This window comes from Planktothrix sp. PLAVEN19ND (genome assembly GCF_057220675.1).
The window spans coordinates 3,596,275-3,711,617 of record NZ_CM170132.1 but is presented as its reverse complement, the minus strand read 5'-3'; the positions used below and the strand labels follow the sequence as shown (position 1 = coordinate 3,711,617).

The window sequence follows — 115,343 nt, the reverse complement described above, 5'->3', positions numbered from 1 at the left end:
AAATAGTGCTGAATCTCTCCCCGAATATAGGGAATCGCAAAGGAACTAAAGGCATGACCTTTGGACAGGTCAAATCGCTCGATTGCACGAATCAAGCCAATACAGCCGACTTGAAGTAAATCTTCATAACTTTCCGTACACTGGTTCACCCAATGGTGTACCTCCTTACGCACCAATCCAATATTTAACTGAACAATCCGGTTGCGGATATCCTTAGAAGCAGACTGTTGATATTGGTGCAACAGTTCTAAACTTTCTCCTCTAGGGTAATTGACAACTTGAGTAGGCATGACAAGATCCTGCGTTGGTAGGGCTGGCTAATTAGTTCCGTATTAATCTTGACCACACTCGGCTTTAATGGGATGGGAGGTTAGAGGGCTTGCCCCAACACAGGGGGGACTCTGAACCTATATTCAATAGTCAATGTGAGGCCGCGCTGAAGCACTAAACGAGGACTTTTAAGCCATCGGCTAGAAGCCTAGCTTTAGTAAATTTATATACACCATTAGGGCTAATAACATACTATTGTAGCCCAACTTGCGGGGTTAACGCAAGATATTTATAGAAGTTTGATTAATATTTTTTGAAATTGGGAATTATATATGTTCACTTAGTAAAAATACCCTCTGTTAATTCAGGAAGGCTGAGGGTTGAACCCTTACCCATCATCAGTCAGTGATTAAGTCCACAAACCGGAGACAGGTAACTGTTGATCCCCCATTCTTCCTGGATCAAATCATGGGTTAATCTATCGATAGGTGAGCTTAGGAAGCGGCTTCAATCCGACCATAGAAGACACCCCGAACCTTCACGTCCAAGGATTCCTTCGCACCCAAATCATCATCAGAAGGCTGTTCACTTTCAAAAATTCCAGCCACTTCTCCGGTTTCGCCGTCGATTTTAGAAACCTGTAAAGAAATCCGACCCGCTTTGACTTTGGTATCGGCTAACTTAACATTAGCATTACTTAAATCGACTCCATCGGCGGTTGCCGGTAAAGCAACGGCGTTGTCATAGCCAGCATTCACCCCACGGGCTTTAGGATCTAAGAAGTTGGCGCCTCGATAGGAAGGAACGTTAAAATCTCCCCGTAAATCGGTAGAAGTGTTAATACTGGATAATCCGGGCTGGGAACTGGCCACTAACCCTTTAACCGTGAATAAGAAAGGAACTTCTTCGCCACCTGGTAATAAAACCGTAATCGCTTGGAAATCAATTCCATCTTTTTCTTCAAAGGTGAGCTTACCATCGGAACCGACCAACAGGTTGCCGGTAATTTGATCTAAGCTATAGGTGAATCGGGTTAATAGGCGGCCCGGAACAAATTCGGCTTCTTTGCGTTTGTTGGTGGGTTCTTCTTTAACAAAATAGCTGGTGGGTTGCAGACACAAACCACTGATACTGTAGGACTTTCCACTATCAATTGGAATAGAACCCCGGGCAGTTTCAGGCAAAGTTGGACAGTTTACAGCTAATCCTGTATTTCTAATGTCATCATAGGTCAGTAGCTTCGGATCTTTAGCCTCTGGGCCATCAGAACAAGCTGTAAGTACAGTTAAACAGATTGCTAATAGTGCAGCAACCAAAGCGCGATATCTCATTGTCAACCTCAAAATATGCAAAATTGATATTTGACACTCTGCCCTGTAAAGAGAGGCAGATTCTTTAAGACTTGCTTAAAAGGGATAGTCAAATATCCCCCTAGACACTCAAAACAACTATCAAAAAGACGCTGTAATTGCGCTTACTTATACCATTTTTTGGCTTTCCGAGTCCATCACCATGCCAATTCGGTACGCTCCGCGTTTTTCCGTTGCTTGCTTGCCCTCCGGCTACAACTTTGTAGGGGCGAGGCAAGTCAGGGGTTACTCCTTAAAAAACACTTCTTCGCGTAGATGGTTATTCCTACTTGCTGCCGATATTTTATCATTTCTCATGGCAGTTAAAACTGCGGTGAGTCGTTTTTCCTCCCCGAAGCTCAATCCTCCGTGCTTCCCAACTCCGGGTTGATTCCTCGTGACTGTTTTTGTGACGAAGTACAAATTTTTCAAGGATCAGTTAAACTACTTAAGTTAATGTTACCGATCGCTCTCTCTCAGACGGTTGTCGGCAATGATAGATTTCAATTATGGACAATCCCACGGAATTTGATTCACAAGCTCGGTCAAATCAGCTTGAATTTTTAGCAGAAAAGGTTTTAACCTTAGCCAAAACCGCCGAAGGAAACCCTCTGGAAATTTTAGCGGTATTGAGAATTTTAGAACAGTTACACCAAGACATCCGAGAAAGTTTCTTTCAGCAATCTTTACCCGATAATCGTCAAAAACTCTATCATTTATTACGAGAGATTGAATCTAAAGGAGGTTGGCCCTATATTCCTCGGAGTTCTCTCAACTCTGTAATGGAAAATTTACAAAAGGAGTTTCCAGAATTGATGCAGGAGTAGGGATACCGATGGTGCGGGAGAGAAAAATCAAGATAGATTAATGGGTTTTTAATTCTGAGAAAAAAGCCGAAAGTGTTTGAAATAATTGACTCACTTTTACCAAATCTTTATCGCCAGCAGAACGTTCAACGCCACTAGAAAGATCAATGCCATCGGGTTTTAACTGTTGCAATGCGTCCCCAATATTATCGGGGGTTAGTCCTCCGGCTAAAAACCAGGAACAGGGGGGGTAAAATTGTTTCAAAATTTGCCAGTCAAAACTTTGACCCGTCCCTCCCAACTGTTGTGGATGATAAGCATCTAATAATAGGGCATCAATATGATTGAAATAGTCTTGAGTTTGGATTAAGGTGGCTGGGGATTTAATCCGTAGGGCTTTAATCAGTTCTGTATCAGGAAGAATCTGACGCAGGCGATCGCAAAAATCGGGAGATTCATCCCCATGCAGTTGTACACCAGTTAATCCCGTTTCCCTGACCGTTTGATAAATTTCTTCCACACTCACATTAGCAAATACACCAATGGTTTGAATCGAGTTCGGTAAATTCTCTAAAATCCGGCAAATTTGCTGCGACGTGACATAACGAGGGGAGTACCGAACACAAATAAATCCTAACATTGTCGCCCCCAGTTGGGCGATCGCACGCCCTTGATCCGGTCGAGTAATTCCACAAATTTTAATTCGCATTGATGGTCTTGAAGTTAAGTTTAAGGTCTGATTCACAGCAGACAATTCAGATCAAAATTTTACAAGAATTATATCAATCGGGTGCATTCTGTCTATTCCCTGTTCCCTGTTCCCTATTCCCTATTCCCTGCTATATTAACTTTTTCAACAAATTAGGAGTTTTTGGCATCAGATTTTTATAATCAATTGTTGAAATTAAGAAAATCGTAAAATTACTCAGGAGAATAGAAACTTGATTTACACTTCATTACTGATGTCGATACAAAGCAACGTTCCCATCACCGTGAGTTGGTCTCCGAGTGTAGCCATTGTTATGATTATCTCTAACCTAGTGGCTATTTTCATCGGTTTCTATGCCATTTCTAAAGAAAATCGTGGCAAAGGGCCTAGTTTACCCGGTTTACCCCGGATGTTTACGGGATTTGGAATTCCCGAATTATTGGCTACCGCCAGCTTTGGACATATTTTAGGGGCTGGGGTGATTTTAGCTTTAGGCAACGCAGGAGTTCTTTAACCCACCCCTCGTAGAGACGCGCCATGGCACGTCTCTACACTGGCTCCATGGCGCGATTAATGAATGGGTAAAGAAGGCCCTGGAGGTGAATTAACGGAACCTGCAATCGTGATTTTGTTACTTTCTCGTTGGGTTTGCATTTCCACCGCGATCGCTTCAAATAAAACTTCCAAACTACTGTAGGGAATCTCTAAATCAACCGTGGTTTCAATTTGATCAAACCCATTAGGAGAAAATTCCGTTAACCAACGGGGGCCATCAACAACGGTGCGGGTTTGACGGTCAAATAGCCAAACTTTGATATAAATTCGCGGTAAACCATCGGGAAGTCTTACCCTCAGTTTAACTAACCTTCCGGCAATAATTTCCGTTGATAAAACCTCAACTTGAGGGTCTGGAACGGGTTGATCTTCTGGCAAAACATAGGAAATCGGTTGATTGACCGCCGGGGTTTCTGGTTTAACTCCTTTGATATTTTTACGGCGGGGAAAAAATGCCCCAGGGGATTCTAAAGGTTCATCATCAACTACAATTTCTTCTAATTCCTCCTGAGCATTGATTGATTCTGGGTATGGCAAAGGTGCTGTGTCCGATGCAGTTGGATCAGAACGTTTAACAATATTAGTCGCAGCATTAAACGGAATCTCCGGTAAGGGATTAATATTAGCCCGTTTCACCCATTGTGACCATTCTTGATCACCCGCCAAAGCATTCAACCGCGACCAAAACCGATTATTTAAGTCTAAGGCTTGAAAAGCTTCTTGAACTTCTGGATCAGATTTCGGTTTAGCTATCGGGTCAATTTTTTCAATCCCATCTGTCGCCGGGATTAATTCCGATGATTCCCCTGCTAATAGGGGTGAAATTGCAGTTGATATATCTGTATAATTCGATTCCCAAGAGGGAAGAACCGTCGATGAATCCCGATCCTCAGACGATACAACACTTTGATCCGGTTTTGGTGCAGGTTCAACTTCCCCAGTTGTGGAACTAGGGCTGAATATTGGCAAATCTAGGGATGTAGCAGAGCGAGATTCCCAGCTAGAATTATTTAGTTTGGGAGGAAGCACTGTGGTCGTTTCGGGGGTTAGGACTTCAGCCCGATTAGTGGTATCGGTCAGGTCGGGTAATTCCAGAACTCCCATATCTAAATTAGAAAGGTCGGGGAAGTCGTCTTGATCCAATTCTGGACTAAAACCCTGATCTATAGCTTCTAAAAGATGTTCAACCTGGGTAACAATATTAAAGGATTGAGTCGTTACCGCCACCCCATCATGGGAAAAAATCACTTCCCCTAAAATTAAACGGGTTTTACATTCAAAGGGAATATAAACTACACCGGAAAAAGCCAGAGGGAAGTCAGAGGAAGGAAGGGTTTGGTTAACCTCAAATAACGGTTCTGAGCTTTGGGGGTCGCGTAGGCGAAATTGCAATTGTCCGTCAGTCAGAATTGGGTAAGTAGAAGATGGGGTAGGCGTTGGCAATTCTACCCGTCCCGACACGATTAAGGCTTCTCCTAAGCGGCCAACAAAGGAATCTTGCTCTAGGAAGATGTGCAGAGCATTTAGTAACTTGTCTACAGTATCAAGAGGTTGGGGGGATGGTTGGGGAGTATCAGGAACAGCAGGCGTTAGCTGGGTTGGTTCAGGAACAATATGGAGGCCAGAGGTAGGGAATTGTACAACGTTAGAATACTGTTCTGTAGGCGAATCAACAGCCTGGGGTGCTGCGGAGTTAATATTAGCCGTCGGGGGTTCCGTATCCCCAAAAAATTGCTCAAATTCTTCTGCTTCCGAGGGGAGAACCCGCAATTGTATGGTTTTTTTACCAACGGTTGCTAATAACCCGGACGTTAGTTGAGGCGCACAAGAAAACTGCCAATTCCCAGGTTTAAGGGAAGTATAAGGCATGACCACCATTAAACCTTCGGCATTGGTGGTTAGTGTTCGGGTTTGAACCTGTTGGACAGGTGGAACCGCATCAAAATCTTGATAAATAATCCGAACATCAATTGAGGTGTTTGTATATCCAGACCGGGCTACCATCCGGTAGCGTCCTTCTAAAATTTCAACATCCGGGGATTCCAAGGTTAACCAACTATTGTCCCCTTCTTTTTGCAGTAGAAACTCCCAACTTGCCATTTCCCGCCTCTATATTAGGTGGTTTTTCGTCTCTCTAATATAATAGCGGAATTGAATTGCACCGAAACAATAGGAGGCAGGAGGCAGGAGGCAGGAAGAATTAAGAATCAAGAATCAAGAATTAAGAATTAATCTTTTTTCTTTTTTTCCAGTTCCTTCTACCTTCTGTCCCCAGCCTCCTGTCTTCTACAGCAATCCGGCGTTAGTTCCGGGCTTGCCCGTTGCCAGTTCCACTTTGACAATTTTACCGCCCATTTTCATGATCCGTTGTTGTTCTTTAAACCAACTGTCATAGGGAACTAACTTAGTAAAGTAGGTATTTTGTAATTCCCGTTGGGTACGAATCCGGCTTTGGCTTGGAACACAAGCCGTTACTTTAAACATCCGCATGAGGTTCGTCTCTCCTAGGCAAATTTAACAAGTTTTACATCAATTTTAAAATGCTCAAAGGCCGGGAGTCGGGAGTCAATCCTAGCTCGCTAAAACTTATCAGGAAAAACAGACAAGCCTTTGGCGGTCTAGCATTCACTCCAGACTTCCCTGGCCTTGAAGGTCGTTTAGATTTGGGACGGGGAATCAAACTGAGTGATCACCCTCAAAAACCTAACCTCGGTTTTAGCTTAAGCCAGAGGAGATATAGTCCAAGTAAATACCCATTTCTTTGCCAGCATCAGCACCCACTAAACTAGCGGTCACTTCTTTGATGGCTTGGATGGCTTGCACGGTAGAACCGATGGGTACACCCAGGGAGTTATAGGTTTCTTTCAAACCGTTGAGAACGCGCTCATCGAGAATGGAAGGATCGCCAGCTAACATTGCATAGGTAGCATAACGCAGGTAGTAGTCTAAGTCGCGGATGCAAGCAGCATAGCGACGGGTGGTGTACATATTTCCACCAGGACGAGTCACGTCAGAATACAGCAGAGATTTGGCTACTGCTTCTTTGACGATGCTGGCTGCGTTAGCACTAATGGTGGAAGCAGCACGAACCCGCAGTTCGCCAGTGGCGAAGTAAGCTTTTAACTTTTGCAGGGAGTTGGCATCCAGGTACTTACCCTGAACGTCAGCAGAATTAATTACGGAAGTAATGGCGTCTTGCATGATTGTTCTATTTCCTTGTAGTCGCTGAATCTAGGAATCGTTTAAAAAATGTGATAAAGCGATCGGACTTATGAGAGCGCACCGATCACATAGTCGAAGTAAGCTGCGGCTTCGGCTGCATCTTCACCAGATAACAGACCTGTAGCAACACTCTTCAGCGCACGAATTCCTTCGGCAACGGCTTCAACGGGAGTACCCAAAGATTTGTACATTTCCCGAGCGCCAACAATCCCAATTTCTTCGATGGGGGTAATATCACCCGCAACGACTCCATAGGTAACCAGACGCAGGTAGTAGTCAAGGTCGCGTAAGCAAGTAGCGGTCATTTCCGGGCCATAGGCGTTACCAGCAGGGGAGACCACATCAGGGCGTTTCTGGAACAGTTGGTTTCCAGCTTCTTTGATGATCCGTTCACGGGCACCGCTCACAGTTTCGGCGATGCGCAAACGACGCTCACCAGAGGTAACAAAGGCTTTGATCCGGTCTAACTCACCAGGGCTGAGGTAACGCGCTTCGGCGTCGGCATTAACAATGGATTTTGTGACGATACTCATTTTCTACAAAAGCGTTTAGCTAACGTTTTCCTGATTGACGCTCTCCCGAAACCCATTAACTGAGTTGGAGAGCCTCATCGTTACCGATGAGCGTTCGGTGCTGGTTTAGATACAGTCTGGGTCAGGTTATGACATAGAGTGCATCTGCTTTTTGATCCGCAATCAAATCTATCGGTTTGAGATTTCTACTGCTTCACTTCCTGCTGGTTTGTACCCTCAAAAATTTTTGAGATTTTCAGGGGACAATTCACAAGTTTGATATCTTCCACTGGCTTTTGGGCAATGGATTCCCAAACTGCTCCCCTTGGGGCTACAGTCGATGGGGTAACTGGCTTTGGACATTAATCCGCCCAACACCGTCACTACCTATCGCTTGTATTTTCAGGCATGGAGTACACATTCTGAGCCAGATTGTAATAGTTTTTAACATTACCAACGAAATCGCGGGTTGACGGTTGAGGTGTTGACAGTTGTGATATTAGGATTTTAGAGCCGATGTCGGGTTCGTTTTCCCTTTCCTTCACTGGGCTGAAACAGACCCAAAAATGTAACAATAGATTCTGTTTAGAATCTCAATGGCTTTCGACCTAGTATGCGTTTAACTCGATGGAATTCTCCCCAGTTCAATGTCCCGCCACAGTGCTTTCAGGGTTTTAGGGGTTTCAAAATCCTGCTGACTACCTTGGTGATTATTTGTGTATTATTTTTGACCATCACTCCTTCCGCACTAGCGGGTCTGGATGATGACCATTTTGATGGTAATATTTTTGCGCTGTATGCTGGGAATGGTTCCTTGGTTCCCCCGAGAGTTACCTTAACAGAATCCATGAACCAGGGTAGACCCTCATTATTAGTATTCTTTTTAGATGATAGTAAAGATTGTAAAAAATTTGTCACTACGGTATCTGAACTTCAGCGTTTTTACGGACGAGAGGCGGACTTTATTCCGGTGAATGTGGATACCCTCTTACCCGATGCCCAAAATTCCCGCCAGGAACCGGGCTATTATTACAAAGGCTATGTTCCCCAAACCGTATTAATTAACCAATCGGGGAAAGTCGTTTTAGATAAAAAGGGACAGGTCGCCTTTGAAACCGTTGATGATGCGTTTCGCCAAGTCTTTGATTTATTGCCTCGGAATGAATCCGTAGAATTACGACGTCGTTCTTTCAACGAATTTAACACCGAGTTAGTCCCATCCCAGAAGTAAATCTCTGCGGAATATAGATTCGACGGCGCGATCACTTCATAAAATGTAACATTTTTGTTATGATCAAGTCAGTCGGTCTACTTTCCCTAGCAAAATCCCCCCATGAATACCCCATCAACTCCAGACCTAGAACCCCAGGACAAACCCAAGGAACCCCAACCCAGCTATGTTAAATTAGCGATGCGGAATATGGTTCGTAAAGGCGGAAAATCCCTATTTCACTTCACTTTAACCACTATGGGTCTAGTCGGATTTCTAGTAGGAATGGCTTATCTAACTCGCTAAATTCTTTAAATTCTTATTAGATTGTTTATTAATGACTGTACAGGTTGAAGTTAGTATACAGGACTATTATTGGGAACAGTTAGAAAACTTAAAAAATAACACAATTCCTAATAATTCAATAGAGTCTTCTCCTCGGCAAATCGAATGTCCCTTGACGCTCGAAGAATGGGAAAATTGGTTCCAAAGTTGGTTAAATTATTTAGAGTCCTATCTTCCATTGGCATCCAGTTACGAGTTAAGCTTACGTCTTACGGATAATACGGAGATAGAAATGTTAAATACTCAGTATCGTTCCCAAAATCAACCAACGGATGTGTTAGCCTTTGCTACATTAGAAGTCAATTGTCCCCAACCTCCAGAAGAATTTTCTTCTGAATCTCTGTATCTTGGTGATATTGTAATTTCGGTGGAAACTGCTTACCATCAAGCCCAACAACAAGGACATTCCCTAAAAATTGAGCTAGGATGGTTAGCGACTCACGGTTTACTACATCTCTTAGGTTGGGATCATCCCGATGATCAAAGTTTAACCGAAATGTTAGACCAACAACGGGTGCTCTTAAAAACAGTTGAGTTAGGGGTTTAACAGGTAGCCTGGGTTTGGGTTAATCGAAAACGGCAATCAGACATCATAAATTCCAGAAATCATAGAAAATATAAGACAAAATAAAATCTATAATTCCTGAATTTATTGATAATTAAGGCTGTAAATTCTAGTAACTCAATCAACAAATCATCAAGAAAACTGTGATAAATTTCTCCCTATAGCAGACCTAAAATTGCTGGTCGTGATCACGTATTCAGCGAAGGATTTAGAAATGAATGTAGAAAAGCCCTCCCTTTCAACATTTCCTACACCGTCAATTCCCCTTCCTCAAACAACAACCTTATCTAAGTCTAATCTTTCCGAGACTATGGGGAACAAATATGACCGAGAACTATCATGGAAAATCGCTTCTAATTTATTAGTTAGCTTTAAATATGCTTGGACAGGAATTAGTTATGCCTTTAGAACCCAAAGAAACTTTCGGATTCATACTATCATTGGAACCCTCGCAATTTGCCTGGGTCTTTTTTTGCAGTTAACCCGGGTGGAAATTGCCATTATTGGTCTGACCATTGGTGCGGTGATGACTATGGAATTATTGAACACCGCCATAGAATCAGTAGTTGACTTAACCGTCGGTCAGTCCTACCATGATTTAGCCCGAATTGCGAAAGATTGTGCGGCGGCGGCGGTTTTAATCTCCGCTTTAGTGGCATTATTGGTAGCTGGAATCTTACTTTTACCGCCTCTGTTCACCTGGATTCAAATTATAGTTTCAGGAGTTTAACCCTTGATTATTGTTATTGATAATTACGATAGTTTTACATACAATATTGTTCAGTATTTAGGCGAACTAGGGCAGGAATTACCGATTGCTGCTGAGGTTCAGGTATTTAGAAATGATCGGATTTCCCTAGAAGAAATTCGTCAAATGAAACCCGATGCAGTGGTGATTTCTCCAGGGCCAGGTCGTCCCGAAGATGCTGGAATTTCCCTCGAATTAATTCGGGAATTAGGGCCAACTTTGCCTATTTTGGGCGTATGTTTAGGTCATCAAAGTATTGGTCAAGTGTTTGGGGGGAATATTATTTCTGCACCGGAACTAATGCACGGAAAAACATCCCCCATCCATCATACGGGCGTTGGTGTGTTTAAAAATTTAGAGAATCCCTTAACCGCAACTCGCTATCATAGCTTAGTCATTGAACGAGAAACTTGTCCCGATAGTTTGGAAATTACCGCCTGGGTGGAAGATGGGACAATTATGGGGGTTCGTCATCGGGACTATCCCCACATCCAGGGGGTACAATTTCACCCGGAAAGCGTTTTGACCCAGAATGGAAAACAACTTCTAAGAAACTTCCTAGAACGGATATAATTGTTGCTTAATCCGTTGCCACGTCAACCTAAATACTTATGAAACGGCGAAAATTAATTCAATTAACAACTACAACACTATTGACCACCTTAGCAACTGGGTTAACGTCTCAATGGCAAAATTCTTCCGCACAATCTACTTCTGAAAATACCTTAACTGTCCAATGGTTAGGACATACTTCCTTTTTATTTACCGGGGGAGGATTAAGAATTTTAGTTAATCCCTTTCGCCAAATTGGTTGTACCGCAGGTTATCGGAGTCCCCAACAATTTTCAGCCGATTTAATCTTAATTAGTAGCCGTCTTTTAGATGAGGGTGTGACCGAAGGATTTACGGGAAATCCGGCTTTATTATATGAACCTGGGGTTTATCAATTTAATGGTAATCAAATTCAAGGAATTCGCACCCTTAAAGATAGATTTAATGGCCGACAATTTGGGGTAAATGTAGCTTGGTTGTGGAAACAAGCGGGAATTAAAATTTTACATTTAGGTGGATTGGCTGGGCCATTAGGAATGGAAGAACGCATTTTAATCGGTCGTCCTGATTTAATGTTGATTCCGGTGGGAGGCGGGGCGAAATCCTATACTCCAGAAGAAGCCAAAAAAACCATTGAATTTCTCAATCCTAAAATTGTCATCCCCACCCATTATCGCACCTTGGCGGCGGATGTAGCGGCCTGTGATATCGAACCCGTTGATAATTTTTTGTCTGTGATGGCGGGAACATCAATACAAATTAAACAAACCGATACGCTGACATTAACCGCAGATAATTTACCGAAACAAGGGCCGATAATTAACGTCTTAAATTATAACTTTGATGTTACCCCTAAAAGTTAACTAAAAGTCTCCATCTCTATTTGTGTTTGATAACCATGATCACCATTCAAAATTACTCGAAAAAATTCATAGCTAGGTTTGTAGGTGTTGTTGGGTTGACGCTATTCGGGATTTTACCCGTTCAAGCTCAACTTTATAATTATACCTTAACAAACTCAACCCAAATTACTCAAGTTCCGGCTACAATTTCCCTCGATATTATTGATACAATAGTGAGCGCGGGTGAATTTACCATTCTAACCCAAGCGTTACAAGCGGCGGACTTAGTAGATACCATTAAAGGTGAGGGGCCATTTACCCTATTTGCACCCACGGATAAAGCCTTTTCTGCACTGCCCCCGGGAGTTTTATCGGACTTACTGAAACCGGAAAATAAAGCCCAATTGGTCAAAATTCTTACCTCTCATGTTGTGGCGGGAAAGGTGTTATCCACTGACCTAAAATCTGGAGAAGTCCAAACCCTAGAAGGGAATAAGATTAAGATTGAGTTAGGGACATCCGTAAAAGTTAATAACGCCACGGTAATTAAAGCTGATGTTTTTGCTAGAAATGGTGTAATTCATGTGATTGATGCGGTGATTTTACCTGAATAATTTTAATAATTTGGAGAGGATAAAACCATGAAAACTTTAATAGAAAATCAAACCCAAGGCAAAAGTTTAGGAATGGTCAGTCTTTTAGGTTTATTAACATTAGGAACTATTTCCCAGGGAGTCGCAGCAGAAGTTCAAATGTCTGCTAATTCCGAACTAATTTGTCGTCAACCTAACCAAGATTTAGCTCAAATTCCTATTTCCCCAAAAGTAATTCAAGGTGTAGTCGGAGATTTAGCTACGGTTATTTTATCCGATGAACGCTTTAAAATCCTAGGGATGATTTTACAATCGATTGGATTATTAGATGCTTTAAAAAAAGGAGATTTTACCATTTTTGCTCCCACAGATGAAGCTTTAGCCAAGTTACCCCAACAAATTTTAGATGCGATTCTAAAATCGCAAAACCTCAACCGATTTACCGAACTATTAGAATATCATGTCATCCCAGGTAAAGTCACAACAACGGAGTTGAAATCAGGTAAAATTAAAACTTTAGAGGGAGGTTCTGTTACGATTAAGACCAAGAAAAATCAAATTAAAGTCGGAAATGCCACGATAATTGATTCTGATATTCCGGCGAGTAATGGAGTCATTCATGTTATTGATCAAATCTTAATTTTACCGAAATAAGCTAAAATAGTGATCAGTCGTAGGGGCGGGTTCGCCTTAACCTTAGATATGTACAATAAATCTACCTAAACCCGCCCCGACTTAACTTAACCTTAGATATGTACAATAAATCTACCTAAACCCGCCCCGACTTAACTTAACCTTAGATATGTACAATAAATCTACCTAAACCCGCCCCGACTTAACTTAACCTTAGATATGTACAATAAATCGACCTAAACCCGCCCCGACTTAACCTTAGATATGTACAATAAATCGACCTAAACCCTCCCCTATTACATATCCTCAAAATTAATGATCAATTGAATTAGGACTTACACAACATACAGTAGGGGCGGGTTTAGAAAGAATATCTGTGAGTATCAGAAATTTGCACGGAACCCGCCCCTACAACTGATAAACTGATGACAGATTGAGGCGAAGTGGGGCGGGTTTTTCAAGATTATCTGTGAGAAACAGAAATCAATACAGAAACCCGCCCCTACAAATCCTTCTATCTACTAAATAACCAAATTTATATTTATGAAATTAAGCCTTTGCATGATTGTTAAGAATGAACAAGAAACTTTAGCAAAATGTTTAAACAGTGTTAAAGGAATTGTTGATGAAATTATTATTGTTGATACCGGGTCAACGGATAAAACCCCAAAAATTGCCCAACAATTTGGAGCAAAAGTTCATTCCTTTAATTGGTGTGATGACTTTGCTAAAGCCAGAAATGCTGCGCTTAGTTATGCCACCGGACAGTGGATCTTAGTATTAGACGCAGATGAAGTTTTAGCCCCTGGAATTGGGGCGCAACTCCATCAAATTATGGAAAATCGTAATTTAATTGTGGTGAACTTAATTAGACAGGAAATCGGCGCCAGTCAGTCTCCTTATTCCTTAGTTTCTCGACTGTTTAGAAATCATTCCCAAATCTGTTTTTCCCGTCCCTATCATGCCATGGTAGATGATAGTGTTACTGAATTAATCCGCCAAAAACCACAATGGCAAATCGGAACATTACCCCAAGTTGCTATTTTACATGAGGGATACCAAGCCGAAGCGATCGCCAAACGGAATAAATGGCAACTGGCAAAAACATCCATGGAGCGTTACTTAGCAGAACATCCAACGGATGCCTATGCTGCGAGTAAATTGGGAGCTTTATATGTTGAAATAGGAGACTTAGAGCGGGGCATAGAACTATTAAAATTAGGATTATCTCAAGAGAGTAATGGAGAAGATGGGGTTTTATATGAACTCCATTATCATTTGGGCATAGCCTATAGCAAACAAGGACAATTTACCCTAGCCAAACAGCATTATCAAACCGCCGTTGATATTAACATCTTACCACAATTAAAGCTGGGAGCCTATAATAATTTAGGCAATATTTTCAAACAAGAAGGAGAACTAGAATCGGCAAAAATAGCCTATCAAACCGCTATAGAAATTGATCCTGGTCTAGCGATCGCCTATTATAATTTAGGCATGACCTTGAGGGCAATGGGAGCCTATCGAGAAGCGATCGCCGCCTATCAAAAAGCATTAGAATTCAATCCCAACTCAGCCGAAACCTTCCAAAATTTAGGAGTCCTCCTACTACAAATTGGGCAACTCAGCGATAGTTCGACAATGTTTAAAGCCGCCATAGAATTACACGAGCAAAATAACTCCCCAGAAGCCCAACGTTTGCGTCAGGAACTTGGGGAAATGGGTTTTCGAGTTTGAGAGATCCTAGAGAAATTCCAAAACATTTTTCCAAATTTTTCCAGAATCCGCTATCATGCAGCAAAAGTTAGGTCATTTTTCTAGGAGTTCAGTAATATGGGTAATGCAGAACGGATTCCCGTCGGTATTGTGGGAGCCTCGGGCTATGGGGGCGTGCAGTTGGTACGTTTGTTACAGGATCATCCCCTGGTCAGAATTGCCTATTTAGGCGGGGATAGTAGCGCCGGAAAACCCTTTTGTAGTCTCTATCCCCATTTGAATGAATGTGTGGATTTAGTGATCGAACCTATTGATATTGATAAAATAGCCTCTAAATGTCAAATTGTTTTTCTATCCTTACCTAATAATTTAGCCTATACCATGGCGCCCCAATTAATAGAAAAAGGATGTAAAGTATTAGATTTATCGGCGGATTATCGATTTTCTAATTTAGACATTTATAAAAAATGGTATGGGGGAGAACGCACGGATCAAGCAATTGCCGCCACGGCCGTTTATGGTTTACCAGAATTGTATCGCGATCGCCTAGCTACGGCTCAATTAGTTGGTTGTGCGGGGTGTTATGTAACAGCAAGTTTATTAGCGATTTCTCCTCTATTAAAACAGGGATTAGTTGATCCCCATACCACAATTATTGATGCGAAATCAGGCACTTCTGGCGGGGGAAGACAGGCTAAAGTTAATATGTTATTAGCCGAAGCGGATAGTTCAATTGGGGCCTATAGTGTGGGGGGTCATCATCGCCATACCCCAGAAATTGAACAGGTTTGTAGTGACTTAGCCGGACATGATATTCTAGTCCAATTTACCCCCCATTTAATGCCTATGGTCAGGGGAATTTTAGCGACGGTTTATGCAACTTTACGAGATCCGGGGTTAGTAAGAGAAGATTTAATTACCATTTATAAAGCGTTTTATCGCAATTCTCCTTTGGTTAAAATCTTACCTGGTGGTACCTATCCCCAAACAAAATGGGCCTGTGGAACTAACCTTTGTTATTTAGGAATTGAAGTGGATCAACGCACCGGACGGGTGATCGTGATGTCTGCTATTGATAACTTAATTAAAGGTCAGGCCGGACAAGGGGTGCAGTGTATGAATATTATGATGGGTTGGGAAGAAACCTTGGGTTTACCCCAATTGTGTTTCTATCCTTAAGTCATACGTTGTTGGGCTTTAGCCCTATAATCTTTGTGCTAAAGCCCAACAACAATTTATTTCTTAGGTTTAAACTGTTTTTCCACTAAACTAACAATCGTATCTCTGGGGAAAAATCGAGGTAAATTCACAATAAATTGATTAGTGAATCCTCCAGTTACTAAGGTTGAAAAGTCTTTTTCTAAAGCGTTCAATGTATCCTTAACAACTTCTTCCGCCGTCGTATAATTCTGTCCGCCACCGGAAAAAGTTTGAGGAAATTCTGCCGCGACAAAAAAGTTAGATTCGGTAGGGCCAGGACAGACCACTAAAAGTCTCACCCCGGAGTCTTTATTTTCTGCCCATAAAGCCTCAGTAAAATTCAAAACAAAAGCTTTTGTTCCCGCATAAACAGAACAATAGGGTAAGGGTTGATAACCCGCAATTGAAGCGATATTAACTATTGCACCCGCACCCCGTTTTTTCATATCAGTTAAGAATAAATGAGTCAGTTCAACTAATGCCGTAATATTTAACTGAATCATTTGCACCTGTTTAGTTAAGGGGCGATCGGCAAAGGCTCCATAATCTCCAAATCCGGCATTATTAATTAATAAATCAATGGTTAATCCTTGTTGAGAAACTGCATCAAAAACCAATTGTGTTGCCTCTGGTTGTGTCAAATCTTGAGGAATGACATGGGCTTTAATATTATATTGCGATCGCAATTTTTCTGCCAGTTGTTCTAATTTATCCTGAGAACGGGCCACTAAAACCACATCTATTTTCCGAGATGCCAATTCCTTGGCAAACGCCGCCCCAATACCAACAGAAGCTCCTGTAATTAACGCAGTTTTCATTGATTTTCCATCCTAGAATAACTTTCTAGTTAATAATTGTATTTGGTTTCAAGGCTGGTTGACACCCACTAAAAATGATTTATCTGACTTGGGAGCAGGTTGGGCGGTGGCAAACTATTGACATTGCAGATAAAATCGATGACTATGTTCTTCAGTTAGGTAGAAGGGTAAATATCGAAGTTTATGGCTTTGAACCAAATTATGTTCATCAATTCCCCCATTTGAGTATTCCTGATTTAGCAAAATAAGGTTGATTTTCCGATGGGGAAACAGTATTCATAGCGGGAATTTTGGATTCATCGGGGGGAGGAAGGGGTGCTGTTAAAGGTTGGGTAATATCACGTCCAACTAATCGTTTTGATAAACGAGAAATCCGAGGATTTTGTCGCATCTGAGTTTCATTCATACCATAAATGTGCAGATCAACATATTCTTGACTAACCGGATTATATAAATGTTCTTTCATAATTCCTTCTAATTGAAATCCTGCGGTAATTAAAGCTGCATGGACAGGATGGTTATAACCATAACAATAGGCATAATAGCGATGTAAATGATAGGCATTAAAAATTAAGTCTGTCATTAATAAACCCGCTTCAATCCCATAGGAAATAGAACGATATTTTTCCTCAAAAATCCCAATTAACAGTTCAGCCCTTTGATGGAGAGCACTATAGTCGGCGGCGGCAATAATTCCAATTATGCCATGATGTTTATGAATCATTAAGCATTCTAAATAACCACTTTCGGCAGGTGTTAAATAGGATCTGCTGATTAATTTTTCTCTAACTTGTTCTACGGTTTCTGCTGTATCATTTAGACGAAATAAACGCATAAACTCATAACAGGAATACATTTTTTCAAACAGAAAAGCAGCATCATCGGGAGTTGTACGTTTGAGGGTTAGAGAGCGTCCTTGATGAAGAATGAGAGGATTAAAAGTCATAGAGTTATAGCAGGAAACAGGGAATAGTGATACAGAAAATTACAATAAACCAGGGTAAAAAGTTTGATAAAACCAAGTAAAATTCTGTTTAATTGTGGTTTCAAAACGCTTTGGAATAGGATAATTAACTAATGGTTGATGGGGATTGTAGGGTTCTTCGACATATTTACCAAAAGACTGGGAATAATTAGATAATTCAAAATTAATTAGGGTTAAATTCGGTGTAATGGGTTGGAGGTTTAACCAGTTGAATAATTCTGTTAAGACTTCTTGAGGATTGGTCATTAAATGCTCGTAAACCACATAAAATAATCGTTCTTGTAAACTAATTTCTAAGTCTTGGATTTGTTCTAAAGCCTTGATACCTGAACCTACAATCCCTGGAGGAATGAATAATTTTTGAGCGCGTTCTGCTCTGGAAAGAGAGGCTAATTTTTCAGGAAAATCTAACAGTAATGTTTTTTGATGTTGGGTTTCTATCGCTCCATAGATTTGACCTAATTCTCTCACAAAAACTACCATTTTAAAATCAGGATCAATTAAATGAACTAACTCTAAATGCTCCAACCATTGGGGATGAAAATTAGCAATCCAAGGTTGAGAAATCGGTTTATCCCAACCGTTAATAAACCCTCTCATTCCTAAGAGAGATCGCTCCATTGTCCCCTGAAAGTCTTGATTTAGTCCGTTAATTAATTCGGGGTTAGTGGTCAAAAAGTTGCGAAAGTTCAGCAGTAAGTCACAAATCGGCGATCGCAAATAATTACTCTCAATTTCAGGATGTTGGGCTAACAGTTGACTGAAAAAAAACATCCCAGAGCAAGGGAGTCCGGTTAAATAAAGGTAACGATGATGGAGCATAAAAATTGTTGAAGTTCTCAGGAATCTTTGAAGAAACCCGATTTCTTCAAGAAACCGGATTTCGGGATTTATGCGTTAATTAAGGGTAAAAGAATTAGCGGTAATTGAGTTAGCAGGAACACCAATTAAAGTGGCTAAAAGTTCATTGTTAGCTGCTACTTGAATCAAGGTATTTCCCGCCTGAGTCCCACTGCCTTGCAGGATGGTAAGCTGATTAAAACTATAATTTTGGGTCAATTTTAACAGATCCTCACCTCCGACAAAATCTAGGATAAAATCAGCATTTTCACCCGGATTTAACATAAAGATATCTGCTCCTTGACCCCCGATCAGCGAATCACTTCCGACTCCACCATTCAGGGTATCATTACCTACATCTCCTGTGATGAAATCATCCCCATTAGCTCCATCTACAAGATCGTCGCCTTGACCGCCATGAATCAGATCCTTACCGTCGCCACCATAAAGGTTATCGTTTCCTGAACCACCCGACAAGAGATCATCTCCGACATTACCAACTAACAGGTCGTTTCCAGTTTCTCCTAATACCGTATCATTGCCTAAATCACCACTGAGGGTATCGTTTCCTAAACCTCCGAAAATCAAGTCATTGTCCTTACCGCCTCGCACCCAGTCTTCATCGGCTCCACCATAAATCAGGTCGTTTCCGAGGAAACCATAAATCACATCTTGACCTGGGTTTCCTGAGAGGAAATCATTGTCGCCATAACCAAGTAAGGTATCCTGACCAACACCGCCGCTGAGGGAGTTGGGACGCTCATCTCCTAAGAGCAGGTCATCGGGGGGATTACTCACAGGAACAGAGGTCAGATTTTTCTGAGCGATGAACTGTTCAATGGGGGCGCTCAGGGATGAGGGATTAGCCGTCGTTGGGTTAGGAGTAGCGGTGTTATTGGTTGTGGGATGCAGTTGATTGGTTGAGCTAACTCCGGTACTATTAATCACCTGCTGATTTGGGTCAATGTTACCGTTATCAATGACGATTCCTCCAGGGTTATCTGTTGAGGGTTGGTCAATCACAGAAGTATCAATGGTGGCGGTAGCAATTTGAGCGGTTAAGGCTTCTCCGGTATTATTGGCTACCACTTCGCTGAAGGATTTTGTGCCACTGAAGGCGGCGATTAAATCCTGGGTGACGCTGGTTTGGGCGACTTTTTGGGCTTGGAAAATGCCATCCGTGGTGGTGGCGGTGAGAATTTGCTGGTTGCTGGCGGCAATCACTTCTGACAGTTGGCTGATATTGTTGGTAATTGCCTCTAGGTTAATAGTATTGTCTGGGTTTACCTCTGCTGAAATATTGGTTATATTACTAACGGTGTTACTAATCAAAGTTTGAATTATCGTACTATCACTGAGATTAACACTGCCACTTTGCTGGAGTTGGGCTAGGTTATCTGTCACCAGAGCATCTAAGCCATTGTTGCTAATGCTGATAACCGTTTGCAGGGAGTTACTAATTTGGCTAATCAGGTTTTGCACTGCCACCTGTGCCGCTAACACCGCTAAACCTTCACTCGAACCCGCTTGGGCTGCCGCGATCGCGTCAAAGGTGGCTAAGTTAATACTGCTGGGAAGTCCCAAAGCGGTTTTGACCTGGGTTTCGGATTCTTCTGGAAGCGCCCCGGTATCGACGATGGCAGAAATTAGGGTAGTCAGAGGGGTAACTACCGTAGAACCGGGAACTGCCCGCAGTCTGCCAGTAAAGGCTTGTCCGGTAATGGCATCTGTACCGCCAATGGCGACATACTCTCCTTCACCCGCATCAATAAACCCGTCACTATTGAGGTCGAAACTATCGGGAATGTCGAGGGTAAAGTTGCCAGCACTGTCGGTGGTGGTACTGGGTTCATTGCTATCTTGGGTGCGGTTGAGGTTGCCATCAAAGAACAGGGTCGCTCCGGCAATGGGGCCATCTTGAACTTTGATATTGCCATCTTTTATATCCACTTTAACTTTAACTCCAGAGGCAGCTTGAATTTTGGTCTGTGGAACCTCTAGGTTATTTTCAAAGGTGGTATCACTGCTCGTGGTGACGGTTGGGGGTGAGGTGGGTAAACCTTGGTCATTATTCTTCCCATCCCAGCACCGCCACCGGAGTTATAGCCATCGCCTCCCTTAGCAACTGCATTTTTGAGGGTAAGGTTCTTAAAACTCACATTCCCTGATTTGACAAAGAAGATCGGACGGTCATTTGTAATTTTATTAGCTGTCAGGCTGTCGATAATGCCGTCATTAACGGTAAACCCGAAGTTGGCATAACTGCTACCGTTGGCATTGGCAACTGGGGTGAAGACTAGCTCGGAGATATCAGTAGCAGTGATCACCTGGTTAGCTTTGACAGCATTGCCATTGAGTTGTAATGTCCCCACTGTAGGCAGTTGGGTGATTTTTATTGATTTTAGCGTGTCTGTAGTGTCGATATCACTAAAACCGAAGTCCGCCGTCGTAAAGGTGTAGCTGTTGTCTTCCTTGACGCTTAGGGTTTTGTCGGCGGCAGTGGGAGCATTGTTAATGGTAGTGACGGTGATGGAGGCGGTGGCGGTGTTGGTGCTAAAGGCTGTGGTACCACCGTTAATACTGGTGTCGGCTGTACTTCCGGCTGTACCTGTGGACTGATCCCAGGCGCGGAAGGTAAAGGTGTTGGTAGTAGTGCCGTTGTAGTTGGCGTTGGGTTGGAGGCGGACTTTGTTACCTGCATCTAATAATAGGGCGTTACTGTTGCTGACGGCTGGGAAGTTTGTCCAGGTTGTGCCGTTGTCGGTGGAATATTGCCAGGTGCCGTTATTGTTGGCGGCAGTGATAGCGATGGCTACGGTGATGGTAGTGGTGTCTACATCGGATATCCTCGGCAAAAGATAGGTATAGATTTTGCTGATGTAGTTCCATAAACTATCCTCGCCCGTGAGCAGGATATCGGTGTTGCCATCTTTGTTAAAGTCGGCGGTGGTGACGGAACCATTGTCAACACCGGGGAGGGAGAACTTGGTGTTTTCGCTAAAACCGCCACTGCCGTTGTTGCTATAGATTTTGCTGATGCCTGAGCCCGTGAGCAGGATGTCGATGTTGCCATCTTTGTCGAAGTCGGCGGTGGTGACGGAACCAAAGGAAACACCAGGGAGGGAGACGCTGGTATTTTCGCTAAAACCGCCACTGCCGTTGTTGCTATAGATTTTGCTGATGGAACTATTAGAACTATCCAGGCCCGTGAGCAGGATGTCGGTGTCCCCATCTTTGTCAAAGTCCGCCGTGGTAACGGAACTAGCTTTAACACCAGTGAGGGAGACGTTGGTGTTTTCGCTAAAACCGCCACTGCCGTTGTTAATATAGATTTTGCTGATGGGGCTACCCGAACTATCCTCGCCCGTGAGCAGGATATCGGTGTTGCCATCTTTGTCGAAGTCGGCGGTGGTGACAGAACTATAGGAAACACCGGGGAGGGAGACCTTGGTATTTTCGCTAAAACCGCCACTGCCGTTGTTGCTATAGATTTTGCTGATGCCTGAGCCCGTGAGCAGGATGTCGATGTTGCCATCTTTGTCGAAGTCGGCGGTGGTGACAGAACTATAGGAAACACTGGGGAGGGAGACCTTGGTGTTTTCTTTAATACCCGAAGTTGGAATAATATTCCCGACAGCATCCCCACTGGAGTTGCTGTCATTCTTATTAATAGGGGTGAGGCTATAGGTGAAGTTGGTATTATCTAATACGGGAGCATGGTTATTGGCAGTGACATTAGTAACGGTAGCTGTGGGTGTACTATTAACAGTTTCTACTGTCCCTAGTCCATCAGTATAACTAACTTTTGCCTGTACCTTTTTCCCAACTTGTGTCTGAGATAAGGTCAAATTATTATTAGTCGCTCCACTAATATTAGTCCAGGTGACTCCATTATCGGCTGATTCTTGCCATTGATAATTAAAAGTACCTAAACCATCAACATCCGCTAAGGTATTCGTGGCGGTTAAAATTTGGTTTTGTGTCGCTGTCCCCGTAATACTAACATTCCCTGTAGGAACATTATTTAAAAGTGCAGCTACCGCAGAAGTCGGACTACTATTAACCGTTTCTACTGTCCCTAATCCATCAGTATAACTAACTTTTGCCTGTACCTTTTTCCCAACTTGTGTCTGAGATAAGGTCAAATTATTATTAGTCGCTCCACTAATATTAGTCCAGGTGACTCCATTATCGGCTGATTCTTGCCATTGATAATTAAAAGTACCTAAACCATCAACATCCGCTAAGGTATTCGTGGCGGTTAAAATTTGGTTTTGTGTCGCTGTCCCCGTAATACTAACATTCCCTGTAGGAACATTATTCAAAAGTGCAGCCACCGCAGAAGTCGGACTACTATTAATAGTTTCTACTGTCCCTAGTAAATCAGTATAACTAACTTTTGCCTGTACCTTTTTCCCAACTTGTGTCTGAGATAAGGTAAAAGTATTATTAGTCGCTCCACTAATATTAGTCCAGGTGACTCCATTATCTGCTGACTCTTGCCATTGATAATTAAAAGTACCTAAACCATCAACATCCGCTAAGGTATTCGTGGCGGTTAAAATTTGGTTTTGTGTCGCTGTACCCGTAACACTAACATTTCCTGTAGGTAAGTCATTAACGTTAGTAATACTTAAATTAGAGGTGGCTGTGGCGGTACTAAAAGCAGTAATTCCTCCATTGGTGCTGACATTCACACCCGTTTGTCCATTGCTGCTACTGGTGCTATCCCACCCCCGATAAGTGAGGCTGACATTGCCGTTAAAGTTAGCATTGGGAACAAATCGGATTAAATTTGTGTTATTTAAAAGAGTTGCCGAACTATCTGTTACTGCCCCGAAAGTTGTCCAATTGCTACCGTTATCGCTAGAAAACTGCCAAGTTCCATTACTGGTATTGCTGAAACTGGTGACTGCTATGCCACTGGGATTATTATCGGCATCGGTAAAACCACTGCTTAAGAAGGTGGAAACTAATGTCCCTGAATTGGTTGTGGGGTCTTCGCTAATGGCTGCTAAACTAGAGACGTTAGCCCCATTCAGGACGGGGGCGTTGTTGTACTCTCCCGTAGCCCCAAAAAAGCTTACCCAGTTGTTAACCGTGGAACCACTGGTTTTTGTGAAGGTAATACTACTGAGAGTTTTGTCTTGGTTGGGAGCGAACTTCAGCCCGTACAGGGCGACCGTGTTAGCATCATGATAGCTGCTCCCTGTTAAATCAAAGCTCCGATCTGTCCCATCAATCAGATAGTATGTGTTAGCGGATTCGGTAATAGTGTCAAACCAGTCAGGCACATTGGCTGTGCTGGTTTGATTAGTGCCATCGCTATAGTTAAACTTTACCTCTATCCCTGCTGTACCATCTGCACTGGTGGCGAACAGGTGGGTTGAAGGTAAAGCTGGTATTGTTGGCACTGAGAACTTTGGCGTTGTTGCCGTTACTGGTGTTACTGTAGCCGAGTTGAATTGCGGGATGGTAGGTGCTGGCGGCGAAAGAGCCGTTGTCGGGTAAACCATTACCATTAGCACCTACTTTAAAGGTGGCAAAGGACTGAGTGATTAGGGTTTCACTCGATGTGCTCATGCCGTTTTGGGTGGTGTCTGTAACTCCACCAGTGTAGTTAACAATGACATCCTCGGTGAAGATTGAGCTCACATCGAAGTTGGCGGTTGCTAACACTCCGGCATAGTTTTCTATTGTGACTGCTGAAAAAGCTAGGGGGGTTTCAATTGACCCGATGGTTTTGTCTAATTTCCAGTTTCCTCCTAGGGCGACGTTGCCGGTTTTGTTGCTGGATGCTCCTATGTTGGCTCCAATAATTTTATTCAGGCACCTGATAAATTTTTCTCCTGTTTCTCCTGCTGCTACTTCACACCCATAAAGCAAAATATCTGCGGTTTTTGTTAGGGCTTTTCCCCACTGCTGGAGTAGACTATTAAAACTGTCTAAATTTTCCCTATTTAAAATGTCTGAACCGAGTTGTAAACTGCCCGGGCTACCGTGAGAAACTATGTGCAAGGCTTTTATATTTGACCAGCTTCTGAGTGCCTGTGTGATCTGTTCTACGCCACTACGGTCTTTTTCTAAAATGACTATTTCTGTGTTCTTGTTTGCTCCTGTGATCAAGCTTGGGTAGTTTTCTACAGAGGAGTCAATGAAAATAATTTGCTTATTTGAAGATTGAAAAGCTAGGTTAGTCTGGTTTAGTGTTTGCATTAGGATAACCCAATCTGGTTTCTTGAGTCTATCAATTTTCAATTAAACTATTAAAAATCAGAACAAATATTAATTAATTTTGTGAATTTATGTGTACTTTTATGTATTAATGTAAATTCGATGGGATGGGATGTGATGGCGTAGCCACAACGATCATGGCGTCACGCTTAAAATAGAAAACATAAGGGCAATCAGCAAGGTGTGGATGTTCGCCTCAGTAAACTATTAATTAATTTTTTAGATTATAAAATATAAATATAGCAGTTTTCAATCATGGTAGCTCCCACAAATAGAAAGCAAGATCAGTTCCAAGCCTATTACACGAATTGTCATCATATTACCTCCTATATGGTGGGACTTCTCGAATGTAATTCTCATCTGTCTGTGCTTGAACCTTGTGCGGGTGAGGGTGTGTTTATTGACGAGTTATTAAAACAAGGATTAACTCCAGAAATTACCGCCTATGAGTTGAATATTGATGCTGTAAATCAGTTAAATATCAAATATAATTACTTAAAAAATATTGAGATTATACATCAAGATTTTATCCTGGCAAACACTAACAAAAAATTTGATAGAGTGATTGCTAATCCACCCTATGGAGCCTATCAATCACCGGAAAAGAGAAAACAATTAAAAAAAGCATATCCTCATATATACGCCAAGGAAACCTACGGTTTATTTTTAATTCAAACGCTGGAATTATTAAAACAGGACGGACGCCTAGTTTTTATTATTCCCGATACCTATTTATCACTCCATCAGCATCAAGGTTTGCGAAAAGAAATTATTAGTAATTATAAAATAGAATCAATCACGCTTTTTCCTTCGGATTTTTTCCCGGGTGTCAACTTTGGCTATGCGGGATTGAGTATAATATCTATTGTTAAGGAAAAACCTAATATTGATTACAATTTTCCTGTATATAATGGTCTGCATTCACCGTCAGAGTTAACGAAATTATTAACTAATGCCAAGAAAAATTATGAACTTTGTAGACTTTCCTACCGTCAACTTATTAACAATCCATCCCAGGCTTTTTTTCTGTTTTCAAAAGACTGGATTTCTCAAGTTATGAGTTCTGATAATATGACAATAGGTGATATTTGTTTTGTGGTCACGGGTTTTTATTCGGGGAATGATGGCAAGTATTTAAGGCGATCGCCATCTGTTACTAGGGGGACTAAAAAATATGCTATTGTAGAGGATCATAGGATCTGTAAAGATGATCTTTCTATTAATCCACCTCTGAATGGAATTAAAAATAATTGTTATTGGGTTCCGATTGTCAAGGGTGGTAATCAAAGATTCTACAAACAATCAGAATGGTTTATGGACTGGGGGGAAGAAGCAGTTTATGATTATACAGTTACTAATAAGCAAAAAGCCAGATTTCAGAATTCGCAATTTTATTTCCGTCAGGGAATTGCTGTACCGATGATATCATCTTCTTCAATTACGGGATCATTACTTGATGGGAGATTATTTGATCAGTCTATTGTGGGAATATTTCCCCGCCAAGATTATCAAGATTTAATGTACTATTTACTTGGTTTTTTTAATAGCAAAATTTGTAATAATCTGATTAGAACTATTAACATAAGCACTAATAATTCCGCAAATTATATTAAGAAAATACCTTTGATTATACCAGGAAACTCGTTATTAGAAAAAATATCAAAAGAAGTAAAAAAGCTGGTAATATTATCTAAATCTAATGTTGTTAACGAGGAAAATTTACAAGAATTGAATCAATACTTTTATGAGGTATATGGTGCTAAAATATCTGAATAAAAGCGATGTATATAGAAATTATTAATGGTATTATTATAAAAATAAAATTCAATTTAAACACAAAGATACAAAGAAGTTGTAAACACTAACCTAACTAAAACTGGTCTTATCTATAGAAAAAATATGGCTAACCGATCGCACAGAAATACACGACTTATGGGAATGAATGCCCTAAGAAAACGTAAGGGGGTTCACACTTCTGAACTAGAAATTGAAGTTAAAGAATATCAAGAAACCGTTCATTCAGTAATGAATCTCGATTGTCTTGAACTGCTTAAAAAGATTCCCTCAAACTCGGTTCAACTGATTGTTTGTGATCCTCCTTATAATATAAATCTCGCGGAATGGGATAACTTTGATAATTATATTAAGTGGGCATCTAATTGGTTGATAGAGAGCGAGAGAGTTCTATCTGAGACGGGAAATATTGTTATATTTGGTGGATTTCAATATCAAAGTGAAGCCGGAAGTGGTGACTTACTAGAAATTATGATGTATATGCGTCATCATAGTAAGATGCGATTAGTGAATATGATTATTTGGTATTATAAAAATGGTATGAGTGCCCATCGATTCTTTGCTAATCGTCATGAGGAAATAGCCTGGTTTGCGAAAACAAAAAAATATGTTTTCGACCTAGATGCAGTTCGTATACCTTTTGATCAAGAAACTAAAGCACTTTACTTAAAAGATAAAAGACTAAATCCTGAGAATGTTGAGAAAGGAAAAAATCCGACTAATGTTTGGGAGATTGGAAGATTGAATGGTAATTCCCTGCAAAGGGTAGGACATCCCACCCAAAAACCAACGGAAGTAATTAGAAGAATTGTCCGGGCGATGTCTTACCCTGGTTCTGTTGTGCTTGATTTTTTCGCAGGTTCAGGAGTAACAACAAGAGTGTGTATAGAAGAAGGAAGACATAGTATAGCAAATGATCTTTCTACTGATTTGAATAGCTATTTAGATCAGCATATTGCCAAAATCAAACCCGATATTTTTTCTGATTTTGTCTCCTTTAAGTTATTAAACGAAACTGAATTTGAGTCCCATCCAGTGTTTAGCAAATATAACGGGAAATAGGGAGCTTTATGGAAAGTCATTTTTCAGGAGCGAATTTAAAGATCTTATTGATGTCCTAATTTCTTTGCACACTGCGATAGATATTGCTGTAATGATGTATGATGGGGTTTTAAGTTAAGTGTTGTAAAACTAGAAATTTATGGGGCATAAGCGATGAAACGCTATATTTGTATTGCCATTGGCATTAATCAATATCAATATCTGCAACCCTTGAATTATGCCCAAAAGGATGCAGAGGCTATTTATGAATATTTGGTTGATGTTGCCGGATTTCCTCGTGATCAGAGTTTATTGCTCTGCGATCACTCGCCTCCAGTGTCGAAGATGTCTACCTATCCCAATCGGGAAAATGTTTTAGATTGGGTAGAGTCTTTCTGTAAAGAGCAACTTGGCCCGGAGGATGTCCTTTGGTTTTTCTTTAGTGGTCATGGGTTCGCCAAGGGGGGACAGGATTATCTATTACCAATTGACGGTAACCCGACTCAGTTAGAAACAACGGGAATTCCCATTCCAAAGTTATTTGACTATTTTAAAGCCGCAGCAACCGATAAAATTTTGGTGTTGCTGGATATTAACCGCGCTCAGGGGGCGCACGCGGGGGAAAGTGTCGGAATTCAAACGGCTGAAATCGCCCGAAAATTAAAAATTCCGACGATTTTATCTTGTCAGCCCGAACAGTTGTCCAGGGAAACTTCGGCTTTGCGCCAAGGATTCTTTACTTCCGTATTATTGGAAGGGTTAAAAGCCGGACAATTTTCAACTTCAGATTCATTAATTCATGGACTGGAGAAACGTTTACCTGAAGTGACGGAACAACATTTAAGACCCCGACAAAACCCCGTATTTGCAGTTTATCCAGCCTCTAAACTCCAGCAGGTACTTTTACCTGAAAGTCGTCAGGTGGCTATTAATCTTTCCAATGGTATTAGAGAAATAAATATGGCAACTGTAGAATCTCACCAAAATGGGACTGCGACCGTATCGGAAGATCCACTGAAATTATCCCTATCCTCTGATCAAGGAAATGGAGATCGGGGTTCTGCGACAGGTGAACCCGTCGAACCCGGAAATTTACCCCCCAATCCTCCAAATTCTGTAGTTCAGATGAACTCCCAACCGCCTGCAAGTTCAACAGAGGACACTATGACAGAAAGTTCATTTTTACAACGGTTAATTCTTTGGAGTGGCGCAACGGCGCTGGTACTGTTGCTGGGTGTGTTTCTAACCAATAAACCGATATTTTTAGGTCAAAAAACCGCTAAGTCTTCTGTTGAGACTTCAACGGTGGTTAAAACTCCCAAACCACTGCCCGCGACCACAAAACCGGAAAGCACACCCCCGACTCCAACTCCTGCAAGTCCGGCTCAATTGTTGGATGAATCGAAACTCCTGTTAAAAGATGCTTCCGCTTCTGATTTTAGTAAGGCGATCGCCATCGTTCAACAAATTCCGGCGAGTGATCCGCAGTACAAGGAAGCCCAAGGGGATATTGAACAGTGGAGTAAAACGATCCTGGTGATTGCCCAAGGGCGCGCCCTGAGTCAAAATTGGCAAGGAGCGGTGGAGGCGATCAAGTTGCTGCCTGACGCTGATCCTGAGATTTATCAACAGGGACAAAAACAACTTCAGGAGTGGGAAGCTCAGTTAAAAATCCTGAACAATAATCAAGGAATTATGAGCCAGGCTAAGGCTTTAATTAAGCCCGGTCAAGCCTCATCCTATAGTGATGCCATCGGTCTTGTCCAAAAAATTCCGGCGGATCAGCCTGGATATTTGGAGGCTGAGAAGTTAATCAATCAATGGGCAGATCAAATCTGGGAAATTGCTCAATCCCGGGCTAAGAAAAAACAATATGCTAATGCTATTGAAGCAGCTAAGTTAGTTCCCGAAAATACATCAGCCTATGATGCGGCTCAGAAAGCGATCGCTGATTGGAAAAAGAATCAGTAATTAGTAATCAGTAATTAGCAATCAGTAATTAGCAATCAGTCATCAGTTATCAGTCAATAGTTAGTATTTTAATAGTTTTAGATTGTTAAGTAAAAACTAAAAAAACAAAAACTAAAGACTAACAAAATGATTAACTGTTAAACTGACAACTCTTAAACTGATAACTGATAACTGATTACTGATAACTGATTTTGGTTCCTCCTAAACCGCAGTAGCCATTGGGGTTTTTAGCTAAATATTGTTGATGATAACTTTCTGCATAATAAAATTCCGGTGCTGGTAGAATTTCAGTGGTTATTGTTTCATAACCCCCTTGCTTCAGAGCAATTTGATAGGTGTCACGGGAGGCTTCAGCTAATTCCCCTTGTTGCTGGGAATAAACATAAATTCCTGAACGGTATTGTGTCCCAGCATCGTTACCCTGACGCATTCCCTGAGTCGGATTATGGCTTTCCCAAAAGACTTTCAGCAATTGTTCATAACTAATCACTTTAGGATCATAAACCACTAACACGACTTCATTATGTCCCGTTAAGCCGCTACAAACTTCTTCATAGGTGGGGTTAGGAGTAAATCCGGCACTATACCCCACAGAGGTGCTAAACACCCCTTCCTGCTGCCAAAACCGACGTTCTGCTCCCCAAAAACAGCCCATCCCAAACATCGCCATTTCCAATCCTGGGGGAAAGGGAGGTTTGAGGGGATTACCATTGACATAGTGTTTGTCGGGTACGGACATGACTTGCTTGCGTCCGGGTAAGGCGTCGGAAGCCGAAGGCATTTTCAGTTTTTTACCAAGTCCAAAGATGTGCATAATTGAGTGGATTTGTGAAATATAGCTTTACATTCCTTAATGTTAGCGTTTTTATCGTGGTTTTTGCCCAACTAGAAACTCAGTTTTTAAGGATTGATAATTTATTCTTGGATGAATCCCGTTAATGATTTTAATATTCTGATTATTTTAATTTGATACAATAAAACCAGAAAAATCACTAAAGTTCAAAAAACTTTCAGATATGATGTGGGATCAAATTGCTGAACAAATTAGTCAAGCTACGGGAGAACCATTTCAAATTTGCGATCGCCATGCCGTCGGTGGAGGGTGCATCAATCAAGGATATCAAATTAGTCAAGGTTCCCGCCACTATTTTATTAAACTGAATCAAATAAGTCAAGTGGGAATGTTTGAGGCCGAGGCTTTAGGAGTTCAACAAATTTGGAACACCCATACTATTCGAGTTCCTAAAGTCATTTGTTGGGGAGGGTTAGGAAATTCCGCTTATTTAGTCTTAGAATGGCTGAATTTAGCCGGAAAAAATGACCCTTCAGCCTGGGAAGAAATGGGAAAAAACTTAGGGTTACTACATCGCTGGACACCGGAACAGGATTATCCTGGGTGTGTAAATTTTGGCTGGGAAATTAATAATACAATTGGTTCCACACCTCAAATTAATACCTGGACAAATAATTGGATTGAATTTTGGCAAGAACATAGAATTGGCTATCAATTGAAACTAGCTAAACGGCGAGGAGGATATTTTGATCAGGAAGAAAAATTACTCAAAAAAATTCCAGATTTATTAGCTGATTATACTCCTCAACCTTCCTTAGTTCATGGGGATTTATGGGGAGGAAATGCGGCAATTTCTTCAGCAGGAGAACCGGTAATTTTTGATCCAGCTAGTTATTTTGGAGATCGAGAAGTTGATTTAGCCATGACTGAATTATTTGGCGGGTTTCCTCCTCATTTTTATCAAGGTTACCAGACGATTTTTCCGATAAATTCTGGTTATGCGCGTCGTAAAATGATTTATAATCTTTACCATATCCTAAATCATTTTAACTTATTTGGGGGGAGCTATGGTAGACAAGCTAATCAGATGATTGAAGAAATTTTGCGCTAAACCTTAACTCAACCAGCACTGACCACTTATTTTCTCTTGTATTTATAGTCTTTTCTGATGAATGACGCTCAACCCGATCACCCACCCACCAGTATTTTGATTGTTGATGATACACCCGATAATTTATATCTGTTGTCAGCAATGTTGACAGAACAGGGGTATGATGTTCGCTGTGTTATTAATGGTTCGGCTGCGATTATGGGGGCGATTGCTGACCCACCGGATCTAATTTTATTAGATATTCGGATGCCTCAAATGAGTGGTTATGAAGTTTGTAAACAGTTAAAATCTTCCGAACGCACCCGGGATATTCCTGTGATTTTTTTAAGCGCATTAAATGAGGTTTTTGATAAAATTCAAGCTTTTGAAGTAGGCGGTTTGGACTATATTACTAAACCTTTTGAAATTCGAGAAGTTTTAGCTAGAATCAAAAATCAACTCAATTTACAAGAGGCAAAATTACAAATTCAAAAATTAAATACAGAACTAGAACAACGGGTCAGAGAACGAACGAAGGAACTAGAACTAGCCAATTTACGATTGTTACACATGGCATCCCATGACGCACTTACGGGTTTACCGAATCGAGTGTTTTTTATGGAACGATTGATGGCAGTTTTGGCTTATACCCGCACCTATTCTAGCTCTCAATTTGCGGTATTATTTCTCGATTGTGATGATTTTAAAGTGGTGAATGATTCCTTGGGACATTTAGCTGGAGACCAACTTTTAAAGGCGGTGGCGAGAAGATTAAGCAATTGTATTAATCATAATTATACCTTGGCTCGATTTGAAGGGGATGAATTCACTGTCCTTTTAGAAAAGATTGAATCCGTTGATGAAGCCACCCAATTAGCGGAAACAATTCAACAGGCTTTAAGCAAATCTTTTTCACTCCATGAACATGAAGTTTTTATTAATACCAGTATTGGGATTGTTTTAGGAAATTCTGAGTACGAACAGCCGGAACATTTGCTCAGGGATGCAGATACGGCGATGTATCAAGCTAAAACCTTAGGAAAAGCCCGTTATCAGGTGTTCAATCGAGAGATGCACACCCGCGCCTTAACTCGTTTACAGTTAGAAAATGACCTTCGCCGTGCCATTGAACGTCAAGAATTTATTGTTTATTATCAACCGATTATTTGTTTATTAACGGGAAAAATTAGTAGTTTTGAAGCCTTAGTTCGCTGGAAACATCCTCAAGGGGGCTTAGTTTCGCCGGATCATTTTATTCCCGTTGCTGAAGCCACTGGTTTAATTGTTCCCCTAGGATTTTGGGTATTAGAACACTCCTGTCGTCAACTCAAATTATGGCAAGAACAATCTGCTAAACGAGGGGAAGTTTTTGACATCACCATGAGTGTAAATTTATCGGTTAAACAGTTTTCTCAAGGTAATTTAATTGAAGAAATTGATCAAGTTCTTGAGAGTTTGAAATTAGATAGTAAAAACTTAAAATTAGAAATTACAGAAAGTGCCATTATGGATAATCCCGAATTAGCATCAGAGCTATTTGAACAACTCAAAGAGCGTAAAATTCAGTTAAGTTTAGATGACTTTGGGACGGGATATTCTTCCTTGAGTTATTTACACCGATTTCCTTTAGATATCATTAAAATTGATCGCTCTTTTATTAGTAACTTAGATTCGATGGGAAAAAATTTAGAGGTGGTTCAAGCCATTCTCAATCTCGCCCATCATTTAGGAATGAGTGTGGTAGCTGAGGGCATTGAGACGCCAGAACAATTATCCCTTCTTAGGCTTTTAGGTTGCGAATTAGCTCAGGGTTATCTATTCGCCCAACCTTTGGATGCAGAAGCCACAGAAACTCTGCTTTTCTCCGATCCTCAGTGGTAATGATGATTCCCTATCCTCTATTTTTCTAAAAACCCTAAATTTTTTCCTAGGGTAAAGATTGCCAAGCATGGCTGACTAATTCACTTAACCACACTCGCTGTTCTCGATTCAGTAGACTATCATCGGCTAAAACCTCAGCCTTCAGATCTTCTAATGATTGTTGACGGGAACGCGCAATTTTTACGACTCCTGCCAACGCCGTTACAACTAACTCGTCAGTAACAGGTTGTTGTCGCAGAGCCATCATTTCTTGGGGGTTTGTGGGAATTGGATGATTCATATATCAGTAATCAGTTATCGGTGTAAGAGTTATCAGTTATGGGTAAACAATGAACAGTATAGAATATCGGATAAAATCAGAGTATGCTTAAAAATATAATCTGGTTTGCAGCCCTATTGCTTCTTGCCTACTTTCCCTACTATATATGCCAGTCAGAACTATATTAAGAGTTATTTTATTAAGAATTATTCGGCTTTTAATCTCTATTACTGTTGAAGCCTGGATTTTCCAAAAAAGTTTCAATATCTCCCCGAAATTGAGTGTACAATATACAATGGCTCTCAATTTGTTGGCAAGTGCCTGTGAATGGATTATTGTTTTAAATGCAGAAGCAGTATTACCATTGGAAGCTCGAAAACAATTAATTGATTATTTGTTGGTAGAACAGCTTGATACAACCTCCTTCGTTATCTTTTTATTAACGGTTTTTAATTTTACTTTCTTACTATTAATTAAATGGATAGGCTTTGAAACCCTCCGGTTTTTATTAAGCACGGACTTTACTAAAATCAGTAAAGTATTTTCAGGAAATTCAGAAGAACGGATTAAAATGTCCGAACAATACAAAGATTTTAGAATAATATTACTAGCACATATTTTAAGTTATTTTATGTTCTTAGGATTGGTATTTACATTATTGATTTTAAAATAAAATGAAAAAACTAATTAATATTTTAAATATTATTAAACCCTCCCATCCCTTAGAATGGAGAACGTTTATATTGATCAGTATTGCCATTTGGACGGCATCTGTTTTCGTAATTAATAATGAAGATACCAGGAATAGTTTGGCACTTCTGAGTTTATTAATGCTAACGGTTGCTATTAGTATCCGAACTAATGAACCTCCATTTATAATTGGGAGAATTTCCTTAAGTCCTTGGATTACTTCATTCTTACTATGTCTAATTATATATCAAAAGACAGAAATAACTAAACCTAATTTCGCCTTGAAATCTTGGCCACTCATCGCAGCCTGTCTAATCTTTATTCTGGAATTTATTCAAGATAAATTTAAAATCCAGTCTCCCCCGCCGTTGGTTCGTATGGGGTTTATTATTATTTTCCTAATCCACATTAATATTTACTGTTGGATAGAATTTTCTTTGCGCGTGGAAAATTGGTTACCAAGGGTTCCGAATATTCTTCCTACACCGGAGACTTTACAGCCGGATTCTGCTAAAATCAACCCAGAGTTTCAATCCTATTTCTTTCTGGGAATGAAACAGGAATAAGGATATTGCTTATTTTTGGTCAAACCTTATTACAATAATAATCTGGAAATCAAGATGAATTTCAACCGAATTTTTACCATTGCCAGTAACGTTTTTTTAGAAGTTGTTCGTGACCGTATTCTTTATATTATTGGTCTTTTTGCCTTATTTTTGATGGGTTCCATTCGTTTACTTCCTGAAGTTTCCGCCGGGTTAGAAAACAAAATAACCCTGGATTTTGGCATCGCCATGATTAATTTATTAGGCTTACTGATTACAGTTTTTGTGAGTGCTAATTTGATTAACAAAGAAATTGACAAGAAAACGGTTTATCTCCTGGTTTCTAAACCCGTCAGTCCGGCGGAATTAATTATCGGAAAACATTTTGGGATCTCGGCTTTTATTGCAGTTTTAATCTTGGTGATGACCCTGCTATTTTTGGGAATTCTCAGTTTCAATAAAATTTCCTACCCCTTCGTCTCTCTAAGTATTGCTTTTATATTTATGTGGCTACAACTCTCTTTAGTGGCGGCGGTCGGCATTTTATTAGGAGTATTTACCAGTTCACTGCTCGCAAGTTTATTAACCCTGGGTGTTTATGCAATGGGAAGTCTCAGTCGTGACTTACTCGCCTTGGGAAAAATTAGCGAAAACCCAACCTTAGAACAAATGATGAAAGCCACCTACATGATCTTACCTGATTTAGCAAGATTGGATTTGAAAAATGAAGCCATTTATGGTTACTTACCCCCATCTTCAGTGCTAATAACTAATGGGATTTATGCTATCCTTTATATGGTTCTTCTATTATCCCTGTCCATTGCAATTTTTTGGCAGAGAGAATTTTAGTTAAATTAGAGAATTAGGTTTAATCTTCACCATGATAGCCCTAGAAAAATTACAACAACTTCAAGCCCTATTTCAAGAAATGGAACGGGCATTAATCGCTTATTCTGGAGGAATAGATAGTACCCTAGTCGCTAAAATTGCCTATGATGTATTAGGAGATCAATCTTTAGCCGTAACCGCCGTTTCTCCCTCCCTATTACCAGAAGACTTAGAAGATGCTCGAATTCAAGCGGCCGAAATTGGGATTCAACACCAAGAAATTCAGACCCAAGAAATGGCTAATTCTAATTATACATCAAACCCAGTTAATCGTTGCTATTTTTGCAAAAGTGAACTCCATGATACTCTAAAACCCTTAGCTCAAAGCTGGGGTTATCCCTATATTGTTGATGGAGTGAATAGCGATGATTTACGCGACTATCGCCCAGGAATTAAAGCAGCAAAAGAAAGAGGAGTTCGTTCACCTTTAGCGGAATTAGGGATTAGCAAAACTGAAGTCCGAGAAATTTCTAAATACCTCGGTTTAAAAGCTTGGGATAAACCCGCTCAACCCTGTTTAAGTTCCAGGTTTCCCTATGGAGAAGAAATTACAATTTCTAAATTACAACGGGTGGGTAGAGCAGAAGTGTATTTAAGAAAATTAGGCTGGAAAAATCTGCGAGTTCGTTCAGAGGGAGATACCGCTCGCATCGAATTATCCCCAGAAGAAATTAAAGACTTTGTATTAATTATTGAACTGCCTAAATTAGTGCAAACTTTCCAAGAATTTGGGTTTATTTATGTTACTTTAGATTTAGAGGGATATCGAAGCGGAAAACTCAATCAAGTCTTACCTTCAGAAGTAATTAGCACCTAAATACCCTCTATTTTAGTGAACCCTAAACCCCAATTATGAACCCCATAAAAGAGGTAAAATGATACAGCATTGTATGATTCCGATTATCAAATCTCCTAAAGACTATCCAACTTATCGGATTAGTCCTCAAGACACTAAAATTGATGGGTTTCCGATTGAATCTTTGCAAAATGGGATATTTTTCAAGATCCATAAAATTTAGGTTGCTAATGATAAAAATATAGTAATCTATACTCAATCAAATTATTCTAAAAATCATCAGAGATTAGGAGTTAAGAAAATGACTAATAGTTTTGACAAAAACCTCGGAGATAAAAAGCATTTATTGAGTCAATTTAAACTCAGAACTCAGATGCTTTTTGGTTATGCAATTCCCGTTTTTATGTTTGCGGGTTCTACCTATATTGTTTATGCCAATGCCAGTAAGGTATTTGAGGCATTTAACCAGGTAGAAAATGTCCAAAAAAGTATTATTTACACGGATCAAATGGCGTTATCTGGGAGTAATATGGTCGCCAATAGTCGAGGTTATATTATTACTGAAGAACCACAATATTTAGACTTATATCAACAAAGTTGGCAGGGTTTCCAGGAAGCCAGTAATAGTGTGGATAATATAATTACTGTTCTCGAACAAAGACAACGATTTGAACAAATGAAAGAAATCGCAAAAAACTATAATCAACATCAAAATAAGTTAGCTAGTTTGTTGGAACAGGGAAAGAAAAAAGAAGCTTTGGAGATTTTTAAAACTGGTATAGGTAGTAAACTTCTTTTAGATTTTTTAACCCTTAATTCTGACTTTAATAAGACAGAAATCACAAGACTGAATGCAGAAAATCTTCAAGCTAGAAACACGCTACAAAATGCAATCAACTTATTGGTTTTGGGTTCCATTATTTCAGCGTTAACCGCTTTTATTATTGCTTGGTTAATTTCTTCCTTAGTGAGTCGTAAAATTACTCAAGCCATTGATGCCATTGATCATTCTTCCTTAGAAATTAATATTGCTGTTGACCAACAGGAACAAATCACCAGTAGTCAAGCGAGTTCGGTAAATGAAACGACTCGCACGATGGATGAATTAGAATTTTCGGCAAAACAAGCCAGTGAACAGGCGGAAACTTCAACATCAGGAGCCAGACAGGTTTTAAACTTAGCAGAAAGTGGCAATGAATTAGTGAAGCAAACTTTGGTAGAAATGAACCAAATGAAAGAAAAAGTTGAAGCCATCGCAGAACAAATTTCACGCCTGAGTGAACAAACCAATCAAATTGGGAATATCTCTCAATTGGTGGGTGATTTAGCCAATCAGACTAATATGTTAGCGCTCAATGCCGCCGTAGAAGCTGTTCGAGCCGGAGAATATGGAAAAGGGTTTTCGGTCGTGGCTTCAGAAATCAGAAAATTAGCCGATGAAAGTCAAAAATCTGCCCATCAAATTAATAACTTAGTGATGGGAATTAAACAATCTAATAATTCAACCGGAGCGGTCACCGAAGCTGGAATTAAAAGTGTGGTAAATACCTTGGATTTAGCCCAAAAAACCGCTTCTGCTTTTAATAAAATGTCCATAGAACTGAGTAATATTGTTCAGAGTTCTCAGCAAATTTCATTAAATTCTAAACAACAGGCTGTAGCCATTCAACAAGTTGTTGTGGCGATGAATAATCTCAATAAAAATGCTCAGGATAGTAGTCTGGGTATGGGTCAAATTAAGCTCGGAATTCAAAAACTCAGTGATGCTGCTTTTGATTTGAAAGATATTGTCCAAGAAACATCACAATAATCAGTCATCAGTTATCAGTCTAAGAGTTAATAGTTGATTGATAACTATAACCCATTACTCATTACCTGACTTATTTACTAATAACTGAAAAAGATGATTATTAAAGAAACAACCTCCCTCATTACTCGGGATGGAATTCGACTAGATGCGGACATTTATCGACCCGATACGCAGGAAAAATTACCCGTTTTATTAATGCGACAACCCTATGGGAGAGCGATCGCCTCTACCGTTGTTTATGCCCATCCAAAATGGTATGCTCAACGGGGTTATATTGTAGTTATTCAAGATGTGAGAGGACGGGGAACCTCGGAAGGCGAATTTAAACTTTTTACCCATGAAATAGAGGACGGGTTAGATACTATTAATTGGGTTGCTAATTTTCCCAATAGTAACGGTCAGGTGGGAATGTATGGATTTTCCTATCAAGGATTAACTCAAATTTATGCCGCTTCTGGTCGCCCGAAAGCATTAAAAACCATTTGTCCGGCGATGATGAGTCATGATTTATATAGGGATTGGGCCTATGAAGGGGGGGCTTTTTGTTTATATGCCAACTTAGGATGGGCGGTTCAAATTTCTGCCGAAACAGCCCGATTAAAAAGGGATGAAATAGCCTATAATTCTCTGTATCAAGCCTCTCGAAATTTACCTTTTTTTGATCCCATTCCTGCTAGTCCAGATGTGTTAAAAATCTACGATCCAGATTCATTTTATCATGAATGGTTAGCCCATGATCAACCCGATGAATATTGGCAAAATTTATCTCCCAAATTAGATAATTTAGACTTACCAATGCTGCATATTGGAGGATGGTTTGATACCTATTTAAGAGGAACAATTAATTTTTATCAAGAAATGGTCAAGCGTAGTCCCTCCTCCCAATATTTAATTGTTGGCCCTTGGGCGCATCTTCCCTGGGGGAGAAAGGTCGGGTCTGTGAATTATGGGTTAACCGCATCAACCTTTATTGATAGCCTCCAAATTCAATGGTTTGATACTTTTTTAAAAGGCAAAGAAAACCCAATTTTTAATCAAAATCAGGTTTGTTTATTTGAGATGGGAAGTCAAGAATGGCGACAATTTCAACAATGGCCGTCATCGCCCTCCCAGATTTATTATTTATCAACCAATGGACTAGCAAATTTACGAGAAGATGGGGGAATTTTAACGCAAAATTGTCCTAATAATTCTCAAGAAGATGTCTTTGTTCATGACCCTTGGCGTCCAGTTCCCGCCCTCGGAGGTCATGCCATGTATCCCACGGGTTCCTTTGACCGTTCTAGCTTAGATTGTCGCAGTGATATTGTTACTTATACCTCGGAACCCTTGAGCCAAGATTTACATTTAGCCGGGGATTTAGCGGTAGAAATTTATTGTACAGCAGACAAACCGACGTTTGATTTATGTGCGGTTTTATCAGAAGTTAAACCAGATGGAACTGTCTATAATTTTAGTCAAGGATATCAACGAATTACTCCCATTAAATCTAACACAAATAATGATTTTAGTCAAGATAAAAATACAAATTATTATCAAATTAAATTGCAGCCTACTTGTATTAAAATTCTTCAAAACCATTGTTTACGTTTAAGTGTCAGTGGGGCTTGTTTTCCAGCTTATCCCGTTAACTCGGGAACTGAAAAACCTCTCAATCAAACCCATTTAATGGAGCATGAAATTATCACGTTAACGATTCATTCTGGGGGTAATTTCCCCTCAAAAATTATATTATCAAATCTTTCACCCCCCTAGCCCCCCCTTGGTAATCTAGGGGTAACCGGATTATCAAATCTCCCATTAAAAAGGTTCATTTTAAAGTTCCATTTCCCTCGCTTAACAAGGGGGGCTAGGGGGGTCAACTTTCAACACATTAATATTTTGATAAAGTTGATTCAGATATTTTTCCACCTCTGGAGGTTTAGCCGTAAACCCCACATAAAAAGCTCCCGGTTCCGCCGATTTTTCTAGGACTTTTGCATAAATATCATCACTCCATTGTTCTGATTCTAATTTAATATTAAGTTTTAAATTAGCCAATGCCCCAGGAATAATATCATTATTTGCCTCTGTAATAATTAAACCTCCTTTTTCCGATAATTCCACTAAACTTGCCATTAAAATACTGTCGCTGATATGTTTTCCTTCTAAAATAAAATATTGTAATAAAATAGGAGTCGGAATCGGATAAAAATGCTGTTCTTGTTGAGAAATAAATAGATTATAGTTCCCTAAAATTCCTCCCACTTCATAAATAGTAATCGGCTTTTTGACTCCCTTGGGTTGAACTAATTTTTGATTTTCAATCTTAATTAAATCCCGACCCGCTTGATTTAATGTCATTTCAGAGATTAAAATTTGTCCTCCGGTTGTATAGGATTCAATCCTATAGGTTAAATTAACTTGACTTCCTACAACCCCATATTTTGTGCGTTTTTCTGAACCAATATTTCCCACCACAACTTCCCCCGTATTAATCCCAATTCCCATGTCTAAAGGAGATAAATTCCACTTTTGTAATTGTTCATTCACCCTTTCCATGGCTAATTGCATCGCTACCGCACAAGCAATCGCCCTTTGAGCGTCATCTTCCCGTAAAGTAGGAGCACCAAATAAAACTAAAATTCCATCCCCCATAAACTCATCAATGGTTCCTTGATAGGTGGTAATCACATCAGCCATGGAGGATAAATAAAAGTTTAAAATTTTAACCACTTCTTCAGGCTGTAAACGTTCAGAAAGAGCCGTAAATCCGCGTAAATCCGAGGTTAAAATGGTGATTTTTCGGCGCTCTCCCCCCAGTTTTAAACCTTCGGGTCTTTCTAATAAATTAGAAACAATTTCAGCGCTCAAATAACGGCCAAAAATATTCCTAATATCCGAAGCAGAACGGGCAATATAAGCGGTAATGGCGATGGCTGAACCCGTTAAAGCTAAAAAGGGAGGAACCACCGGAATCCACCATCCTTGGATAAAGAAAAGATAGGTACTTCCTAGTAAAATTCCCGTGGCTAAAATTAAAATTGAAACTTGTCGAATAATTAATAATTGTACTTTAGCCGTTGCCCGAAATTTCCAGGTTAAAATTGCTCCGGTTCCCGACCAAATAAATATCCAAATCCATTCTAAAGCATCGGGTAACGTCTTAATTAACGGACGACTATCTAAGGCTGCACTAATAATTTGACTGGCAATATGAGCATGAACTTCCACCCCGGCCATGCGTTGGTTCGCAGATAATGTATAGGGAGTAGACATTAAATCTTTGAAACTTTCCCCGACGGAACCGATTAAAATAATTCGATTTTCTCCCCAATCTTTAGGCAGTTTATCGGTTAAAATATCCTGAAAAGAAACGATCTCAAAACTACGATTATATCCCCGATAATTTAAAAATATTTGATATCCTCCAGCATCAGCCCGCACATAGCCCCCATCATTTTTAGTCAGGGGTCTAAAAATAGTATCTTTAAATTTCCACCAATTATTAGTTCCCGGGACGATTTCCGGTGCAATCCCTTGAGCGTCTAAATAAAACATCGCTAAAAACAACCCCAAACTATATACTGGTTGTTTTTGATCATTTTTAACTACTAATAATGCCCGTCGAATAATATTATCTTCATCTAAAATTAAATCATTGGCTGCTACTCGATTTTTTTCTTTTAAAATTGGAGGTGCCGCGACGGATTCTAAGGATTTATCCCCTACAACTTTTTCAATTCCTAGTAAATTAGGAGTTTCTGCTAAGATTTTAATTAACTGTTTATGACCGGGTTCAAAAGGTAAATCTCGATAAATATCTAAGCCAATAACCGTGGGTTTCATGGCGACCAATTTCTTGATTAATTGAGCATAAATCTGGTCAGGGACATAACCTTGGCCAATATATTTCATATCGGCTTCATCTAACCCTACAATCGCAATCCTTTCATCCCTGGGTTCCGGGGGACGTAGACGCATATATTGGTCATAAACAGCCCATTCCCAGGACTGTAAAATCCCGGAAAAACGCAGTAGAATTACCAAACCTGCCATAACTGGGGTTGTAATCCAAACACCACGCCACTCCCACACTAATTGTCTGATTTTTGCCCTCATTAAGCTTATTTTAGAATATATGCTTTACCTTTCTAGGGTTTAGATTGATGATCGGAATTACTTACCGTTGTTTCTGGTGCAAAGGGAGCTTCTGCAATCTGTTGATTAATTTTAATAGAAGTGAGAAACTCTTTCCATAATTCCGGTTCAGCGTTTCGTAACTGAGCCATGATCATTAAGGTATCTTGCCAGAGGTTTTCCCGAGCATAAAGTTCAGCTTTTTTTAAGGGGCTTTGAGCTTTTTCTATTTCATTTTTGAATGTAGGATTGAGTTCATTTCGCTGAATAGAAACCTTCAATGTATCAATAAATTCTTGTTCTTCTGTTCTACAGGTAATCGAAAACATCCATTGATATTGACTTCCAGTTTCTAAACTTACAGTTTCAGGGAGTTGAATCTGTAAAATACTCGGTTTTAAAGGGAGTTGCACGACCGTCGTGTAAACATCTTTGCCCTGTTGATTAATCAGAACAAATTCACCGGTTTTTACCTTAGATTCGGGAACATAGACAAAAAATGTGGGATGAGCAGAAACCGTTAAAGTCTTCTGACTGGGGACTAAGGCGGTCATTTTTGTATTTCCTATGCCACACTCACTGGCAGAAAGGGTTTCGCCCCCTCGGGTTCCTCCCCCAGCCGTACTCACTGGCCCATCTCCATCGGGTGGGGGCGGAAATTTCAAACTGATTTGCATGGGGGTATTGACGGGATTGCTCACCGGTGGAGCCATAGTCGCTAGACTCGCGGTGGTCGGTAACAGAATGCCTAAAATCAGACTCAAAAAACCAACAGACTTGATAACCATGAGATTATGCCTCTTTAAATATCTATTGTAATGATCCCTAAGATGCAATATCTGGATCAAAAAATCTATGCCCTCTTTTTTGGTGAGTTTCCACACCAAATCAGTAGATGACGGGGACTTACTCCTCCGAGACTGTTGAATCACTTCAGAAGTTGCCAAAAGGCTATAAATATTGCTGTTTTCACGCAGACCTGCGAAATCTGGGATTGAGGTCAATCCACGATCAATCAAAGATATGATAAGCTATTCTAAGCAGTATTATTTTAAAAAAGACACCTAAAAGATTACCGAGGAGGTTGTATAAAGATTAGATTCCTGAACTCAAATAAATAGAAAATAATTCTGACTAATCTTGTCCCGATCTAATTTCTGTTGGCTATTCCATAATAATGATCATATCATAGATAGATTTAATCTTGAATTCCTCGCCATTCTCCTTGTAAAGTAAACCCTGACCAATAGTAGGGAGGTACCCATTCCGAATCGTTTTGCATCTGAATTTGAGCTTGTCGTAAAGCCGCCCCAGGAGCTAACCCCTTCTCTAATATTCCTTGATAAAATTTAACCATTAATTCGGCTGTTGATTGATCATCAACTTTCCATAAACTCACCACCACTCGACTTGCTCCCGCATACATAAATCCTCTGGTTAAACTGACTAACCCTTCCCCTCTGATCTCCTGACCTAATCCCGTTTCACAAGCACTTAATACCACTAATTCTACAGGTAAACTCAGGTTAAAAATGTCATACAGTCGTAAAAATCCATTCTGAGATTCTCCATTTTGATTAACTAGAGAAAAAACCAAACCCGATAATTGAGGATTTTCACTATTGAGTAAACCATGGGTAGCAAAATGCACAAAACGGTATTGACTTAATTGGGGATTTATTGCGGTTTCTCGACTAGCATTAAAACCCACTTCTTGTAAACGATATTCTTCGGGAACTAAGGCTAAAATTTGGGTAGCTTCCTCTTGAGTAAAGGGTAAACGATCAAATAAAATTCCCGATTCTCTGGCGGAACTTTCTAAATCTGGGGGAAGCACTTTCAGTGCTTGAACAACAACGGATTTTAAGCGCTCATCTGTGGGAGCAAATACGGGATCAGCTAATACAGCTAAGAGTTTTTCTGCGGGTTTCCGATTTTGATTTTCTCCCCGCATAATTCCCAAAACTGAAGCCGAGGGTAGGGTTAATAATTCATGATTTATAATTAAAGGAATAACCTCGCTCTCCCTGGAAGTTTCGGGTTCGGGAAGGGCAGCAAAAGGAACATATTGTAACGCACCATCGGCAACAATTAATAATCGTTTATTTTTTAAGGATGGAATTAAGGGAAAAGCAATTTGAGTCAGGGCTTTTCCCGTTTCTTCGTAGAGCGATCGCCGCACTCTTTTACTGGGTGAAATTAGATTATCTCTAAAGGTTTTAACGGCGGCTTTAATAGTTTCTTCTGGGGGTAATTCATAACTTTGGATAGAGTTAAGAGTCACCGCCCATAAATAACTGCGTTCTTTCCCAAGAGAATATTCTAATAAAACCGTCTGGTCATCTAATAACTTTTGAATCCCAGTTAGAGTTAAGGGTTGAGGTTGAGTTAAGGCGGCATAATGGGGATTATTTACCCGAATGGTATCTAAGACTTGACTATACTCTTGGAGTAAGGTTTCAATTTCTTGGTTAAGTTCCTGTTTCTGTTCATTGGTATGGGACTGACTTAAAAGTTTAACTCTTTGTTCTTCTAAAGTCGATAATTTTTGTTTTAAGGTTTGTTTTTGAGTTAACAGTTTTGGGTCAACTCCAGAGGTCACTTCTCCTTGAGCTTGAGCTAAAATATCTAATAGGGATCGAGCCTTTGCCCGTTCACTAATTTGTAAGGCTTTTCCATCCCATCCCTGATTGGGTTGTTGTTGATTTAGTTGCATTAACAAATCAATATAGAATTGGTAATAATCCTGTTTAGATGCCAAAAAAGAGGCTCTTAAATCTTGATTATTAATCTTGGTTCGTAAATCTTCAATCAGGGTTAAAACCGTTTCCATTTGAGCGATCGCCTCTGGAAAATTACCCTGTTTTCGTTCAACTGTTGCCACTCGATACCGAGATAAAGCTTCTTTTGGGCGATCGCCAATTTCCTGACGAATTTTTAAAGATTGATGATATAATTCTAAAGATTTCTCTAACTTGTTTTGTTGAAAATAAATAAACCCGATATTATTTAAGGTACTGGCTTCTCCGGTGCGATCGCCAATTTTTTGCCATAAATTTAAGGCTTGATTATAGATTTCTAAAGCTGAATCTAATCGATTTAAATTTGCATAAACAAAACCAATATTATTCAAGGTTGCGCCCTTGCCTCGCTGCACGTTAACCGCCGCACTATCCCCAAATTTATTAATGACTTCTTCCCATAAACCCAAGGCTTGTTGATTATGCTTCAGGGCTGCTTCAAACCGATTTAACTCAGATTCCACCTGGGCAATATTATTTAAAACTGCCGCTACATTTGTAGGGTTTCCTAAAGGCTTAACCTCAAGCAATGCTTGATTATAATAATTTAGAGCTTGTTGAAATTCCCCTAAATTAAAATAAATCAAAGCCATCTCATTTAAAGTGGCGATCTCTCCGGTTTTAAAATTAGTTTTTTGCCATAAAGGAAAGGTTTGATTTAGAGTATCTAAAGCTTTTTGATACTCCCCTAATTGACTATAAATCTTAGCAATAGAAATTAAGGTTGTGGCTTGGGTTTGCAGGTCTTCCAGGGTTTGAGTTAAAACCAGCAATTGATTATAACAATTAATCGCCTGGGGATATTCTCCTAAATTACTATAAACAGAACATAAAAAATTTCGAGTAATCGATTCTTGCTGGGGGTTATTCGCTTCTCGCCACAGACGTAACCCTTCTTCCCACTGTTGAATCGCCCCCCGAAACCCCGCCACTGTCCCTTCTCGATAGCGTTTCATCCCTTGATTAAAAATATCTTCCGCCTTAGAATTAGGATGAATCATTTCTGCGGATTGTCCTTCACCTGCAATCGCCGGGACAATAATTCCTGAAACCCCAAAAGACCCTAGAATTAGGAGACAAAACCAAATCCCAAAAAATTGATTTTTGCGTATATTAATGTGTATCATGAGTCAATTCCTAGTTAAAATAAAATCTTGAGAATGAGGTCATTAAAGGTTTACGATTAATTATACGGATTATTTTAACCTGATCCGTAATCAAGAGTTTCTGATCGTTGAAAGTTTCTCATTTTCTACTTAACTTATGTTCACTATTCCTATTTTTTCTACATCAATTGTTGGGTTTCCAACCTCCTCGTAATCGGAAACGAAATCTAACAGGTTTCATCGCCGGATTTTTTCTGGTTTTGAGTCTGGGACTCTTTCAACTACCAACTGTTGCCCAAATTGATCTGGCCATCATTCAAGAAATTATTGATGGAGATCAAGTTTTTATTCAAGACAATCTAGCTAAAGTAGAAGACAAAGCAGAATTTGGACAAGTTGTGGTGACAAAAGACTCTCGCGCTGGAGTTCTGTTTAATAATGGGGCGTCGGGACGAATGGATACAAATTCCAAGATTACCGTAGGTCAATGTGTCGAAATTCAACAGGGAAAAATCTTAGTTAGTGGCCCGGTTAATGGATGTGTTGCTGGATTTACTGTTGGTGTTCAAGGAACAATTTATATCCTAGAAACCACCGATGGAAAAACCGGTAATATTAAAGTTTTAGAAGGGACTGTAGAAGTAACTTCTGCCGATAAAACTGGAGAAATTATCAAAGTAACTGAAGGACAAAAACTACCAATTTTAAAAGGAATTTTAAGTCAAGTTATTTCCATGACATCGGAAGAAATCGCCTCCATTTTATTAGGTGAATTATTCACGGGTTTTAATATTCCCGTCACTCCAGAAGGGGCATTATCTTCTGTATGTTCCCGTCTTTTACCCGGGTTTACCTGTTCTCAAAATGGGATTCCAACCCCGGCAATTCCCACTCCCCCAATTCCTACTCCTCCAATTCCACGTTTACCTTTCTAAATCTCTATTTAATGATTCATGAAAATGACTCATGGTTGCGTTCCTGTGCGGGTGCAAAAAGTTGATATTGGAGGCATATCATCATCAGCCAAAAAGCAAAATTAATATTTTACTGGTGACGAGTTTCTGATTCAATGATAGAATCTATAACTATAAACAATTGTACTGAAAAATATGACCTCATCTCATCCAGAAGATAGTCTAATTATGACTGAATCGACTCATCCTTACGCTGCCCTGATAACTGAACTATATCAACAGGCGATTAAATTTCAGGAAAGTGAGAATTTTAGCGAAGCGATAACTTGTTACCAAAAACTAATTAATATTGAACCTAAATTACTCTTAGGATATCAAAGGATTGGCAGTCTTTCCCTAAAAACCCAAGAATTTGAACAAGCAATTACAGCCTATCAAAAATTGATTGAATTGAGTCCGAATGAATTTTGGGCTTATAATAATTTAGGAGAAGCATTGCTGAACTTACAGCGATGGGAAGAAGCTATTCCTATTTATGAAAAAGCGATTCAAATAGACCCGAATTGCTTTTGGGGTTATAATAGTTTGGGGGAATGTTTAATTCAAACTGGACAACTAGAAAAAGCTATTCCTATTTATCAAAAAGCGATTGAATTAGACCCGAATTTTTGGGGAGTTTATCAAAAATTAGCAGAAGCATTAACCACTTTAGAAAAATGGGAAGAATCCATACCCATCTACCGCCAGGCTATTGAATTAAAACCCGACTTTTTTTGGTCGTATGTAAGTTTAGGAAAAGCCTTAATTCAGTTAGAAAGATGGCAAGAAGCGATTCCCATTTGTCAACAAGCAATTTCTATTGATCCTAATTTCTTTTGGTCTTATATTAATTTAGCCGATTCCCTATTTAATTTAGAAAGATGGCAAGAAGCTATTGAAGTTTATACCACAGCCAATCAAATTAAATCGGACTTCTTTTGGTCTTATAAAAATTTAGGAGATGCCTTGATTCAGTTGCAGCACTGGCAAGACGCTATTCCGGTTTATCAACAAGCCTTAGAACTCAATTCCACTGAACCCTCCTGCTATTATAACCTAGGTTTAGCCTATCTAAATTTACAACAAAAACCCGATGCTATTTCTTGTTTTAAAACCGCTTTAAAACTGAATCCAGATTATAGTTTAGCTCAAAAAAAATTAGATGAAATTATTGAGATTGATCCTACCCCATCCCCCCATCAACTCGAACCTATTGACTGGTTAAAATATTATCCTAAATCGGGACAATCTCCCTCCTATTGTTTACCTAAACCAACGACTTTAGGCAAAAATCCCCAAACCGGAAAATGGCAATTTCCCGTTCCTCCTGAACACTTAAGGTTAGTTTTTGTAGAGAATGAAGAATATTATCTCAACTCAGGAAAAACGCAAGTTCAAGTCATGTTAAGTGTATTGCGAGAGTGTGGATATTTCCTCAAAACCGGAAGCCGAATTTTAGATTTTGGTTGTGCCTCGGGACGCATTCTTAGGGAGTTAGCAGATTTATCAGATATTTGTGAAATTTGGGGAACGGATATTAGTGCCGATTGTATTGCTTGGTGTCAACAAAATATGAGTCCCCCCTTTCATTTTTTTGTCGGCACAACCCTACCCCATTTACCCTTTGAAGACCGCTATTTTGATTTAATTTATGCGGGTTCAGTCTTCACCCATATTGACGATTTAGCCGATGCTTGGTTGTTAGAACTCCGTCGGATTTTAAAACCCGGAGGACTAGCTTTTATTACAATTCAAGAACGTTATATTTTTGATAAAATCAAAGAATCTCCTGAAGTCTGGCTTTCTAATAATAATGTCTGGCCTCCAGAACAAAAGCCAGACTGTATTCAGAACTATTTTGAATATATCAATCAAGATTTTGCCATGTTTACCCTAGGACGGGATACGCGATCTTTGGTTTTCTATGATGTGAATTGTTTTCGCGAAAAATGGCAACCCTTTTTCCAAGTTTTAGCGGTTAAACAAGAAGCCTATTATTGGCAAACAGGAATTTTATTAAAGCGCCTGTAATTTATAGTAGGGGTAATTCATGAATTACCTATTACCCCTTACCCATTCGTAATTCGTAATTCATAATTCATGAATTACCCAACGCTGTCCCAAATACCTGTGTCCAATAGTGGTTCCAATTTTCCAACCCCGTATCATTTTCTAAATAGAAATAGCCAATGCCAATTTCAGCGTAATTAGGGTTAAGCAAGTTCTCCCGGTGTCCTGGACTATCAATCCATCCCTGAACCACTTCCTCGGGGGTTTGATACCCTGCACCAATATTTTCACCGATAAAGGAAAAAGTGTATCCCTGGTCTTGGGCGCGGGTTGCGGGGGTGGAACCATCTAAACCAATGTGGTTAAAAAAGTCTTGCTGCGCCATATCTTGACTTTGTTCCTGGGCGGCTGCATTTAACTGAGTGTTCAGAGTTAGGGGGGGTAAACCATTTTGACTGCGGAAATCATTAGTTAAGTCTAAGACCTGTTGAACAAAGTCAGAGGCAGGAGGAGAGATATTCTCTTTTTTCAAAGTAAATCCCTGACCGATGAAATCACTGTCCCGTAAGTCCGATGGCACAATCCCATCCAGAAGGGCCAGTTCTTCGTTGGTGGCACTCACCACCAGGCGAGTTTGATTACTTCCTACCGCTTGGACTTGCACCTCACCTACGTTATTGGGCAGTTGAATCAAATCGATATTCGGTTCAAAATCCGTAATCCAGTCTCGCCCTTGACCCTGTTGTTGTAGCAAAAACACATCCTGACCACTTCCTCCGGTGAGGGTATCAGCCCCTAAATCTCCTGATAGGGTATCATTTCCCCCTTCTCCGTTCAAGACATCATCGGCTTTCCCCCCAAATAAACTATCAAACCCCTCACCCCCAAAAAGGGTATCGGCGTCAAGGTTGCCAAACAGGACATCATTCCCTGCTTCTCCTTCAAGGATATCCCCATCCTTACCCCCAAATAGGGTATCGGAACTCTCCCCACCCCATAACTGATCAAAACCTGTGTTCCCTAAAATTAACTCATTATCACCCGAACCGAATACAGTATCGTTGCCATCGAGTCCTAACACCCCGGCGGGATAGTTGGATAACTGCCCTGGGAACAGGGAAATCAATTCAGAGGAGTTATTCCCGACTAAAGCGCCAATAGAAGAATCTGGAATTAAAGTCATGGTTGTACTCTTTATAAAACTTTATACAACAGTAAAATTATTAGCTTTTATTATATCAAATTATTTTTTATAGAGAGTTAATTTTTGTATTGTTTTTATCTATAATTTTTTGTATTGTAGAGGTTTAGAGAGTAAACCCCTACAGTTTCTTTACAATGCTCAATCTTCAGATGTAACTCCTAATGCTCGTAATTGCGCGGCTAAACGTTCCGCCCGTTGAGCTTCCATTTCTGCCCGTTGATATTCAATTTCCGCCCGTTCATTTCCTGTTAATAATAAATTCCCTTGACTATCCCACCAACGCAACCAAGGCAATTCTACATTTTGATATTCACCTTGCCAAATTCCTAATTCAACGCCTAGACAACCAATAGGATAGTGTCCTCGTTCATTTTGGGGCAAAGGTTGAAAGCGATTTTCAACCAAATGATACACTTCAATACTGGATTTTTGCACTTCATAAATCCCATAAAACGCTGGATGAATCACTTGCTCATAAACCCAAAATTTACCTGGTTTTTTACCTTCTGATTCCGCCGTCCATAAAGAGGTTTTATCCCGTTCTTCTGAACCATCTCCAGAGACAAATTCTAAAACAATTAAAGGGGCAACATATTCCTGCCAAAGCACATAGGAACGTCGCATTTGACCGTTTAAACTAGGGGGAACATTGGCAACATAAAACCAATCTGGTGCTTCCGCTCCCCGTTGAGGTGGGTCAGTCATGCGCCAATAAATCCCACTATCTTGTCCAATACAATAGTATCCATCGGGATGAATTTTTTGCAGAATTGGGTTAATAGAGTCGGTCAGTAAAATACTTTGAGGATGTTCTTGAAAATTTTTCACAAATGTACCGTCTGAGTCGGGGAGTTCTGTATGGTCAGGTAGGTGAGTTGTGGGTTGTTCGGAGGGAAAGGTTGTTGTCATAGCAGCATTTAAAATTGGGTTAATTTAGCATAACAAAATTATTAGATAAGCTGTAATACCCAACTCCCATTAAAGTTAAGAAGAACGGCGTTTATCTGGAATTGGTAAGCCATATAGGAATAAATGTAAAATCTCTAAAGGTGTCATAGGAGGACTATGAATCATAAAATCATCACTACTAGGATGGACATGAAAGCGCATTCCTCGTTCTTCATTATTATGATTGGGTAAATTGAGATCAAATCTCAAAAATTTTGCAGGACAATTTTCGGGAAACCTAATCTCAAAATTAAACCCAATAACTTCTGCTGGTTTAGGGTTTTCATCAATAAAAATAGCAAAATCAAACCAGCATTCATCACATCGCTCAAAATGGGGGACTTCTCTAAGACATCCAAAATTCCGCTTTCCTCCTGTAATCTCCCAAATTTTTTTCTTTCCAGTTTGTTGAGGATTAACTAACTTTAAAAGGTTATGAATTTCAGGGATCTTAGTTAGTAAAATTCCTTCATTATGGGCTTGAGTTAAACAGTTTAAAATTTCTCCCTTTAAATATTTAGCACTATTTACCTCGTGGGGTGTAGCTTCCCAAATTCGCTGCTGAACTTGTTTACAATTCTTTTCCCAGTTGTTGTTATTGTCCAATTAAATCCTCCCTATTTAAAAGAAGAAGCCATTCACCATATTCAGGATCAGAAGGTAACTGATTTTTTTCGGCTTTTGTAATAATTTCAATATCGGATAATCCTGACCATTCTCGCAGTGATTCTAATCTTTTTTCTCGTTCCTCATCTGTTAAAAATTCTACTCCGGCTTGAAAACTATAGATCCTAGAACCCAGCCAACTAACAAAATTAGGCGCATAGGTTAACATCATTTTAGCTGAATCAGGAGAAACAATCACAACTCCTCCGTGTTTTTCTTGATTTAATCGACTTCTAAAATAATCGAAATTATACCATTCCTCCTGATCCCAATATTCTAATCCAAAAATGATTATAAATTCTTCTGAAACATTTTGAATTTGATGATTGAGTTGCTTAATTCCCTCCTGACCAGAAATCGCTACAACGTTGTAGCCTGTAAAAATACTAAGGGTTTCTTCTAAATCTTCAATCAGTTCTTGATGCTCAGAATTATTTGCTACAATCGCTAACCAAATATTACTCTGGGGATAAGTGGAAATTCGCTGTAAAATTTCATCAAGGGATATGAATGTAATCATTTAAAATATCCTAAACTAAGGATGGATGCAAAAGCGGTAAAATTGTCGGATGCACAGCATAGCGTTTTTCAGGGTACTGATATTCTAAAATACGCTGAGTTACTAATAGTTTAATTTGTTCATCTGTTGTGGGAATAAAATTTTCAGATTGTGAGGCTATCATTAAATATTTAAGATCATCTTTGGAAATTCTATATAATTTTTGTTTTCCCATTGAACGAACAGCATTTCTAACATCATCTACTTCTAATTTCATACTATTTGATGCTAAATAAGCTTCTTCAATCGAGGCTTGTGTTAAGTTGATTAAATCGCGCAAAACACCCCCCGAATATTGAATTAATTCCTTTAAAGCTACTTCTTCTATAAATTCTTCAGAAGAACGACTATAAAGAATATTTTTAAAGAATTCGTAAGTTTCAGGATCATTTTTGACATCAAAGCAGGGTTGATGGTAAAAATAGTTAATGGATTCTAGGATATTAGGTTGATAAGAGCTATAAGTTGCTAAAAGAGGCTCAACGAGAACAACTCCTATCCCCATATCAGAAATAACTTGAACATCTGTTGTCACAATTTGGGAAAATGTTTGAGTATCATTTAATCTATCTAAACCATCAAATAATAAAACTAGATTTCCATAGATAGATTTTGCTTCTTCACTGAGTTGATTAACCGCCTCTATAAACAGCTTTATATCAGATAATTCTTGAGATTTAACGGGAATAATGCCTTGACGTTCTACTACTATCTCATCTTCATCATTTTCATGATAATAATCATAAGGATCAACAGTTTCTTGATAACCAAATGCTTTTTTAATAATAAAATTTCTATTACCTTGTGTTTTGATATTTTCGCTATCTTTTGTTAATTCAGCAAAAACTAATCCTGCGATCGCAATTAATACTTTAGATGAAATGACTGTTAAATCCGTATATAAACTCACATCAATATAGTGAGCATAGGTATCTCCTATTTCGTTGATTTTATCTTTTGCAACTAACAATTGAGTCGTTTTTCCTGAACCAATTCCTCCCGCTAAAAGATGGGTAGAAGCCGGACGTAGAGCAATTCGATTAGCGAGAGTATTCGCTAATGAATTTTGAGGTTGATTGACGTAATAACCTCTAGCAATGGCTTTCTGAGGATCAGCATTAGCCTCAAAAGCAGCCATTTTTTCCCTAAATAACTGAAGTCTGTTAGACATAATTTATTCGTCTCAAGGATAGGGATTGCCATTGGCATCAGGGTTGCATTCTTAAATTATATATCATATCTCCTCAATTAATGATCAGGTAGAGACGTTAAATTTAACGTCTCTACCTGGGTTTACTAATGAATTAACTCAATAGCTCGTTTCGTCAACGCCTCAGAAGTAATGCCATTAAATGCCATTAACTCCCCTGCACTAGCGGTGGTTTCGCCCCGTTTCCAAGCGAAAGTATCCCGCTTAGAATTGCTGCGTAACATAATCGGTTCTAACATCAAACTAGAACCGCCTGTTACTCCAATTAACGCATCTCCAGCAAACAGTTGATTAAAGGTTTCATCACTGGCAAAATCGTTATCCGGTTCGGAACAAGTCTCAGATAAAACATCGTGAGAACGATATAAACGCCGGGGGTTAATAATAGAAACAATTCGCACCCCAATTCCTTCCGTTTCCAAAAATGCCGCCGCTTCAAACACCGGAATTAAGGTCATATCCCCAATTACCGCAAACACAACGGTTTTATCCCCCGCAACTTCCTGTAAGACCACAGCCCCATCTTTTAACCCTTGACGAGTTTGCTCAAACGTCGTGCGGATGGGTAAGGGGGACTTACTGGCGGTGATAATAATGCTCTTATTTTTGGTGGTTAAAGCCCAGTCATAGCACACTTGAATGCTATTGGCATCGGGGGGAAACACAGGGAAAACATTACCACTCCGCATCATGGCGGCGAAATAAGCCTCGATTTCAGGCCGTTGGTGTGTCCAACCATTCCGACCCTGTTCCAACGCTCCGGCGGTGAATAAACACACCGTTGAGGGGGTAGCCCGCCGCAACTCAGCCATAGCTTGGGCGACGGTTTGTAAAACTGGCACACCGTTAATCGCAAAAGACTCATAGGAACACCATAAAGTTCTGGCTCCTAATAAGGACAATCCCACCGCTAACCCGGCACAAGCATCTTCACTTAAAGGTTCATAAACTTGCCCCTGGGGTTGTTGGAAATAAATATTATCCGTTGTCGGATGAATAATCTTTAATCCCTGGTTAATATTGTTAATTCCAGAGGCTGCATTGCCATCAGCATTGGTAACAATAAAATGGGGATCTTTTTGCCCCACATGAACAACTAATGCCCCCATTGCGGTTGTGGAAACCTTGGGATCACCGCCAACCGGATATTCTTCTAAGGGTAATTCACCCAAATCTGGTAAGTGGTAATCAAACTCCGTGACAACGGTTTTAGCAGCCGGGCCACCACTGGAACGTTCTAAATTTGTCCGCACCAATTCCCAAGCCGTCACAGGTAACGCCCGTTGTTTTAAAGCGTTAATAATATGGGGACTATCTAGGGTATCTCCCGGATAAAGATTATGGGATTTTGCACCCAGGGCGTGAACTCCGGCGCCTTTCAATTGTTTAATAATAAACACGGTTAATTGACCACCCAAAGCTAATTTTGCCGCTTTATCCATGGCGACTAAAATAGCTTGGGTAAATTCAATCCGTTTATTAATAGAAAAAGCCGTACTATCAACATAATTACCCGGTTGATTTTGGTCATCAAAATCCTTGGCATCGACTAAAATCACTTCTGAAAATCCATTCCCTTTCCAATAGGCAATCATTTCTGCATTGGTTTTCGTCGAAACCATGCTATGATGCTCCTGACTGTAACCATTCCATACCAACACAGGCAAGAAATTAGTCACTTCAGGATAGGCAGTGTGGAAGTGCATCATGCTACTCATGGGGTAGGGTTCCCCCATGCCCCCATCGCCAAGAGTGAAGGGAAATAGCACATTTCGGTGCAACAGGGCGGCGGCCATAGCAAAATGTTGTCCCTGTCCCAAGGGCCCGGCGGGGTTGAGCAGGCCGGGAATAAAGCCGGAAAGGTGGCCCAGGAGTCCGTGTTTTTCACGGAAGCGATCGCGCAATTGTTGGACAGTGACAATTCCCATCTCCTCCAGGGAGCGATCCAAGAAGACCGCACTGTAAAACCCTGGCGCATGGTGTCCCACTTCCGTCATAATATTTTTATGACCCAGCATCACCAAGGCAGCGTAGGCTTCGACACTGGAGGCAAATCCCCCCGGGTGTCCCGAGGCTTTACTGGCGGTGATTTGTAAGGTTAAATACCGCAGGGCATCGGCATACAGTAGGGTTTGATAGGCCGCTTTAGGATCATGGGCATCGGCAATTGATACAGTATTTTCAGCAATAATTGGGCTATTCCCATAGCGGTCAAATTCAGGGAAACTGTCTTTAAAATACTGAATTCCTTGACAAAATTCTGGTATTGTTGTTGTCATGTTTAATCCCTTCTCGGTAATTCTGATTTTTTGAGTTAATATTTATTTTACAATTACTTGTCCCGAAAAATGATAGTATTTTTGAACTCGGGAAAAAAGCTCTAATCATTGATTAAAATAAATAGATATAAAACCAATCTATGGTTCGGGATCTGGGGAATATTGAAACCCTATTGTAAATTTTTTCTATATCGTTACCATAGAATAAAGTCTAACCTGATTTGATCATTCTAAAACTTTGATGATGAATACACAACTGCCTCCCGCATCTTCCAGTCCAGATTTCTTAGAAAAAGTCTATTGGATTGCTGATCCCCTAGATTATATGGATACCCATGCCCAAAAATATGGGGATATCTTTACTAATTATATTTTGGGGAAAAACACCCCGTGGGTTTTTGTAAGTCATCCCCAAGCTATTCAGAAAATTTTAACTGATGATGTTTTTGAAGCTCCAGGTTATTTTAACAGAATTTTAGAGCCTTTAACCGGAGATAACTCTATGTTTCTGTTAGAAGGCGATCGCCACAAACGAGAACGAAAATTATTAATGCCCTCTTTTCATGGGGAAAGAATGCGAGATTATGGGGAATTAATTACGAATATTACCCATAAAGTCATCGGTCAATTCTCGGAAGGACAGGCTTTTATTGCCAGAGAAACCCTGCAAGAAATTTCCTTAGATGTGATTCTAAAAGTGGTTTTTGGGGTCTATGCGGGAGAGCGATATAGTCAGTTAAAATGTTTGTTATCGGGAATATTAGACGTTTTTAAATCTCCTTTTAGTTCTAGTTTTTTATTCTTTCCTATTTTACAACAGAATTTAGGCCATTGGAGTCCTTGGGGATATTTCTTAAAACAACGCCAACAAATTGACGAGTTATTATATACAGAAATTCGAGAACGTCGTGAAAACCCCGATGAATCTCGCAAGGATATTCTGAGTTTAATGATGACAGCTAGGGACGAAGAAGGCAACCCGATGACAGATCAGGAATTACGAGACGAATTATTAACGTTATTATTTGCCGGACATGAAACCACCGCTACGGCGATGTCCTGGGCATTATATTGGATTCATAATCAGCCAGAAGTCTATGAAAAATTAATCCAAGAGCTAAAAAGTTTACCCCAAAATGCTGAGGGAATGGATATTTTTCGCTTGCCCTATTTAACAGCAGTTTGTCAAGAAACATTGCGAATTTATCCCGTTGCAATGCTAACTTTTGCCAGAGAAAATCAAGAATCAGTGGATTTAATGGGTTATCAACTACCACCAAAAACCCCAGTAGTTGGCTGTATTTATTTAACCCATCGACGGGAAAATTTATATCCGCAAGCGGATCAATTTAAACCCGAACGCTTTTTAGAACGTAAGTTTTCTCCCTATGAATTTCTTCCCTTTGGTGGAGGTAGCCGTTTATGTATAGGAATGGCTTTAGCTCAATATGAAATGAAGTTAGTTTTAGCCACAATTTTGTTGAATTATGAATTAAATTTGTTGGAAAAACAACCTGTAAAAGCGGTGCGTCGAGGAGTAACTTTAGCCCCAAAAGGTGGGATTAAAATGGAACTCTTAAAAAAGTGTCCACAACTGCAAAAACCATAGCATATCAGGGGGTTACACTAGGTAATGATTGACTGGCATCCCAACAGACCCCAAAAAACCAGACAAATTCCCCTGAGATTACTATTGATTGTCCCCTTTGTCTTGCAAATCGTGGGAGCAGTAGGACTGGTGGGTTATTTGTCTTATCGCAGTGGACAAAAAGCTGTAGAAAATATAGCACAGCAATTAATGTCAGAAATCGGCGATCGCATCGATCAAAATTTGACCAATTATCTTTATAAACCTACACAAGTTATTAGAAATAATGCCACTGCCATTCAACTCGGGCTTCTCCCTTGGCAAAATTTAAAGATGATGGAGCGATATTTTTGGAAACAACGAGCCATTTTTAATGAGTTGGGTTTCTTTAGCTATTGCTAATGAGAAAAAAGAAATTTTAATTGTTCAAATAGATGATGATGGTTCTCCGGCTGTTCGTATCCGTGATCGATCAACAAATTATAAATTTAATACTTATCAGCTTAATGATCAAGGGAAAATAGTCAAATTAATTAGAAGTAGCTTGTATGATCCCCATAATGATCCCCCTAATAACCCTTGGTATAAAAGCACAAAAAAAGCCAACCGTTTAATTTGGAGACTCAATGTTTCACGAGTTAGACTTAATCACTCTAGTCTAATTGCTGTTACTTTTATACCTTTTTATGATCAGAATAATACCTTTCAAGGAGTTTTAGGTGCTTCTGTTTCTCTTACTCAACTGGGAACTTTTTTAAAAAGTCTCAAAATTGGTAAAATGGGTCAGGCTTTTATTATAGATCGAGAAGGATTAGTCATTGGTACTTCTACAGGTGAAATCCCTTTTATTTCACGTTTATTGGCACCTAGTACGGAAGAAAATTGGCGTAAGAATGATGATCCGTCCCAACGGCGTTTAAATGTTCTGAATAGTAATAACTTAGTTACTCAAAAAACAGCAGAGTATTTAAAAAAAGAATTTCATTCTTTTGCTGGAATCAAAACCAAACAGGAACTTAGTCTTCTGATTAATAATAGAAAATATTTTGTGCAAATTGTTCCCTTTGATTCTGAGAAAGATTTTGATTGGTTGATCACAATAGTTATTCCTGAAGATGATTTTATAGAAAAAATCAAGGCTAATAACAGAATAACATTTTTACTTTGCTTCTTGACTTTAGTTATGGCTATAGGGTTAGGAATTATTACATCAAATTGGATTGCTACACCCATTAAGCGTTTAAGTCAAGCTAGTAGTGCGATCGCTAGTGGTGAATTGAGTCAGGTTGTTGAGATCGAGGGAGTTTCCGAGATCGAAACCCTGGCCGATTCCTTTAATCACATGGCCAGTCAGTTACAAACATCTTTTGAAACCTTAGAAAATCGGGTAGAGGAACGCACAGCCGAGTTAGTTATTGCGAAGGAAAAAGCCGAAGTTGCCAATCAAGCCAAAAGTACATTTATTGCCAATATGAGCCATGAATTGCGCTCGCCCCTGAATGCCATTTTAGGCTTTTCTCAATTAATGGTAAGAAGCTCCAATCTTCCCTCTGACCAATACGAAAACGCCGGAATTATTTATCGGAGTGGCGATTATCTATTAACCCTGATTAATAATGTTTTGGATTTATCGAAAATAGAAGCCGGAAAAACCACATTAAATCCGACTCATTTTGACCTGTATCAGTTGTTAGATGATTTAGAAGATATGCTAGACTTACGAGCCAGTAATGCCGGATTAAAATTAATCTTTCAACGAGATGAAACTGTCCCTCACTATATTTGTAGTGATGAAGTTAAATTACGTCAAGTGTTAATTAATTTACTCAGTAATGCGATTAAATTTACCCCCAAAGGCGGAATTACCTTAACCGTTTTTCAGGACGAAGAAGACTCAATGGACATTATTACCTTAAATTTTAAAATCCGCGATACGGGAGTGGGAATTTCCGAGGCGGAATTACCGAAACTCTTTGAAGCCTTTAGCCAAGCGCAAGCCGGAAAAGAAAAGCAAGAAGGGACGGGTTTAGGATTAGCCATTAGTCGGAAATTTGTCCAATTAATGGGGGGAGATATTGCGGTTGAAAGTGAATTAGGAAAAGGCACAACCTTTAGATTTCAAATTCAGGCAAAACCCAGTCAAAATATCAATAATGAACCCACAAAAACCAAACAAAAAGTATTAGAATTAATACCAGGTCAGCCGATCTATAAAATTCTGACGGTTGATGATAAACCAATTAATTGCAAATTATTAATTCAGTTGCTTAGTCCGTTAGGATTTGAGTTAAAAGAAGCCAGGAATGGACTAGAAGCGATCGCCATTTGGAACCAATGGGAACCCCATTTAATTTGGATGGATATGCGAATGCCTGTGATGGATGGTTATGAAGCGACTAAATATATTAAATCAACGACAAAAGGCAATGCTACAGCGATTATTGCCTTAACAGCCAGTGTATTAGAAGAAGAAAAAGCAATTGTGCTTTCGGCTGGTTGTGATGATTTTATTAGAAAACCTTTTACAGAAGATCATATTTTTGAGGCTCTAGCTAAACATTTAGGAGTAAAGTATATCTATGCAGAAACACAGCCGATCTTAAATCCCGTATTACACGATCAGCTAACCTCCGATGCGTTAACAGTAATGTCTCGGGACTGGATTTATCAACTTTATAAAGCAGCACTGGAAGCCGATGTCCAAGTTGTGATAAAATTAACCACAGAGATTCCAGATACAGAAATTCCTCTAATACAATTTTTAACAAAAGCAGTGCGTAAATTTCAATTTGAGCAGATAACTGATTTAATTGATCCCCTGATCAATGATCAATAGCGATTTTCCCAAGCTTTCTAGGACAAGAGATTTGGCTGAGTGTAAAAAGAAATGATCTCCGGGAAACATTTCCACAGAGAAAGCCGAGTTGGTTTGTTCTCGCCAAGCTTCTAGTTCCAAGGCGTTAGGTTTCAAATCTTCTAATCCACCAAAAGCAGTAATTGGACAATCCAGAGGCGGTGCGTCCTTGTAGGAGTAAGTTTCAACTACCGAAAAATCGGCCCGCAGAGTAGGAAGCAACAGTTCCATCAACTCAGCATTTTCTAGTACCGCTTCCGGTGTACCATTATAGCGACGCAATTCCTTGATAAATTCCGGTTCTGGTAGAGCGTGAATTTGCGGAGTGCGATCGGGAATTTGCGGAGCGCGGTATCCCGAAACAAACAGGTGTAATGGACTTTGATTATATTCTTTGCGAAGTAGCCGCGCCAGTTCAAAGCTAACTAATCCACCCATACTGTGACCAAAGAAAGCAAAAGGTTTAGTCAGGTGGGGAAAGATGGCCGGGCCCAGAGTCTGTATCAGAGGCTCCATTTGGGTAAAAGGAGTTTCCCGCAGTCGAGAACTACGTCCAGGAAGTTCGAGCGCACAAATCTCAACCGTTGAGGGTAGACTATCCAACCAAGAGCGAAATATCACAGCCCCACCTCCGGCATAATGGAAGCAGAATAGTCGTAATTTAGCTTGAGGATTAGGCTTCGGATATGTTACCCAGGAGTTAGCAGTTAGGGTGGGATTGGGTTTTAGTTGGTCTGTTTGCATAAATTTCTGTTTAGTGGAACTTCAACAAATTTTAATCTAAACGAAGCCTAAAGTTGTCAATGGGAGTAATTAGCGATATTCAGTTCATTAATTCATCACTTGTATTCAAATCTTTCAAGAATTTTTCGGTAATTTCAATTAGTTCATAGACAAAATTTTGTGTAAGTTGTGTCGTTTTAAAACCATGAGCAATAGGGTTACGGAATGAGATCGCATCCATTAGTAACCGATACTCAGATTGGGAAATTACGCCCTCCGTCGCTAATTGTTTGACTAAATAAAGTGGGTCAAGTCTTTGTAAACTCAACTTTTCTTTTTCTGTAATTAACCTTAAAGTTGCCTCAACTAAAGACCAGCAATATAACATCGCTGAGTCTAAATGTTGCGTTGTTAGTTGCTTTACTACTTGCAATTGTGATTCTATGTCATGCTTTTGTAGAGAACCTTCAGATTTCGGGGAATAGGTTATATCCTCCGGGTTAATCATCACAAACTCAAACCTCCAGCCCGGATGTTTTTCTACTGCTTGGGCTAAATTTTGTAAATATTGATCAGAGTAAGAGTTGAGTGAAGCCCGTGACTTAACCTCAATAACGACTGATTCTTCACCCCGACGGACTATCAGATCAGGGCGATAATTTTTCAGGAAATCAGGTAAGTCTTCAAGGTTAGGATGAAGGAAAATCTCATAACCTTTTTGGCGATAATTCTCGGCTAATTTGAGTAATTGTTCTCTTTCGAGCTTGGCAGTTAAAGTTGATATCATGTAAGTACCTCTTGGTCAGGAGCATCAAGTACGACAATATGCAAAAATTGATTCCCACGGGCAAAGCCTTCTGCCAATGTCGAGGTCATATTTTCTATCTTAAAGTTACCTGACAAATTTCTCTTCCTAACGATAATATCGGTTACTTGATCATCATCGACATAGGCTAACCCGATCTTGTCTATCATTTTATCTAAAAATAGCAGGCGACGGCTACTAATCGCCTTCGGTACTATCCTACAGGCGGAGGCACTGCCATCACACTCCGTCGAACTCACGTTGACGTCAGTAAATATTTCTTGACTATTGCGGTTCTGAACAGGTATCCTTAGCATTAAGTCTGATTCAGATCCCCCCAACCCCCTTAAAATCTGGATAGATAAAGATAATGGAGCCTAACGATCTAAAGAACTTATCAGATCACGATAAATCAATCCAAACTAGAGTTTTTAAAGCACTCAATGAAGCCAAAGAAAGATTAAAAGCCGTTGAAGCTCAACAAAGTGAACCAATAGCGATTGTCGGTTTAGGATGTCGTTTTGGCAATAATATTGCCACGGTTGATTCCTTTTGGTCTTTTCTCAAAGCAGGTGGAAATACCCTCAGAGAACTCCCTAATGATCGCTGGAATCGGGATGATTTTTATGACTTAGATCGGAGTAAACCAGGCAAAATCTATGTCTCCCAAGGCGGTTTTCTCGATGATGTCTCCAAGTTTGACCCACATTTTTTCGGCATTGCCCCGAAAGAAGCCCTGCACATTGATCCTCAGCAACGGTTACTGTTAGAAGTTGCTTATGAAGCTTTAGAAAATGCAGGCATGGCGACACCAACGGCCAGAATCGGCAAGACCGGTGTTTTTATTGGCATTACTAACAATGATTATGCTCGCCTAATTGCACCGGAGGATGATTATAGTGGCATTGGAGCCTATCATATCTCCGGCAATCATACCAATGCCGCCGCCGGGCGTATTTCTTACCTTTTGAATCTCAATGGCCCCAGTTTAGCGGTAGATACGGCTTGTTCTTCTTCCTTAGTCGCTGTTCATCTGGCCTGCCGTTCTTTGCGTTCCCAAGAATGTAGACAAGCTTTAGTCGGGGGAGTTAACTTAATTTTAACCCCAGAAGTTCCGATTGCCCTATGTCGAAATCAGATGTTAGCCTCCGATGGAAAATGCAAAACCTTTGATGCAAGTGCCGATGGTTTTGGCATAGGTGAAGGGTGTGGAGTTATTGTCTTAAAAAGATTGAGTCAAGCCCTAGAAGATGGTGATCGGATTTGGGCTTTAATTCGAGGAACAGCAGTTAATAATGATGGCGCCAGTGGAGGGTTTACGGTTCCCAATGGCACGATCCAAACAGAGTTAATTCGGGAAGCTCTGACCGATGCCCGGTTAAATGCAGATGCGATTGATTATGTCGAAGCCCACGGCACAGGCACATCCCTGGGAGACCCGATTGAAATTAAAGCTATAGCTGATGCTTTATGCGTCAATCGCTCAAAATCTCAACCATTATTAGTCGGTTCTGTCAAAACAAATCTGGGTCATCTCGCTGCGGCGGCAGGGATTTCAGGCTTGATCAAAACTGTATTATCCATCTACTATTCAGAAATTCCCGCCCATCTTAATTTTCACAACCCTAATCCCCACATTAATTGGGCTAGTTTACCCATCAATGTCGTTACAAAAACTCGTCCTTGGGTTGTCAGTAATGGCAAAATTAAATCGGCGGTTGTGAGTTCTTTTGGAGCATCGGGAACCAATGCGAATGTAATTTTAAGCGAACCCCCTCAAGACCAACCCCTAATCCCCAAAACATCCCCGATCCTAGTTACTTTATCAGCCAAAGATCCAGAACGGTTGCGGATTTTTGCCGCTGAATTAGTTGCTGATCTGAATCAAAAACCCGATCGGAATATCAATGATATTGCCTTTTCCTTAAATACCGGACGTTTTCCCCATAAACATCGACTATCTTTATTAGTTTCTAGTCTGGATAGTTTGCAGCAAGGGCTGGAGATGTTTCTGAGTAGTAATCGGGAGGAAAACCAGAAACAAGTAATTTATGGGGAGGCAAAAAGTAATCCTAAAATCGCTTTTCTATGCAGTGATCAAGGAGAAATATCTCCGAGAATGGGAGAAGATTTATTTACAAATGAGCCTGTATTTAAGGATGCTTTTATTAAATGCGATCGCCTATTTCAAAAACACTTAAAGGCGGGCAATGGGGAATGGGGAATAGGCAAAAATGCGGGCAATAGGGAGATTCCATTGCCCATTGCCCATTGCCGATTCCCTGCTTTTAAATTTGCTTTCCACTATGCACTTTGTGAACTCTGGAAATCTTGGGGAATTTGCCCGGCTGCGGTTTTAGGTTCGGGATTAGGTGAATATCTTGCCGCCCAACAAACGGGTATTTTCTCCCTAGAAGATGCAGTTAAGTTAGTCGCAGGTCGCGCTCATTTTTTATCGAAAAAACTCGATCAAAAAGAATTAGTAGCTTTTCAAAAAATCGCCGAAGAAATTACTTATCACCAGCCCCAACTGACCTTAATTGCTAATGGTGAACTGGCTAATAACTCTCTAACAACTTCGGATTATTGGGGACAACCAATTCAAGAATCAAAGCAGGTTGCTAAAGGAATTACTACCTTACATCAAATGGGGTATCAAATCTTCCTAGAAATTGGGAATTACCCAGATTTAATCAATATTGGTCGTCAAAATTTAGCGGAAAACTCGATACTTTGGTTGTCTAGTTTAGTCAAAGATTGTCATAGTAATCAGCAAATGCAAATTGTTCTGGGAGAACTGTATATCCGAGGAGTAAATATTGATTGGAAAGGATTTCATCATTCCCATCCAGGACGAAAAATTAGTTTACCCAATTCTCCTTTTATCCGCAAACGTTACTGGATAAATTCAGTTAATAATCAACCCAAAGCAATTAGCAAAGGTAATGATTATTCCTCCGGTCATCCCTTACTAGGTGATCGTTTTCCTTCGCCTTTATCCGATCTTCAATATCGAGGGAGTATTAGTCAGCGTCAACCCGCTTTTTTACAAGAACATCAAGTTTTTGATCAATCCATATTTCCCGGGTCTGCATTGATTGAAATGGCCTTGGCTGCCACACAAAATCAAACTGTTATCTTAGAAAATATACAATTCAAAAAAGCCTTAGTTTTAACAGATAAACAAGATATATTACAATTAATTGTCACCGATAAAAGTTGGCAAATTTATCATCAAGTTGATCAGAATTGGGAAATCCTGGTGATAGGGGAAATTGATCAATCAAAATCAATGAATGGGGAATGGGCAATAGACAATAGGCAATATTCCCCATTGCCCATTCCCTATTCCCTATTGCCTGCTATTGATTCAACCGTTGATCACCTAGAAAAAATAAAAGCAAATTGTCCAGAAGAAGTTGAGATTAATTCCTTTTATCAAACTTACCAAAAAGCGGGAGTTAATTACGGTAGCAACTTTCAGCTAATTGATCAACTTAGGAGGGGTAATAATACAGCTTTTGCTCAAATCAAATTAACAGATACTCTCCGCTTAGAAGCGAAAAAATATCATTTTCATCCCGCGATGTTAGACGCTTGTTTTCAGGTGATTGCTGCTGTTTTATTCAAACAAGAATCATCGGTAACTTATGTACCCATTCGGATTGCTAAATTTCAATTTTTCACTGCCCCCGACGATATTGTTATTAGTGTCGCTCGACTCCAGCCAAATCATGATCATCCTCATATTATTATCTCCGATATTGATATCTATTCCCCCCAAGGTGAACTGATTGCATCAATTATCGGCTTAGAACTAAAACCCGTACAATCTCAAGATATTATTCCCCAAGAAAATCAACCCCAAACCTACCTAGAAGAATGGATTCCTTTACTACCACTATTAGCTAATGGGAGAGACACTTTAGTCACGCCTGATCTGATTAAAGCTCAAATTCAACCAGCGCAATTAGAACAGCAATTGGGAGACAAATTACCCCAATATGAACGCTTACTAGAAGCCCTGGAAAGTTTAAGCATTACTTATATTTGGGAAGCCTTAAAACAACTGAATTGGCAACCCAAATTAGGTCAAACTTACCCCGAAGAACAGATTGCTATTCAAGGCGAAATAGTTGAGTTTTATCGTCCTTTATTATCTCGATGCCTAGAAATTTTAGCCGAGGAAAAAATTGTTACTTGGCAACAAGATGGCTGGTTATTGACAAAAGAATTAGAAACCCTTTCTCAATCACAAATTCAAGATCTTCGCCAACAATTTCCTGATTATCCAGCCGAAATTAATCTAATAGAACGTTGTGGTTTAGCTTTAGCTGAAGTCATGCGTCGTCAAATTGAGCCATTAGACTTAATATTCCCCCAAGGAGATATAAATGCGATCGCCTCAATTTATTCTGAAGCTGCTGGAGCTAAATTAATGAATCAGTTAGTAGCAGTAACTATTAACTGTGCGATCGCTAATTTACCAAGCAATCATCAGCTACGGATTCTGGAAATTGGCGGCGGAACAGGAGCCACCACTGCTGCAATTTTACCCCATTTATCTCCCGAACAAATTGAATATGTATTTACCGATATTTCCTCCAGCTTTTTAAATAGAGCCAAGGAAAATAACAAAAATTATTCCTTCATTCAATATCAAACTTTAGATATAGAAAAAAATCCCTTTAATCAAGGTTTTCTCCCTGGAAATTTTGATATTATTATTGCCGCTAACGTTCTTCATGCTACAGCAGATATTCAAAAAACCCTGGAAAATGTACGCTCTTTAATCGCTCCCAATGGACTACTAATACTATTAGAAAGTACCGGAGCCAGACGTTGGGTAGATTTAACGTTTGGCCTAACGGACGGCTGGTGGTTATGTAGTCAAGATCCGCTCCGCCATGGCTATCCTTTAGTTAATACAGAATCTTGGCAAAATTTACTCACTCAGCATCAATTTGAAGATATTAATATTATTGAACCCAGCCAACCCCAAACCCGAAATCTATTAAAACAAAGTGTGATCATTGCCAAAAGCAGTGACAGATTGATCCCTTTCCATTCAAAATCTAACTCCGATCAAATCATCTTTGCTGATACCCAAGGAATTGCTAACAATTTAATTCCCCCATTACAACAGCGAGGCGTTGGTTGTTCGGTGCTTTTCCCCGAAGACATTAATCCCGATTGTGCCGAGGATTACCTATCGGTATTACAAACCCTTTTAACACCAGAAACCCATCAAATCTTGTACTTTTGGGGACTGGAAAAAATAGCAGGGGAAATTGATCAAGAAGTAGAAGTTCATTGTCAACGGTTTCTGTTTTTATTACAAGCATTATTACAACAAAAAAATCCCCCATCTCTGATTCTTGTCACTCAAGGAGCCGTACCCGCAAAAGAAATAAAAACTCTAACTTCTCCCGCCCAATCTTCTCTATTAGGAATTGCTTTAAGCTTAGGATTAGAACATCCCGAACTCAATTTTAGAGTCATTGATTTAGACCCTAACGAACAAAACTTAGAAGAAAAGTTATTTCGAGAAATCTACAGCCATACCCCAGAAAATCGCATCGCTCTGCGGGGTGAACAACGTTTTTGTCCGCGTTTAGTACAGCGAAAACTTGAATCAGGAAAGATCAATTTTAGTCCCGATGGCTATTATTTAATTTCAGGAGGAACCGGAGGTTTAGGGTTAGCAACTGCCCGATGGATGGTAGAAAGAGGCGCCCGTCATTTAGTTTTGTGTAGTCGCAGTGGTGCACAAGCTGTTAACCCTGAAATTTTAGCAAGTTTGCCATCTAATTCCGTCGATATTAAAATTAAAGACTGTGATGTGACAAATGCAGAAAAACTGCATATTCTACTAGAAGAATGCCGTTCAAAATATCCGGTGCGGGGCATTTTTCATATTGCGGGAACCCTAGATGATACAACATTATTGCGACTAACACCAGAGAGTTTTAATTATGTTTTAGCACCGAAAGTTAAAGGAACTTGGTTGCTACATAAACTCACCTTAAATGACCCTTTAGATTTCTTTGTTTGTTATACCTCCGCTGTGTCTTTAATTGGCTCGGCAGGACAGGCAAATGCCGCCGCTGCTAATGCTTTTGAAGATGCTTTTATCTATTATCGTCAGGCGCATAATTTACCAGGGACTGTGATCAACTGGGGGCCTTGGAGCGAAATTGGTGCGGCAGTAGATCGTAATGTTTTAGAGAGATTAGCCTCTAAAGGTTATGCAGCAATTAAACCTAATTTAGCTCTTAATACCCTAGAAAAAATCCTATTTAATCAGATTATTCGCGCGGGTGTAATTATTATTGACTGGCAACGTTTTCCTTATATTAACCAAAGTTTTTATCAAAACTTCCGATCTCAAGCCAAACCCCAGGATTCTAGTCCATCTTCCAATATTTTAAAACAATGGCAAACCCTACCCGTAAAACAGCGTCGTAGTTGGTTAATTAATCATCTGAGTTTGTGTGTATCCAATATTTTAGGACACTCAAATGATGAAATTATTGCTCCCCAACAAGGATTTTTTGATTTAGGAATGGACTCCCTCACCTCTACAGAACTTCGCAATCTTTTGCAAACAGATTTTGATTGTTCCCTGCCATCAACTATTGCATTTCGTTTTCCCAATGTGGAAACTTTAGCCGATTATTTACTGCGGGAAGTTTTAGATAGTTCCGAACCGATACTAACTCCTATTCCAGAAAAAATATCATCAGAAATCCTTCAAAAACAGATTAAAGAATCTACCCCAGACAAACCATACCTAGAAGAAGATCCGATTGTAATTGTCGGTATGGCTTGCCAATTTCCTGGCAGTGCCAAGGATTTAACATCTTTTTGGGAACTTTTAGAACAGGGAAAAGATGCCGTCGGAGAAATTCCTAAAAATCGCTGGGATATGAAAATTTGGTATGATCCCGATCCCGATAAAGCAGGTAAAATATACTCTCCTTATGGTGCATTTTTAGAACAAATTGATCAATTTGATGCGGAATTTTTCGGCATTATTCCCCGGGAAGCAAACGCCATCGATCCTCAGCAACGTTTGCTATTAGAAACCGCTTGGCAAGCATTAGAAATGGCAGGACAAAATCCGCAAAAATTACGCAATAGTCAAACGGGAGTTTTTATTGGGTGCATGACTCAAGATTATGCCCAATTAAGTTATTCTCCAGAAGCAATTAATGCCTATACGGGTTCGGGAACTTCTGTTAGTGTAGTTTCCGGTCGGCTTTCTTATATCCTGGGTTTGCAAGGCCCATCAATGACAATTGATACCGCTTGTTCTTCCTCATTAGTGGCAGTAAATTTAGCTTACAATGCCTTGCGAAATGGTGAGTGTGATCTGGCTTTAGCCGGGGGGGTTAATGTTATCATCACCCCGGTTATTTCTTTAATTGAAAGTCGCGCCCAAATGCTGGCACCCGATGGACATTGCAAGACATTTGATCAGAGTGCAAATGGCATGGTGCGAGGCGAAGGTTGTGGAATAATTGTTCTAAAAAGATTGAGTCAAGCTATTAAGAATGGCGATCATATTTTAGCCAAAATTTATGGTACAGCAGTCAATCATGACGGCCCCAGTAGTGGGTTAACAGTCCCGAATGGTGCGGCGCAAGAAAAATTATTATATCAAGCCTTGAACACAGCAAATCTGCAACCAGAACAAATAGATTATATCGAAGCTCATGGTACGGGAACTGCCCTTGGAGATCCGATTGAATTAGAAAGTATGGCTGCGGTTTTTGGCAAACGTCCCCCGAATCAACCTTTAGTTATTGGTTCTGTTAAAACGAATTTAGGACACTTAGAAGGAGCGGCAGGAATTGCCGGATTAATTAAAACAGTTTTAGCGTTACAACACCATAAAATTCCTCCCCATCTGCACTTTAAAAAACCCAACCCTCGGTTTGATTGGAGTTCTAATATTTTTGAAGTTCCTGTGGGTGGAAAACCCTGGAATCCTAGTGAACGCCAAAGAATTGCCGGGGTAAGTTCCTTTGGTTTTAGTGGAACCAATGCCCATATTATTGTGGGAGAAATTGACTCTAGTTCACCTCAAAAATCTGAGCATAACTTTTACCTATTACCGCTTTCGGCTCGTTCCGAAAGATCTCTCCAAGAGTTAACTAAAAATTATCAAGAGGCTTTGAATGGGTCTGTCAATCTTGCTGATGTTTGTTTTACAGCTACTACAGGACGGGCTATTTTTCAGCATCGACTCTGTATTTTAGCTGAATCAATGACAACGGCACAAGCAGCACTGGTTAGTTTCCAAAAAGGTGAGAATTCTCAACAATTAATTACACCAATTTTATCAGAAAATAATCTGAAAATAGCTTTTCTATTTTCAGGGCAAGGCTCGCAATATTCGGGAATGGGAGAAACCCTTTATCACCGAGAACCCGTCTTTAAAAATACTTTAGATATTTGTAATCAAATCCTAGAACCTATTTTAGAAAAATCCCTATTAGATTTAATCTTTAAATTGCCCAATAGCCAGCTATTAGAACAGACTCAAATCACCCAGCCCGTGCTGTTTTCTTTTGAATATGCACTGGCTAAATTATGGCAATCTTGGGGAATAGCACCTTCAGCACTTTTAGGACATAGTATTGGTGAATATGTAGCAGCTTGTTTGGCTGGAGTTTTCTCTTTAGAAGATGCTTTAAAATTAGTTACCCAACGGGGTCGGTTAATGGGAGAATTACCCCACAATGGCAGTATGGCAGCTATTTATGCTGATTATGAAACCGTGGCGGCGGCCCTTATTTCCTATCAAAATCAAGTTAATATTGGTTCGGCCAATGGCTCAATTACAGTGATTTCTGGGGTAAATGAAATTGTTGATCAACTGGAGAAAAGCTTTATAGATCAAGGCTATAAAACTAAACGTTTAGCCGTATCTCATGCTTTCCATTCCCCTTTAATGGAACCAATTCTTAATGATTTTGCCAAGGTTTTAGAGAAGATTTCATTGCATGAACCTAGCTTAACGATTATTAGTAATATTACAGGTAAACCCATCGGTCAAGAAATTGCGACTCCCGATTATTGGGTCAATCATCTTAGAAGTACGGTGCAGTTTAGTCAAGGGTTTAAGTGCTTAATTGATAGTGGTTATCGCTGTTTTCTGGAAGTTGGTTCTAAACCTGTATTATTAGGTATGGCGCGACTAATTTCGCCAAATCAAGAAATATTATGGCTCCCTAGTATTGTACCTGGACAAGATGAACAAGCCCAAATGTACAGAAGTTTAGCGACACTTTTTGTGAATGGTTATTCCGTAGAATGGACGGAGGTATTTAAACAAGGGAAACGGATTTCTTTACCAACTTATCCATTTCAACGAGAACGTTATTGGATATCAAATTCTGAATTTTCTGTCACCGACATAAAAACGAATTTACATCCTTTTATTCGGGATTTTAAAAAGTTAGCGACTGGGGAAATTGTATTTGAGGGCGAGATCAGTTCAGAGCAGCCAGATTATCTTCAAGAACACCAGGTATTTGAGCAGGTTTTATTTCCAGCGACAGGATTTATAGAAGCAATTTTAGCAGCTAGTCAGAAAATATTGCCTGATAATTTTATCATCCTTCAAAATGTTTCAATTCATCAGGGATTGTTATTATCGGCAACTCCCACAATATTACAAATGATTTTTAAACCCCAAAAATTATCTAAACAAAGCTATAGTTTTGAAATATTTAGTCATAATTCTACAGCAGATCAATGGATTCTTCATGTTACTGGTGAGGTTGAATCTAATAATCTTAAAGGAGTTGCTGAATCGGAATTTAAAAAAGATGAAAAAGCAGAACGGAAAGCGGTTTCTATTGCTCGATTCTATGAACTTTATCAACAAATGGGAATCAGTTATGGAAAGGGATTTCAAGCGATTCAAGAATTATTTTATTTTAAAAATGGTTCCCAGGCTAAGATTAGTATTGACCGCAGTTTAGCAGACCAGCGTTATTGTTTCCATCCTGTTCTTTTAGATGCTTGCTTGCAAAGTATTGGTGCAGCTTTTCCTGAAATTCATGGTCAAGAATTGCATTTACCCTATGGGTTTTCTTCATTAGAATTATTCCGAAATCCTGGTGATCAGGTTTGGACACAGGTTAATGTTAAATCGGATTCTCAGGGTGAAATGTGCGTAGATGTAGATATTTATAATCAGGAAAAACAGCTTTGCGCTCGCTTTGAAAATTTAACAGCACGGCGGACTAAACCAGAAGTTTTACAGCGTTTATGGCAAGAAACTGAGAAAAATTGTTTTTATCAAGTTCAATGGGAAAAACTTGCTGCACTACCAACTGTTACTAACAATTTCAACAATTCTTGGTTAATATTTGTGCATCCGAAAACAGCATTAAATTCCTTGATTAATTTGTTGAAAAAAGCGGGAGAAAAAGTTATAATAGTAGAAATTGGCAACAACTATCAATGCGACTCTCAAGATTATTTTGTGATAAATCCTGCTGAAAAAACTGATTTTCAGCGTTTATATCAACAAGCATATCCGTCGGGAGAATTTCCCACAGGCGTAATTTTTTCTTGGGAAACCGGATCAGTTGCAGAAGATACAGAGAGTATTTACACAAGTTGCCATGCGGCATTGAACTTAATTCAAACTCTGACTAATAACTGGCAAAAATTACCTGATTTATGGCTAATTACTCGTGGTGCTAATCAAATATTAGAAGATCCTGCCTTAGAACCTCAACAATCTTATTTATGGGGATTAGGAGCAGTTATTAATCAAGAATATCCCCAAATGCGTTGTGTATGTTTAGATTTATCGATGACAGCAGAAGCAGATGAAGCTGAGTTATTATTCAATCAATTGCATACTTCAAATAATGAATTACGTCTAGCTTTACGTCAGGGAAACCGTTATGGAGCTAGGTTAGTTTCTGCGACCATTCCCGCAGCACAAAAACAGCAGTTTGTGAGCAAAGAAGGAGCTTATTTAATCACTGGCGGTTTGGGAAAACTGGGATTATTAGCCGCTGAATGGTTATCCCAAATGGGGGCGAGTCACTTAGTTTTATGCAGTCGGAATATTAAATCTCAACCCGAATTAATTGCCTCGTTTGCCGAAAAAGGCACAGAGATTACAATTATCAGTATTGATATTAGTTCTCCCGTAGAGATGGAACAATTATTCTCTCGTTTTGGAGCCGATTTGCCATCTTTACGAGGGGTAATTCATGCTGCTGCTGTCTTAGATGATGGACTTTTAATTAATCAAAATTGGCAAAAATATCAAAACGTCATGCGTCCTAAAGTAGAAGGAACTTTATTATTAGATCACTATACTCGCCCCCAATGTTTAGACTTTTTTATTAGCTTTTCTTCTGCTGCTGTGATTCTGGGTTCACCTGGTCAAAGTAATTATGCTGCTGCTAATGCTTTTATGGATGCTTTAATGCAGCAACGACATAGTTTAGGATTACCTGGAATTAGTATTAATTGGGGAGCTTGGAATACGGGGAATGAAATTGAACAACAACGTTTTGCTAATTGGGGGATTCAAAGTCAGTCGGCTGATACGGCTTTTAAATATCTCAATTCGTTAATTCTAGGTAAGGTTGTCCAAGGAGTAATTCTTGATATTGACTGGTCTATTTTTAACCAATCTTTTAATATTAATCAACCCTTCTTTGCTGAAGTATTAACCCCAAAAGCACAAAAACCAGAAAATTCGGCGAAATTATTGCAGAGGTTAAAATCTGTCTCCATAGATGAGCGAATCGCCACTTTATCTCAAGGAATTGAACAGATATTACGCGAAGTTACTGGCTTAAAAGCTAATAAAGTTATTTCTCAACAAACATCATTTTTAGACTTAGGCTTAAACTCCCTAATGGTAATAGAATTTAAAAATCGCCTAGAAAATGATTTAGGTTGCACCTTGTCCGCTTCGATTATTTTTGATTATCCTAATATCCTAAGTTTAAGTGCCTACCTGCGAGCAGAAATATTAGCAAGTGATCTCGATTTCGAGATCAAAACGGATGCACCCACAGAGTCTCTAAATCCCTATGACAGTCTGAGTGAGGAGGAGCTTGCTATATTACTTAATCAAAAGTTAATCGAGCTTGATTAATCAAGCAAAATCTGATATAGTGACAAACTCAGAGGTAAATAAATACCGGGAGCCTGCATGGTTCAAAATACAGATTATAAAAAATTAATCGCAACAACTTTAACAAAAATGGAGGTAATGCAGGCTCGTATTACCGAATTAGAAACTAGACAAAGGGAGCCCATTGCTGTTGTTGGCATGGGATGTCATTTCCCTGGTGGTATTACATCTCCTGAAGAATATTGGAATTATTGTCAAGCTGGACTTGACGCGATCACAGAAGTTCCTAAAAGTCGTTGGGATAGCTCAAAATTTTATGCAAAAGAACCGAAACTGGGAAAAATAAACACTTCCTATGGTGGATTTCTTCAACGGGATATTACAGAATTTGATGCCCGTTTCTTTTCTATTTCTTCCCGCGAAGCCACCTCAATGGATCCCCAACAAAGGTTACTATTAGAAGTAACTTGGGAAGCCTTAGAAAATGCTAATTTACCCCCGAATAATTTAGCAGATAATACCGTTGGGGTATTTGTTGGCATCACCAGTGTTGATAATGCCATTACGGTTTACAACAGCAGTTATGATCAAATTGACTCTTTTTTTGGCACAGGAAATGCCCTGAGTGCAGCCGCAGGTAGACTATCTTATTTCTTCAATCTTAGGGGGCCTTGTCTGTCTATTGATGCGGCCTGTGCGTCTTCTTTGGTAGCAGTTCATCAAGCAATTAGTAGCCTGAGAAATCATGAATGTGAACTCGCTTTAGTTGCCGGGGTCAACCTCATTTTAAATCCGGCAATTGCGATTAATCTTTCCCAGTCGGGAATGTTGTCCCCCGATGGTCGCTGCAAAACTTTTGACGCTTCTGCCAATGGCTATGGGCGTGGCGAAGGGTGTGGGGTTTTAGTCTTAAAAACTTTATCAGAGGCACAGAAAAAAGGCGATCGCATTCTTGCCATTCTGCGGGGGTCGGCGGTCAACCATAACGGGGCCGCTGCCGGGTTGACCGTTCCCAGTGGCCCGGCTCAACAAGAACTTCTCCGTCAAGCCATTGCCGATGCTAGAATCACCCCTGAAGACGTTGGGTATATAGAAGCTCATGGCACGGGAACTTCTTTAGGAGACCCGATAGAAATGAATGCGATCGCTTCTGTTTATGGAAAACGAGCGCAGCCTCTTTATATTGGTTCAGTGAAAACCAATATCGGACACCTCGAAGCTGCCGCCGGGATGGCGGGAATTATCAAGACAATTCTGGTACTTCAACATGGTGAAATACCTGCCCATCTTCACTTTCAAACCCCTAATCCTCTGATTAATTGGCAAGACAATTCTATCAAAATTCCCACCCAAACTATCCCTTGGCCAAATAACAACAAAATTCCCATGGCTGGGGTAAGTTCCTTCGGTTTTTCGGGAACAAATGCCCATGTAATTGTGGAAAAAGCACCCGAGATCAAGACAACAGAAATTAAGCAACCCCTTCCTAGTTATCTATTAACAATTTCTGCTCATAACAAAACCGCTTTACAAGAACTAGCCCAACGTTTTTCGACCCGCTTAGAATCCCATCCAGAAATAGGAGATATTTGTTATAGTGCGGCGGTGGGGAGAGCAAAGTTATCTGAACGTTTAGCAATTGTTGCTAATACTTTGCCAGAATTACAACAAAGATTAGTCGCTTTTGCGGATCAAACTTTCCTTGATAATTTGACTTTTTATCAACGCTTTACCGAAGAAAAACAGCCTAAAGTTGTTTTTCTGTTTACGGGTCAAGGTGCTTGTTATCCGGGGATGGGTGAGCAACTCTACCAAACTGAACCCACATTTCGTCAATATATTGATCAATGTGCAGAAATTTTATCGAGTTATTTAGAGTATCCATTAACCGAAATATTATTTGGTGAACACACCAATTTACTGAATCAAACTGCCTACGCTCAACCCGCCATATTCGCCCTAGAATATGCCATTGCTATGCTTTGGAAATCTTGGGGAATTACACCCAGTTTACTGATTGGACATAGCGTTGGGGAATATGTAGCCGCTTGTATCGCCAGAGTATTTAGCTTAGAAGCGGGACTCGCATTAATTGTGAAACGGGGTCAATTAATGCAAACTACAAAAACCGGAAAAATGGCTTCAATTTTCGCCGATGAAGCTACGGTACTTTCTCTGATTCAAAACTATAAAAATACCGTTGCCATTGCTGCTATTAATCATCCTCAACAAATTGTAATTTCTGGAGAAATTGCCAGGATTGAGGAAATTATTATTAACTGTAAACAGCAAAAAATTGCGACTCAATATCTCTCCGTTAATCAAGCTTTTCATTCTCCCTTAATGGAGCCAATTTTAAATGAATTTGAACAGGAAGCTAGTCAGATTTCTTACCATCGCCCCCAAATTCTGTTAGTTTCAGGAATTGACGGAAAAATTTTAGAAAATGCCCCGGATGCAAGTTATTGGAGACAGCAATGTCGTCAACCTGTACAATTTTTAGCAAGTTTGAACACGGCATTAAATAAAGGATATAATCTGTTTTTAGAAGTCGGTTCAAGACCAATACTCGCAGAACAGGGGCGTCGTTATCACATCGGAGGTATTTGGCTTGGTTCACTAAATCGAGGTTTAGATAACTGGCAGACAATGCTCTCGGCATTGGGTCAACTGTACCTGAATGGAGTCTATTTTAACCCGGAAAAATTCAATCAAAATTATGGATATAAACAAGTAAGATTACCTAATTATCCCTTTCAAAGAAAACGGTTTCAATTTCAACCTACTGTTGGGCAGGAAACCACCCAAATCAAAGAAATATATCCCGAACTAGAAACGACTAAAATCACTGAACTAAAAGTACAAAATATGCAAAAACATCAACTCGAAATCCGCCAGCAATTAAAGTCTATTCTTGCCCTCCTGCTCAAAGAGAATCAAAATGATATTCGGGATGATGAAACCCTATTAAATCTGGGAGCAGACTCTATTATTCTAACAGATTTTTCTCGCAAAGTTGAAGAAAAATTTAAAGTAAAAGTCAAAATAGATCAGTTATTCACTGACTTACAAACTATTGCCGATATCGCTGAATATATCTATAATTCTATTGAACCAAAAAACTTAGAAACTGCTTCAGAAAAGACTAGATTAAATCAAGCGAAAATTGTTAATTTTGATCCAGAAATAAATAATTATATAGAAGTCATTTCTCAATTACAACCAATTGCAACTGCTTATATTATTAAAGCATTAGAAGCTTTAGGGAAAAAAATAAATCCAGGAGAAACCTGGACAACAGAAAGCATCAAGCAAACCTTACCCATTGCCCCAAAATATCAGGTTTTAGTAACTCGTTATTTACAGGATTTAGAGCAAGCTAACATTATTCAAAATCAAGGTAATATCTGGGCTGTTAAAAACTTACCTGCGTCTTTTTCCTTACCACAAGCTATAGAAAATCTGCAAAAAACTTGTCCCTCGGCAAAACCGGAGTTAGAAATGCTGCAACGCTGCGGAGAAAATTTAGCCGAAGTGCTCAAAGGAAATATAGACCCTTTAACGTTAATTTTCCCAGAAGGTTCAGTTACTCATGCCGAAAGTATCTATGGAAATTCTCCTGTCTCTCGTTTGATGAATCAACGGGTAGCTGAGGCAATTAACCTCACTTTAAACAATTTTTCTCCTAGTATTAACCCTTATAAAATTATCGAAATCGGAGGAGGAACTGGAGCCACTTCTGAAACAATTCTAAATAACTTAAATCCCAATCAGGTCGCCTATTCTTTTAGCGAATTATCTCCATTTTTACTGAATCAAGCGCGTCAAAAATTCCAGGGGAAATATAACCTCAACTTTCATCAATTAGACATTGAAAAATCACCAGCTTCTCAAGGAATACCCGCCCATTCTTATCACATAGTTGTGGCAGCTAATGTTCTTCATGCTACCCGAAATATTACAGAAACCCTGACTAATATTAGAGAGCTACTGCTCCCTGGTGGTTACTTAATTCTACTCGAAACCGTCGAAAATAATTCCTGGCTTAATTTAACCTTTGGATTGACCCCTGGATGGTGGCGTTTCCAAGACAAAGAACTACGTTTAGATACACCTTTATTGAGCGGAGAAAGTTGGTGTTCTGTTTTAAAACGCTGCGGTTTTGCCACTGCTAATAGTTTTTCTAAACAAAACAATATTAATATTTACAATGGCCAAGAATTAATTATTGCTTGTGCTGCTGCTGAAATACTACCGATTCCCCAAACGCCTAAAGCCACCCAATTTTCAACTACCACCTCTGGCAAAGAAGCCCTGATGATGGCTCAATTGCAATCTTTAAAAGACCTTAAAGATCTCCATGAGAAAACCATTATCAAGCAGTTAGAAGTCCTTCAATCCGTAGGGAATACACCCAACGTCATCACCGAACAACCAATAGTTCATACAGAAATTATTCCATCTCAAAATAATCAAATAGAAACAATATTTCCGGCTCAAAAAGAGCAACAAAAACCAATTGCTCCCAGTTTAAATCCCCTAGCATTAAAGATTAATGAGAATAAATCTTTAACCGAAAAACAGCAGGATTTTATTAACAATCTCCAGGCTATTTATAACCAAAAAACCGCAAAATCAAAAGCCTATTCCCAAAATAGCCGAAAAACAATGGTTGATGTCAAACCCACCATTGACTTTCGGATGACATTAAAAGAATTTCAGTATCCCATTGTTTCAGAATCAGCCCAAGGAGCCTGTTTTCGTGACATTGATGGCAATGATTATATTGACTTAGCCATGGGATTTGGTGTTAACTTTTTTGGGCATAGTCCTGATTTTGTCATAGCAGCAGTTCAGGAACAAATGCAGCAAGGAATCGGATTAGGAATGCAGTCTAATCTTGCCGCAGAAACGGCGGCTTTAATTAGTGAAATGGCTGGGGTAGAAAGGGTAGCTTTTAGTAATACTGGAACCGAAGCAATTATGGCGGCCGTTAGGATTGCTCGTTCTCGCACAAAACGCCCAAAAATCGTGATGTTTTCCGGTTCCTATCACGGCACTTTTGACGGCATTCTAGCGCGAGTGGGAGAGGATACAACCAGCACTCAACCCGTGAGTCTGGGCACACCATCAGGAATGGTTGAAGATGTAATTGTTTTGAGTTATGGAGTCGAAGAAAGTTTAGAAATTATTGCGGCTCATAGTGATGATTTAGCAGCAGTATTAGTAGAACCTGTTCAAAGTCGTAAACCCGATTTACAACCTCAAGAATTTCTGCAAAAGTTAAGAAAATTAACTCAGGAAAAAGGGATTGCACTAATTTTTGATGAAATTATTACGGGATTTCGGATTGCTCCTGGAGGGGCGCAACAATGGTTCAATATTGAGGCGGATATCGTTATTTACGGTAAGGCAATTGGTGGGGGTTTACCTATCAGTATGATTTGCGGAAAAGCAGATTTCTTAGATACCGTTGATGGCGGTTTCTGGGAATACGGTGATGACTCCCATCCCCAAACCGAATTAACCGCTTTTGGCGGAACTTTCTGTCGTCATCCTTTGGCACTGGCAGCCTGTCGCGCGGTGCTTTTATATCTTAAAGAACAAAGTCCAACCATTCAAGAACGGGTAAATCAATTAACCCAACGATTAGCTACGGAGACGAATCAGTTCTTTCAAGAAATAGGAATTCCCATCCGCATTGTTAATTTTGGTTCTTTGTTTCGCTTTGAACCTTTTGGAGCCTATAGTCTTTTCCTCCAACCTATTGAATTACCTCTATTTTACTACTTGTTAAATCTTAAAGGTATTTATACATGGGAAAAACGAGTTTGTTTTCTCTCTACCTGCCATACAAATGAAGATATAGATAAAGTTATAGCTGCGGTCAAATCAGCGATTATCGAATTGCAGCAAGGGGGTTTTTTTGCAAATGCCAAACTTCCAAAAGTAAATAAGCAAGAGAAAAATGTTGAGAGCGATGATGAAGATGGGAGGGAAAATTTAAACCCAATAAATCAGCAATTTCCTACCAGTGAAGCCCAGCGTCAGCTTTGGTTATTGGCAGAATTAGATAGAAATGCTTCCGCCTCCTATAATGTCACAGCTTCTTTAGAGTTAAAGGGTTCTTTAGATATTTCAGCTTTACAAGAAGCGATTAATCAAGTTATCAATCGTCACGAAGCTTTGCGAACCAAAATAGTAGAACAAGGGGAAGTACAGGAAGTTATTAATAGCGTCAAAATTCAGTTAACCTTAATTAATTTGAACGATGAACAGAATCCCCAAGCAATGGCTTTAGCATTAAGATCTCAGTTTTCTAAAAAGCCTTTTGACTTGTCTATAGCTCCCTTATTTGCTGTTATCTTAATCCGCCTAACCCCTGACCATTACCTGTTATCTTTAAAAACCCATCATATTGTTGTAGATGGTTGGTCACTAGGGTTGATTTTGGATGAAATTGGTCAACTTTATTCCACCCAAATTGGTGCCGCTACAGACCCTTTAGAACTCCCAATGCAGTTTCGCCAATATTTAGCTTTGCGAGAGCAAGAAGCGCAGAGTCCACAGATGTTAGAACATCGTGATTTTTGGTTAAAAACCTATCAAGGAGAAATTCCCGCCTTTGAGCTTCCTACCGACTTTCCCCGTCCAGCAGTTAAAACTTACACTGGAGGTCAAGAAAGTAAAATTGTTGCACCTGAACTTTGGCAAAATTTACAAACCGTAGGACGGCAAAATCAAGCAACATTATTTATGACAATGTTCGCCGCCTACACAGCTTTTTTAAGCCGAATTTCTAGCCATAATGATTTAGTCATTGGGATTCCCATTTCGGGACGACAAATAGAAGGTAGCGACCAATTAGTTGGCTTTTGTTCACAATTTTTACCGATTCGGATGAAAGTAGATATCACGAATTCTTTTGTTGAACATTTGCAACGGACTAAACAAACACTCATCGCTGCTTTTAGACATCAAAGTTATACCTTAGAAGATTTATTAGCCGCCTTACAATTACAACGGGATTTTTCCCGTTCTCCTCTGATTTCAGTATCTTTTAATATAGACCCTAGTTTAACTTTACCTGAGTTTGAAGGATTAAAAGTATCCCTGCCACCAGAACCAATTGGTTACACGCCTTTCGATGTTGGATTTAACTTTATTGAAGTCAATAATAACCTGATTATTTACTGTAATTACAATACAGAACTGTTTAAACAAGGGACTATTAAACAGTTTCTCGAAAGTTTTGAAATTTTGTTAGATGGGGTAATTCATAATGCCAACAGTTTGCTCCATCAGTTACCTTTATTAACCAAATTACAACGGGAAAACTTACTGGCTGAGTTAATCGGAGAAACCAGAGAATTACCGGAAAATGCTACCATCATTGATGATTTTGTTTCTCAAGTTAACTCAACTCCCAATGCCCCCGCCTTAGTTTCTGGAGAAACCACTCTTACCTATCAAGAATTGAATCAAAAAGTTAATCGTTTAACCCATTATCTACAACATCAATATCAGCTAGGTGCAGGCAAAGTAATCGGGCTAATGATGGGACGGAATCAAAACCTAATCATTAGTATCCTAGCAATTTTTAAAACCGGGGCGACCTATGTTCCCATAGATGCCGAATATCCGAATAATCGCATAGATTTTATTATCAAAGATAGTGGTTGTCATGTTTGTCTAACTGAGAGTAATTTGACCTCTAAATTACCTCAAGAAATAGAGACAATTTGCTTAGATAAAATTGCTAATATTTTAGCAAAATACGGCGATAAAGAGCCTAGTATTCCACCGGATTCTAGCCAAATTGCTTATATTTTCTATACTTCTGGTTCCACGGGAAATCCTAAAGGAGTCATGGGTCGCCATCTCTCTATTTTGAATGTAATTCAGAGTTTACGACTCACCTTTGATTTAGATAAATATCCTGAATGGCGCTATATTTTTACGGCTGCTGTCACCCACGACCCATCTATTCGTAATATTTTTCTACCTTTAACAATAGGCGCTCCTTTATATATTTACGAAGTCAAATATATCGGACATTTAGTTTCCTTTTTACAGGAAAATCAAATTAACGCGCTGCACACAACACCATCTATTTATCGGGAAATTTTAGGTTTACTCGAACCAGGAGAAACTATCTCTAGCTTAAAATATATCTCCGTAGGGGGAGAGAAATTAGATCGAGAAACAGCACTAGCTTTACGCCAACGTTTTCCGGGAAAAATTGTTAGTAATGTTTATGGTTCAACAGAAACTTGTGTCGGAGTATCTCAATACAAAATCAACGAAAATTTAGATACAGACGTACCCCTAGGTCAAGTTTTCCATAATAATCGGCTATTTGTCCTGGATGAATTTAATAATCCGGTTCCTCTGCATATAGTTGGGGAAATTTGTGTCGAAGGGGCCGCCTTAGCATCGGGTTATCACAATCTTCCTGAAATCACCAAAGAAAAATTTAAACCGGGCTTTTTTGATCAGAAAACAACGCTGTTTAGAACCGGGGATTTAGGGAAACAAACTGCTCCCGGTGTGATTGAATTTATGGGCAGAAAAGACAATCAAGTTAAGGTAAATGGCTATCGTATCGATCCCGGAGAAATTGAATATCAACTTAATCATTATCCTCAGATTGAGAGAGCTATTATTCTACCGATCCAAGTCAATAATCAAACTCAATTATCAGCCTATTGTCAAACAGATAAACAGATAGAAATTTCTGAAATCAGAGAATTTCTAGCTAATTTTCTGCCAGTTTACATGATTCCTAGTTACTTTATTTTCTTAAAGCAATTTCCCCTAACTAAACACGGCAAACTTGACTTAAACTCGCTGATTGCAATGAATGAAACCGGGAAATCTACCCAGGTAAATTATGTTGCACCGCGTAATAATTTGGAGTTAAATCTAGTTCGGATCTGGGAAAAGATTCTGACTAAACATCCCATCGGTATTTTTGATAACTTCTTTGAAATTGGCGGACATTCTCTGATGCTTTCGAGAATCGTAACCCACGTTCATAAAGAATTAAATGTATCGGTAAAATTGGCTGACTTCTTTAAAGTTCCTACCATTGCCGGATTAGCCATTTTAGTCTCTAAAACTGAATATGATTATCAAGAACCCATCCCCACAATTCCTCTGCAAAAATCCTATCCGATGTCCCATGGGCAACGTCGTCTTTGGGCTTTAGAATTTCTTGATCGCAATCATAATGCCTATGGAATGCCCAGTGTTTATCAATTCAAAGGCAATCTGAATATTGCGGCTTTTGAAAATGCTTTTCAACAGTTAATTCAACGCCACGAAATTTTGCGAACTACCTTTACCCTAATCGATAATCAACCGCGTCAAGTTGTACACAATCAAATGAATTTTGGCATTAAACAAATAGACTTGACAAATTATTTAGAAACAGAACAAGCTAAACTAATTGCTGAGGCGATTTCCCATAATGCCAAGACTACTTTTGATTTAGAAGTGGGGCCGTTACTCCAAGTTAAGTTACTCAAACTGAGTCAAGAGAATTATATCGTGTTATTTAATATGCACCATATCATTTCTGATGGTTGGTCAGCCGGGGTTTTAATTAAAGATTTTCTGGGGCATTATCACACATATCGACAACAAAATTCAGAGTTACTACCCCCTCTAAAAATTCACTATAAAGATTATACTGACTGGCAAGAAAATCAGTTAAAAACATCGAAACTTCAAGCTCAACGTGATTACTGGTTAACTAAGTTAACCCCGGCTCCTCAACATCTTAACTTGCCTTTTGATTATCCTCGACCCGCCATTCAAAGTTTTCAAGGAAAGACGGTGATCTGGAAACCAAATTCAGAACTAATCGAGCATTTTCAGATATTAATTAAAGACCAAGAAGCTAGTTTATTTATGGGGTTACTGACTTTAGTTAAGAGTTTTCTGTTTCGTTATACCGAACAAAATGAGATTACAGTAGGTTCTCCCATTGCGGGTAGAAATCATCCCGATTTAGAATCACAAATTGGTTTTTATGTTAATACTTTAGTCCTGCGGGATCAAATTAGAGCAGATGACAGTTTTTTGAATGTCCTGACCAAAGTAAAAACCACCACATTAGAAGCTTATGAAAATCAAGAATATCCTTTTGATAAAGTAGTTTCAGATCTCAATTTACCGCGCGACCCTAGTCGAAATGCCCTCTTTGATGTTGCGGTTGCCCTGCAAAATAATCAAAATGTAGATCTCGCACTAGAAGGAATTACAGTTAACTCCATTGACCCAGAGATGACTACGGCTAAATTTGATTTAGAATTCATTTTTGTTGAGGAAGGAGAATTATACTTGAAGCTAATCTACAATACGGATATATTTATTAATGAGCGGATTTTATTGATGATCAACTTATTAGAAAATCTGATGGAGCAAGTGATAAAATACCCTGATCAACCATTGATAAAACTATCTTTAGAATCAAGCAATTCTCACCAAGAATATAGCGACTTATTCGCTGAAGATTTTAATTTCTAGGCAAGGGAACAGGGAATAGGGAACAGGGAACAGGGAACAGGGAACAGGGAACACCAGGGTAAAATAAAATAGGGAATAGGGGATAAAAAAAAGTGATTAGCCACCCGATCAAGTATTTGTAGCAAACATTAAAGGATGGAATATTACCGTCGAAATTTATCAAATAAATTTATGAATTAAAATCAAGTCCGTTCCTCTGTACGGCAGGGTGATATAGCAGTTGCCGCATCTATTAGGACATTCTTGAAAGCTAAAAGCTGCTCACAGTAAGTATTTACCTATTGCCCATTGCCTATTCCCTATTGCCTCTTGCTATACTATGGTAAACTCAATTTTATGGAAAAACAGAGGAAGAAAAAATGTTTAAGCATTCAATCAGTTCTGGAGGGCAATTAAAAGATAATTGGCGGACACTTTCAGAAGTCTTAGCCAATGCTGCTAAATGTGAAAATCAGGGAATTACCTATATTGGAAATGACGCAACCGAATATTTTCAGACTTATCAAGATTTATATAATGATGCTCTCAATATTTTAGATGGGCTTGATCAGCGGGGGATCAAGTTAGGAGATAAAGTTATCTTCCAAATTGCTAAAAATAAAGATTTTATTCCCGCACTCTGGGCTTGTTTTTTAGGAGGAATTATTCCCGTACCTCTGACCATTGCCCCCCATTATGAGCTAGAAAACTCAGCAGTTAAAAAACTGGAAAATGTCTGGAAAATCTTAGGAAAACCATTAATTTTATCCGATAGTGAATTAATTACTGAAATCCAAAAATTAGAAACTCAATCTCATCTGAAAGGATTGCAAGTAGTCTCAATTGACAATCTAAGATCTATAGAATCTCAATCAAATTCCCAGCCCGATAAAATCCCTAAAAAATGTTATTCCTTACCTAATCTTACCCCAGAAAATCCAGCCTTATTACTATTTACTTCTGGCAGTACAGGTATGCCAAAAGGAGTAATGTTAACTCATAATAATATGTTATCCATGTCTGCTGGAACAGTGGCAATGAATAACTTTACCCAACAAGAAGTTACCCTGAATTGGATGCCCTTAGACCATGCGGGAGCCATCGTCTTTTTAGGAATTATGGCGGTAGATTTAGCTTGTCATCAAATCCATGTTCCGATGGAATTAATTTTACGTCAACCCCTGAAATGGTTAGAGCTAATTCAACACCATCAAGCGACTATTTCTTGGGCTCCTAACTTTGCATTTTCCTTAATTAATCAACAGTTTGAACAACTTAATCAATCTTCTTATAATCTCTCCTCCATGAAATTTTTAGTCAATGCTGGAGAGCAAGTTTCTATTAAAACTATCCGCCTATTTTTAGAAATTCTCGAAAAGCATCAATTACCAGATAGAGCCATTAAACCAGCATTTGGCATGACAGAATCTTGTTCTGGAATTACTTGGTCTGTGGGTTTAAGCCAAGATAAACTAACAGAAGAAAACATTATTATCTCTCTGGGAAAGCCAATTCCAGGGGCTACTATTCGCATTGTTGATCAAGAGAATAATGTTTTACCCGAAGCCGAGATTGGACGACTTCAAATCAAAGGCAAGTCTGTCACTAAAGGATATTATAATAATCCCGAACTGAATCAAGCAGTTTTTCAAGATGAAGGTTGGTTTACCACAGGAGATTTAGCTTATTTATTGGATGGAGAACTCTTTATTACAGGGAGAGAAAAACAAGAAATTATTATTAATGGAATTAATTACTTTGCCCATGAAATTGAAACAGCAATAGAAGAATTAGAGGGAGTAAATGTTTCCTATACGGCGGCATTTGCCGTCTTTGATCAAATCCAAGAGACTGACTTATTAATTATTGTTTTTAGTCCCGAATCAGATCATTTTGAGCAATGGGTAAAAGTCGTTAGAAAAATTCGCAGTCATTTAACTCAAAAAGTAGGAATTGCTCCAGCTTATGTCATTCCTTTAGAGACTGATTTAGTTCCCAAAACCTCTATTGGTAAAGTCCAAAAATCAAAATTAAAAAAAGATTTTGAACAGGGATTATTTACTGGTCGTATTCAAGAAATTAATCAATATTTAGAGAGCGATCGCCAGAAAAATCGCACCTTACCCCAATCGGAAAATGAACGCCAAATAGCAACAGTTTGGTGCGAAGTTTTACAATTAACTTCAGTGGGTTTAAACGATAACTTTTTTGAACTAGGAGGACATTCTTTACTCTTAATTCGGGTACACAACCAACTAGAAAAACTTTTTAATCGTCAGTTACCCATAGCTGAAATGTTTAAAAATTCTACCGTTGCCACCTTAGCGCGTTTCTTAAGTAAAGAATCAAATTCCACCCCAGCAACGGCACAAAAAAGCCGTCAACGGGCAGAAAATCGCTCCCGTCGTCAACGGTCAACCCATGATATTGCCATTATTGGCATGGCTGGACGATTTCCTGGCGCCAACAATCTCACAACTTTCTGGGAAAATCTGCAAAATGGAGTCGAAACCATCTCTTTCTTTTCTGAGGAGGAGCTATTAGAATCGGGAGTTTCTCCTGAACTATTTAATCAGCCTAATTATATTAGAGCCAGACCAATTATCGACCAAGTTGAATATTTTGATAGCGAATTTTTTGGATACACAAACCGAGAAGCAGAATTGCTCGATCCTCAACAACGTTTACTTCTACAATCGAGTTGGGAATGTTTAGAAAACGCGGGTTATAATCCTAACTCCTATCCAGGAGCAATTGGCATATTTGCCGGGGCAAGTATGAACACATATTTAATCAACAATTGCTATCCAAATCGCGGTCAATTAGATAGTAATGATCAGTTACAACCCTTCACATTAGATTCGATGGGGGGGTTTCAAACAATGGTAGCTAACGACAAAGATTATTTAACCACAAGGATTTCTTATAAACTCAACTTACGCGGGCCAAGTATTAATATTCAAACAGCCTGTTCCACAGGATTAGTCGTAGTCCATCTGGCTTGCCAGAGTCTAATTAATGGAGAAAGTGACATGGCTTTAGCGGGAGCCGCTTCAATTAACTCTCCGCAAAAAATTGGTTATTTATATCAAGAAGGTTTAATTCTTTCCGGCGATGGGCATTGTCGTGCCTTTGATTCTCAGGCCCAAGGAACTATTTTTGGGAGTGGCGTCGGGGTGGTTTTGCTAAAAAGATTACCAGATGCTTTAGCCGATCATGATCAAATTTATGCCGTTATTAAAGGCTCTGCGATTAATAATGATGGGGGGACAAAATTGGGATTTACTGCCCCCGGAGGAGAAGGTCAAATTTCAGTTGCAGCCGAAGCCTTAGCCTTTGCTGGTGTTGATGCGAATACGATTAGTTTTATCGAAGCTCATGGTACAGGAACAACCCTGGGAGACCCCATCGAAGTTGATGCTTTAGCTAAAGCTTATGGTGCGGCAAATCAGGGAGAATGTGCTTTAGGTTCGGTCAAAACAAATATCGGACATATGCAAATTGCTTCTGGTATTGTGGGTTTAATTAAAGCAACTTTAGCCCTCAAACATCGAATTATTCCCCCGACATTACATTTCCAAAATCCCAACCCTCAAATTGATTTTTCTAAGACTCCTTTTTATATTAATACTGAAGCCATACCCTGGAAAACCAAACAACAAAATGGACAGGAATTGCCTCGACGGGCGGGGGTTAATTCCCTAGGAATTGGAGGGGTTAATGCCCATATTATCTTAGAAGAAGCTCCGGCGGTTATTCCCCAACAAAATCAAACTAAACGGCCGATTCATTTACTTACAATTTCTGCTAGAACCCCACAGGCTTTAAAAGATTTAGCCAATAGCTATGTAGAATTTTGGGAAAATCACCCCGAAAGTGATATTTTTGATGTCGTCTTTACCGCTAATACTGGTCGAGTTCACCTCTCAAATCGTTTAGCAGTAATAGGCTCCGAAAACAGCGATTTTATCACAAAATTACGTCAGTTCGGGCAACTAGATCAAGGGTTAATTATTCATGGTCAAGTTGATGAAAAGCAACCGCCAAAAATTGCCTTTTTGTTCACAGGACAAGGTTCTCAATATGCGGGAATGGCGCATCAACTTTATCAAACTCAACCTACTTTTCAGCAAACCTTAGATCAAGGGGAAAGCATCTATCAAAAACTAACAGGTAAATCCTTACTAGAAATTATATTTGCTAATTCCGATGAAATCTTAACTCAAACCTCCTATACTCAGCCCGCTTTATTTATAATTGAAGTTGCTTTAGCTCAATTATGGCAGTCTTGGGGAATCGAACCGATCGCTATTTTAGGACACAGTTTAGGAGAATATGCTGCCGCTTGTTTTGCTGGAGTTTTTGATCTGGAAAGTGGCCTAAAACTGGTGATAAATCGAGGCCGTCTTATCGGTCAATTGCCTGATAATCAAGGAGCAATGGCCGCTATTTTCCTCGATCAAAAATCAGTTCTTGAACAGTGCCAAAGTCAAGGAATAAAAATTGCGATCGCTGCCATTAACACCGATCAACATACCGTTATTTCCGGGGACAAAAAATCAATTCAACAACTTTGTGAACACTTTAATAATACAGGAATTAAAGTTCGCCAACTCAAGGTTTCCCATGGCTTTCACTCCCCCTTAATAGAGCCAATTTATGAAGAATTTAAAACCATTCTACAGGAAATTGCTTTTGCTAAACCTCAAATTACCCTAATCTCTAACCTAACCGGAGAAATTGCCGATGATAATATTATTACTCCCGAATATTGGCTGCAACACCTATTACATACCGTACAATTCCATCAAGGAGTTTTGTCTCTCCAATTCCTAGGATGTGATACTTTTATTGAAATCGGCCCCCAACCCGTTCTTTTAGGTATTATTCAGTCATCAATATCTTCATCTAACCCCCTAATATTACCAAGTTTGCGCTCAGGATTTTCTGATTGGCAAGTCTTATTAGAAAGTCTGGGTAAACTGTATGTTCGTGGTTCAGATATTGACTGGTTTGGCTTTAATAAAGATTATCATTGTAGCCGATGTTCTTTACCTACTTATCCCTTTCAACAACACCGCCATTGGCTTCCCTTAAAAACTGAATTAACAACGGTGGCTCCAGAATCTAATTTGGTCAAGATGTTGTCTAATAAAAATACTAATAGCTTGATGCAAACCTTGTTAGAAACCGGGAATTATTCGGAATCAGAAAAACAAACGGTATCGGCTATTGTTCAACAATTAATTCAACTTCATCATCAAGATAAAAATAATTTTGATTGGGAAAACCTACTCTATCAAGTAAAATGGTTCCCTGATAATTTGGTAACCCAAAAATTACAAAATCTCGCAACAATTCAAGCGGATTTAGATGTTTATGTGGAAAAACAAATACAATTCGCATCATTAACAGGAGTTTCTTCAGCCTTTGCTGAAATGGAAAAACTCAGTGCGGATTTTATTGTTAAAGCCTTAAAAGATTTAGAACTATTTCAACTCAATACAATGCTTTCCACCGAAGAAAGTTTCCGTCAAGCTGGGATTAAAGCAGAATATAAATTACTCTGGAATCATTGTCTCAAAATCTTAGCAGAAACAGGCATTTTAGAAAAGCAGGATTCTGGCTGGAAAATCATCAAGGAACCCCAACAATTTCATCCTGATTTAACCGTAGAAAACTTAATTAATCAATATCCAAATGCCCTAATAGAACTCACCCTATTTCAGCGAGTTGCTTCCAATTTAGCCGCCATCCTAACAGGAAAAATTGCGCCTTTATCTATCTTATTTTCTCAAAATGAAAAAATCGGAGCCGCCGAATTTTATAAAAATACATCCTGGGCAAAAGTTCTCAACCTAAGTATCTCTAAAGCTGTTGAACTTTTATTATCCAACTATTCTTCCTCCGAACCCCTGCGGATTCTTGAAATTGGCGCCGGAACCGGAGCAACTACCCAGCAAGTTCTCAACGCTTGTAAGTCCGATCAAATTACCTATACCTTTACCGATGTTTCACCCTTCTTTCTGGAGACTGCTAAAGAGAATTTTACTCAATTTCCCAACATCAACTACCAAGTTCTCGACATAGAAAAAGACCCGAAATCCCAAGGATTTTCCCTCGGTTCCTATGATTTAATTATTGCGGCTAATGTCTTGCATTCTACGCGAGATTTACAAGCAGAAACCTTACCTCATATTCAAAGTTTATTGCGTCCCGGCGGTCAATTACTATTACTAGAACTAACCCATCAGTCTAAATGGATTGATTTAATCTTTGGTATTACCCAAGGTTGGTGGCGTTTTAGCGATGATAATTTACGCTCGAATCATCCCATTATTAGCGCATCTACTTGGCAATCTATTCTGTTTAAATCGGGTTTTGCTCAAGCGGAATTTGTATCTCCTGATCAAAAAATTGGCAGTGCTTTATTCCAGCAAAGTATTATTATTGCTCAAAATACTAGAAAAGCCAGTAATATTTCAGAAAATTGGTTAATTTTTACCGATAGTCACCCTGAAAAAGATCATCTACCCCGTTCCATTCAAGAGCAACTGAGCAAAAATTATGGCTCCTGTACGATAATTTATCAAGTACAAAACAACACTCAATTATCACAATTTGAGTATGGTTTAAATGCCCATCAACCAGAACAACTAAAGGCATGGTTTGCGGAAAATCCATCGCCCCATAATATTATTTATCTTTTGAATGATGATCATAAAGAGCAACCTGAATCTATTTTATTAAATCGCTGTCACTATTTGTTAAATATCCTCCAAGCTATTCAAAAAATCCCTAATTCTCCTAAATTATTTCTTGTTACCCAAGGGGGTCAACCCTTTGAACTCAAACAGCCCACTTTTGTCACCCAGTCTCCACTTTGGGCCTTGGGGCGGGTTATTTCCTTAGAAAACCCAGAATTATGGGGAGGAATGATCGATCTTGACCCCAGCGCCGATATTACTCAAAATATTGCTGATTTACTCCTAGGATTGACCCATTCCATCGGCGAAGATCATCTGCTGTTCCGCAATGGCCAAGCCTATCTGGGGCGTCTAGTCCCATCGACGTCTCCACCGACAAAACCGTTGACTATTCAAGCTGAAGCGACCTATTTGATTACCGGAGGTATTGGTCATCTCGGTTTGGCCCTGGCTGGTCATTTGGTTGATTTAGGGGCAAAACATCTGATTTTGACCACCCGCCGCCCCTTTCCCCCGCGTTCGGAAATATCCACACAATTTGCCGAAATCATGGAAAATCTCAGGATTTTAGAGCAAAAAGGAGCATCTGTAGAAGTTTTTCAAGCTGACGTCGGGGATTTTCAGCAAATGCAAGCAATATGGGCCAAAATCGAAAAAACAGCCTATCCCCTACGCGGGGTTTTCCATCTTGCTGGAGTTTCAGGACGCCAAGCGCAATTAAGCGAATGTACATTTGCTGATCTCGAAATAGTTTTTCAAGCAAAAGTTAGAGGTTCTTGGAATTTACATCGGTTATCTTTAGCAACTAAATTAGACTATTTTGTCCTATTTTCTTCGGCGGGTGCAATTTGGGGAGCGAAAGCACAAGGTTTATATGATGCAGTTAGTAATTTGATGGATTCTTTAGCTCTTATGCGTCGTCTTCAAGGATTACCTGCTACTACTTTAAATTGGGCATTATTAGCAGGAAATGGGATTGTTTCCCCAGAATATGAAGATTGGCTCAAACAGATTGGCATGAAGGAAATTGAGCTAGATAGGGCGTTTTCGGTGATGGATGCTATTATTGAGTCTAATCAAACACAAATTTTAGTTGCTGATGTAGATTGGGTTCGCTTCAAAAATATCTATCAATTTCAAGGCGATAAACCCCTATTGAAAAAATTAGGAAAATCTCAAAATATAATTAAATCTGTTCAAGATTCAAGTTCTACACGCCGTCTTTTAGAAGATATTGCACCAGGAGAACGTCGAGAACATTTATCTGAATATATTGGCCAACAAGTGGGGATAATTTTAGGAATTAAACAAATGCCTGACCCAGAACAGGGATTTTCAGAAATGGGGATTGATTCTTTGTTGTCTATCGAATTAAAAAATCGTTTAGAAAAAGGATTAGAAGTGACTTTACCTGCTTCTTTAGTCTTTGATTTTCCCAATATTAGACGATTAGTTGATTATCTGATTCAGCAGGTTTTAGGTTGGCAAGTTCAGACAATAGTGCAGACCACCGTTGATTCTACAGAAGTTCAGCAGGATGTCGATGCAGATTTAATTTTGCGAGAACTTTCCGAATTGGAGGATTTTTTAAGTGATTAAATCAGCCAAATTATAATATGCTTGAAATTGCCAACCACTTTCAAGATATTCAATTAAAACTACTCCGCTCCTACAGAGCCAACTACTCTATCTGTAAAATATGCAAACTAAAGTTTCTAGCCAACAACCCATAGCTAATTTTAATAAATTTTGGGATGCTTTAAAAGTTATTGCTGGATCTTATTGGTATCCAACAGACCCCAAAGGACGAAGTTTTTCAGAAGTAATCCGCTCCTGGGGAATGCTGATTCTTCTGGTCTTATTAATTATTGGACTTGTGGCTGCCAATGCGGCTAATAGCTTCGTTAATCGCTATTTAGTCGATGTCATTATTCAGGATAAAGATGCTGCTAAATTTTTTACGATTGTATCAATTTACGGTTTGGGGCTGTTGTTAATTACCCTATTTACAGCATTTTCTAAATTTGTCAAAAAAAGAATTGCTCTTAATTGGTATGAATGGCTAAATCAGCAGATTTTAGAAAAATATTTGAGTAATCGCGCCTATTATAAAATCAATTTTAGATCGGATGTTGATAACCCGGATCAACGTCTCGCTCAAGAAATCGAACCCATTGCCAGAAATGCTCTCAATTTTGCCACTACCTTGTTAGAAAAAGTCCTAGAAATGACGACTTTTTTAATCATTCTTTTATCGATTTCTAAACTAGCCGCAGCTATTCTGCTGGCCTATACAATCATCGGTAATTTAATTGCCATAAACTTAAGTCAAGAATTAGATAGGATTACTCAAGAGGAACTTGAATCTAAAGCCAACTATGCTTACGGCTTAACTCATGTTCGGAATCATGCTGAATCTATTGCTTTTTTTCAAGGCGAAAATCAAGAATTAAACATTATTTGCCGCCGATTTAATAATTTATTGAAAAGTTCTATAAGCAAGATTGATTGGGAAAAAAATCAAGATCTTTTTAGCAGAAGCTATCGGTCTATTATCCAAATATTTCCGTTTATCGTCTTCGCTCCCGCCTATATTCGCGGGGAAATTGATTTCGGACAAGTTAACCAAGCTATTATCGCTTGCAGTATGTTTGCTAATGGTTTTAGTGAATTAATCAATGAATTTGGGTCTTCTGGACGGTTTTCTAGTTATGTTGACCGTTTATCTGAATTTTCGCAAGCTTTAGAAGTTGTTACCCAACAACCTGATGATGTCAGTACCATAAAAACTATCGAAGAAAATCATATTGCTTTTGAGGATATTACCTTACAAACACCCGATTATGAAAAGGTAATTGTCGAACATTTATCATTATCTATTGCACCAGGAGAAGGTTTATTAATTGTTGGCCCCAGTGGTCGGGGTAAAAGTTCTTTGTTAAGGGCAATTGCTGGTTTGTGGAATGCTGGAACTGGTCGATTAATTCGGCCTTCCTTAGAACAATTTATGTTCTTGCCACAACGTCCTTATATAATTTTAGGAACTTTACGAGAACAGTTACTTTATCCTAAAAGTAATCGTCAAATGAGTGATTCCGAACTGGAAGATATTTTACAACAAGTTAATCTGCAAAATGTGGTAACAAAAGTTGATAGCTTTGATGCAGAAGTTCCTTGGGAAAATATATTATCATTAGGAGAACAACAACGCCTGGCTTTTGCCCGATTGTTAGTTTGCCATCCCAACTATGTTATTTTAGATGAAGCCACCAGTGCTTTAGACTTGAAAAATGAAGAACTTTTGTATCAACAGTTGCAACAAACCCAAACAACCTTTATCAGTGTAGGACATCGAGAAAGTTTGTTTAACTATCATCAATGGGTTTTAGAACTTTTAGAAGATGGCCGTTGGCGACTTGCTTCTATCTGTTGATTATCAAACCCTCAGACATTAACGTTTGATCTCGCCTTTTTTGATTTTATCCTCGTAAACCAAAAACACTATTTATGGAAAAGTTTAGAGAAGTTATGGAAACCCATCTTGTGGCAACAGATTACCAAATTCGGCAAATTCGAGAAATCCAGCCAGTCACACCTTTATTTAATAGTGTCAGTCAAAATAAAACCGAACATAAAGACAAAATAATTAATCCTATATCTATCAATTTACGCGATCAAATATATAATTTAACTGCTAAGAATTTTGTTAATAAGCTGGCTTTATATCTAGCAGCTATGCAAGTTTTAATCTTAAAATATACGGCTCAAGAAGAATTTGTTTTGGCAACGGGGGCTTTGAATATAGAAAAATCTGATAGCCTAATTTTTTGCCGATTCAATGGAAAAAATATTAGCTCATTTAAGGATTTACTTAAAATCACCCGCAGTCATCTTCAAGAGGGATACCGCCATCAAAACTATGATATAAATAGTCTAATAAAAACGTTTTTGGCAAGGGGCGGAAATTCTGAAGCAATTTTTGATATTGCGGTGATTCAAGAAGGATTTTCTAGTCACAGTTCTTTATTAAACCAATTTCAATTGGTTTTTGAAATTGAGGCGACGGATAGTTCTGTTTCTGTCACTTTTTCCCCAGATACTTTTCGGGAAGATTTTGTTCAAAGGATGCTAGGACATTTTCTCCAAATTCTGGAAATTGTAACGATTAATCCTGATGTGGAGTTGAGAGAAATAGATATCCTCACCCCTGGTGAACGGGAGCAATTACTAATAAAATGGAATAACACAACAATTGAATATTCCCAAGATAAAACTATTCATCAGTTATTTGAAGAACAAGTAGAGCGTAGTCCCGATGCCGTAGCAATAATATTTGAAAATCAACAATTAACTTATCAACAATTAAATGAACGAGCCAATCAATTAGCGCATTACTTACAAAAAATCGGAATAAACTCAGAGAAATTGGTCGGGATTTGTTTAGAGCGTTCCTTAGAAATGGTCGTAGGACTATTGGGAATTTTAAAAGCCGGAGGAGCATACCTGCCATTAGACCCTAGCTACCCAAAAGAACGCATAGCTTACACACTTCAAGATGCAGCCGTGCCAGTCTTGCTTACTCAGAAATCGCTGTTGCCACAATTATCAGAAAATTCGGCAATTGTGGTGTGCTTGGATACGGACTGGGAAGTAATTGCTGCTGGCTCCGAGCAGAATCCAGTTAGTCATATACAGCCAAATAACTTGGCTTATGTGATTTATACTTCTGGGTCTACAGGAAAACCCAAAGGGGTATTGATAAATCACCAAAATGTGGTGCGTTTATTTGCCGCTACCGAGCCTTGGTATCACTTTAGCGCAAGTGATGTATTTACACTATTCCACTCTATTGCCTTCGACTTTTCCGTTTGGGAACTCTGGGGGGCTTTGCTGCATGGTGGAAGTTTGGTAATTGTACCCTACTGGGTGAGCCGTGACCCCTCAGCCTTCTACACCTTGCTGCTGAATAGGCAAGTGACAGTTCTTAACCAAACACCATCCGCTTTCAGACAACTAATACGGGCGACCGACAAAGCAGAAGACCCTAAACCGCAACTGAGCTTACGTTTAGTTATATTTGGCGGCGAAGCCCTAGATCCGCAGAGTTTACAGCCCTGGTTTGAGCGATACGGAGATCAGTTTCCCCAATTAGTAAATATGTACGGGATTACAGAAACCACCGTTCATGTTACTTATCGCCCGCTAACAAAAGCAGATATAGATCATAATCAGAGCCTGATTGGTGTGCCAATTCCCGATCTGCAATTGTATATTCTGGATCAGCAGCTAAAACCCCTGCCAGTTGGCATCAGGGGTGAAATGTATATTGGTGGTGCTGGGTTAGCTCGTGGTTATTTAAACCGCCCGGAACTAACAGCGCAAAGGTTCATCAACAATCCATTTAGCGATCAAACACAAGACAGACTTTATAAAACGGGTGATTTAGCCCGCTATCTGGAAAATGGGGATATTGAGTATTTGGGTCGCATCGACGATCAAGTTAAGGTTCGCGGTTTCCGCATCGAATTGGGAGAAATAGAAGCGGCACTATTAAATCACCACCAGGTGCAAGAAGCAGTAGTTATAGCCCGAGCCGACCAATCAGGAGACCAGCACCTAGTAGCCTATATAGTTGCCAAATCCTCAAATCAATTATCCTTAAATCAATCCCATACAGAGCAGATCGAACAATGGCAACAAGTATTCAATGATACTTACAGCCAAAATATTCCGACTCAAGACTCGACCTTCAATATCATCGGTTGGAATGACAGCTACACAGGGCTACCCATTGCTCAAGAACAGATGGGGCAATGGTTGGACTCTACAGTGGAGAGGATTCTCGCTTTGCAACCGGATCGGGTACTCGAAATTGGTAGCGGTACGGGGATGCTGCTATTTAGGATTGCTCCTCAATGTTCAAATTACTGTGGGACTGACATTTCTAATCAGGCTATCCGTTTTGTAGAGACGGAAATGGACAAAGTGGGTGGTAGTTGGTCTCAGGTGCAGCTAATCAACAAACCCGCCCACGACTTTGAGGGTTTTGAGGGAAAAACTTTTGATGCAGTCATCCTCAACTCAGTTGTCCAGTATTTTCCCAGTATTGATTATTTGGTGAATGTCTTGGAAGGTGCGGTGAGTATGGTAGCACCGGGGGGCTTTATTTTTGTGGGGGATGTTCGTAGTCTCCAACTATTAGAAGCTTTTCATGCAGATGTTTTACTGCATCAAACCTCCTCGGAATTACCCACAGGAGATTGGTGGCAACGTGTCCAAAAAAACCTGAAGGAAGACCAAGAACTGGTAATTGATCCTGGCTTCTTTCATCAGCTTGCACAGCATCTAACCTCGATCAGCCAGGTGCAAATTCATCTCAAACGGGGACGGGACTGCAATGAGCTAACACGGTTTCGCTACGATGTCATTCTCCATGTGGGAAAAGAGGCGGATTCTGAGATTGAACAGCAGTATTTGGACTGGCACGCGGATCGGTTGAGTTTGTCCAAGGTTAAGGAATTGTTGATGGAAACAAAGCCCTTGATGCTCACCATTAAGGCTGTTCCTAATGCGCGTATTTGGCAACAAGTTAAGCTGTTAGAGTTGTTGAACTCTGATCAGAAACCAGCAACGGTGGGGGAGCTATTTAGAGATTTAGAGAAATTCACTCAGGAAGGAAAAGAACCCGAAGACTTTTGGAGATTAGGTGACGAGTTACCCTATACCATCTATATTAGCTGGTCGGATACTGGGGGGAATGGTTGTTATGACGTTGTGTTTGGGCGCTCAGAGTTGATGTCTCAGGGGACACTGCCACTACCGAAAGCAACTCCCCAGTTAAAAACCTGGAGTCACTACGCTAATAACCCTTTACAGGGGAAACTAACCCGCCAGCTAGTTCCACAACTACGGGGTTTCCTCAAACGGTTACTTCCCGACTACATGATTCCCTCTGCCTTGGTAACATTGCAGGCACTACCGCTAACATCCAACGGCAAAGTTGATCGTCGTGCTCTGCCAGCACCGCACACACAAAGATCCGACTTGGAAACAGCTTTTGTACCGCCGCGGACTTTAGAAGAGCAAGTATTGGCTGATATTTGGGCTGAAATTCTCGGTCAGGAACGAGTTGGTATCTACGACAACTTTTTTGCTTTGGGCGGTGATTCCATCCGTAGCATTCAAGTTTTAGCCCTGGCTCAAAAACGCGGTTTGCACTTTTCAGTCCAACAGATGTTCCTGCATCAAACAATTTACGAACTGACGCAAAACCTCGCAACGGCAGAGACTGATAAGACTAAGGAGCAAAAAGTACAACCTTTGGCTTTTCTAAGTGAGCAAGACCGTCTCAAGTTACCCGACAATGTGGAAGATGCCTATCCTCTAGCTAGATTGCAGATGGGGATGTTATTTCACAGTGAGTACAGTCTGGAATCTGCTGTTTATCATAATATCAACAGTTTCCGGCTGCGTGTTAGTTTCGATGAACAAAAATGGCGTCTAGCTATACAGGAACTTGTGGCTAGTCATGCTGTACTGCGGACTAGCTTCGATATGAGTAATTTTAGTCAGCCGTTGCAATTAGTTCATAGCACAGTTAAGATTTCCTTAGAAGTAGAGGATCTGCGCCATTTATCTGCATCTGAGCAAGAGAGTGTTTTAGATGCTTGGTTTGCAACCCAAAGAAAACAACATTTTAGTTTGGATTGTCCCCCTCTGTTACGTTTTTATATTCATCGCTGGACTAATGATACATTTCAATTAACTTTAGTTGAACACCATGCTATTCTCGATGGCTGGAGTGTAGGCTTACTGTTTACTGAGTTATTACCAAGATATTTATCTGGGTTAGGTCAAGAAATTCTACCCCTTAATCCGCCGCCAGATTCAGAATTTCGGGACTTTGTAGCTTTAGAACAAACAGCCCTCAAATCCCAAGAGTGCCAACAATATTGGCGGTCAAAACTTAATGGTGTTACTATTACAAAGTTGCCTCGCTGGTCTGAGTCCTACCGTTCATCTACACCTGAAAATTTAGGTAAATTAGGCACCCATGAACTAACCCTATCTCGGCAAGTTTCTCATGGTTTGAAACAGGTAGCAAATCAAGCCGCAGTTCCCCTTAAAAGTGTGCTGTTAGCAGCACATTTTAAAGTCTTAAGTGTGCTATATAATCAGTCTGATGTCTTGACTGGTTTAGTATCTAATGGTAGACTGGAGAAAGCTGGTGGGGAGAGAGTTTTGGGACTTTTTCTTAATACTTTACCATTGCGTTTACAACTGTTGGGAGGTACTTGGATAGACTTGATCCAGGAAGCATTCAAAGCGGAACGAGAGTCCCTCCCTTTCCGACGATATCCCCTAGCTGATTTGCAGTGGAGTTTGGGTGGTAAACCTTTATTTGAGACATCATTTAACTTTACCCATTTTCACGTTTATCAGAATATTTTAGGACTGCCAGGACTACAGGTATTAGATAGCAAATTTCTGGGAAAAACAAACTTCACTCTTGGGGTTCACTTTACTTTAGATCTCTTTTCTTCTCAAATACACCTAACACTTAAATACAATGCTAGTGATTTGTGTCAAGAACAAGTAATAGCCATTGGTAATTATTATACTCAGATTCTGACAGCAATAGCTAATCATCCATCGCAACTTTACGATACTGTCACCTTGGAACTGCTAGAACAAGACATCACTGCCATATCTCAGTCCCAACAAAATCGGTTTTCACCACCACAAATTGATCTGAATACTGATGCAGTAAAGTCCTGGAAGATTTTGTTAAATGAAGGTGTGCAAAAACATTTAGATTACTGGCAACAAAAACTTGACGGTGGACAAATACCCCGCCTTCACATACCTACAGACTTTCGCCGTCCTCCCGCAAAAACATTCAATTGTTCTCGTTTAAGCTGGACGTTTAAACCGGAAATATTATCTGGGTTAAATGAAATTTGCCAACAAACAGAGACCACTTTATTTGTGGGAATTGTGGCAACAGTAAAAGTATTACTTTATCGTTACAGTGGTCAGCACGATATTATGATTGGGACTGAGATTGTCACTCACAAGCATCCACAAAATTCCTCCTCAAATACACTGGTTATCAGAGATCAAATAGATCCAAATCAAGGATACAACAACCTGCTAACTAAGGTTCACCAAACTATAACTGAAGCTTATGAACATTCTGATTACCCGTTTGATACTTTGGTGAAAGAACTAGCAATTTCCCAAGAAACTAACCGCACACCATTGTTTGATGTGTTAGTGCTACTGCAAGAATTTAATTCTCTGGATTCATTAACTACTACTAGCAAATTCGACCTGTCTTTTGTGTTTAACAAACACAACGACCAACTCAGCTTGGATTTGATTTATAGTATAGACTTATTCCAAGCAGATAGGATGCAAAAAGCTCTAATTCACTTGGATAAATTGCTCACCGAGATAATAGCAAATCCCTGTCAACCCGTCGATAAAATTTCTTTTTTATCAGCCGAGGAAATCTCTTTTATAAATAGCTTTGTTCAACCAATTTCTCGCTTAGAAACCCGTACCGTTATCCATGATTTTACTGAACAAGTAAAAGCCACACCTGAGCAAATATCAATTGTTTATCCTGAAGGAAAATTTAGCTATCAGGAATTAGATAAACTGACTGACTCTTGGGCTTATATTTTAAAAGATTTAGGTGTACAAAAGGATAGTATTTGCGGTGTTATCCTCGAAGGAGATTACCGTCAGGTAATAGCAATGCTGGCGGTATTTAAAGCTGGAGGAATTTATTTACCCTTGCGTTTAGATGAACCAGAAAAACGCTGGAAACGCATGATTGTTAAAACCTCCCCCGCCGTAATCCTGATAGCCGCAGAAAATTTAGAGCTGATTAAACCTCGATTGTTAGTATTAGCAAAACCGCCTCATTTATTGGTCGTTAATCATCAAGAAATCCAGCAATATTATCAATGGAATGGCACAAATTATCAAGAATTTCCTATCGTAGAAAACAATAATAAGAAAGATTTATTAATGCCGGATGCTGATGATTCTAACTATATTATATTTACTTCAGGTTCAACGGGTGAACCTAAAGCCATCTTAGGAAGTCATGGCAGCTTACGTCACTTCATAAATTGGGAAAAAATTGAATTTGGAATTAATCATAACTGGCGTTGTTTACAGATTGCTCAAATTAACTTTGATCCTTATCTGAGGGAAACTCTCGTAACTTTATGTTCAGGAGGAACTCTTTATATTCCTGATAGTATAGACCGCGAAGATTTAGAGCGTTTGCTACTACGGTTGGGAGAATGGCAGATTAACTTACTGCACACTGTACCATCGGTAATGCGTCTATTTTTAAATATTGGTCGTCATTTACCTAATGCTAATCAATTGCTCAAAAATTTACAGGTATTAGTGTTAGGAGGAGAACCATTATTTGTCAAAGAATTGTGTGAATGGCATGAAGTTTTTGGTAATCAGACAGAATTTGTCAATATTTATGGAGCCAGTGAAACAACTTTTGTTAAACATTTTTATCGAATACCCAAACCCAATAATATTTCCTATGCGCGAGTACCTGGGGGAAAAACATTGCCCGATGCTGCATTCGCAGTTATTGACGGAAATCGTCCCTGTGCTATAGGAGAAGTTGGAGAAATTTTTGTCAAATCGCCCTATTTAACTAAAGGTTATTATCAAGATGAAATCTTAACAAAATCAGCTTTTGTTCCCAATCCTTTGAATCAAGGGAATGATTTAGTTTATCGTACCGGAGACTTGGGAAGATTGCTACCCGACCTGACTTTAGAGGTAATAGGACGACGGAGTGATAACCAAATAAAATTGAATGGGGTAAGGATTGAGTTAGGAGAAATTGAAGATGCAGTTGCTGCCATTGATGGTGTCAGAAAAGCACTGGTAATCGCGGATAAAAAAGAAGAATTAGTAACAGTAATTGCATATTATCAAGGCAATAATACGGTAAATTGTGAACAAATCAGCCAAAAACTAAAACAAGTGTTACCGACTTATATGCAGCCAACTTTTTTAATCCAATTAGAATCTTTTCCGTTGTTACCTAATGGCAAAATTCATCGCCTAGCCTTACCAAAACCCGAAGAAAATATTACCCAATCAATTAGTAAACCCACTGGGTTTAATCAACAAGAGGCTTTATTAGCCTCGGTTTGGGGTGAATTATTGGAGGTAGAAGTGAGTGACAATAATCAGTCATTTTTTGAACTCGGAGGAAATAGTTTAAAAGCCATGCGATTAGTGTCCCAAATCCGTAATCAGTTTGGAGTTTCACTACGATTACGCGAAATTTTCACTCATAATATATTAAAAGAACAAGCGATTTTAATTCAATCACGACAAACAAAATGAGCAATTTATCAGACACTATCAACTAATTTTTTTAATAAAAAGCAAATTTTAACAATTCAATCACAACAAATAAAATGAGCAACTTACAACAATCTGACCCGATTAACCCCCTAGCAAAGCAACAATATTATGACGTATCTCACGGCCAAAGACGGCTTTGGATTTTACACCATATCAATGAATATTCCAGTGCCTATAATATTAGACTAGCTATCAGAATACAGGGCAACTTAAATGTCTCGATATTCACAGAATCTTTTCAACAAATTGTTAATCGCCACGAAATTTTGCGGACTACTTTTGCCAGTGTAGCTGGAAATATTCAGCAAATTGTCCATGAAAACATTGCTCCAGAACAATTAGTCATTTTTAGAGATTTAAGAGGACAAAAAGATGCTGAAATCCTAGCTGATACTTTGATTCAAGAATCAGCTAATGCAAGGTTTGATTTAGATAAATTACCTCTAATGCGAGTTTTATTAGTGCAGATTAAATCGGAGGAATTTCTGTTTGGTTTAACAATACATCATATTATTGGTGATGCGAGATCACTTGATATTATATTTAAAGAGTTCGTGACTTTATACTTTGCTTATATTCAACAAAAAAATGCTGTATTACCTCCGCTAGAATTGCAGTATAAAGATTACACTGCATGGCAAAACCAGTGGTTAGAAAGTGAAGAAGTTAGAGAACAACATAATTATTGGTGCGATCTTTTTGCCGAACATCCCCCCATCCTGAACTTACCCACTGACTTCCCTAGACCTCAATTAAAATCTTCTCAAGCAACTTCATATACCTATCATTTTAGTCAGAGTTTGAGTGAACAATTACGCAGTTTTGCAGCCAAAAATCAGACAACTCTATTTATTACCTTGCTAACCTTATTTAAAATATTACTCTACCGTTACACAGGACAGCCGGATTTAGTTATTGGTATCCCTATTTCTGGACGAAATCATCCAGATTTAGAAAACCAAATAGGATTTTATGTTAATACTTTGGCTTTAAGAACTTTAATCCCAGAATCTGGAACTTTTAAACAAGTATTGACAGAAGTAACTAATACCTGTCTCGATGCTTATGAATATGGTGATTATCCTTTTGACAAATTAGTATCCGCTCTCAATTTAGAACGGGATTTATTACGAAATCCGTTATTTGATGTCATGTTTTCACTGTTGAGTAAAGAAAGCAAAACAGTGATGGAAATTCCTGGAATTCAACATCAAGAATATCCCTTAAAACCACGCACTGCCCAATTTGATTTGACTTGGAGTTTCTTTGAAGATGGCAATAATCTCAGATTAGCCATAGAATACGAACCCGATTTATTTCTACCTGAAACAATCGCTAGAATGAGCGGTCACTTTTTACAAATCATTCAAACAGTAATTGAAAATCCTAATATTCAATTATCACAAATTAATTTACTAACTCCTGAAGAACGTGATCAATTACTAATAGATTGGAACAATACTCAAGCTGAATATCCTCAAGATAAATGTTTGCATCAACTATTTGAAGAACAAGTAAAACTTAACCCTGACGCAATAGCAGTAATCTTTGAAGACCAAAAATTGACCTACCAACAGTTAAATAAACGGGGAAACCAATTAGCCTATTATTTACAAGAAAAAGGAGTAAAACCAGAAGTATTGGTGGGGATTTTTATTGAACGTTCTCTGGAAATGATCATCGGCATATTGGGAATTTTAAAAGCTGGGGGAGCTTATGTACCTTTAGATCCTAATTATCCAGCAGAACGTTTAGCCTATATGATATCTGATTCCGGCTGTTCTATCTTGTTAACCCAGCAGTCTTTAGTACAATTTTTACCACCCAATCAAGCCGAGTTGCTATGTTTAGATAGGGACTGGCAGAGCATAGCAAACTATAGCCAAGAAAATCCGATCAATGCAGTAACCTCGGAAAATTTAGCCTATGTTATTTATACTTCTGGTTCGACCGGAAAACCCAAGGGCGTGATGAATCTTCATCGGAGTATTTGTAATAATTTATGGCGAATGATTGATGGTTACCCACTCACACTAGAAGATCGTATCCTACAATTAACTCCTTTTAGTTTTGATCCTTCAGTCTGGGAAATATTCTGGTCTTTAATATCTGGTACTACCCTGGTATTGGCTAAACCTGAAGGTCATAAAGATATAGCTTACTTAATTAATTTGATTGCCCGGCAACAAGTCACCCAAATCTGTTTTGTCCCTTCAATGTTGCGAGTTTTTTTACAACAACCAAACTTAGAAAGTTGTCGTTGCTTAAAGCGAATATTTTGTGGTGGAGAAGCCCTATCTTATGAACTAAATCAACTATTTTTTGAAAGATTAAACTGTGAATTACATAATCTTTACGGGCCAACAGAAACAGCAGTTGATGCCACTTACTTTCAGTGTAAACCTGGGTCTAATTATCAAATAATTCCCATTGGTCGCCCCATTGCCAATACCCAAATTTACATCCTTGATCAATATTTACAACCCGTTCCCATTGGCGTTGCTGGAGAACTACATATTGGGGGTGTGCCTTTAGCTAGAGGTTATCTTAACCAACCTGAATTAACTGCCAAAAATTTTATTTCTAACCCTTTTGGTAAAGGTAAATTGTATAAAAGTGGAGATTTAGCTCGTTATCTACCCGATGGGAATATTGAATTTCTGGGTCGGATTGATAACCAAATTAAACTGCGAGGTTTACGGATTGAATTAGGAGAAATTGAATCCCTTTTAGCCACCCATCCCCAAGTCAAACAAACAGTTATTATTCTGCAAACAGATCCGGCTGAAAACAAACGTTTAGTCGCTTATATAGTCGGAAAAAACCTATCAGTAACTCCTGGGGAACTGCGGATTTTTTTACAGGCTAAATTGCCAGTTTATATGCTCCCTTCCGCCTTTGTAATTCTATCGGAATTTCCCTTAAATCCCAATGGTAAAATAGATATTAAAAAATTACCAAAACCCGATCAAACATCAATAGTTGAATCCCCGTATTTAGCCCCGGGTAATCAAACTGAAGCCTTATTAGTCAATATTTGGCAACAACTTCTACAGATATCCAAGATAGGAGTAAATGATAACTTCTTTGATTTGGGTGGTCATTCCTTACAAGCGATGAATCTCATGGCACTTATTTATCAAGAGACAGAGATAGAAATTCCCTTATCAATCATTTATGAAAAACCGACGGTGGCGGAATTAAGTGAATATATTATCTATGCCAAAGAAATGAATATTCAACCAAAAGAACGTCCTTATGTTGTGTTTAATAAACAGCAAAAAAGGGCTGTATTTTTATTTCCTCCTGCCCTGGGTTTTGCCACAGCTTATACAAATTTAGCTGATTATTTAACAGATTATACTATCTATACTTTTAGATATATCGCCGATGAATTAATGTTAGAACAATATGCGGAATTAATCGATCATTTATCTCCTGATCAAGACCTAAAATTAATGGGACATTCCGCCGGAGGTTTTTTAGCAATGTTAATTGCTGAAAAGTTAGAAAGCCGTGATCGGGTGGTTTCTGATATTATTTTACTAGATACCTACCGAGGCGGTAGTGAGGCAAAAAAAACTGATATGTCAGAAATAAAAGCTGGAGTTGATGGTTTCTTATTAAATCCCAAACGTCAGGAATTAAGACGTTACTTTTTAGAAAACCAAAAATTACGCGATCGCACTTATAACCAAGTTTGGGAATACTTTAATTTTCTCTGGAATTCCGACCTAAAAAATGTGCAAATTAATGGGACTATTCATCTGATCCGTGCTGAGGGCAACTATGATGTTGAAGATGATTGGATACAAGCGACAAAAGGGCAACGAATTAATTATTATGCCTCCGGTGTTCATCGTGAGATGATCGATCCTCCCTATCTGCAACAAAATGCCACTATTATTAATCGTATTCTTAACATGAGTTTGAAGGGACTAAAAAATTAACTTTCAAAACATCTCTGAGTCTAATATATTGTGTTGATTACGGATTCTATTGCTGTTAAAATTGAAGAACTAAAGTAAAGGAGAATATTGATTTGGAAAATATTGGCAAAATTCCCTTGAAAGATGAATGGCGTAATCGCTGGATGATCATTAAAGAATTTATTCAGCATCCGATTAGGGAAATCTCGTTTTTGCAAGACAAATTTATGGTATCTGAACTTTATACTAATATAGCCAAACGAGATCCTAATCTTCATGATCCCAATATTCCCCAATGGCTAAATTTCGGCTATTGGCAAGCAGAAACCACTTATAATGGTGCTTGCACCGCTTTAGCTCGTAAATTAGGAGAAATAGCCGAACTTCAAGCTGGAGATCAAGTTTTAGATGTCGGGTTTGGTTTTGCTGAACAAGATTTACTCTGGGTGCGGGAAAATCAGGTTGATTCAATTATTGGACTAAATACAACGGAGCTACAAGTAGAAATTGCTCAAGCAAGAGTCGCTAAAATGGGATTAGCTGATCGGATAAATCTTCAGGTGGGCTCGGCCACAAAAATCCCTTTTCCCGAGAACTCTTTTGATAAAGTTACGGCCTTAGAATGTGCTTTTCATTTTGATACCCGGGAGGATTTTTTTGCGGAGGCATTTCGAGTGTTGCGCCCGGGTGGAAAGCTGGCTTTAGCAGATTGTTTGCCTAGAGAGGGACGAGAAATTAACTTTTGGCTGAAGCTTAATAGTAAAAAAATGTGCATTCCTTTCGTCAATCAATATGATCGGCATACTTATGTAGAAAAACTGAAAAAACATGGATTTGTTAATATCCAAGCTATCCCCATTAGCGAATATGTTTGGCCAGCAATGGTTCATTATTTTGCCCAAGTTAGTCAGGGAATCAGCAAACATGATTTAGTTATTGATCTGCAAAAAGATAACCCAGGAATTGAGGTTTGGTCAAGAAATAGGGGGTGGTTTATGGCATTTGACGATTATCTTTTATTTTCTGGAGAAAAACCCCATTAATTAGATTAAATCAGCTATGACCAATCACTATCTCAGTACAAGAAAAAAAAACAGACAAATTCCCCTGAGATTACTATAGCAATCCTATTTGAGTTGTGGAGTTGACAGCCGCCCCGGCGTGAACGCACGGGGATTCCATCTATATAAATGAGATTGAAACCCGGGCACAGCCAGGAACCCATGTTACAACCTATTTAGGATTGCTATATTTATTAAATCTCAAAAAAAATATGAAACTATTTAATCAGCAAGTTTTTCGTTATCAAAAATCAGAATCATTCAGGCTGATTGTGATTAATATTTGTTTGGGAATTGCTTACCTTCTGGGAGTAAAATTTAGCATCAATGTTACATCTGTACATGGTTCTTCTGCGATTTGGTTGCCGGCGGGTATGGTTTTAGCTGCTGTCATTTTATTCGGTTCAAAAGTATTTCCAGCAATTGCTTTTGGTTCAATAGTAGGATTAATTGATAACCATAGTTCCATAAAATCATTTACGAGTTTGATTTTGATTAATGTTGCTTGTATTTTAGCCAATTATTTACAACCTTTATTTATTACATTACTACTTAAAAAATATACTAACATTAAAAATTTATTTAATAGTATTAATGGAGTAATTACTTTTTTTATTTTATCCTGCCTTTTAGTTCCCATATTGCCTCCCCTTCTGATCGTTAATACTGCTGTTTATATCGGGTTCTATTCAGCCGAAACTTACTGGAATTCTTTCTTTACAATGTGGGCCTCCAGTGCCTTGGGTCATGTAATTTTTACTCCCCTATTTTTAATTCCTACTATTCGTCCTGTCCCGGGAGCCAATAAACTGCCCCCGAAAATTAAATTATCAATAATCGGCTTGGTGAGCATCGGTACAATTGTGGTTTTATGGATAACTTTTATCAAAAATATTTCTGTTGAATATATTTTCTTGCTGTTACTTATTTTAACTGTATTTACTTTGGGTAAAAAGTTTTCGATTGTGATGGTAGCCATCGTTTCCTCTGTGAGTATTATTGCCACTGCCCTAGGATTTGGCCCGTTTGTTAAAGCATCACCGAATCAATCTTTATTTTTAGTTCAATTATTTATTGGGGTTTTTGCGGTCACTTCTCTGATTTTATCCGCCATAATTGATGAAAAGCAAAAAGCCACCAACAAATTAGAGTTAACTCTGGCTAATTTAGAAGATACAGTCAAAGAACGAACCTTACAACTGGAAAAAGCCAAGGAAAAAGCGGAAGTTGCCAATCAAGCTAAAAGTATCTTTATTGCGAATATGAGTCATGAATTGCGATCGCCTTTGAATGCGATTTTAGGCTTTTCTCAAATCATGCTCAGGACGCCGAATCTTCCCCTAGAACATTTGGAAAATGCTGGGATTATCTATCGCAGTGGGGAGTATCTCCTAACCATGATTAATAATATTCTGGATTTCTCCAAAATAGAAGCGGGAAAAACCACATTAAATCTTACCCATTTTGATTTATATCAGTTGTTAGATGATTTAGAAGATATGTTGCATCTGAGATCGGCGAATGTGGGATTAAATTTAATCTTTGAGCGAGATCCATCGGTTCCTCAATATATTTATAGCGATCAGGTTAAGCTCCGTCAAGTTTTAATTAATTTACTCAGTAATGGGATTAAATTTACCCCCGAGGGTGGGGTGACTTTAACGGTGCTTCAACGAGAAACCTCAGATACCGATAGCACTTTATTGGAGTTTCACGTTCGGGACACTGGGGTGGGAATTTCTCCCCAAGAATTGCCAAAACTCTTTCAGGTATTTACTCAAGCTCAAGCGGGAAAAGAATCCCAAGAAGGGACGGGTTTAGGATTAGCCATTAGTCAGAAATTTGTCCAATTAATGGGGGGAGAAATTCAAGTTGAAAGCCAATTGCATCAAGGGACAACCTTTAGATTCCAAATTCGAGTCCAACGGGGTCAAAATTCCCAGGATAAGCCAACGGAAGCCAAGCGGATTGTATTGGGTTTAGTCAAAGGTCAACCGACCTACAAATTGCTAACGGTTGATGACAAAGAAGTGAATCGAAAATTATTAATTAAACTTTTACAACCCCTAGGATTTGAGGTAAAAGAAGCCAGAAATGGACTAGAAGCGATCGCAATTTGGAACCAGTGGGAACCCCATTTAATTTGGATGGATATGCGAATGCCGGTCATGGATGGCTATGAAGCGACAAAATATATTAAATCCACAACAAAAGGCAATGCAACCGCCGTAATTGCCCTAACTGCCAGTGTTTTAGAGGAGGAAAAAGCTATTGTGCTATCGGCTGGATGTGATGATTTTATTAGAAAACCCTTTACGGAGCATAATATTTTTGAGACACTTACCAAACATTTAGGTGTAAGATATATTTATTCAGAAACAAAACCCTCTGTGTCAGATATTAACCTGGATAGTGCCTTGACATCTCAACAATTGACCTGTATGCCTAAGGAGTGGATAGTTGAGCTCTATCAAGCTACTCTTGAAGCGAACACGGGTCTAGTTCTGCAATTAATCACACAAATTCCTCATATAGAAACTCATTTGATACAATCCCTTACACAACTTGTGCGTAAGTTTGAATTTGAACAGATTATTAAATTAATTGAACCCCTCGTTAGTCATGAATCCTGATTTAGTCGCAGAGAACAAAGGGAATATTCTTCTGGTTGATGATCTGCCAGAGAATTTACAATTACTCAGTGATTTATTAATTAAACTTGGCTATACAGTTCGCAGTGTCACCAGTGGTAGAATGGCACTCAAAACCGTTAAAGTTAAGCAACCTGATGTTATTTTTTTGGACATTAAAATGCCAGAAATGGACGGTTATCAGGTCTGTCAAGCCCTAAAAGCCGATGAAAATTTATCCCAGATTCCAATTATTTTTATTAGTGCTTTAAATGATGTTTTTGATAAAGTTAAGGCGTTTCAGTCCGGTGGGATTGACTATATTACTAAACCGTTTCAAGTGGAAGAAGTTGTCGCCCGTCTGGAAAGTCAGTTAACCATTCAACGACAACAAAGACTTCTGGAACAGGAAATTATTAAACGTAGAGATGCCGAGGAAGTGTTATACCAATCCCGGGCACTGTTATCGAGTATATTGAATGGTTCCCTCGATGGCATTGCGGCTTTACAGGCTTTACGGGAACCGGAAACCGGGGAAATCAAGGATTTTAGGTGTTTAGTGGTTAACCCGATCTTAGCGAGGGTTTTTGACCGCACTCGGGAGGATATGATGGGGAAAGTTATCCTCAGAAGACTCCTAAATCGCATTCAACCGGAACTGTTTTATCGTTTTGTTAAAGTCGTTGAAACTGGGGAATCCTTAGAACAGGATATTTACTATCCCGTTGGGGACTCCTACTGGTATCATTTTGTGGCGGTCAAGTTAGGGGATGGTTTTGCGATTACTATTCGTGATATTACCGCCCGCAAAAAAACTGAACTCGCCCTTCAAGAAGCCAATCAGAAATTAAAAGAACTTGCTAATCTCGATAGTTTAACTCAGATCGCTAATCGTCGCTGTTTTGATGCTTGTCTGCAAAGGGAATGGGAGGTCTTAGCCCAACAACAACGACCCCTGACCTTGATTATGTTTGATCTCGACGGGTTTAAGCCCTATAACGACCACTACGGTCATCTGGCGGGGGATGATTGCCTTGTCCAGATTTCTCAAGCAGTATATCAATGTACTCGCCACCAGGATTTGCGCCGCCCCATTGACCTGGTGGCCCGTTATGGGGGAGAGGAATTTATCGTCCTCCTATCGGGGAAGGATTTAGCCACAGGAATTCAAGTTGCAGAACGAATTCAGCAGGCGATTTACCGTTTAAAAATTCCCCATGAATACTCCAATGTTAGGGAAATTGTGACCGTCAGTTTGGGTATTGCTTCGGTTATCCCCAGTTTGGAAGTTCAGCCCAATTACTTAATTGAACTGGCTGATCAAGCGTTATATAATGCTAAACAACAGGGACGCGATCGCTATTGTATTAGTAGTAGTTGTCATCAGAAACAGGGAATAGGGAATGGGTAATTGGGATTTATTTGATTAATTTATCTTGCAGTTTGGTTTTGTGGATAATTGACAATTGAGCATGAATAACAGATAATAAATAGTAAATAATTAAGAATATTACTATGCTTGCTAAGTTGACTACTGAAAATCAGCTTACTCTACCTAAAAGTATAACTCAAGCCATCGGGGAGGCTGAATATTTTGAAGTTAAGGTAGAAGGTGGACAAATTATTTTGACTCCGGTAAAAATTCAGGGGGCTGATGCTGTACGGGCTAAATTGGCGACTTTGAATCTGAATCAACAGGATATAGCAGTTGCCACATCTATTAGGACATTCTTGAAAGCTAAAAGCTACTTATAGTAAGTATTTACCTATTGCCCATTGCCCATTCCCTATTGCCTCTTGCTATATTAATATTGTTTTGCTATTTCATAAGTTTCTAAAAACTATTCCCTATCCCCGATAAAGTTTCTCAAAAACATCATACATTTCTCGCGCTAATTTTTTAGGATTCCATAATGGAGCTAAGGAATTTGGGTTTTGAGATTGAATCAAATGGGATTTAATTTGATGGCGTAAATTGATATCTAAACCTAATTTAATCCCTAATTGTGTATATTCTTCCCAAGTCCAAGCCGTACCAATATCGAGATTAACGGCTTTTAAAAACGAGTAACCCATGCGGGATAAATACTGTTCCCCAGCCCGAGTAATAATTGGTAAATTAGCCGATAGAGCCTCTAAATTATGGGTTCCTCCATTATAGGGATAGGAGTCTAATAGGGCATCCGCTACATAATAAATCGCTCGATGTTCTTCTTCGGTTTTGGTTAACCCAATAAAAATCACTCGACCTTGATCAACATTCTGTTCAACACAAACTTGGTGATAGAGTTCTTGAATTAATTTATTATCCCCTTGACCTTTCCTGATTAATACACTATTGGGAACTCCTAGGAGAATTTTAACCTGAGCTTCAATCATTTTCAGGTTGGTTTTTCGTCCAGGTGCTACACATAAATAAACCATTTGATCCAGCTGAATATTTAAACCATTTCTCACAGCATTTCTATCTACTGGACGGCTTTTAAAAGGTTCTAAAGCGACGGAAGTATGGGGTAAATGGATTAACTTTTCTAAATAATGTTTTTCAATCCCTTGGGGATGGCTATATTGATCACAGAAGAAATAGTTATCCGGTGAAATATATGGCGCATCAAACCCTAACCAAGACACACAAACCGGGGCGGGTCTACGATAGAATATCTGGACATTAGTGGGCACGGTCATGGAGTCCAAATCTACTAAAATATCTAACCGATCTTTGAGAATTTCTGCGGTTAATTCTTCCGGCGAACCAAACCCATTAGGAAAGGATTTTGGCCAGTAAAATTTTGCCGCTATTTGTTCAAATCTTCGGGTGACTTCATCCACAGGTAACTGTCCGGTTACATAAATATAAATATAGGGGGAAATTAGGGACAATTCTCGGATTAAGGTTTCACTACACCAGCCCACAGAATGCCGTCGGAAGTGTTTAGAAATCAAGCCAATTCTCAGGGGTTTTGAACTCGTTTTTTCGAGAATGGTGGCATACTGGGGCGAGGGGACACCACTGAAGCGATGTTTAGTATATTGTTGGGCAATTAAGCGATATAATTTGGCATTGGCTTCTAAATCATCCCGCAGGTGAGAAACCGTAAATAACAGAATTTCATAGAGAATAATCACTTCTGAAATCTCTAATTTATCGGGATCTTGATAACAGATCTTTTCTAATTCTATGAGTTTTTCTAGCGCCTGTTGACAAGCCCCCGATTGACTATAGGCAAAAATATAGGCAATTGCTGACAAAACCGGAACTTGATCCCCGCATTTTTGACAATATAAATCCGACATTTCTCGAGCTTTTGCTAAATTGGTAGAGTGGCTGAGTAAATCACACAATTGTTGATAGGCTTCGACAAAATCCGGTTTAAGTTCAATCGCTTTTTCTAAATTAATTAGGGCTTCTGAGGGTTGATCATGTTTGCGAATATGGGCTAATCGACAATGAAGTTCCGCCCAATCCGGTTGCAAGGCTAAGGCTTGTTCAAAGTTTTGAATTGCGGCTTCTACTTCACCAATTTTAGCATAAAGGTTAGCAAGATTAGCATAACTATCGATAGAATCGGGTTTAAGTTTGATCGATTGTTGATAGTGATAAATTGCCTTTTCAGAATCATTTTTATGAAAGAAAATATGACCGAGATAGAGATGGGGCTGGGGTAAATCGGGTTTAAGTTCGATGGCTTTTTGATAATATTGAATCGCCTCTTGTTCTTGTCCTTGTTGCGATCGCACACTCGCTAGGTTAGTATAGACTTCTGCCCACTGAGGTTTTAAAGCGATCGCCCGTTGATAATTTTTAACCGCTTCATCCCAAAGACTACGACGGGCTAAACTATTGCCAAATTCAAAGTTAAATTCGGCTTCAACTAAATTCGGTTGTAATTCTAAGGCTTTTTGCCAAGCGGAAATAGATTCATCAACCCGACCTACAGTTTGAAAAACTTTGCCTAAATTCCAGTAAACCGCCGCAAAATTGGGATTAATCTCTAAGGCTTTTTGATAACTCAAAATTGCCTGTTCCCACCGTTGTAGTTTAAACAACATGGTTCCCACATTTGCATGAATTTCTGCAAAATTGGGTCGCAGTTCTAAGGCTTGAAAATAAGCTCGTAATGCTGCTTCTATTTTACCTTGGAATTGCAGAATATTGCCCAGGGTTAAATAGGCGGGTAAATAATCCGGTTGTAATTTCAAGGCTTGATGACAAGCGACAAGGGCTTGCTCATACAACCCTTGACTCATGAGAATTTCAGCTTGTTGTTTGTATTGTTGAACCTCTAGGTTTTCACTATCTTTTTCCGGGGGATTATCAACTAAAAACTGTTGATTTCCAGACGCAACTAAAGCCGTTTCAATATTGGATTCAGATCGAGATTTGAATTCGGTTTCTAGTCCAGCACTTGCCAGTTCTACTCCTCCTTCATGAAATCCTTGATTCTCGCCTTTAACCTCGCCCGCCTCTTGAAATTGTAATTGCAGCAGTCGGTTTAGTTCCTGATGGGTAAAGGCTCGTTGAGGATTAAGTTGAATGGCTTTTTTATAACAATCAATTGCGGGATTAAGTTGATTTATTTTAACCAAATTTTCAGCTAATTTTAAATAAAATATTTCTTTATCTGGTTGTAAATTTATAGCTTTTTGATAATAATTAATTGCGGGTTCTATTTTCCCCTGCTTTGTGAGTAAGTTTCCCTTCATCCAATGAATTAATCCTTGATTGGGATCGATTTTTAGTGCTATTTGATAACAAGAAAATGCCTCATCTAAACGTTCTTTAATAAAATAAATACTACCCAAATTAGCATGGGCTTCTGTAAAATTAGGTTGTATTTCCAGAGCTTGGGTATAGGCCCAAATTGCTAAATC

66 protein-coding genes (2 of these 66 only partly in view) are annotated in these 115,343 nt (G+C 39.2%); 39 read left to right on the top strand and 27 right to left on the bottom strand.

Features of this window, described 5'->3' with window-relative positions; translation table 11 throughout:
- Together AC2D3N_RS16010 and psbO are read right to left on the bottom strand one after the other, a co-directional pair.
- A protein-coding gene (locus AC2D3N_RS16010) for an RNA polymerase sigma factor SigF (RefSeq protein ID WP_079678323.1) crosses the window boundary here: on the bottom strand, positions 1-290 show its 5' end (the start). Its footprint begins 484 nt before the window's first position; the window shows 290 of its 774 coding nt (coding positions 1-290); its start codon is at positions 288-290; its stop codon lies off the left edge, out of view.
- Between the two features lie 474 nt (positions 291-764).
- Entirely contained in the window at positions 765-1,601 is an 837-nt protein-coding gene (gene psbO, locus AC2D3N_RS16005) for a photosystem II manganese-stabilizing polypeptide (RefSeq protein WP_079678324.1), read from the bottom strand.
- Between the two features lie 527 nt (positions 1,602-2,128).
- On the opposite strand from psbO, the gene AC2D3N_RS16000 reads away from it, so the two are divergent.
- Positions 2,129-2,446: a hypothetical protein gene (locus AC2D3N_RS16000; RefSeq protein WP_079678325.1), complete on the top strand. Its 318-nt coding sequence runs from the start codon at positions 2,129-2,131 to the stop codon at positions 2,444-2,446.
- A gap of 37 nt (positions 2,447-2,483) precedes the next feature.
- On the opposite strand, the gene AC2D3N_RS15995 is transcribed toward AC2D3N_RS16000, so the two are convergent.
- On the bottom strand, positions 2,484-3,134 hold the full coding sequence (locus tag AC2D3N_RS15995) for a phosphoribosylanthranilate isomerase (RefSeq protein WP_484691465.1): 651 nt from the start codon (positions 3,132-3,134) through the stop codon (positions 2,484-2,486).
- A gap of 253 nt (positions 3,135-3,387) precedes the next feature.
- Between AC2D3N_RS15995 and psaK the strand changes: the two genes are divergently transcribed.
- Positions 3,388-3,648, top strand: a complete 261-nt coding sequence (gene psaK / locus AC2D3N_RS15990) for a photosystem I reaction center subunit PsaK (protein ID WP_369821834.1) — start codon at positions 3,388-3,390, stop codon at positions 3,646-3,648.
- A gap of 56 nt (positions 3,649-3,704) precedes the next feature.
- On the opposite strand, the gene AC2D3N_RS15985 is transcribed toward psaK, so the two are convergent.
- The 4 genes from AC2D3N_RS15985 to apcA all read right to left on the bottom strand — a co-directional run bounded on the left by AC2D3N_RS15985 (position 3,705) and on the right by apcA (position 7,444).
- On the bottom strand, positions 3,705-5,789 hold the full coding sequence (locus AC2D3N_RS15985) for a hypothetical protein (protein ID WP_484691464.1): 2,085 nt from the start codon (positions 5,787-5,789) through the stop codon (positions 3,705-3,707).
- 186 nt (positions 5,790-5,975) lie between these two features.
- A complete protein-coding gene (locus AC2D3N_RS15980) occupies positions 5,976-6,179 on the bottom strand; it encodes a phycobilisome linker polypeptide (RefSeq protein WP_026787259.1) in 204 nt (67 codons plus the stop codon).
- Between the two features lie 225 nt (positions 6,180-6,404).
- Positions 6,405-6,890 carry an allophycocyanin subunit beta gene (gene apcB / locus AC2D3N_RS15975; RefSeq protein ID WP_026787260.1) on the bottom strand — a complete coding sequence of 162 codons (486 nt, stop codon included), beginning with the start codon at positions 6,888-6,890 and terminating at the stop codon, positions 6,405-6,407.
- A gap of 68 nt (positions 6,891-6,958) precedes the next feature.
- Complete coding sequence (apcA, locus tag AC2D3N_RS15970; protein ID WP_079678329.1) at positions 6,959-7,444, bottom strand: allophycocyanin subunit alpha; 486 nt, start codon at positions 7,442-7,444, stop codon at positions 6,959-6,961.
- A gap of 706 nt (positions 7,445-8,150) precedes the next feature.
- Here apcA and AC2D3N_RS15965 point away from each other — a divergent pair.
- The 10 genes from AC2D3N_RS15965 to argC all read left to right on the top strand — a co-directional run bounded on the left by AC2D3N_RS15965 (position 8,151) and on the right by argC (position 15,806).
- Positions 8,151-8,654, top strand: a complete 504-nt coding sequence (locus AC2D3N_RS15965; RefSeq protein ID WP_369821835.1) for a thylakoid membrane photosystem I accumulation factor — start codon at positions 8,151-8,153, stop codon at positions 8,652-8,654.
- Between the two features lie 102 nt (positions 8,655-8,756).
- A complete protein-coding gene (locus AC2D3N_RS15960; RefSeq protein ID WP_079678330.1) occupies positions 8,757-8,939 on the top strand; it encodes a DUF3285 domain-containing protein in 183 nt (60 codons plus the stop codon).
- Between the two features lie 31 nt (positions 8,940-8,970).
- On the top strand, positions 8,971-9,525 hold the full coding sequence (gene ybeY / locus AC2D3N_RS15955; RefSeq protein WP_079678331.1) for an rRNA maturation RNase YbeY: 555 nt from the start codon (positions 8,971-8,973) through the stop codon (positions 9,523-9,525).
- Positions 9,526-9,757: 232 nt separating this feature from the next.
- On the top strand, positions 9,758-10,273 hold the full coding sequence (locus AC2D3N_RS15950; RefSeq protein ID WP_079678332.1) for a diacylglycerol kinase: 516 nt from the start codon (positions 9,758-9,760) through the stop codon (positions 10,271-10,273).
- A 3-nt stretch (positions 10,274-10,276) separates the two neighbouring features.
- Positions 10,277-10,864 (top strand): anthranilate synthase component II, encoded by a 588-nt coding sequence (locus AC2D3N_RS15945; RefSeq protein WP_079678333.1) that lies wholly within the window; start codon positions 10,277-10,279, stop codon positions 10,862-10,864.
- Positions 10,865-10,902: 38 nt separating this feature from the next.
- A complete protein-coding gene (locus AC2D3N_RS15940) occupies positions 10,903-11,706 on the top strand; it encodes an MBL fold metallo-hydrolase (protein WP_079678334.1) in 804 nt (267 codons plus the stop codon).
- Positions 11,707-11,741: 35 nt separating this feature from the next.
- Positions 11,742-12,299 (top strand): fasciclin domain-containing protein, encoded by a 558-nt coding sequence (locus AC2D3N_RS15935; protein WP_079678335.1) that lies wholly within the window; start codon positions 11,742-11,744, stop codon positions 12,297-12,299.
- A 27-nt stretch (positions 12,300-12,326) separates the two neighbouring features.
- Positions 12,327-12,932 carry a fasciclin domain-containing protein gene (locus AC2D3N_RS15930; protein WP_484691463.1) on the top strand — a complete coding sequence of 202 codons (606 nt, stop codon included), beginning with the start codon at positions 12,327-12,329 and terminating at the stop codon, positions 12,930-12,932.
- 522 nt (positions 12,933-13,454) lie between these two features.
- Positions 13,455-14,648, top strand: coding sequence for a tetratricopeptide repeat protein (locus AC2D3N_RS15925; RefSeq protein ID WP_484691462.1), 1,194 nt, complete (start codon positions 13,455-13,457; stop codon positions 14,646-14,648).
- A 96-nt stretch (positions 14,649-14,744) separates the two neighbouring features.
- Positions 14,745-15,806 carry an N-acetyl-gamma-glutamyl-phosphate reductase gene (gene argC, locus AC2D3N_RS15920; protein ID WP_079678338.1) on the top strand — a complete coding sequence of 354 codons (1,062 nt, stop codon included), beginning with the start codon at positions 14,745-14,747 and terminating at the stop codon, positions 15,804-15,806.
- A 56-nt stretch (positions 15,807-15,862) separates the two neighbouring features.
- On the opposite strand, the gene AC2D3N_RS15915 is transcribed toward argC, so the two are convergent.
- The 6 genes from AC2D3N_RS15915 to AC2D3N_RS15890 all read right to left on the bottom strand — a co-directional run bounded on the left by AC2D3N_RS15915 (position 15,863) and on the right by AC2D3N_RS15890 (position 24,686).
- Positions 15,863-16,645 (bottom strand): SDR family NAD(P)-dependent oxidoreductase, encoded by a 783-nt coding sequence (locus AC2D3N_RS15915; protein WP_484691461.1) that lies wholly within the window; start codon positions 16,643-16,645, stop codon positions 15,863-15,865.
- 208 nt (positions 16,646-16,853) lie between these two features.
- Positions 16,854-17,591 (bottom strand): GNAT family N-acetyltransferase, encoded by a 738-nt coding sequence (locus AC2D3N_RS15910; protein WP_484691460.1) that lies wholly within the window; start codon positions 17,589-17,591, stop codon positions 16,854-16,856.
- 39 nt (positions 17,592-17,630) lie between these two features.
- Complete coding sequence (locus tag AC2D3N_RS15905) at positions 17,631-18,452, bottom strand: sulfotransferase (RefSeq protein WP_484691459.1); 822 nt, start codon at positions 18,450-18,452, stop codon at positions 17,631-17,633.
- A gap of 75 nt (positions 18,453-18,527) precedes the next feature.
- Complete coding sequence (locus tag AC2D3N_RS15900; RefSeq protein ID WP_484691458.1) at positions 18,528-20,420, bottom strand: calcium-binding protein; 1,893 nt, start codon at positions 20,418-20,420, stop codon at positions 18,528-18,530.
- A 47-nt stretch (positions 20,421-20,467) separates the two neighbouring features.
- Positions 20,468-23,884 carry a beta strand repeat-containing protein gene (locus AC2D3N_RS15895; RefSeq protein ID WP_484691457.1) on the bottom strand — a complete coding sequence of 1,139 codons (3,417 nt, stop codon included), beginning with the start codon at positions 23,882-23,884 and terminating at the stop codon, positions 20,468-20,470.
- A complete protein-coding gene (locus AC2D3N_RS15890) occupies positions 23,802-24,686 on the bottom strand; it encodes a DUF4347 domain-containing protein (RefSeq protein WP_484691456.1) in 885 nt (294 codons plus the stop codon). Before AC2D3N_RS15890 ends, AC2D3N_RS15895 begins: the two co-directional genes overlap by 83 nt.
- Before the next feature lie 273 nt (positions 24,687-24,959).
- Between AC2D3N_RS15890 and AC2D3N_RS15885 the strand changes: the two genes are divergently transcribed.
- The 3 genes from AC2D3N_RS15885 (at position 24,960) to AC2D3N_RS15875 (ending at position 29,510) form a co-directional block, all read left to right on the top strand.
- Positions 24,960-26,480, top strand: coding sequence for an Eco57I restriction-modification methylase domain-containing protein (locus tag AC2D3N_RS15885; protein ID WP_079678345.1), 1,521 nt, complete (start codon positions 24,960-24,962; stop codon positions 26,478-26,480).
- Between the two features lie 123 nt (positions 26,481-26,603).
- The gene (locus AC2D3N_RS15880) at positions 26,604-27,560 is read left to right on the top strand and encodes a DNA-methyltransferase (protein WP_484691455.1); all 957 of its coding nucleotides are present in this window, start codon (positions 26,604-26,606) and stop codon (positions 27,558-27,560) included.
- 153 nt (positions 27,561-27,713) lie between these two features.
- On the top strand, positions 27,714-29,510 hold the full coding sequence (locus AC2D3N_RS15875) for a caspase family protein (RefSeq protein WP_484691454.1): 1,797 nt from the start codon (positions 27,714-27,716) through the stop codon (positions 29,508-29,510).
- 175 nt (positions 29,511-29,685) lie between these two features.
- On the opposite strand, the gene msrA is transcribed toward AC2D3N_RS15875, so the two are convergent.
- Positions 29,686-30,324: a peptide-methionine (S)-S-oxide reductase MsrA gene (gene msrA, locus AC2D3N_RS15870; protein ID WP_079681587.1), complete on the bottom strand. Its 639-nt coding sequence runs from the start codon at positions 30,322-30,324 to the stop codon at positions 29,686-29,688.
- 205 nt (positions 30,325-30,529) lie between these two features.
- Between msrA and AC2D3N_RS15865 the strand changes: the two genes are divergently transcribed.
- Both AC2D3N_RS15865 and AC2D3N_RS15860 read left to right on the top strand, forming a co-directional pair.
- Positions 30,530-31,414: a fructosamine kinase family protein gene (locus AC2D3N_RS15865; RefSeq protein ID WP_079681586.1), complete on the top strand. Its 885-nt coding sequence runs from the start codon at positions 30,530-30,532 to the stop codon at positions 31,412-31,414.
- A 57-nt stretch (positions 31,415-31,471) separates the two neighbouring features.
- A complete protein-coding gene (locus AC2D3N_RS15860) occupies positions 31,472-33,274 on the top strand; it encodes a two-component system response regulator (RefSeq protein WP_079681585.1) in 1,803 nt (600 codons plus the stop codon).
- A gap of 46 nt (positions 33,275-33,320) precedes the next feature.
- Here the strand turns inward: AC2D3N_RS15860 and AC2D3N_RS15855 are convergent, their stop codons facing one another.
- Entirely contained in the window at positions 33,321-33,554 is a 234-nt protein-coding gene (locus tag AC2D3N_RS15855; RefSeq protein WP_079681584.1) for a hypothetical protein, read from the bottom strand.
- 145 nt (positions 33,555-33,699) lie between these two features.
- Between AC2D3N_RS15855 and fraC the strand changes: the two genes are divergently transcribed.
- From fraC to AC2D3N_RS15820, 7 genes are all read left to right on the top strand, one after another.
- The gene (gene fraC / locus AC2D3N_RS15850) at positions 33,700-34,206 is read left to right on the top strand and encodes a filament integrity protein FraC (protein WP_484691453.1); all 507 of its coding nucleotides are present in this window, start codon (positions 33,700-33,702) and stop codon (positions 34,204-34,206) included.
- Position 34,207: 1 nt separating this feature from the next.
- A complete protein-coding gene (locus AC2D3N_RS15845; RefSeq protein ID WP_079681582.1) occupies positions 34,208-34,789 on the top strand; it encodes a DUF5357 family protein in 582 nt (193 codons plus the stop codon).
- A gap of 54 nt (positions 34,790-34,843) precedes the next feature.
- Positions 34,844-35,617, top strand: coding sequence for an ABC transporter permease (locus tag AC2D3N_RS15840; RefSeq protein ID WP_079681581.1), 774 nt, complete (start codon positions 34,844-34,846; stop codon positions 35,615-35,617).
- 34 nt (positions 35,618-35,651) lie between these two features.
- Entirely contained in the window at positions 35,652-36,473 is an 822-nt protein-coding gene (gene larE / locus AC2D3N_RS15835; RefSeq protein ID WP_079681638.1) for an ATP-dependent sacrificial sulfur transferase LarE, read from the top strand.
- A 73-nt stretch (positions 36,474-36,546) separates the two neighbouring features.
- Positions 36,547-36,675: a hypothetical protein gene (locus AC2D3N_RS15830; RefSeq protein ID WP_484691452.1), complete on the top strand. Its 129-nt coding sequence runs from the start codon at positions 36,547-36,549 to the stop codon at positions 36,673-36,675.
- A gap of 78 nt (positions 36,676-36,753) precedes the next feature.
- Entirely contained in the window at positions 36,754-38,262 is a 1,509-nt protein-coding gene (locus AC2D3N_RS15825) for a methyl-accepting chemotaxis protein (RefSeq protein WP_484691451.1), read from the top strand.
- Positions 38,263-38,355: 93 nt separating this feature from the next.
- Positions 38,356-40,017: a CocE/NonD family hydrolase gene (locus tag AC2D3N_RS15820; RefSeq protein ID WP_079681579.1), complete on the top strand. Its 1,662-nt coding sequence runs from the start codon at positions 38,356-38,358 to the stop codon at positions 40,015-40,017.
- 81 nt (positions 40,018-40,098) lie between these two features.
- On the opposite strand, the gene AC2D3N_RS15815 is transcribed toward AC2D3N_RS15820, so the two are convergent.
- The 3 genes from AC2D3N_RS15815 to AC2D3N_RS15805 form a co-directional block, all read right to left on the bottom strand.
- On the bottom strand, positions 40,099-42,363 hold the full coding sequence (locus AC2D3N_RS15815) for a CHASE2 domain-containing protein (protein WP_079681578.1): 2,265 nt from the start codon (positions 42,361-42,363) through the stop codon (positions 40,099-40,101).
- Positions 42,364-42,395: 32 nt separating this feature from the next.
- Positions 42,396-43,169, bottom strand: coding sequence for a DUF928 domain-containing protein (locus AC2D3N_RS15810; RefSeq protein WP_484691450.1), 774 nt, complete (start codon positions 43,167-43,169; stop codon positions 42,396-42,398).
- A gap of 410 nt (positions 43,170-43,579) precedes the next feature.
- The gene (locus AC2D3N_RS15805) at positions 43,580-46,309 is read right to left on the bottom strand and encodes a CHAT domain-containing protein (protein WP_484691449.1); all 2,730 of its coding nucleotides are present in this window, start codon (positions 46,307-46,309) and stop codon (positions 43,580-43,582) included.
- A gap of 170 nt (positions 46,310-46,479) precedes the next feature.
- Between AC2D3N_RS15805 and AC2D3N_RS15800 the strand changes: the two genes are divergently transcribed.
- Entirely contained in the window at positions 46,480-47,223 is a 744-nt protein-coding gene (locus AC2D3N_RS15800) for a FecR family protein (protein WP_484691448.1), read from the top strand.
- Positions 47,224-47,397: 174 nt separating this feature from the next.
- Complete coding sequence (locus tag AC2D3N_RS15795) at positions 47,398-49,272, top strand: tetratricopeptide repeat protein (RefSeq protein WP_484691447.1); 1,875 nt, start codon at positions 47,398-47,400, stop codon at positions 49,270-49,272.
- A 67-nt stretch (positions 49,273-49,339) separates the two neighbouring features.
- On the opposite strand, the gene AC2D3N_RS15790 is transcribed toward AC2D3N_RS15795, so the two are convergent.
- From AC2D3N_RS15790 to AC2D3N_RS15765, 6 genes are all read right to left on the bottom strand, one after another.
- Entirely contained in the window at positions 49,340-50,434 is a 1,095-nt protein-coding gene (locus tag AC2D3N_RS15790) for a CAP domain-containing protein (RefSeq protein WP_079681575.1), read from the bottom strand.
- 159 nt (positions 50,435-50,593) lie between these two features.
- On the bottom strand, positions 50,594-51,364 hold the full coding sequence (locus tag AC2D3N_RS15785; protein WP_484691446.1) for a Uma2 family endonuclease: 771 nt from the start codon (positions 51,362-51,364) through the stop codon (positions 50,594-50,596).
- Between the two features lie 75 nt (positions 51,365-51,439).
- Complete coding sequence (locus AC2D3N_RS15780; RefSeq protein WP_484691445.1) at positions 51,440-52,009, bottom strand: hypothetical protein; 570 nt, start codon at positions 52,007-52,009, stop codon at positions 51,440-51,442.
- Positions 51,999-52,589, bottom strand: coding sequence for a hypothetical protein (locus AC2D3N_RS15775; protein ID WP_484691444.1), 591 nt, complete (start codon positions 52,587-52,589; stop codon positions 51,999-52,001). Before AC2D3N_RS15775 ends, AC2D3N_RS15780 begins: the two co-directional genes overlap by 11 nt.
- A 10-nt stretch (positions 52,590-52,599) precedes the next feature.
- Positions 52,600-53,799 carry a hypothetical protein gene (locus AC2D3N_RS15770; RefSeq protein WP_484691443.1) on the bottom strand — a complete coding sequence of 400 codons (1,200 nt, stop codon included), beginning with the start codon at positions 53,797-53,799 and terminating at the stop codon, positions 52,600-52,602.
- 125 nt (positions 53,800-53,924) lie between these two features.
- Positions 53,925-56,117, bottom strand: coding sequence for a phosphoketolase family protein (locus AC2D3N_RS15765; RefSeq protein WP_484691442.1), 2,193 nt, complete (start codon positions 56,115-56,117; stop codon positions 53,925-53,927).
- A gap of 244 nt (positions 56,118-56,361) precedes the next feature.
- Between AC2D3N_RS15765 and AC2D3N_RS15760 the strand changes: the two genes are divergently transcribed.
- From AC2D3N_RS15760 to AC2D3N_RS15750, 3 genes are read left to right on the top strand one after another with little or no spacing between them, the layout of a single operon-like run.
- On the top strand, positions 56,362-57,726 hold the full coding sequence (locus AC2D3N_RS15760) for a cytochrome P450 (protein ID WP_484693766.1): 1,365 nt from the start codon (positions 56,362-56,364) through the stop codon (positions 57,724-57,726).
- A 24-nt stretch (positions 57,727-57,750) separates the two neighbouring features.
- Positions 57,751-58,107, top strand: a complete 357-nt coding sequence (locus AC2D3N_RS15755; protein ID WP_484691441.1) for a hypothetical protein — start codon at positions 57,751-57,753, stop codon at positions 58,105-58,107.
- Positions 58,079-60,541: an ATP-binding protein gene (locus AC2D3N_RS15750; protein WP_484691440.1), complete on the top strand. Its 2,463-nt coding sequence runs from the start codon at positions 58,079-58,081 to the stop codon at positions 60,539-60,541. The genes AC2D3N_RS15755 and AC2D3N_RS15750 overlap by 29 nt, the downstream gene beginning before the upstream one ends.
- On the opposite strand, the gene AC2D3N_RS15745 is transcribed toward AC2D3N_RS15750, so the two are convergent.
- Together AC2D3N_RS15745 and AC2D3N_RS15740 are read right to left on the bottom strand one after the other, a co-directional pair.
- Positions 60,512-61,303 (bottom strand): thioesterase II family protein, encoded by a 792-nt coding sequence (locus AC2D3N_RS15745; RefSeq protein WP_484691439.1) that lies wholly within the window; start codon positions 61,301-61,303, stop codon positions 60,512-60,514. The two genes, AC2D3N_RS15750 and AC2D3N_RS15745, sit on opposite strands and share 30 nt — an antisense overlap.
- Positions 61,304-61,382: 79 nt before the next feature.
- Positions 61,383-62,069 (bottom strand): hypothetical protein, encoded by a 687-nt coding sequence (locus tag AC2D3N_RS15740; RefSeq protein ID WP_484691438.1) that lies wholly within the window; start codon positions 62,067-62,069, stop codon positions 61,383-61,385.
- Between the two features lie 388 nt (positions 62,070-62,457).
- Here AC2D3N_RS15740 and AC2D3N_RS15735 point away from each other — a divergent pair, with 388 nt between their 5' ends.
- The 10 genes from AC2D3N_RS15735 to AC2D3N_RS15690 all read left to right on the top strand — a co-directional run bounded on the left by AC2D3N_RS15735 (position 62,458) and on the right by AC2D3N_RS15690 (position 112,226).
- On the top strand, positions 62,458-74,232 hold the full coding sequence (locus AC2D3N_RS15735; protein ID WP_484691437.1) for an SDR family NAD(P)-dependent oxidoreductase: 11,775 nt from the start codon (positions 62,458-62,460) through the stop codon (positions 74,230-74,232).
- Between the two features lie 57 nt (positions 74,233-74,289).
- A complete protein-coding gene (locus AC2D3N_RS15730) occupies positions 74,290-84,744 on the top strand; it encodes an amino acid adenylation domain-containing protein (protein ID WP_484691436.1) in 10,455 nt (3,484 codons plus the stop codon).
- A gap of 359 nt (positions 84,745-85,103) precedes the next feature.
- Positions 85,104-93,029: an SDR family NAD(P)-dependent oxidoreductase gene (locus AC2D3N_RS15725; RefSeq protein ID WP_484691435.1), complete on the top strand. Its 7,926-nt coding sequence runs from the start codon at positions 85,104-85,106 to the stop codon at positions 93,027-93,029.
- 100 nt (positions 93,030-93,129) lie between these two features.
- A complete protein-coding gene (locus AC2D3N_RS15720) occupies positions 93,130-94,863 on the top strand; it encodes an ABC transporter ATP-binding protein/permease (RefSeq protein ID WP_484691434.1) in 1,734 nt (577 codons plus the stop codon).
- Positions 94,864-94,937: 74 nt separating this feature from the next.
- Entirely contained in the window at positions 94,938-102,830 is a 7,893-nt protein-coding gene (locus AC2D3N_RS15715; protein ID WP_484691433.1) for a non-ribosomal peptide synthetase, read from the top strand.
- A 74-nt stretch (positions 102,831-102,904) separates the two neighbouring features.
- Positions 102,905-106,801: a non-ribosomal peptide synthetase gene (locus AC2D3N_RS15710; RefSeq protein WP_484691432.1), complete on the top strand. Its 3,897-nt coding sequence runs from the start codon at positions 102,905-102,907 to the stop codon at positions 106,799-106,801.
- A 92-nt stretch (positions 106,802-106,893) separates the two neighbouring features.
- Positions 106,894-107,823 carry a class I SAM-dependent methyltransferase gene (locus AC2D3N_RS15705; protein WP_079681558.1) on the top strand — a complete coding sequence of 310 codons (930 nt, stop codon included), beginning with the start codon at positions 106,894-106,896 and terminating at the stop codon, positions 107,821-107,823.
- 230 nt (positions 107,824-108,053) lie between these two features.
- Complete coding sequence (locus AC2D3N_RS15700) at positions 108,054-110,474, top strand: ATP-binding protein (RefSeq protein ID WP_484691431.1); 2,421 nt, start codon at positions 108,054-108,056, stop codon at positions 110,472-110,474.
- On the top strand, positions 110,464-111,882 hold the full coding sequence (locus tag AC2D3N_RS15695; RefSeq protein ID WP_079681556.1) for a diguanylate cyclase domain-containing protein: 1,419 nt from the start codon (positions 110,464-110,466) through the stop codon (positions 111,880-111,882). The genes AC2D3N_RS15700 and AC2D3N_RS15695 overlap by 11 nt, the downstream gene beginning before the upstream one ends.
- Before the next feature lie 104 nt (positions 111,883-111,986).
- A complete protein-coding gene (locus tag AC2D3N_RS15690; RefSeq protein WP_484691430.1) occupies positions 111,987-112,226 on the top strand; it encodes a hypothetical protein in 240 nt (79 codons plus the stop codon).
- A 93-nt stretch (positions 112,227-112,319) separates the two neighbouring features.
- Here the strand turns inward: AC2D3N_RS15690 and AC2D3N_RS15685 are convergent, their stop codons facing one another.
- Positions 112,320-115,343 carry the 3' portion of a tetratricopeptide repeat protein gene (locus AC2D3N_RS15685; RefSeq protein ID WP_484691429.1) on the bottom strand. 270 nt of this gene lie beyond the right edge of the window, so only the last 3,024 of its 3,294 coding nucleotides appear in the window; its start codon lies off the right edge, out of view; the stop codon is at positions 112,320-112,322.

Coding starts and splice junctions, on each gene's coding strand:
- AC2D3N_RS15925 (WP_484691462.1), top strand. CDS start 13,455: ATGAAATTAAGCCTTTGCATGATTGTTAAGAATGAACAAGAAACTTTA.
- AC2D3N_RS15980 (WP_026787259.1), bottom strand. CDS start 6,179: ATGCGGATGTTTAAAGTAACGGCTTGTGTTCCAAGCCAAAGCCGGATT.
- AC2D3N_RS15700 (WP_484691431.1), top strand. CDS start 108,054: ATGAAACTATTTAATCAGCAAGTTTTTCGTTATCAAAAATCAGAATCA.
- psbO (WP_079678324.1), bottom strand. CDS start 1,601: ATGAGATATCGCGCTTTGGTTGCTGCACTATTAGCAATCTGTTTAACT.
- AC2D3N_RS15930 (WP_484691463.1), top strand. CDS start 12,327: ATGAAAACTTTAATAGAAAATCAAACCCAAGGCAAAAGTTTAGGAATG.
- AC2D3N_RS15755 (WP_484691441.1), top strand. CDS start 57,751: ATGATTGACTGGCATCCCAACAGACCCCAAAAAACCAGACAAATTCCC.
- AC2D3N_RS15905 (WP_484691459.1), bottom strand. CDS start 18,452: ATGCTCCATCATCGTTACCTTTATTTAACCGGACTCCCTTGCTCTGGG.
- AC2D3N_RS15840 (WP_079681581.1), top strand. CDS start 34,844: ATGAATTTCAACCGAATTTTTACCATTGCCAGTAACGTTTTTTTAGAA.
- apcB (WP_026787260.1), bottom strand. CDS start 6,890: ATGCAAGACGCCATTACTTCCGTAATTAATTCTGCTGACGTTCAGGGT.
- AC2D3N_RS15715 (WP_484691433.1), top strand. CDS start 94,938: ATGGAAAAGTTTAGAGAAGTTATGGAAACCCATCTTGTGGCAACAGAT.
- AC2D3N_RS15890 (WP_484691456.1), bottom strand. CDS start 24,686: ATGCAAACACTAAACCAGACTAACCTAGCTTTTCAATCTTCAAATAAG.
- msrA (WP_079681587.1), bottom strand. CDS start 30,324: ATGCACATCTTTGGACTTGGTAAAAAACTGAAAATGCCTTCGGCTTCC.
- AC2D3N_RS15845 (WP_079681582.1), top strand. CDS start 34,208: ATGAAAAAACTAATTAATATTTTAAATATTATTAAACCCTCCCATCCC.
- AC2D3N_RS15710 (WP_484691432.1), top strand. CDS start 102,905: ATGAGCAACTTACAACAATCTGACCCGATTAACCCCCTAGCAAAGCAA.
- argC (WP_079678338.1), top strand. CDS start 14,745: ATGGGTAATGCAGAACGGATTCCCGTCGGTATTGTGGGAGCCTCGGGC.
- fraC (WP_484691453.1), top strand. CDS start 33,700: ATGCCAGTCAGAACTATATTAAGAGTTATTTTATTAAGAATTATTCGG.
- AC2D3N_RS15855 (WP_079681584.1), bottom strand. CDS start 33,554: ATGAATCATCCAATTCCCACAAACCCCCAAGAAATGATGGCTCTGCGA.
- AC2D3N_RS15785 (WP_484691446.1), bottom strand. CDS start 51,364: ATGACAACAACCTTTCCCTCCGAACAACCCACAACTCACCTACCTGAC.
- AC2D3N_RS15760 (WP_484693766.1), top strand. CDS start 56,362: ATGAATACACAACTGCCTCCCGCATCTTCCAGTCCAGATTTCTTAGAA.
- AC2D3N_RS15875 (WP_484691454.1), top strand. CDS start 27,714: ATGAAACGCTATATTTGTATTGCCATTGGCATTAATCAATATCAATAT.
- AC2D3N_RS15815 (WP_079681578.1), bottom strand. CDS start 42,363: ATGAGGGCAAAAATCAGACAATTAGTGTGGGAGTGGCGTGGTGTTTGG.
- AC2D3N_RS15860 (WP_079681585.1), top strand. CDS start 31,472: ATGAATGACGCTCAACCCGATCACCCACCCACCAGTATTTTGATTGTT.
- AC2D3N_RS15735 (WP_484691437.1), top strand. CDS start 62,458: ATGGAGCCTAACGATCTAAAGAACTTATCAGATCACGATAAATCAATC.
- ybeY (WP_079678331.1), top strand. CDS start 8,971: ATGACTGTACAGGTTGAAGTTAGTATACAGGACTATTATTGGGAACAG.
- AC2D3N_RS16000 (WP_079678325.1), top strand. CDS start 2,129: ATGGACAATCCCACGGAATTTGATTCACAAGCTCGGTCAAATCAGCTT.
- AC2D3N_RS15730 (WP_484691436.1), top strand. CDS start 74,290: ATGGTTCAAAATACAGATTATAAAAAATTAATCGCAACAACTTTAACA.
- AC2D3N_RS15745 (WP_484691439.1), bottom strand. CDS start 61,303: ATGCAAACAGACCAACTAAAACCCAATCCCACCCTAACTGCTAACTCC.
- AC2D3N_RS15750 (WP_484691440.1), top strand. CDS start 58,079: ATGAGTTGGGTTTCTTTAGCTATTGCTAATGAGAAAAAAGAAATTTTA.
- AC2D3N_RS15765 (WP_484691442.1), bottom strand. CDS start 56,117: ATGACAACAACAATACCAGAATTTTGTCAAGGAATTCAGTATTTTAAA.
- AC2D3N_RS15810 (WP_484691450.1), bottom strand. CDS start 43,169: ATGGTTATCAAGTCTGTTGGTTTTTTGAGTCTGATTTTAGGCATTCTG.
- AC2D3N_RS15720 (WP_484691434.1), top strand. CDS start 93,130: ATGCAAACTAAAGTTTCTAGCCAACAACCCATAGCTAATTTTAATAAA.
- AC2D3N_RS15690 (WP_484691430.1), top strand. CDS start 111,987: ATGCTTGCTAAGTTGACTACTGAAAATCAGCTTACTCTACCTAAAAGT.
- psaK (WP_369821834.1), top strand. CDS start 3,388: ATGTCGATACAAAGCAACGTTCCCATCACCGTGAGTTGGTCTCCGAGT.
- AC2D3N_RS15880 (WP_484691455.1), top strand. CDS start 26,604: ATGGCTAACCGATCGCACAGAAATACACGACTTATGGGAATGAATGCC.
- AC2D3N_RS15915 (WP_484691461.1), bottom strand. CDS start 16,645: ATGAAAACTGCGTTAATTACAGGAGCTTCTGTTGGTATTGGGGCGGCG.
- AC2D3N_RS15910 (WP_484691460.1), bottom strand. CDS start 17,591: ATGACTTTTAATCCTCTCATTCTTCATCAAGGACGCTCTCTAACCCTC.
- AC2D3N_RS15960 (WP_079678330.1), top strand. CDS start 8,757: ATGAATACCCCATCAACTCCAGACCTAGAACCCCAGGACAAACCCAAG.
- AC2D3N_RS15790 (WP_079681575.1), bottom strand. CDS start 50,434: ATGACTTTAATTCCAGATTCTTCTATTGGCGCTTTAGTCGGGAATAAC.
- AC2D3N_RS15695 (WP_079681556.1), top strand. CDS start 110,464: ATGAATCCTGATTTAGTCGCAGAGAACAAAGGGAATATTCTTCTGGTT.
- AC2D3N_RS15740 (WP_484691438.1), bottom strand. CDS start 62,069: ATGATATCAACTTTAACTGCCAAGCTCGAAAGAGAACAATTACTCAAA.
- AC2D3N_RS15725 (WP_484691435.1), top strand. CDS start 85,104: ATGTTTAAGCATTCAATCAGTTCTGGAGGGCAATTAAAAGATAATTGG.
- AC2D3N_RS15995 (WP_484691465.1), bottom strand. CDS start 3,134: ATGCGAATTAAAATTTGTGGAATTACTCGACCGGATCAAGGGCGTGCG.
- AC2D3N_RS15820 (WP_079681579.1), top strand. CDS start 38,356: ATGATTATTAAAGAAACAACCTCCCTCATTACTCGGGATGGAATTCGA.
- AC2D3N_RS15950 (WP_079678332.1), top strand. CDS start 9,758: ATGAATGTAGAAAAGCCCTCCCTTTCAACATTTCCTACACCGTCAATT.
- AC2D3N_RS15795 (WP_484691447.1), top strand. CDS start 47,398: ATGACCTCATCTCATCCAGAAGATAGTCTAATTATGACTGAATCGACT.
- AC2D3N_RS15770 (WP_484691443.1), bottom strand. CDS start 53,799: ATGTCTAACAGACTTCAGTTATTTAGGGAAAAAATGGCTGCTTTTGAG.
- AC2D3N_RS15865 (WP_079681586.1), top strand. CDS start 30,530: ATGTGGGATCAAATTGCTGAACAAATTAGTCAAGCTACGGGAGAACCA.
- AC2D3N_RS15830 (WP_484691452.1), top strand. CDS start 36,547: ATGATTCCGATTATCAAATCTCCTAAAGACTATCCAACTTATCGGATT.
- AC2D3N_RS15825 (WP_484691451.1), top strand. CDS start 36,754: ATGACTAATAGTTTTGACAAAAACCTCGGAGATAAAAAGCATTTATTG.
- AC2D3N_RS15885 (WP_079678345.1), top strand. CDS start 24,960: ATGGTAGCTCCCACAAATAGAAAGCAAGATCAGTTCCAAGCCTATTAC.
- AC2D3N_RS15935 (WP_079678335.1), top strand. CDS start 11,742: ATGATCACCATTCAAAATTACTCGAAAAAATTCATAGCTAGGTTTGTA.
- AC2D3N_RS15775 (WP_484691444.1), bottom strand. CDS start 52,589: ATGATTACATTCATATCCCTTGATGAAATTTTACAGCGAATTTCCACT.
- apcA (WP_079678329.1), bottom strand. CDS start 7,444: ATGAGTATCGTCACAAAATCCATTGTTAATGCCGACGCCGAAGCGCGT.
- AC2D3N_RS15940 (WP_079678334.1), top strand. CDS start 10,903: ATGAAACGGCGAAAATTAATTCAATTAACAACTACAACACTATTGACC.
- AC2D3N_RS15985 (WP_484691464.1), bottom strand. CDS start 5,789: ATGGCAAGTTGGGAGTTTCTACTGCAAAAAGAAGGGGACAATAGTTGG.
- AC2D3N_RS15805 (WP_484691449.1), bottom strand. CDS start 46,309: ATGATACACATTAATATACGCAAAAATCAATTTTTTGGGATTTGGTTT.